The following is a 112,312-nucleotide window of genomic DNA, read 5'->3' on the forward strand; positions in this document are numbered from 1 at the left end:
CTCTACAGCCTAGGAATCGGCCGAGCCCACAGCGGCGAAGAAGTCCTGATGATCATCACCGACAACCACATCACGACCTCACTAAAAGAAACCGGCGAACCCATCACCGAGCACTACATCGACACATCCCGCAACTACCAAAAACCATACTGGCGAAAAGGCCAACCCCCACTGACCTGAAAACCACAACCGGCACCTTGGAAAAAATAAACACCAAGACGCCGGTTTGTCCACCATGTCGCGACTCATCTGTCAACAATGTCGCGACTGATGACAATGGCGGAGGATGTGGGATTTGAACCCACGAGGGTCGTGAAACCCGCACGCGTTCCAGGCGTGTGACATAGGCCGCTAGTCGAATCCTCCAGCGACGTTGCTCTGCTCACCGCAAGGCGGTGAACAGCGTCGAGCAACCACTTTAACCGATCTGGGGCGGTGCACAAAATCCCCGGGCGGAACCGGGTTGGGCGCAGGTAGGCGTGCTTTTTGAATCGCCTTGCCCGAGACGATAAGCTGGTGCGCAGGATCTCACGCGGTGCTTATCTTGTGAACTCCCCCAGGGCGGGAACGCAGCAAGGGTCAGCGAGCTCTGGCAGGTGCGTGAGGTCCCTTTATTTTGCGCGTACACGCTCGGGGGCGGTGTCCGTCCGCTGATCGCGGGTACGCTGGACGTGGCAAATTAAACTTACCCATTTCCCGTTTAGCCGAACGCAAAGGACGTGATCGCCAATGTCCCTTCTGGATCTTGATCAGGCAGCCCGCGACGAGCTCGCGCAGCAGGTGCGCGGCGAGTACGAGGCGCTCAAAGCGCGCAACCTGAACTTGGACTTGACCCGCGGTAAGCCGTCGTCGGAGCAGCTCGACTTTTCCAACGAACTGCTGGAGCTGCCGGGGCGCGAGAACTACACGGACTCCTCGGGCACGGACGTGCGCAACTACGGCAACCTGAAGGGGATTGCGGACATCCGCGAGATCTGGGGCGAGCTCATCGGGGTCAACCCGGAGAACCTGTACGCTGGTGATTCGTCGTCGCTGAACATCATGTTCGACCTGATTTCTTGGTCCTACACCTTCGGCAACAATGACTCGGAGCGTCCGTGGCGTGAAGAGGAGACAGTGAAGTGGATCTGCCCGGTGCCCGGCTATGACCGCCACTTCGCCATCACGGAAAAGTTCGGCTTCGAGATGGTCAACGTGCCGATGCTGGAGGATGGCCCGGACGCGGACGCCATCGCTGAGCTGGCTAAAGACCCTGCCGTGAAGGGTGTGTGGGTCGTGCCGATGTACTCCAACCCGACGGGGGCGACTGTCTCGGAGGAGGTTGCACGCAAGCTCGCCACGATGGAGACAGCCGCGCCGGACTTCCGCATCGTGTGGGACAACGCGTACGCCGTGCACACGTTCAAAGATGAGTTCCCGCCGATCATCGACGTGCTGTCCATCGCCGCGGAAGCCGGCAACCCGAACCGTTTCTGGGTGATGAGCTCGACCTCCAAGATCACCCACGCCGGTGCCGGTGTCGCGTTCTTCGCGTCTTCGACAGAGAACCTGGACTGGTACGCCTCTATCGCGGGGATTCGTGGAATCGGCCCGAACAAGATCAACCAGCTGGCCCACGCGAAGTTCTTCGGCGATGCCGATGGCGTGCGCGACGTGATGCGCAAGCACGCGCAGTCGCTGGCCCCGAAGTTCGAGGCCGTGCTGGAGATCCTCCAGAACCGCCTCGGCGAGTACAACGTGGCGCGCTGGACGGAGCCGGAGGGCGGTTACTTCATCTCCCTCGACGTCGTCGACGGCACCGCCACCCGCGTCTGGGAGCTGGCCAAGGAAGCCGGCATCGCTTTGACCAAGGCGGGTTCCGCTTTCCCGCACGGCAAGGACGACAATGACCGCCACATCCGCCTGGCGCCGTCGTTGCCTCCGCTGGATGAGGTCCGCACCGCCATGGACGGCGTGGCCACCTGCGTCCTGCTCGCCGCTTTGGAGAAGCTCGAGCGCTAGTGGCACCTGAAGAGACGATTGAGTGGCTGACGAATGTTGTCGGCCCGATTGAGGTGCGCGAACTCGCCGGATTCCCGATCGCGGTAGCACAGACAATGCCGCTGGCCGCCACGGTGGGTTTCAGCGCGGAGGACACGGGCCTGACCCTCGACTCCGACGGGGTCACGTCCGTGCGGTGCGAGCTGGTGTGCGGGGGAGGAAGCGCAGAGCAGCGCGCGATGGCGCTCGCGGGGACGTGGAACACGCTGCGGGATGCCGCGATTCCCGCACAGCCTGGGGAACTGTTGCCGCAGCTTATCGACGATCCCGACCTCACCGTCCACCACGGCCTCCTGCGCGAACCCCAGCTGTTTGACCAGGGGACGCCGACTTTCACGGAACCGGGGCAGATGACCCTGTTGCTGGAACTGGTGCTGCTCACCGACGATGAGTACGAAATCGCCGCCGAGCAGGGCCTCGAGGTGCTCGAGCGCCGTTTGCGCCGCCGACGGACCGATCTTGCAGACTGGGGTCGCGACTAGCTCACGTCTAGCCCACCACTAGCTCACGCCGCGTTCGGACAGGTACATCAAGATCGCGCGCACGCGCCGGTTCTCCGTGTCGGGGTGCAAGCCCAGCTTGGCGAAGATCGACGAAACATGCTTCGCCACCGCAGCACCGGAGAGGTAGAGCTTGCCGGCGATCTCCGCGTTGGACAGGCCTTCCGCCATGAGCTCGAGAACTTCACGCTCCCGTGGGGTGAGGGTAGTCAGCCACCGCGAGCTCGCGGCCATGAGCGCGCCGGCGACGTCCGGGTCGATCACGACTCCTCCTGCGGCGACAGTCTCACAGGCGGCAACGAAGTCCTTGACCTCGGCCACACGGTCTTTGAGCAGGTAGCCGGTGCCGCCGCCACCGCCGGCGAAGAGTTCGCGCGCGTACGTCGCGGCGACGTACTGAGACAGCACCAGCACGTTGACGGCTCCGAAGGTTTCGCGGAGGTTGAGGGCGGCGCGCAGGCCGTCGTCACGCATGTCCGGCGGCATCCGCACGTCTGTGATCACGAGGTCAGGGCGCTGCTCATCCACGACCCCTGCCAGCGACGGCGCATCGCTGACCTGCCCGACCACCTCGTGCCCGCGCCGGGTGAGCAGCCCGGCGACACCTTCGCGCAGCAGCGCAGAGTCATCCGCGATCACGATCCGCATTGCGCCACCCCGCTTTCACCGCGGAAGAGGAGCAGGGGGATGCGGGCGATGACGGTGCTGGGGCCACCGGGCGGGGAATTGAGCTCGAGGGATCCGCCGAAGGCGGCAATCCGCTCCCGCATCCCGTCCAGCCCGCCGCCAGGGCGGAAATGGGCACCGCCGTCACCACCATCGGTGACAACGGCGTTGAGTGTGTGGTCGCTGGTGATCAGCACGTCCACGGGCGCGCCGGGCGCGTACTTCGCCGCGTTGGTCAGTGCTTCGGCGGTGAAGAAGTAGGCGGCGGCGAGGACGGAGGCGTCGATACGCGGAAGGGCATGCGGGGCGCGCACAGTGACGTGCGGGCCGTATTGGGCAGCCGCCGTTTCGATCGCCGCGACCAGACCGCGGTCGGTCAGTTCGCGGGGGTGAATTCCGTGGACAGTGCGCCGCAGTGCTTGCAGGCCTTCGGTGAGGTCGCGTGCGGCGTCGTCAAGCAGCGGCGAGTCCAGCTCAAGCCGTGCCTCCCCGAGCTTCATGGCGGCAGCGACGAAGTACTGCTGCGCCCCGTCGTGCAGGTCGCGTTCGATGCGCAGCCGCTCGATTTCGTACGCCTCCGCGATTCTGCGCCGTGACACCGTGAGTTGGTGGATCGCCGCGGCGGAGGCCGTTTCGTGGTTCTGTTTGCGCCACATGTGTCACACAGTAGCGGGGTAGTGCTGGCACTACCCTTATTCGGGAGTCCGCACCATGGTCTGTGCGCAGAGCCGAAGGTGGAATGGAAAGCATGCTTGAACTACGCGACATCACGAAATCATTCACTCAGCAACGGGTCTTAGAGGGGATCAGCCTCACCGTCGAGGCCGGCCAGTCGGTGGCTATCATGGGACCGTCCGGCTCTGGCAAGTCCACCTTGCTGCACTGCATGTCCGGGGTGCTTGTGCCGGATTCCGGCGAGATCCTTTTCAACGGGCGCAATATCGCAGCGCTTAACGACGCCGCACGTTCCGAACTCCGCCTCGACCACTTCGGCTTCATCTTTCAGGACGGACAACTGCTTCCCGAACTGACCGCGAAGGAGAATGTGGCGCTGCCGCAGATTCTGCGCGGCACATCCCAGAAGGAAGCGCACGCCGCTGCTGCTGACATTCTCGGCCGCTTGGGCATGGGTGAATTCGTGGACCGTTTTCCCGGCCAGCTCTCCGGCGGCCAAGCGCAGCGCGTGGCCATCGCCCGGGCTTTCGGCGGTCCGCCGATGGTCGTGTTCGCCGACGAGCCGACTGCAGCCCTCGACCAGGCAACCGGCCATGAGGTCATGCAGCAGATCACCGCGATCACCCGGAAGGCCGGCGTGACGCTGGTGCTGGTCACCCACGACCCGAATATCGCCGCGTGGTGCGACCGGCGGATTGAAATCCGTGACGGTTTGATTCACTCGGAGGCTGCAGCATGAGCGCAATGACGTTGATGACAGCTGCACGGTCCCAGTCACGCGACAGCCGCTCGCAGCGCAACACCGGTGAGCGCTGGGTGGGAATATTGTCTCTGGTGGCGTTCACCCTATCCACGTGGATGCTGTGCACGCTCGCCGGCGGGACGTGGATGTTCTTTGAGCGCCACCGCAACCCCCACCCGGAGCTCACCGCAGGCTCCGAGGAGTTTGGCACGCCGTTCTCTTTAAGTTATGTCTTCCTCGCCCTGTTCGCAGGCCTTCTCTTGCTGCCGACGTTGCTCGGGTTGCTCACCCAGGCCGCGCGCACGAATCTCGGCGGGCGGGAAGAGCAATTGGCCGCGCTGCGTCTCATCGGCGCGACCGCCGGCCAGGTGCGCGGCATGATGACTCTCGATGCGTTGCGCCAGGCGGCCATCGGTTTGGTTCTGGGCACGGCCCTCTACCTGGCCACTGTGCCTGCGTGGTCACTGTTGTCCTTTCAGGACAAACAGATCGGCACGTGGGAAATGGTCACCTGGTGGCTCGTTCCTGCCGTGTGGTTGCTGGTGCTGGTTCTCGCCGCCGGGTCTGTCTGGCTGGCACTGCGCCGGGTGGCCATCACTCCGCTGGGCGTGGCCCGGAAAGTCCCGCCCAAGGGCCAGAGCGTCGTTCTCCTCATCCTGTCGGTGATTGCGGCCATCGCGCTGTACCGTGTGCTCTCCAACCTCACCATCACACCCGGTGCGGACGCGCTGGAATTCGCCATGATGCTCATGATCGTCGGCTCCATGCTGGTGATCAACGGGCTCATTGCGGTCGGCATCATTCAACTCATCTCGCGCCTGAGCTACGGGATCCCAGGTGGCGCCACCTACGTGGCCACTAGGAGGGTCGGCCGCGGGGTGCGCACCACGTGGAAACGTGTGGCAGCGTTGTTCTTCGTGTCGATGATCGCCGGCTCCGGAAGCTTTATCTCCGCAGTTCCGGAACTTGAGGGAGACCCGGTTGCTTTGATGATGACGACGGACATCGGTACAGGCCTGGCGATCACGGCAGTCTTCGGTGCCGTGTTGCTGGCCGCCTCGACCCTGCTCACCCAGTCGCTGGCGGTTGTCGAGCAGAAGCAGCTGACCCAGGCGCTCTACTTCATCGGTGCACCGACGAGCTTTCACACCCGCACCGCCGTGCGTGAAGTCGGCGTGCCCATGCTCCTGGCGATGGTAATGGGGTTCTGCATGGGTGCTCTCTTGGGGTCGATCGTGGTGGTGGTCTACGCCGACGTCGGCAAGCGTCTCGCTCTGTTCGCCGCATTGATTCTGCTGGCGTTCATCGGTTGCGTCGCGGCGGTAGCAGCAACCGGGCCGCTGCGTGCGAGGGTCCTTGGTGAGACAGGCCGGCTGAACGACTAAAGACTGAGGTCGGCGACAGTGTCCGGGGCGAATAGTAGGGTTAGTTCCGTGGCTCTCTACAGGAAGTACCGCCCGGGCTCGTTCGCCGAGATGATCGGGCAGGACCAGGTGACCCGCCCGCTGTCGACCGCGCTGGACAACGGGCGGATCAACCACGCTTATTTGTTCTCGGGGCCGAGGGGTACTGGCAAGACGTCGTCGGCACGCATTTTGGCGCGGTCGCTGAACTGCGTCGAAGGGCCGACGTCGACACCGTGCGGAGTGTGCGCCTCGTGCGTGTCGCTCGCGCCGGGTGGGCCGGGCAACCTCGATGTGACAGAGCTTGACGCCGCATCGCACCGCGGGGTGGAGGACATGCGCGCGTTGCGTGAGAGCGCCATGTTCGCGCCGGCGGAGTCGCGCTACCGCGTCTTCATCGTCGATGAGGCGCACATGATTACCCGCGAAGGCGCGAACGCCCTGCTCAAGGTGGTGGAGGAGCCGCCGGAGCACCTCGTGTTCATCTTCGCCACGACGGAGCCGGAGAACATCATCGGCACGATCCGTTCGCGCACCCACCACTACCCATTCCGCCTGCTCACGCCGAACGCGATGCGCTCGCTGCTCGAGCGCACAGTCGCGGCCGAGGGCGTGACTGTCTCCGACGACGTGTATCCGCTGGTCATCCGTGCCGGCGGCGGTTCCCCGCGTGACACGCTGTCCATTCTGGATCAGCTGCTCGCAGGCGCAGGCCCCGAGGGGTTGACCTACGATCTCGCGTTGCCGTTGCTGGGGGTCACGGATCTTTCGCTTATCGACGCGACTGTGGACGCCCTCGCCGACCGCAACCCCTCAGCACTTTTCCAAACGGTGGATGACGTCATTGAAGCCGGCCACGAACCTCGCCGCTTCGCCATCGACCTGCTCGATCGCTTGCGCGACCTGATGATCCTGCGCGAAGTGCCTGACGCCTTCGACCAGGGGCTTGTCGACGCACCGACGGACCGCGCCCAGATCCTCGCCGCCGAAGCGGACTCTTTCACCGGCACCCAGCTGGCGCACCTGGCCACAGAGGTCAACGAGCGACTCGGGATGCTGCGCGGCGCCACCTCCCCGCGCCTGTTGCTGGAAATCATGATGGCGCACCTGCTCGGCGTGTCTACCGGCACCCAGGCCCCAGCTGCCATTACAGGTCTGGAGGAGATTCGCGACGCCTCCGCTGAAGCTGTCGGCATGGGCGACCAGCCGCGCGGTGCCGCCGCCGCGCTTGCGGCCGCTGCCGCGGTGCAGGCCACAGCCGACGTAGTGTCGCAATCCACGCCGGCGCCGCGGGAAGCGCCCAAAGCGCAGCCTGCACAACCCCAGCAGAGCCAACAGTCGCGTCCGGCACAGCCAGCCCCGTCCGAACCTGCCCAGCCATCGGCGCCGGAGCCGCAGGAACAGACTGCGCAGCCCGCTCAGCCGGAGCCGGAGCAGCCCGCTCAGCCCGCTCATCCGGAACCGGGGCAACCGGAGCGCGAGCCTTCCCGGCCCGAGCCTCAGGAGCATGCTGAACCGCGAGAGCGTGCCGAACCGGAGCCGACGGAACCGGTTTCAGAGGCAACGTCGGACGGTAGTGACGCTGGCGCCAGCGATGACCTGATCGGCCGCATTCACCGCGAATGGATCACGCTGCGCCAGTTCGTAGGCGAGCGCAATAAGGTCGCGGAGATCATGTTGACCGAGGCCAAGCCGCTGGGCATGGAAAACGGCACCCTCATTGTCGGCCACAACACCGGCGCTTTGGCCAACGCCATCAATTCCGAGCACAACAACGTCGACATCGTTGCTGCGTTCGCCGAGAAACTGGGCACTGAGGTTGCCGTGCGCTGTGTGGTGGGTACGGACCCAAAAGCCGCGGGCTTTGAGCCCCAACCCCCGCCGAAACGCAACGAGTGGAACCCGACCCCGCCACCAAATCCAACGCCGAGCCAGCCAGCGGTGCCTCAGCCAGAGGCGAGACAGGAGCAGGAGAAGAACCCCGACGAAGTCCGCGCAGAGAATCCGACAGATACGGCTGACGGTTCTGCCGCGCAGGACAACCCGTCGGTGACTCCGGAACCCGCTCCCGCGCCTGTGGAAGACGACGAGAGCCAGCCCGACGCCGGGACGGACGAACCGGATGCGGTGCCGGACGGCTCAGAGGAGACGTCGGCACTTGCAACGGAGTACGCGGCAACTCAAGAGGGCCCGGCCCAGAGTGCACCCACCCAAGAACTCACCGGGGCGGCGGCCGCAGCGGCAGCCGCGGCGGCCGCGGTAGGTGGTCGATCCCGTAACCGCGACTCCCAGGGCTTCAGCGATGGCACCCCGTTGCCGCCCGAGCCTGCCGATGATTTCCCCGACGCGCCCGATGAGGAACCCGCTGCCTACTCGCGCGAGGACGAAGAGCGCGACATGGTCGATCAGTCCCAGGAGGCTGGAGAGCTCGATCGCCGCAACCCGACGGAAATGGCGATGGAGTTGCTTGCCGACGAGCTCGGCGCCCGTCCCCTGTAAGCCCCTTGGCGCTTCTCGCTACACTGGTGGGAAACGAAATCAAAGGAAAGGCCAACAATCATGACTCAGCCCGATCAGCCCGGTATGCCCGATATGCAGGAACTCATCCGCCAGGCGGCTGAGGTTCAGGCGCAGATGCAGCGCGCGCAGGAGGAAATCCTCGCGACTAACGTGCAGGGCACCGCTGGTGGTGGCCTGGTGACCATCACGATGACCGGTGGTGCAGACATCACCGACCTGAAGATCGACCCGGAGGCTGTTGATCCCGAAGATGTGGAGACCCTCCAGGACCTGATCCTCGCCGCATACCGCGATGCGCACACCAAGGCTGGCCAACTCGCCCAAGAGAAGCTTGGCCCGCTGACCCAGCCGGGCGCGGGTGAGGGTAACGACTTCACCCAGATGTTCGGCGGCTAGTTGCCGACGGCCGACACAGGTCGGCACTATCAAACAGGGCCTTTCGGGGCCCTGTTTGCGTTTCGGGGTGGTGTTGGCGGCCTTCGGGGTCCTCGGTGGCAACCGGCCGGTGGGTGAGTGACTAGTATTGCAACGGTGTTTGAAGGCCCGCTGCAAGATCTGATCGATGAATTTTCCCGCCTGCCCGGTGTCGGACCGAAGTCGGCGCAACGGATTGCGTTCCACCTGCTCAAGACCGATCCGGAGGACATTGACCGGCTCCGCGCGGCGTTGGGGGCAGTCCGTGACGGGGTGACCTTCTGCCGGATCTGCAGCAACGTCTCGCGCGAGGAAGTCTGCCGAGTCTGTGCGGACTCGGGGCGCGACGCGGGACTGATCTGCGTTGTCGAGGACGCAAAGGACATCCAGGTCATCGAGCGCACAGGGGAGTACACGGGCCGTTACCACGTGCTCGGCGGGGCACTGGACCCGCTGGCAAATGTCGGGCCGAAGGACCTGTCCATCTCGTCGCTATTGCAACGTATCGGCGGGGTGTTGCCGGACCGCGATCCGGATGACGCAGATAGCATCCCCGAGATTCACGAGGTCATCTTGGCCACCGACCCCGATACAGAGGGTGAGGCCACAGCGTCCTACTTGGCCCGGCTGCTCAAAGACTTCCCGGAGCTGACTGTGTCGCGGTTGGCATCGGGCATGCCGCTCGGCGGGGATTTGGAGTTCGTGGACGAACTCACCCTCTCCCGTGCGTTGTCCGGCCGCCTCACTTTGTAGCCGCCAACGGCTCCTTGCCCCGGCAGCACGCTCGCCTGGAATACTGCTGGAGAATATAAGACAGATCGCACCCTTTTGACCTGCGTGTCTGTGTGAGCAGTATTCCGGAAAAGGGCCAGTAGTATTCCAGCGCGGAAAGGCGGAAGGGGGAGGTTAGCCTTTCAGGCGCTCGAGGCGCAGGCGGTCGACCTCGGGAAGCTCGAGGGGCTCGAGGTCGGACAAGGGCATGTCTAGCGCCTGGGCGAGGATAAGGTCCGCCAATTCGGGGTTGCGGGCCAGCGCCGGACCGTGCATGTAGGTGGCGATCACGCTGCCTTGGACAACCCCTTCGACGCGGGCACTGCCAGCACTGCCGCCGTTGCCGTTGCCGGTCCGGACGGTGCCCAACGGCTCGGCGTCGGGGCCCAAGACGGTGCCTCCGAGGTGGTTCTCAAACCCGGTCAGCGGCTGGGTCAGCTCGCGCGTGATGCCGGCTTTGGTCGGGGCCGACGAAACTTCGCCGATGGAGCGGGTGGGAAGGGGGGTGGTTGTGGCGTCGATAAGCGACAGGCCGTCGACGGCGGAGCCTTGCGCGTAGAAGGAGACGCCGAGTACTTGCAACCCTGCGCACACGGCGAAGATGGGGCGGCCTGCAGCTGCGGCGCGGGTGAGGCCGCCGTCGGTGCGCAGGTGCTCCGCGGCGAGAACCTGGGCTGCGTCCTCGCCGCCGCCGATGGTGTAGCAGGACAGGTCGTCGGGAACCGGCTCGCCGAGCTTGATCGGCACAATGTCGGCAGTCATGCTGCGCATGCGGGCGCGGCCGCGCAGGACGAGCGCGTTGCCGTCGTCGCCGTAGGTGCCTAGGACGTCAGGCAGGACAAGGCCAATGCGGATGTTATCCACGGGCGGACTCCTTCGTCAGCGCGTTCTTCAGGTTGAGCAGCGCGGTGTAGTTGGCCAGGACCTCCACGCGGCCTGGCGGGCAGGCCTGAATCGCCTTGACCGGGTCGTGGATGAGCTCGTGGTCGATGCCGGCGTAGAGCAGACGGACGGCCAGATCGGTGCCGCGCTCGCCGGCGGCTTTGACGGACATGCCTTCGAAGTCCTCGAACTTCACGTCCCACAGCCAGGACAAGTCCTCACCGTCGCCTTGTTGGCCGTTGACAGCGATGACCAGGCCGTCAGCATCGCGGTCGACCATGGACAGAGCCTCCTGCCAGCCCGCGGGGTTCTTGGCCAGCAGCAGGCGCGCGTGGTGGTCGCCGACGGTGATGGTGGTGTAGCGGCCGGCGACGTCGTCGATGCTCTCTGTGGCGGCGATAGCGGCGTCCACGTCGACCCCGAAGGCCTCGACAGCGGCGGCCACAGCCTGGGCGGCGTTGCCGCGGTTCGCGCGCCCTGGCAGGGTGAGCTCTAGCGGGTAGGTCCCGTCGGGTCCGGTCAGGCCTTCGTCGGTAACGGCCCAGTCGGGGGAGGGGCGGCGGAAGTCGCCTGTGGTGGCGTACCAGTCGTCCTCATCGCGCACGATGTGGCCGGCCCCGCGGGGGTTGGACACAGAATCACCGAGCCAGCCTGCGCCAGCGGAAACCCACACGACATTCGGTGCGTCAAGAGCCACCGAGGTCATCAGGACATCGTCGCAGTTCGCGATCACGGTCATCTCCGGATGCTTTTCGACGCACCCACGCAACGCCCGTTCAATCGCATTGATCTCCCCGACCCTGTCGAGCTGGTCCCGCGACAGGTTGAGCAGCACGAGGGCTTCCGGCTTGAGCCGGTCGGCGATCGCGGGCACATGCAACTCGTCGACTTCGAGGACGACGTGGGAGGCTTCACCGTCGGCAAGCAGGGCGGAGATGATGCCCGCGTCCATGTTGTCGCCGCCGTCATTGGTGGCCACGGTGTACTTCGTGCGCAGCGCTGCCGCGAGCATGCCAGTCGTAGTGGACTTGCCGTTGGTACCGGTGACTAGGATGGTCGGCCGGCCCGCGAGCCCCTCGAGGATATTCGGGTCGATCATACCGGCGACAAGGCCGCCGATCATGCCGCCGGCCCCGCGGCCGGTCGCCCTCGAGGCAGTGGTGGCTAGTTTTGCGGCGGACACTGCGGCCCGCGAACGCAGGCGGGCAAAGGCGCTCCTGCCGCCGGTGGTGCTCCGGCTCGTGCTTGAACTCATGGGTAGAAACTTTAGCGCAGCGCCTCGGCGGCGGCCGCGAGGAATTCCGTGTCCGTCACGAGCGGGATGTTCTTCCGTTGCGCGTGCATCGCCTTACCGCGCAGCTGCTCCGGCGGGCCGGTGATGTTGCTGACCACGAGCGATGTCTCCCGGGACAGCTTCTCCGAGTAGTTCAGGTCCAGGTCCAGGATCTTCTGCACCACCTCGTCGTGGTCGGCCTGAATGTCGTCCGTGACCACGACCTCCATACCGGGGCGCAGGCCGGACTTGTCGGTGAACTGGCCGGGGTTGCCCTGCTTCGGCTGTTTCTTCTCTGCCTCGACGCGGATGCGCGAGCGTTGCAGGCCGAAGCGGTCCGGGGCGAGCTCATCAGGGGTCCGCGAGACGACCTCACCGTTCTCCAACTGCTTCAAGAACAGGCTGACCAGCACGAGTGTGCGTTCGCGGGAGGTTTCCTCCTCCGGCCGCGCGGCGCGCTGCGGGCTCGCGTCCGGCGCGGGTGCATCGATGCCGGAGGCGGAGGCGACGGATTCGAGTCGGACGTCGATAAGCGTCACGCCCTGCTTGCGTGCTGTCGCGAGCGTATCGACGATGCCTTCCGGCGCCGGCACATGCCCCACCCGCTGCCTGCGGCGGCCTTGCCTGCGGTTGCGGGAACGGTTCGCGCGGGCTGCGGCGTTCATCGCGCGGCGGGCTTCGGACACGATGAACCCCCACGTCATAGGGGCATCATGAACCACAAGTGTGCGCGCATCGAGGAATTTGTCCAGCGCCTTAAGGTGGCGGGAGAATTTCGCGGCGCGCTCGAACAAGTTCGGCTCCACCCCGTGCATGTGCATGGGGCCCGGGTCACCGCCGACGTTGAAGATGCGGTGGAATTCCTCACCGACCACCCCAGAGTCGTCGAACGCCACCGCATCGAGGGTGACCAAACGCCCGGTGCTCGGGTGGATATTCGTCGCTTGCACGTAGAGCGCGACATACGGGAACTGCTCGGCCGGCGGGATCACCTCGGCCTCAGGGGTGCCTTCTACCATGAAATCTCAAAAATGGGCTTGCCGCCGCGCTCCTCAGGCGTCAAGGGCCGATTGGGCGGCGGAGGCGCGGGGGCCGGTGGAGGAGGCGGTGCGGGCGCAGGGGCAGGGGCAGGAGCAGGCGGCGGCGCAGGAGCGGGCGGCGGCGCGACGTACTGGTTGTTGTAATCGTTGCCGGACGGCGATTGCGGAACCGGGGCAGGAGAGCCCGGCTGCGGAGCCGGGGGCACGTTAGCTCCCTCGTCCGTCGCGGGATCCTTGTCCGGGTCCTCGGAGGGCTCCTCGGGTTTGGAGGATTCAGGCGGTGCTGGTTTCTCGGAGGATGCCCGTGTGGGCAGGCTCGGCCCAGTGGATGCCGTTGTGTTGTCGGACCCCATGAAGGCGTTCATCTCTTGGCCCTGCTGGCCCATGCCGGCGTAGTAGCTAATGGTGCCCACTATGCCCAAGGCCAGCGCGAGCGCCACGACAGCGGTGGTGTTGGTGCCCATGCGCTCCGGGAGCAACCGCACCCGGCTACTCGACCGGGGTGCATCGCCTTCCTGGTCTGCGGCCAGAGCGGCTGCCTCCGCCTCGGCGTCGGCCGCGAAGTACGTGTTCGCGGCGCTGGCACCAGCAGCTGTTGCAGTGCCGGCAGCAACGGCGGCACCGGCACCGGCACCGTCGTCTCCGTCTTCATCTTCGGGCAGGTCATTTTCTGCGTTCACCGGGGCAACCGCAGTTACGGGCCCGCCGCCGAGAGCGTCCGCGTACACGGTCACCGTTGGGGTGCCGTCCGCGGTGGAGTACACGCCGTGGGCCAGAGCGATCAGACCGCGGCTCTCCATCATGCGTAGAGACGGGCTCAGCTCAGCGCTTGCAGCACTGTCGAATTCGCCGAGCACTTCACCGTCGATACGCGCGACAACATCGCCCGCGGCGTCGAAGGCGATCTCCACGGCCACGCGGGCGCCGTCACTGCTGACGCCGACACATTCCGCGGCGGCAGGCTCCAGCGTGATCACGCGCGGTGTGCCAGCGGGCAGCCATACGCTCTGAGTTTGCGGGGACAGGTCAGAGCGATCTTTGGCAAAACCGTCGCCGTCTGGCTTGGTCAAGCTCATCGCCTCCCCTGGTTACTCTGTGGAACGGTGCCTAGTCGTGCCCCTAGAGTAGTACGACCACAAGGGTCCAAGCCAACAGGCGGGAGCGGCGGACTACTGACCTCTACTGGCCCAGAGGTTGCTGCACCTTCAAACCACGGTTGACAGCAGAGACCATTGCCTTGATGGATGCGCGGGTGGTGGAGCCGGCGATGCCCACGCCCCAGGCCTCTGATCCGTCGACGTCGCTGTAGATGAAGCAAGCTGCGTCGGCGTCGCCGCCGGCGGTGCGGGCCTGTTGGCGGTAGTCGCGCACCTCGTATTCAAGGCCCAGGGAGCGCAGTGCGCTGGCAAAGGCCGCGATCGGGCCGTTGCCGGAGCCGGTGATCTCTTTTGTCTCGCCGTTGTAGACAGCGCCGGCGGTCACGGTGGCTTCATCGTCGTCGGACTCAGCGGCGTCCACATGCAAGCTGACCAGCTCGAGCGGCGTGTCCACATCGAGGTATTCGCCAGCGAAGACGTCCCACATGTTCTTGGAATTGACCTCACCGCCCTCGGAGTCGGTGATCGCCTGGACGACGGAGGAGAACTCCGCCTGCATCTCCTTGGGCATGTCGATGCCGTGGTCGGTCTTCATGATGTAGGCGACACCGCCCTTGCCGGACTGGGAGTTGACGCGGATGACGGCCTCGTAGTTGCGGCCCACGTCCTTCGGGTCGATCGGCAGGTAGGGCACCTCCCACACGGTTTCGCGCAGGTCCTCCCAGGCCACCTCGGTGGAGGAGGCGCCGGGGCGCACCTTCTGCGCCAGGGCGTCCAGCCCCTTGTTGATGGCGTCTTGGTGGGAGCCGGAAAACGCGGTGAAGACCAGGTCGCCGCCGTAGGGGTGGCGCTCCGGGACACGCAGCTGGTTGCAGTACTCCACAGTTTCGCGGATGCCGGCGATGTCGGAAAAGTCGATCTGCGGGTCTACGCCCTGGGTGAGCATGTTCAACCCCAGCGTGATCAGGTCGACGTTGCCGGTGCGCTCGCCGTTGCCGAACAGGCAGCCTTCGATGCGGTCCGCACCGGCCATGTAGCCCAGCTCTGCCGCTGCGACACCTTCGCCGCGGTCATTGTGCGGGTGCAGCGACATGATGATGGAGTCGCGCTTGGCAAAATTGCGGTGCATCCACTCGATGGAGTCTGCGTAGACGTTCGGAGTGATCATCTCCACTGTCGCGGGCAGGTTGATGATCATCGGGTTCTCCGGGGTGGCCTCCATGATGTCCACCACGGCGTCGCAGACCTCCACAGCGAAGTCCAGCTCGGTACCGGTGAAGGACTCCGGGGAGTACTCCCAGCGCCACTGGGTGTCCGGGTAATCCTTAGCAATGGTCTTGATCAGCTCAGCTGCGTCGGTAGCCAGCTTCTTAATCGCCGGGCGGTCTTTGCGGAACACCACCTCGCGCTGCAGCTTGGAGGTGGAGTTGTAGAAGTGGACGATCACGCGTGGCGCGCCTGCGCAGGCCTCGAAGGTGCGGCGGATGAGGTGCTCGCGCGCCTGAACGAGAACCTGGATGGTCACATCCTCCGGGATCATGCCTTCTTCGATGATCTCGCGCACGAAGTTGAAGTCGGTCTGGGAGGCGGACGGGAAGCCGACCTCGATTTCTTTGTAGCCCATCTCCACCAGCAGCTTGAACATGCGACGCTTGCGCTCGGGGCTCATCGGATCGATCAGGGCTTGGTTGCCGTCGCGGAGGTCGACCGCGCACCACTGCGGTGCGACCGTGATCTTCTTGTCCGGCCAGGTGCGGTCCGGCAGGGTGATGTCTTCGACTTCCTGGGCGAAGCTCAGGTAACGGTCGGCCGGCATCTGGGAGCCGCGCTGCATGTTCCAGGCGGGCTGGCCTTCGTTGCGGGGGCCGTTCGGCTTGCGGATTTCGGAAGGTGCGCTGATCTGGGAGTCAGAGGGGGTCATGGCGAACGTCCTTGTGTGAGAGTTAAGTCGTCAGGGTACGGCCGGCATGGCGAACTCCGCGACGGGGCGCCGGCCGTGAATGAATGTGGCCTAGAACCCGCCGCGGCGTAGAAGTAGGGCAGTTCCCTGACGTGGGAGCGCCTGCACACGCGCGGTTGCCAATGACATGGCTCACACCCTACCACGCGTCTGCGGGCTCACACCGATTTCCGGGAGAGCATGAACGTTGCTGCGAACATCACCAGAACCGCCAGCGCCATCAACGCCCACCCAAGCGGCGTGGATACGTCGAAGGTCTCTCCGAGCAGCGTTAACCCCAACGCGTATGCGAGCAGCGGCTCGAAGATCTTCATTGCAGGCAGCGACTGCGCCAGGTTGCCGGCGCTGAACGCGTACTGCTGCACAATCGTGCCCAGCACTGCGGCCGCCAGCAGAGCGTAGAGCGGCCACGCCGTCAGCAGGCCTTCCACGCCGCCGGCAACGAAGGTGTCCACTGCCTTCTTTGAAAACACCGCGAGATAGCCGAAGATGGCGCCGCACACCGCCCCCAACGCAAATGTGCTTATCGACGCGTCGTGGCCCACGGCCACGGCAAACACCACCGCCATGATCACTGCGCCGATCCCCACCGCGACGAGCCATTCCGCTGGTGGAGCCTCGCGGGTGCCGGGCACAGGACGGCCGAGAATGACCAGCACACCGACGGCCGCCGTCAGCGTCGTTGCCCAGAACGTCTCGTCGATTTCCATTGGGCGGCGTTCTACGTGGGCGGCCAGCAGCAACGTCATTAATAAGGAGAGAACTAGCACCGGCTGCACAACCAGGAGGGAACCGTAGGCAAGCGCCACCGCTTGGAAGCCGTAGGCCAGCCACGCCAACATGAGCGACAACCACCACGTAGGACGCTTCACCGTGCCGAGCGTGGAAACTTTCGATGCACCCGCGCCTGTACTCGCGGACTCCACTTGGCGGCGGTGGCGGAGAACTATCTGGTGCCTCCACACTGTTCCTGCCGCGATGGTCAGCGCCGACAGCAGCGCGAAAGTCACGGCGAGGAAGTTGTTGTGCACCCGGATCATGGTAATAGGTAGGGGGCCTAAACCCCTGTAACAACCGCTGTAACCATGCGTCTCATCAGGTTTCAATCTGCAACGCGGGGAGTTCACTAAGCTATGGACAACCACTCAATTGCTGTGAAAAAGAGGTTGATCCGTGCATTCCATTCGGCCCCACCACTGTGTTCTGTCGATGTCGCGCAAGCACAGACCGCAGCTGGAAATCAGCAGCGGAGACGAGGTCGCGGTGCAGACGATGGACTGCTTCTCTAACACCGTCACCGACGAGTCCCAACTGTTTGACTCCATTGGTGAGGAATTGGTGAACCCGGCAACGGGCCCCATTGCGGTCAGGGGCGCCCGCCCCGGTGACACGTTGAAGGTGGAGATCCTGAGCATCGAGGTGGGAGGCCAGGCCACCATCATGACCCACCCTGAGGTCGGGGCGTTGCCCGGCACCATCGAGGAACGCACACGCCTTCTGCCTGTGCGCAACGGTCAGGTCTACTTCTCCGAGCGGGTCGCAATCCCCGTTCGGCCGATGATCGGTGTCATCGGGACCGCGCCGGCGAAGCGTGCCGTGCCCACGAGTGAATCGCGTGAGCACGGCGGAAACATGGACACCAAAGAGATCGTGGCTGGTTCGACCCTCTACCTGCCCGTCGAGGTCGAGGGTGGGAACCTCAGTCTTGGCGACGTGCACGCAGTCATGGGTGACGGTGAAGTCGCTGTGTGCGGTGCAGAAATCGACGCGGAAGTGAAGATCCGCGTCATGGTCATCCCCGGCCGGCCGCTGCCGCTGCCGTTCCTTGCTTCGGGCGATTCTGTGTACGCCATTTCTTCGGAGATTGATCTCTACGACGCTGTCAGTGAGTCGACCCGGATGATGCGGGACTGGTTCGCGGCAGCCAGCGGTCTGGATAGAACGGACTCGCTGATGCTGTTTTCGCTCGTCGGTGACACCCAAATCAGTCAGATCGTCGGTGAGTGGAATACGGCGCGATTCCGTTTACCGGTTTATATTCTCCACCAATACGGCGTGCGGCTTCCTTAAGCACTGATTAAGCGCTAGTAAGAACAACTATGCGATCACAAAGCGCGAACGCGCCACGACGTACGTAAAGTGGGCACCGCATGTGCAGGCCGTGGCCGGTCTGCACAGAAAACAAGTAAGGAGAACGCACCGTGGCACTCATCGTCCAGAAGTATGGCGGCTCGTCGCTGGAGACCGCGGAGAGAATCCGTGCGGTGGCGAAGCGTGTCGTCGAAACGCGTAAAGCGGGCAACGATGTCGTTGTGGTCTGCTCCGCAATGGGGGACACCACCGATGAGCTGCTTGACCTTGCGGCGCAAGTGAACCCGACTCCGCCGCCGCGCGAGATGGACATGTTGCTGTCGGCGGGGGAGAGGATCTCTAACTCGCTCGTCGCTATGGCAGTCGCCTCACACGGCGTGGACGTGCGGTCCTTTACCGGTTCCCAGGCGGGTGTGATCACTACCGAGCGCCACGGCAACGCCCGCATCCTCGAGGTCACCCCCGGCCGCGTCAAGGAGGCTATCGACGCCGGCAAGGTTGCCATCGTCGCCGGCTTCCAAGGCGTCAACCGCGACTCCAAGGACGTGACCACGCTCGGGCGCGGCGGGTCCGACACGACTGCGGTCGCGCTGGCTGCAGCCCTCGGTGCCGGCGTGTGCGAAATCTACTCGGATGTCGACGGTGTCTACAGCGCTGATCCGCGCATCGTCCCCGACGCGAAGAAACTGGACGAGCTCTGCTTCGAGGAAATGCTCGAACTGGCAGCCTCTGGTTCGAAGATTCTCGTTCTGCGCAGCGTGGAGTATGCCCGCGCATTCAACGTTCCTATGCGAGTACGCTCGTCTTACAGCAACGATCCCGGTACCCTCGTGACCGGAGCGATGGAGGATATCCCCATGGAAGAAGCAGTCTTGGCAGGCGTCGCCACCGACGACTCTGAAGCAAAGATCACCGTCTCGGGCATCCCGGATGTCCCCGGTGAGGCAGCCAAGTTGTTCCGCGTGCTCGCGGATGCCGAGATCAACATCGACATGGTGCTGCAGAACACCTCGTCGCTGCGCGACAACATCACTGACATCACCTTCACCCTGCCGAAGGCCGACGGCCCCCGCGGCCTCGAGGCGCTGCGCGAACTGGCGAAGAAGGAGGGGTGGGGTGACATCGCCTACAACGACAAGATCGCCAAGGTGACCCTTGTCGGCGCAGGCATGAAGTCCCACCCGGGTGTGACCGCAGACTTCACGCAGGCTCTGCGCGACAACGGCATCAACATCGGCATGATGAACACGTCCGAGATCCGCATCACCGCTGTCATCGAGCAGGAGAAGATGGAAGACGCTGCCCGCGCCATCCACGAGAAGTTCAACCTCGGCGGCGGCGAAGCGGCCGTCGTCTACGCAGGTACCGGGCGCTAACACGCGCAACGCTCGCCAACTGCCCAATAATCAAAGGAGAACAGAAATGACCACCGTCGCCGTCGTCGGCGCAACCGGCCAAGTCGGCCGTGTCATGCGCGACATTCTGGAGCAGCGCAACTTCCCCGCAGACACTGTGCGCTTTTTCGCATCCCCGCGCTCTGCGGGCAAGAAGATCGAGTTCCGCGGCGAGGAGATTGAGGTCGAGGATCTCACCCAGGTCACCGCTGACTCTGTCGCGGATGTCGACATTGCGTTGTTCTCCGCGGGCGGTTCCACGTCGCGTGAGTGGGCGCCCGTGTTCGCTGAAGCTGGCGCCAAGGTTGTGGACAATTCCTCGGCGTGGCGCAAGGACGATGAGGTCCCGCTGGTCGTGTCCGAGGTCAACCCGGACGACCTCAAGGACCTGCCGAAAGGCATCATCGCCAACCCGAACTGCACGACCATGGCAATCATGCCTGTCATCAAAGCGCTGCACAACGCTGCCGGGTTGAACACCATGCGCGTTGCGTCGTACCAGGCGGTGTCTGGGTCGGGGCTTGCGGGCGTCGACACGCTTGCGGCGCAAGTCGCGGGCATCGGCGAGCGCAACACCGAGCTCACACACGACGGCTCCGCGCTGCAGGCCGATGACCTGGGGCCCTACGTCGCACCGATCGCGTTCAACGCGCTGCCGCTGGCGGGCAACTTAGTCGATGACGGCACTCTGGAGACTGACGAGGAACAAAAGCTGCGCAACGAATCGCGCAAGATTCTCGGCCTGCCGGAGCTAAAGGTGTCCGGCACTTGCGTGCGCGTTCCGGTGTTCACGGGCCACACGATGGTTGTGCACGCGGAATTCGACGGGGCTATCACCCCTGAGGACGCGAAGCGCGTGCTTGACGACGCCCCTGGTGTCACCGTCGTCGACGTGCCCACCCCGCTGATGGCCGCCGGGCAGGACGACTCCTTTGTCGGCCGCATCCGCCAAGACCAAACTGTCGACGGCAACCGCGGCCTGATCTTCGTCGTCTCCGGCGACAACCTGCGCAAAGGCGCAGCGCTGAACACGATCCAGATCGCCGAGCTGCTGGTCTAACTTCCTTGGCCGCCGGCCTCGATGCCGGTGACGAGGTCGCGCCGCGCACGCGCCACACGCGACCGGATCGTGCCGATGCGTACCCCGGTGATCTTCGCGGCCTCTTCGTAGGTGTACCCCAGCACTTGTGTGAGGATGAGGGCTTCGCGGCGCTCGGGAGAAAGCGCGTCGAGAAGCGAGCGGGCATCCATGACCTCTGACCAGGTGTTGGGGTTGTCGCGGCTCGGCTGCTGGGCGGCCACATCCTCGTACTCCGCCGCGGCCTTGCGGGGGCGGGCCATGTCGTGGCGCACCGAGTCGACCCACGCGCGGCGGGCAAGCGAGAGCAACCACGTGCGCGCGCTGGAGCGCGCCGCGAATCGGGGGAGCGAGCCCAACACTCGCAGATAGGTTTCCTGGGTCAGGTCGTCGGCCTGTTCACGGCCGGCGAGGTGGGCCAGTAGCCGCCAGACGTCGTCATGCGTGAGGCGGATGAATTCGGACAACGCTTGCTTGTCGCCGCGGCCGGCTTTGAGCGCCAGATCCGTGACGTACGCGTCGTCCTTTTTATTCACGCTTGCCGACGTTACCAGCCGAGTCGGTGTTGATTATTGGGCCTGTTCTGATATCGTTTACGTACCAGCCCAGCCGTTGACCCTCCGCCAATAAGGAGCGCGCCGATGACTGGGCTCATTCAGGTAGGCCGACAGCCGATTATCCGCGCCGACCGATAACTACTGCCATTCTGGTCGACGGCGGCTTTTACCGAACTGACTTGGGTGAGAAGGATTTCAAGCTCGACATCACTCAGAAGGGTGTCGATATGAGGATCGGCTTGGACATAGCTTCACTGGCGGAGCGATCCCTAGTGAACCAGATCGTAATGACCTCCGGAGCCTACGCACCAGGAAGATCCGCTTTTCGAAGCGGCCGCAATCACCGATAGCGAGTTTGATGGGGATCTCTAGACCCTGCCCCTCATCCGCAGGTCAAACAAACGATTGAGTTAGGGCGAGCTTCCTTGAAGGCCTGTCAGAGCGTACGTAAGCTCGCGGGTATCCCCACCGGATAAACCTGACTTCGAGGAGGGCCATTTCATGGCTGACAACACCCCTGACAACATCCTGAACAAGGGCGAGCGTGACGCCGGCAACGGCAAGACCACTCGTCTTGGCGGCCAGCCGGTCGCATCCGAGAACATTTCTGTCACCGCCGGTCCGCAGGGCCCGAACCCGCTGACGGACATCCACTTGGTGGAGAAGCTCGCGCACTTCAACCGCGAAAACGTTCCGGAGCGCATCCCGCACGCAAAGGGCCACGGTGCATTCGGTGAGCTGCACGTCACCGAGGATGTCTCCCAGTACACCAAGGCGAAGCTGTTCCAGCCGGGCACTGTTACCCCGATGGCAATCCGCTTCTCCACGGTTGCCGGTGAGGCTGGCTCCCCCGACACCTGGCGTGACGTGCACGGTTTCGCGTTGCGTTTCTACACCGAGGACGGCAACTACGACATCGTCGGTAACAACACCCCGACGTTCTTCCTGCGTGACGCTGTGAAGTTCCCAGACTTCATCCACTCCCAGAAGCGCGACCCGCGCACCGGCCTGCGCTCCGACGAGATGCAGTGGGACTTCTGGACCCGTACCCCGGAGTCCGCTCACCAGGTGACCTACCTGCTCGGTGACCGCGGCACCCCGAAGACCTCCCGCCACCAGGACGGCTTTGGCTCCCACACGTTCCAGTGGGTCAACGAGACTGGTGACGCCGTGTGGATCAAGTACCACTTCAAGACCCGTCAGGGCTGGGAGACCTTCACCGACGAAGAGGCAGGCAAGATGGCTGGCGACAACGCTGACCACCACCGCGAAGACCTCTTCAAGGCGATCGAGCGCGGTGACTACCCGATCTGGGACGTCAAGGTGCAGATCATGCCGTTCGAGGACGCAGAGAACTACCGCTGGAACCCGTTCGACTTGACCAAGACCTGGTCCCAGAAGGACTACCCGCTGGTGGACGTGGGCTACTTCATCCTCAACCGCAACCCGAAGAACTTCCACGCACAGATCGAGCAGATCGCACTCGACCCGTCCAACATCGTCCCCGGTGTCGGCCTGTCCCCGGACCGCATGCTCCAGGGCCGAGTGTTCGCTTACGCTGACCAGCACCGCTACCGCATTGGACCGAACTACAAGGACCTGCCGGTGAACCAGCCGATCGTGCCGGTGAACACCTACGCCGAGCGTGGCCCGATGCAGTACTTCTTCAACAACGAGGGCGAGCCGAACTACTCCCCGAACAACACGGAGAAGGGTGCAGGCTACCTGGACAACGGTGAGGACTCCTCCTCCAACCACACCTCTTACGGCCAGGCTCAGGACCTCTACGTCAACCCGGACCCGCACGGCACCGACCTGGTCCGCGCTGCTTACGTCAAGCACGCCGATGACGATGACTTCATGCAGGCCGGCATTCTCTACCGCGAGGTGTTTGATGATGCTGCCAAGGAGCGCTTCATCCACAACGTGACCAACAAGATGCTGCCGATCGAGAACAAGGACGTCGAAGAGCGCACCTTCGCCTACTGGGGCAAGGTCGACGCTGATCTCGAGCCGAAGCTGCGCGAGGTGCTCGCTCAGAAGCGCGCCGATGCGGCTAAGGACTTCTAGGAGGGCGTTTCCTTCAACGGCTAGCAGCTGCCGGCGCTCAAGCGTGAACCCCGCCGCGAGCTCACGGAATGTGGTGAGTGCGGCGGGGTTTCGCTATGGCGTGGATAGGCGAGGCGAACGCGCGCGGTGTTACCAGCGTTCAGGGGGAGCTTGCGGCTCCGGCTCTGGTTCCGGGGCCTGCTCTGTGGGTGTCTCGCGCAGCTCGCTGTCTGCGTGGTCACGGCTGGGTTCACGCCGCCCGCCGGGGCCGATCGCGTCGGTGACGGTCACACCGTAGATGGAGCGGCCGATGATGAAGGAACCAACAGAGGCGACAATCCACACGCCGAGAATGGCGATGATGGCGCGAAGAAAGTTGTTCAGGTCGAAGCCTTCTGTCGACCATTCGTGGATGAGCATCGCGATGATCAGTGCCGGGAAGGCGACACCGACCAGCGGGCCCATGAGGTTGGCGCGGGTTAGCGCATTCGGGGCGCGCAGCTGCAGGACGACAGTGGCGACGGTCATGAACACCGCCACGAAGACGAACAGCAAGACAATGATCTGCCAGATGGTCAGTGCGGTCATTAGCGGCGCCCCCTCGAGATCACGCGGGCCATGGACAAGGTCGGGATGGCACCGCAGACAAGGGCGGCCAGGATGGCTACTTCGTAGGCGATGAACGTGTCGTTGAACAGCGACCACACGAAGAAGATGCAGACCATGGCGTAGAAGATGTAGTCGGCCATGACGGCGCGGGAGAGCTCGTCACGCTCCCGGAGGATGGCCACAAGGCCGACCAGCAAGCTGACGGCCATGATGGCTATGCAGACGGTCAGGATTGTCTCGAACATTAGGTGAGATCTCCTTTGGGTACGTAGGGCTCCCAGGCCACATCCGCGACGTCGAGGGGTGTGGACTTCACGGCGGGGGAGACATGCTCTTCCATGTCGATCAGGCCCTCGATCACGTCGTTGGCATCGTCGCCGAAGGCGGACTGGACCAGCAGGGTCCGGGGCTTGCCCGGTGCGACTGGTTCACGGAATCCCATGGCCAAAGTCGACGGTGTGGCGGTAATCGAGGTGGAGAACCAGAACAGTTCCCAGTCGGTGGTGAGCCGCAGTGGGTAGTGAATGACTATCGGCTTGAGACCAGCGTCCGGTTTGAACACCGTGAAGGCGGTGTTGAAACCGGAGACGATGATCTCTTTGACAATCCAGAAGAAGTAGCCGATGCCGTGGATGATCTTGTTCATTAGCGCTGGCCTCCTTGCAGGGAATCAGTATCGGGTACGCCGAGCGGGTCCTCGCCGAGGACGGCGGAGGTGTAGGACGGGACGTCGAGAAGCGCGTCGGCGGAACCCGTCGCTGCGTCCCACAGCGGGCCGGCACCGAAGAACATCGCCAGCGAGATCACCATCAGCACGGCGGACGGCGCAAGCAGCGCCCAACGCACCCGGAGTGTGTCGGGGTAGTGCTGCATGGGCTGGCCCCAGAAGACCTCGCGCCAGACGCGGAACATTGCGAGCATCGCTGCAAACGAGGCGATGATGATTGCGCCGATGGCCACCCAGGACCGAGCATCTCCGGCAGCCGCGGCGGCGAAGATGAGCGTGAGCTTGCCCCACAGGCCGGAGAACGGCGGGAAACCGATCACCGAGAATGCGCCCGCTGCGAATATCGCGGCGGTCCAGGAGTCGCGGCGCATGAGCCCCGAGAGTTTGGACAGGGTGCCGGTGCCGTAGGTCTCCTCGATCGCACCGGAGTTCAGTGTCAGCGCACCAATGGTGATCATGTGGTGCAGCGTGTACATCAGGCCGGCGGCCAGCGCGTACCGGGCGGCGTCCGGGCCGATGCCCGGGCCGCCGGTAAATGCAAGCATGATGAGGATGAACGGCATGCCGTTGACCATCTGGTAGCCCAGCACCTGGCGGATGGTGGCTTCGCCCAGACCGGCGAAGGCGCCGACGAGCATGGATACGACCATGACGGCGATGATCAGCCAGTTCCAGCGCGGGTCCATGTCGAAGATAACCACCCAGATGCGGAACAGCATGTACACCGCGACCTTGGTGTGCAGTCCGGAGAACAGGCCCATCACTGCAGCGCTTGTCGACGTATATGTTCGCGGCAGCCACGTGTGTAGCGGGAACACCGCCGCCTTGGCGCTGATCGCGATGACAATCAGCCCCATCGCGACAGTGACCGGGCCGTTGCCGGCCGCCGCGCCCTGCAAAGCACCGATGTTCACCGCGCCGGTGACGGCGTAGACGTAGCCGACGCCCATCACCAGCAGGGTGGATGCTGCCAGGTTCACCAGCACGAACAGGCGAGCCGAGGAGAGGCGGAAACGCGTACCCGTCATCGCGATCAGGCCGTAGGACGGCAGCAACATGACCTCGATCATGACGAAGAAGTTGAACAGATCCGCTGTGAGCAGGGCGCCAGAGACACCGGTGATCAGCACCAGCGCCAACGGGACGTAGTACCGCGGCTTGGTGTCGCCGGAAACGATGGCGAACCAGTTGGAGATCACGGCCACCGTCATGGTTGTGATCAGCATGATCGCCGAGAACTGGTCGGCGGCGAACGAGATGCCCGCCCCGCCTTGGTAGAGGCCGATGACGTGGCCGATAGCGCCGTGCTCGGCCGTGTAACCGAACAGCCACAGTCCGCCGATCAGGTTGATGGTGGGGATGATGATGCCCAGGGCGTCGTTCAGCGGCTTGAACGGCGACAGCGCCGCGATGGCCGCGACGATCAGCGGCAGCGCGACAAAGACCGGCAGGATTGCGTTGATCTCCATTACTTGCGCACCCCCCTGTAAGCGGTGCGGCCGGTGGTGGTGAGCGCACCGGGGCCGATCTTTTCTGCCTGTTCAGCGTCGAGAATGTTGTCCAGGGTGTCGTCGTCGCGGCCGAGTGCTGCGAGCATGAGCAGGATCGTCGTGGTGGCCATCGCGATGACGATGGCGGTCAGCACGAACGCCTGCGGCAACGGGTCCGACATGTCTTCGAGACCGGTGGAGGAAGGAAACGCCTCCCCTCGCCATGCGCCGTTGCCGGCGGCGAGAATGGTCAGGTTCGACGCGTGGCCGAACAGCGACATGCCGAAGACGATGCGCACCATGCCGCGTTGCAGCACCAGGTAGACCGCCCCGGCCATGAGGATTGCGATTGTCAGTGCGTAAATCATGCTCGTGCCCTTTCCTCGCGTGCCTCACGCTCGCTTGTCGACGGATACAGCGGCGCCGGATACGACTCTGTCGGGTGCTCCGGTTCCTCCGGCTCGGGGATGTCCGGCAGCGGGTTGTGCTCGTCGCGGCGGTAGTCCAGATTCTCCCTGTCGGTGCCTGGGCGCAGGTACCCGCCAAGGTCATTGATCGCCATGGTGAGCATGCCGAGGACGGCCAGGTAGATACCGGCGTCGAAGATGAGGGAGGTGGTCATGTGCTCCCCGGCGATCTCACCGTGGATGGCGTACATGAAGCCGCCCTCGATGAAGCCGAGGAAGCCGGAGCTAATAGCGACGATGATGCCGATGCCGGTGAGATAGACCGGGGTCATCGGCTTGACCACGTTCTCATCACGGCCCTTGGACATGTAGCTGAGCACGAACGCGGTGGCCAGCACCAGCGCGGCGATGAAGCCGCCGCCTGGGGCGGTGTGGCCGCGGAAGAAGATGAGCACGCTGAGGATCACCAAGATCGGCATGGTGAGCGTGACCACCTTGCGCAGCGGCATCGTGTTGAGCTGCGACTGGCCAAACGGTGCGGGGCGGGTTCCGGCCTCGAACCGGTAGCGCGGTACCGAGTTGGTCACCGCCGCGATGACCACGGCGGCCATGCCCAGCACGGAGAGCTCGCCCAAGGTATCGAAGCCACGGAACTCAACGATGATCACGGCAACGATGTTGTCGGCACTGGTCACCTCAACGCCTTCGGTGAGGTACCAGTTGGCCAACTCGGAACGGTCGCGGCGACCCGTCAGGGCGTAGACAGCGGCGAAAGTGATAATGCCGGTGAGAACTGCCAGTGCCCCGGCCCATGCCTTGCGGCGCGCCGGGACCGGCGGGAACAACCGCGGCTGGTAGCGCAGCACCATCATGATGACCACGACGGTGAGTGATTCCACCGTGAACTGGGTCAGAGCCACATCGGGTGCGCCGAGCAGCATCATCTGCAAGCTCATGCCCACGCCGGCGGTGCCCAGGAAGACCGCGGCCGTCATGCGCTTCTTCGTCAGGACCAGGCCGAGGACGGAGATACCGATGATGGCCAACGGGAGGATGTCCCAGTAGTTGTCCAGGCCTTCGGTGCGCGGTGCGAGCGGCACGCCGTCGATACCGTCGGTAAGCAGCAGCGTGACCACACCCAACCCCAGCGTGGTGACAATGAGCCACACGAGGTGCTTCGACGGGTTGAACGTGCCGGCCATCTTGCCGAAGAACATGCCCAGGTCGCGGGAGCGGTCCACGATGCCAGCCAAGACGTCGTTACCGGTGAACGGCAGCAGCTGCTTGTTCTCCAGGGCCTTCCACACTGGCTTGCGGAAGAAGATGAAGGCCACACCTGCGATGAGAACCAGCATGGACACGATGAACGGCGCGGTGATGCCGTGCCACAGTGCCAGGTGGGAGTGGTAGTCCGCATCCGGGATGATGGCGTTGACGCCGGCGGTGATGGGGCCGTCGATAAGCGAAAGCACGAACACCGCGGGCACAGACATCAGTCCCGGGAAGGCGGCTGGCAGCCAGAAGCTGACCGGTGCTTCGTGCACCTCGCTCATGTCGCGCTCGCCGTCAACAAAGGCGCCGAAGACGATCTTCGCGGAGTAGACGAAGGTGAGGAAGGCGGCGAGACCAGCGAGGATGAGCAGCACGGTGCCGTACGGGCTCTCGTGGAAGGCCTCCAGAATGGACTCTTTGGACACAAAGCCGAACAGTGGCGGGACGGCGGCCATGGACGCGGCGGCAACGATGACGGAACCGAAGGTCCACGGCATCTTGTCGTACAGCTTGCCCAGGCGGCGCATGTCGCGCGTGCCCGTTTCATGGTCGATGACGCCGATGAGCATGAACAGGGAGGACTTGAACAGCGCGTGCGCGAGGGTGTGCGTCAGCGCGGCAGCAAGCGCCAGCGGGGTGCCGATACCGATCGCCGCGACAATCCAGCCCAGGTGGGACACCGTCGAGTACGCCGTGAGGTGCTTCAGGTCCGTCTTCGTGATGGCGAAGATCGCCGACATGAGTGCCGTGCCCAGGCCAGTGACGGTGAGCAGGATGTTCCACGTCGGGTTGTCGTGGAAGATCGTGGAGAACCGCACCAGCAGGTAGATACCGGCCTTGACCACGGCAGCGGCGTGCAGGAACGCCGACACGGGTGTCGCGGCCGCCATGGCCTCCGGGAGCCAGAAGTGGAACGGGAACTGCGCGGCCTTGGTGAAGCCGGAGCACGCGATGAGCACTGCGACAATGGTGGTCAGGCGCGGGTTGTCGGCCCACACGTCGGAGGCGAGGATCTCGTGCAGGCGCGTTGTGCCCGTCGACGTCGCAGCCAGGGCCAGGCCCGCCAGCAGCGTCAACCCGCCGAAGAACGTCAGGGCGAGGGTGCGGAACGAGCCGGCCTCACCCGACGATCCAGAGCGGGCGATAAGCAGGAACGACGCAATGGAGACGAGCTCCCACCCGATGAAGAGGAGCACGACATCGTCTGCAAGCACGAGCAGCAACACGGACAGCGTGAATGCCGTCATGATGGTGTAGAAGCTGGTGTTGCCGTCCTTCTCTGGCAGGTACGCGGCCGAGTAGATCAGCACGATACCGCCGATGATAAGGGCAAGCAGGGCGAAGAAGGCGCTCAGGCCGTCGGCGCGCAAGGCGAAGGACACCGCAGTGCCCTCCCCGAGAAGGTCATTAGCCCAGACAAGGTTGTAGGTCACAGGGGTGCCGGCGCGCAACGCGTTGGCTATCACGGCCGCCGCAGCGAACATGGCGGGTCCGGCGACCCACCCGACGCGGCGATCCATCACGCGCACGAGCACGGGGGAGGCCACCACTGTCGCGGCGACAATCCCGAGGGCGATTAGCAAAGCCATAGGCTGTATTTCCGTTTTGTTGGAGCGGCAGGGGGTCATGCAGTGTCGTGGCGCTGGCGGGAATTCACGCTAAGAAACCCTCAGCCAGGACAAAACAGTTCATAGGGTAACAGGGATGGGCGGGATCAACATGTCGAGTGAATTCGAGGGGGTGGGGTACGAAATGGCGGGAAGCCCCATTTCCCGCGTGTCACGCGCACCCCAGTAGTCACAACCGTTACATTTCTCTCTATGAAATGGAACGTTGTCCTGGCTTTTGCTGTGCTGTTGGTCGCCGCATTCACCCCAATGAATCCGGCATCCACGTGGGCCACGGGGGACGACACGTCTGGTGCCCCGGCTGCCTACGCCGGGCCCGATCAGCTTGTCGATGCCCGCCGCGCCGCCGGTGACGCCTCCGCCGAAGCCGGTTTCCTCACTCAGGGCACCAAGCAGCTCAAGGAGGGCACCGACCAGCTCAAGGACGGCTCCGGGGAGCTCGCTGAAGCTGTGCGCAGCGCGAGCGACGGCGCGGACAAGCTATCCAAAGGCATGGTGGAAATCCAGGCGGGCACCGGCCAGCTTGCCGACGGCGCTACCCGCGTCGCTGACTCCGTCGGCGGTGCGGTGGACCAAGTGGTCGGATTCGAAGCCGTGCGCGGCCAGATCCTCGGAGCCCTGGATGACACCATCAAGGCCACCGAGAACAACCGCGACCCCCAAGTCACCGACCTGCGTAACCAGCTGACAGACCTGCGCGGCCAAGTCGAGACAGCCGAGCTGCCTGACGACATGAACACGCAGCTCACCGAGCTTCGCGACGGCTCCCGCGAGCTGGCCAACCAGCTCTCCACCCCCGGCTACGCCTACCACGACGGAATTTACTCCGCGACGAACGGCGCTTCCGAGCTGTCCAAAGGCCTGTCTGAAATGAATGGCAAGGTCAAGGAGGCAACCGACGGCGTGAACCAGCTTGCCGACGGCGGCAAGAAGGTCGACGAGATGGCCAACACCAACAAAGACAACATCGGAGCCATCCAACGCGCCCTGCCCGCGCCTGTGCCCGTCGCCGGAGCGTCGGGAACGACGACCGGCACCGCAGCTGGTGCAGACGGGCAAGCGGCACCTGCACCGGCGTCCGCCCTGGCGCCGTTGGCCGCAATGCTTGTGTCCGCTCTGGCGATTCTCGGCGGCGTGGTCACCGCGCTGGCCGCGTACGCCGGATCGCGCGCCCGCGCACGCTGGCTCATCCTCGGCCTGGGCACCGCCTTCAGTGCGTCGGCCGGGCTCATTCTCGTGGCCATCCTGGGCACGAACTTGTCCGCAGCCGCGCTGGCGATCGCCGGTTCCGCCCTGGTCCTTGGCACCCTGGCTTCGGCAGGGCTGACCTGGATTCTCCGCTCTGCGTTCGGCACCATTGGCGGCGGTGGTGCCGCCGGCGTATTGGCTCTGCTGCAGGTGGGTGTGGTCGGCTGGGTCTGGTCGTCCGCCGCGACCGGAGAGGTCTCGTTGCTGTGGAGGGCCGCCTCCCAGGCGCTGCCCATGCACTGGTCCACGGCAGCCATCTCCGCTGCCGGTAACGACGGATCCACTACCGCCATGTGGACGGGCATCGGCCTCGCAGCGTTCATGGGTCTGATCGGTCTCATTGCCATGGCGCACGACATCCGCAATGACATCGGCCAGGGCGATGCGTACGACGATTACAACGACGAGGCCGATGTCTACGACGAGGCTGTCGAGACCGATCAAGCCGACGTTTATGACGACGATGACTACCAGGTCTCCGACGACGTTGAGACCGTCGATGACTATGACGACTACGACGCTCAGACTGAGGAATTTGCCGATGGGCTGAGCGGCAGCACGGTGTACGAGAGAAGCAGCCGCGTGCGGTGAGTAAGTAATGATAAATGGAGAAAACCCCCTGTTTACAGGGGGTTTTGTTGTGGGTTAAGTGACAAAAAGTGTGTCTGATTCTCAGCGTATCTGCTGATCGGCCTATGTAAATCGGGCTTGAATAGGGTTCTGACCCTTATTCGGGCCCGTTTTTCGTTCAATCAGCCGGAATGTCACCTCCATGTGCTAGCGGGGTGTTGGTGTGCTTTCCCGGTGACACCAAACAGACCACGATGCCCCTTATGCAATGGGGAAACGAAGAAAAACGGCACCACTTCCAAAGGCTCCATCAGGTGGCGGTGCAAAGACCCTGCCTGCGGATCCTCCTTCACACGCCGTCGCACTGACCAGACCCACGCCCGGGATTTCACAGCTTTCCACGCCTATGTCACCGGCACAGCCTCACTCACCGATGTGGCCACCACCTTGAACATTTCCCGCCGCACGCTCGACCGCCGGTTTGAACCGTTTTGGCTTATCGACATCCCCAACACCCCAGATCCGCACCGGGTCTACGACCAAATCTTCATCGACGGCACCTACACCGATGCCGGCTGCCTGCTCGTCGCAGCAAGCTTCGACCATGTCATCGCCTGGCACTGGGCCAAACGCGAATCAGCCCACGCCTACACCCAACTACTGCGAGGCATCGCCGAACCGTTGTGCGTTGTCCTCGACGGCGGGCAAGGCGCCTACTCGGCGATCAAAGCCTGCTGGCCAGGAGCGATGATCCAGCGTTGTCTCGTCCACGCCCAACGCGTCATCCGCCGCTACACCACCTCCCGGCCCCGCACTGATGCCGGTAAAGCCATCTACGCCCTAGCGTTGAAACTGACCCGCATCACCACCGTGGATCAAGCCCGGGAATGGACACTGCGCCTGCACGACTACGGAGTGGTCTACAAGGGCTTCCTGAACGAGAAAACACCCGTGCCCAAAGAACGCCGCACCCTTAACCATCAATGGGAATTCACCCACATCCGAGTGCGTAAGGCGTATAACTCGCTTCTGCACTTATCGCGCAACAACTGGCTGTTCGCTTACCTCCAGCCCCCACCAGGCGCACTGGATCCGGCCCGGTGGGCCGCGACCACCAACAGTCTTGAGGGTGGGGTCAACGCCCAACTCAAACGCATCGCCGACGCCCACCGCGGCAGATCAGGAGAACGCCAACGCAGAATGCTCGAGTGGTACCTACATGCGAAAACGCAACTGCCTGACGACCCGTTAAAGATCGCCAGGCAGTGCGCTTATGGACAAGACCAACTCGCCAAAGTTCCCGATCTTGTCCCTGAAGACCGAAACACAGCCGACCACCAAACAGGCCGACCAGCCTTCTACGACAACGCTATCCCAACCGAATACTCACACTCGATAGGAACCAGGAAAGGACCCCTCAAATAACAAAAAGCGCGCCCGACCGACGACACGCCAGCGAGACACACTTTTTGTCTATTAACCCTTTGTTGTGGTCGGGATAACAGGATTTGAACCTGCGACCTCTTCGTCCCGAACGAAGCGCGCTACCAAGCTGCGCCATATCCCGGTTGTACGTCCTAGAAGCCTCTAGTCGGGTGCACATCCGTTACCGTCAGTGCTCCTTGGTACTCGGAACACTCTAGTCCAACACCATGGGTGCACCAAAACCGCTGTTCATGGCAGATAGGCCATAGTTTTCCAGGCTAGCGGTGAGGGGGTGCAGTGGCATGGGAGCTGTGCGGGCGGAGGCTTGCGGAAAAGTTGACAAACTCGATATCGATTTACCCCTTCGCAGTTCTCTGACCAGCCGGAATAGAAAACGTCCAGTTTGGGGATGTCAACTTTTCCGCAACGCGCCGGACGCGGCGATAGCCCCAGCCCCGGACCCCGCTAGCTACGCCTCGTCCGCTTCGTCCCGCGCTGTGAGCTTGAGCAGCGCCGCAGATGGCCGGCAGAAGATCCGCACTGGCGCGTACTTGGAGGTGCCCAGTCCGTTGGAGACTTCGAGCCACATGTCGCGGCTGCCGTAGCGGTGCAGGCCTGAGGCGCGTTCGCGGTCGATGTCGGCGTTGGTGACAAGGGCGCGTTCGCCGGGCAGGCAAATTTGCCCGCCGTGGGTGTGGCCGGCGAGGACGAGCTGGTAGCCGTCGGCATCGAACTGATCGAGGACCCTCCGGTAGGGCGCGTGGGTGACGCCAAGCGAGAGGTCGGCATCGGGGTTGGGGGCGCCTTCGATGAGGGAGTAGTCGTCGAGGTCGTGGTGGGGGTCGTCGGTACCTGCAATGGCCAGGCGCACATCCCCAACCTTGAATTCGAGGCGTTTGTGGGTGGCGTCCTGCCAGCCGCGCTCGATGAATGCGGCGCGCATGCCCTTCCACGGCAGGTCCACGTAGCTGGGCTCGCGCTTGGCGTCCAGAAGGTATGTGACTGGGTTGACGGGTCGCGGTGCCCAGTAGTCGTTCGTGCCGAAGACGAACACGCCGGGGCGGTTGAGCAGCGGCTCGAGAGCGGCCAGCACGTCAGGCACGGCATGCTCGTCCGAGAGGTTGTCGCCGGTGTTGATCACCAGGTCGGGGTCGAGTGCGTCGAGGGCAGAGACCCACGCGATCTTCGTCTTCTGCCCGGGGATCATGTGCAGGTCGGAGACATGGAGAATGCGCAAGTCGTCCACGCCCGGGGGAAGGATGGGCAGCTCGTAGGTTTTCAGGCGGAACTTGGTCAACTCGCTGTAGCCGAAGGCGAGCGTCGATAAGCCAAGGGCTGTCACCGCGCCGAGCGCTTGTGCGATCTTCTTCATTGGAACAAGGCTACCCTGGCAGCCATGAGTGAATTGAAAGATCAGATCCGCGCCGACCTCAAGGAAGCCATGAAGGCGAAGGAGAAGGAGCGCACGGGTGCGATCCGCATGCTGCTCGCCGCGATCCAGACCGAGGAGACGGAGGGTGCCAAGCACGAGCTTGACGACGCTGCTGTGCTCAAGGTCGTCGCCCGCGAAATCAAGAAGCGCCGCGAGTCGGCGGAGATCTACCAGCAGAATGACCGACAGGACCTCGCCGACGCTGAGCTCGCCGAGGTCGCTGTGCTCGAGGCATACCAGCCCAAGCAGCTCGATGACGACGAGCTCGCAGCGCTTATCGACGAAGCAGTCGCCGACACCGGCGCCACCTCCATGAAAGAGATGGGGCAGGTTATGAAGGCCGCCACCGAGAAGGCTGCTGGCCGCGCCGACGGCAAGCGGCTGTCTGCGGCAGTCAAGGCGCGACTGTCGTAGCCGAAGCGGGCGCTATAGGTCGCCGAACAGGTCCGCAAGATCGTCGGCGAAACGGCCGATTTCGTCTTCGAGGTCGTCGCGGTAGCGGGAGGCTTCGTCGTCATCGTCGCGGCCGCGGTCATCGCGGGTGTCCCTGCGGTTGGGCGGGTTGTTCCGCGCAGGGGAGCCGTCCGAGACGACGAGAGTGACCACAGCGCCTTCGCCTGCGTTTTCTGGAGTGCGGGCCTCGACGACTTCGCCTTCGGGTTTGCCGGTGGCGGTGCCCTTCGTCTCCCGGACCTTGAACCCAGCTGCCTCTAGCTGGGAGCGGGCCTCGGCGGCTTGGAGGCCGACGACGCTGTCGAACAGGTCGTTGCGCGAAGCAGGGTCATACAGCGGGCTCGGGGTGGGGAGCCCAGCTCCTTGCACGCCCGGAATCTGCGTGGCCATCTGGAACCACGAACGGGCCGCCTCCTTACCGCCGAAGAGATCGCCGTAGTTGCACTGGCGGACCGGACCTGAGCACAGCGGGGTGGTCTGGGTGCCGTCGTTGTAGATGTAGGTGGCGGCAGCAAAAGCGTTGTTGAAGCCGAGGAATGCCGAGGACTGGTGCGATTCCGTCGTTCCCGTCTTGGCAGCGACGGGGCCGCTCCAACCGTATGCCGCAGCCGCGTCTTTCGCGGTGCCGCTAACAGTGTCCTGGGCCATGCCGTTGGCCAGGCCGGAGGCGAGCTCGGGGGAGACAGCCTCCTCGCAGTCGGGGCGCTCGATGAACACTTCCTGGCCGAGCCGGTCCTCCACCTTGGCCACCGGGTTAGGCTCACACCACTTACCGCCGGACGCCAGCGTTGCCCCAACGTTGGACAGCTCCAACGGGTTCACGGCGGTGGGGCCAAGGGTGAAGGCGCCGAGGTTGTTCTGGCGGAAGTAATCCCCGATGGAATGGTCCTCGTCGAAGCTGCCCGGATCCTCGTAGGAACGCAGCCCCAAGCGCACGGCCATGTCGACGGTCGCTTCCACGCCGACTTCCTCGAGAAGCTCGATGAACGTGGTGTTGGGGGATTTTGCAAGGGCGTCGCGAAGCGTCAGCTCGCTGGGATAGGATCCTGCGTTTTCCACGCAGTACGCGCCAGCCGGACACCCGGTAGCACCGCCGGTTCCCATGCCGTATTTCACGGAACGCTTTGGCACCGGCAGCTTGGCGTCGAGGTTGTATCCCTGCTCCAAGGCTGCTGCGGCGGTGAAGATCTTGAACACAGACCCAGCACCATTGCCCACCATGCTGGACGTCTGCGGTAGGACGGTCTGACTTTCGTCGCCATCCAGGCCATAGGTGCGTGAAGAGGTCATGGCCAGGATGTTGCGGGAGTTTTCGCCGGGCTCGATGACATTGATCACCTCGGCGACGCCATGCTGGCCCGGGCTAACTGCACTTGCGGCGGCGTTGTGCGCAATCTCTTGAACTCCCGGGTCCAGCGTGGTCGTAATGGTGTAGCCGCCGCGCTCGAGCTCCTCCATGGGCAGGCCCTTGCCAGCGAGGTACTCCAGTGCGTAATCACACAGGAAACCCGCAGAACCAGCAGAGATGCAGCCTTCAGGCAGCAAGGCAGGTTCTTCGAGGACTCCGAGGGGTTCGCCCTTGAAGCGGTCTGCCTCATCTTGCGCGAGGTAGCCGGAGGTGACCATTGCCTGCAGCACCGTGTTGCGGCGCTCCGTGGCCCCTTCGGGGTTGGTGTACGGGTTGAGCATTTCGGCGGACTGCAGCATGCCGACGAGCAGCGCTGACTGCGGGACATTGAGCTCGGCGGCGGGGATGCCGAAGTAGGTGCGCGCGGCGGCCTCAATGCCGTACGCGTGGTTGCCGAAGGGGACGATGTTCATATATCGCGCCAAGATCTCTTCCTTGGGCAGCTGCTTGTCCAGGTCGGACGCCATGCGCATCTCGCGCAACTTGCGTGGAATCGACTGTTCGACGGCGGCTGTTTGCTCTTCGGGATTCTCAGCGTCGACAAGCAAAAGATAGTTCTTCACGTACTGCTGGTTGATTGTGGAGGCACCTTCCTCCACGCCGCCTGCCAGCACGTTCGTGACCATCGCGCGGGCAAAACCCTGCATGTCCACGCCTTCGTGCTCGTAGAAGCGGCGGTCCTCGATGGCGACCAACGCGTCTTTGGCGGCCTGGCTGATCTGCTCCGCCTTCAACTCATAACGGCGCTGGTTGTAGATCCAGGCTATGGGCTCACCGTTCTTATCGGTGATCGTGGTCACGCCGGGGGCGGACCCGTCGGTTAAGTCGGCGAGATTGGACTGCATCGTCTCATCGACGCGAGCGACAGCAGCCCCGCTGATCCCCACGACGGGGGCAAGACACAGCACCACTGCGAGACCCGCGGCAACGACGCCGAGGAGCAGTTTTCCCAGGGAACCTAGTGAAGACACCTTTCATACACTACGGCCTAGACCCCCACAGGGGAATCGGTGCCTACCCCCGCTCGTGTGATCTATTCGACAATAATCCCAGGGGGTGAATACACTTACATTCAGAAAGCGCAATGAACTCGATTGGCTTTCCTAAAGCAGGCAAATACGAATTTGCCAGGGTTATTTCTATGTCCCAAGAAATTGGGGCTATGGGAAGGAGATTTTCGTGACCGCAACGATTCGCAATCGCTCGCTTGATAAGCCGGTACTACCCGCTTCCGCACGAACTTCTCCGCCCAAGGTCGATTCTTTTGAGCGCGGCGAGTGGGTCACCCTCGCTGTCTGCCGCGCCGGCGACCCGGATGCCCTCTTCGTTCGCGGTGCTGAACAGCGTAAAGCCGCCGCGATCTGTCGCCGTTGCCCGGTCCAGATGGAATGCCGCGCAGATGCCCTGGACAACAAGGTCGAGTTCGGCGTGTGGGGTGGCCTGACCGAGCGTCAACGCCGGGCCGTGCTGCGTAAGAACCCGCACGTGACTGACTGGGCCGCGCACCTCGCAGCGGGCGAGGAGATCGTCGGGCTGTAACTCCTGACGTCGCTACAGCGATGCCGCATCGTCGCTGCAACGGAGGCGAACAGCTAGAGTGGCGGCATGACTAAATGGGAATACGCCACCGTTCCGCTGCTCACGCACGCCACCAAGCAGATCCTGGACACCTGGGGTGAGGATGGCTGGGAGCTTGTCGCTGTCACGCCCGGCCCGAACCCGGAGAATGTCGTCGCCTACATGAAGCGGGAGCTCTAAGGTGAGTGCCCTTTCGCGTATCAGCGCTTTGGGTCTCCGCCTCCCCGACGTCGCCGCCCCCGTTGCGGCGTACGTGCCCGCAACGCGGGTGGGCAACCAGGTCTGGACCTCGGGCCAGCTGCCGTTCGTTGACGGCGCGCTTCCTGCGACCGGCAAGGTCGGCGCGGAGGTCTCTGCCGAGGATGCCTACGAATACGCCCGGACATGCCTGCTCAATGCTCTCACCGCGGTCGATGCGGAAGTGGGGCTGGATGCCGTCACGCGCGTGGTGAAGGTGGTTGGCTACGTAGCCTCCGCACCCGACTTCACCGGCCAGCCCGGTGTGATCAACGGGGCATCGGAGTTGATCGGGGAGATCTTCGGCGATGCCGGCGCGCACGTTCGCTCGGCTGTCGGTGTCGCGGTTCTGCCGCTTGACGCCCCAGTGGAGCTCGAGCTCATAGTCGAGGTGGCGTAGGGTGGGAAACATGCAGCATCCCGCTTATAGCCAACTGCGTCCTGTCACCCCGTCTGCCGCCGTCGTGCTGGCGATGAACCCCAGCTACGCAGCACTGGAGGGCACGAACTCGTGGGTTATCCGCGACCCGGAGGATGAGTACAGCATTGTCATCGATCCGGGCCCGGAAGACGAAGGCCACCTCAACGTGCTCCAGTCGTCGGCCGACAAGGTCTCTCTGGTGCTGTTGACGCACCGCCACCACGACCACGCTGACGGCGCTCACCGGTTCCGTCAGCTCACGGGCGCTCCGGTCCGCGCTTTCGACGAGCGTTACTGCAACGGTGGCGAGCCCCTCCAAGACGGCGAAATCATCGCCGTCGACGGCATCACTCCGCGCATCAAGGTCGTGCACACCCCCGGCCACACGGGCGACTCGGTGTGCTTCTACATCTACTCCGGCGACCCGGAGTCCCCGGAGTCGACGCTGGAGGGCATCTGCACCGGTGACACGATCGCCGGCCGCCACACCACGATGATCTCGGAGACGGACGGTGACTTGGGTGGATACCTGGATTCCTTGAGCACGCTCGAGGAAGACGGAGCAGGCATTAAGCTTCTGCCGGGCCATGGTCCGGAAGGCGAGGACCTGTCCGGATTCGCCCGCAAATACATTGACCGCCGCGAGTACCGGTTGGACCAGATCCGCAAGGTGCGCGCCGAGCGCGGCGCAGATGTGAGCATCAACGAGCTGGTTGATGCGATGTATGACGATGTTGATCCGGTCCTGCGCGGGGCCGCGGAACAGTCCACCCGTGTGGCCCTGCGCTACCTCGAGGGCAAGGAAGCCTAAAAAGGCTCACACGGCGCAAGCCGCCCCGGGAGGCTAGCGCGCGCGGCGCGCGAGGTGCTCCGTGTCCACGATGACGACGGACTTGCCTTCCAGGCGGATCCAGCCGCGCTGCGCGAAGGTGGCCAGCGCCTTGTTCACCGTCTCACGGGAGGCACCGACAAGCTGGGCGATCTCTTCCTGAGTCAGGTCGTGGTTGACGCGCAGGGTGCTTCCCTCTTGGGTGCCAAAGCGGTTGGCCAACTGAAGCAGCGTCTTGGCCACGCGGCCCGGGACATCAGTGAAGATGAGGTCCGCCAAGGACGCGTTGGTCCGGCGCAGACGGCGCGCAAGAACGCGCAGCAGCTGCTGAGAAATCTCCGGGTGCTCGTTGATCCATGTCTTGAGCATCTCGGAATCCATCGTGGCTGCTTGGACCTCGGTCACGCACACTGCGGAGGAGGTGCGCGGGCCGGGGTCGAAGATGGACAGCTCGCCGAACATGTCGGACGGCCCCATGACGGACAGCAAGTTCTCGCGGCCGTCGGGGGCGTGGCGGGCAAGCTTCACCTTGCCGTCGATGATGATGTACAGGGTGTCGCCCGGCTCACCTTCGTCGAAGATGGTGGTTCCGCGGGGAAACGTCTCCGTCTGCATGTCACCGATGAGGTTGGTCACTGCAGCGGGGTCCACGCCTTGGAAAATGCCGGCGCGTGCCAGTGTCTCCTGTACGTCGTCCATGTGCGCTCCTTCTACTTGGCGCTTACCCGCGAGCCGTGCGTTCCAGGATGTGGAATCAGTCACCGCGACCCCGGCAGACGCGCCACGTCACACTGTGTGACTCTATCACGCGCACTGGGGCACAGGCGGGCATTCATGCGGGTTTACTTTCTCCCCAAAATGAAAAATGCGCGTTGAGGCCGGTTTTAGGCAGGGTGCACGACAGCGACTTCGAGACGTTCCATGGCCACAACGAACACGGCGAGGAACAGCGGGGCCAAAAGCGCGAAGAGAACACTCATCATGGTTCCCTATCGTAGTTCCTCGGAGGGGAGCCGGTGGTACCCATCGCTATAGTTGTGTGCATGTCCGCCCCAGATGCAGCAGGAAGTCCAGCAGGCTCCGTCACGCCAGTGCGCTTCCGCCGCCCCGGCGCGCACCCCGCGTCAAAAGGCACAGAGACTGAGCTGGGGCGCACCCGCCGCGCAAGGCGGATCAACCGCACATTGGCCGCGACCTATCCGGATGCGCACGCGGAGCTGGACTTCACCAATCCGCTCGAGCTACTTATTGCAACAGTACTCAGTGCGCAAACGACGGACGTGCGCGTCAACTCTGTCACACCGGAGCTGTTTCGGCGCTACCCCGACGCGGCGAGCTACGCGGCGGCCAACGTCGACGAGATCGCAGAGATCATCCGGCCGACAGGGTTCTTCCGCGCGAAGGCGGGGCATCTGAAGGGGATCGGGGAGGCGCTCGTCGATAAGCATGGCGGCGATGTGCCCACCGCGATCGAGGATCTGGTGAAGCTGTCCGGCGTTGGCCGCAAGACAGCGCATGTGGTCCGCGGCAATGCGTTCGGGATGCCGGGGCTCACCGTGGACACGCATTTTCAGCGCCTGGTGCACCGCATGATGCTTATCGACGCATCTATCACCGATCCTGTCGCCATCGAGCACGCGATTGCCAGCGTGATTGAGAAGCGTGAGTGGACGATGTTCTCGCACAGGATCATTTTCCACGGCCGACGCGTATGCCATGCTCGCAAACCGGCATGCGGGGCGTGCCCGGTGGCGTTTGACTGCCCGAGTTTCGGAACGGGCCCTGTTGAGTGGGACGAGGCTGAGAAGTTGGTGACCGGGCCGGAGCGCGAGCACATCCTGGACATGATGGGGCGGGGTGAGAGCGAGTGAAGCGCAGTGTGCTGATCAGCGTGCTCGCCATCCTCGCCGCAACGGTGCTGGTGGTGGTCGGCGCGGTGTCGATGCTGAGGGGGCAGCCGGGCTCGAACAGCGCAGCGCCCGAAGGTGAGGAGGGGCGCAGCACCGTGACCAACACTGTGAGCGAAATGGAAGCCGGCAGCCGACCTGAATGCCCGCACGGGGCCGTCGGTGGGGTGGAGCTGCCCTGCTTGGGAGCGACCTCAACGGACGGGGCTGTGGCCGATGACCAGGTTACGGTGGTCAGTCTGTGGGCGTGGTGGTGCGAACCGTGCCGTGAGGAGCTGCCTGCGCTGCAGGAATTCGCGGACGCGCACCCCGAATACAGCGTTGTCGGCGTGCACGCGGACGGGGACGCGCAGGCCGGCGCCGCGCTTCTCGACGAGCTTGGCGTGACCCTTCCGAGCTACCAGGACACCGAGAACCTTTTCGCTGCCCAGCTGAAGCTGCCCCCGGTCGTGCCGGTGCTGGTGGTGTTGCGCGGGCAGGAGACTGCTGGCGTGGTGCCCACGCCGTTTACCGACGCCGATGACATTGCCGCGGCCGTCGAGGAGGTGCTCTAAATGTCTGAGACTCCCGAGATGTCCGCGATGCTGCAGCCGGAGCGTGCGCCCCAGTGGCTGGACCCGCTGACCCACAAGCTGTCCGCGCCGGGCAGTGCCAGCTTGGTCACGAAGATGCAGGGCCACATGCGGTTTGCGTCCCAGAGATCGAAGCGGGCAGCCGTGCTCATGTGCTTCACGGGTGATCCCGAGGCGGCGACGTTGCCGGATGACGCAGAGATCCTCATCACGCACCGCACGCCGTCGTTGCGGAACCACTCCGGCCAAATGGCCTTCCCTGGCGGGAAGGTGGACCGGCAGGACTCCGGCCCGATCGACGCGGCACTGCGTGAGGCCCGGGAGGAAACGGGCCTGCAGCCCGAGCGCGTCGTGCCGCTGGCGGTCCTTGAGACCATCGCAGTGGGCCCATCGGGCAACCCAGTGAACCCCGTGTTGGCGTATGCGCAGGAGCCGGGGGAGGTGTGGTCTGCAAGCCCCAATGAGAATGACGATGTCTTCTTCGTCCCGCTCAGCAACCTCATCAACCCCGACAACCGCTTCCGTGTCGCCCGGTTGGGCTGGTCCGGGCCCGCCTTCGAGCTCCACGGCTACGTGGTGTGGGGGTTCACGGCCTCGCTGCTGTCGGTCATGATCCGCGAGGCCGGGTGGGAGGAACCCTGGGAGCACAAGGATGCTGTCGACCTGCGGCATGCCCTGCGCACGTCGCGCAACGGTGAAGGGCACGGTTTCTAGTGACCGCAGCGATCCTTGTAGATGTGTTCCTTGGCGTCATCTTCCTAGCGTCGCTCCGCAGCGGCTGGCGGCATGGCGCCTTCTCGGCCGGATTCGCCGCACTGGGAATTGCCGCGGGTCTGATCGTGGGCATCGTGGTGTCGGCCTTCGTCGTGGACCTTGCGGATGTCACCAGCATTCGCGTGCTCCTTTTGCTGGCCACGGTGGTGCTCTTCGTCGCGCTGGGAAACATCGTGGGCACAACAGTCGGTTCTGGGCTGCGGGAACGGATGCGCTCCAAAACGACCCAGCGGTGGGACTCCGCAGTGGGCGCGTTGTTGCAGCTGGTCATCGCGGTAGTGATGGTGTGGCTCGTGGCCATCCCGGTGGCCGCCAACGCCGGTGGCTCGCTGGGTAAAGGCGTGCGGGAATCCCGCGTGCTCACCGCCATCGACAGCGTCGCACCGAGCTGGGCCAACAAGGTGCCTGAGCATATCGCCGCGCTTATCGACGTCACCGGCCTGCCTCCCTTAGTCTCCCCCTTCCAAGGGGCGGGCGCAGACGTTGAGGCCGTGAATCCGGAGGCGGTCGCCCCGGCCGTCATTGACGCGGCGCGCGCCGGAGTGGTGCATGTCCTCGGGGACTCGACGAGCTGCAGCAGGCACATGTCGGGGTCCGGGTTCGTGGCCGCACCGGACTACGTGATCACCAACGCCCACGTCGTTGCCGGCACCGACGAGGTCGAATTGGACACCGTGGTAGGGGTCAAACAGGCCACCGTGGTGTTCTTCGACCCGGAGGTGGATCTCGCGGTCCTCCACATCCCGAACTTAGGCATTGAGCCGGTGCGGATCGCGCAGGACCCAGCCCATACCGGCGATGATGTCGTCGTCCTGGGCTATCCCGGCACCAACCCGTTCACAGCGTCCCCGGCGCGCGTGCGGGACCGCATCATGGTGTCCGGCCCGGACATTTACGCCACCGGGCGCACGGAGCGGGAGGCCTACACGCTGCGCGGGGACGTACGCCCCGGCAACTCCGGCGGCCCGGTGATCGCGCCCGACGGCGCCGTGGTCGGGGTCATTTTCGGCACGGCTGTCGACGGCTCCGAGACTGGTTTCGCGCTCACCATGGACCAGGTGCAGCGTGTGGTGGGGGAGTACGTGGGGTTGACTGCGGCCGTCGATACGCAAGCATGCGTGGCATGACGCTTACGTGAGAAAGTTCGTGAGGGCCTCGACGAAGCCCTGCGGATTCTCCACGTGGGGCACGTTCTTCGCCCCGGGGATGCTCGTGCGGGCCAGGGGGCCGCGGGTGCGGGCGCTGGAGAGTTCGTCGATACGCGTCCACACGTCTTGGGGCGGGTGGATGAGCAGCACAGGAGCGTGGGTTGGCGCGTTGGCGTTGGCTCTGTTCGGCAGCGAGATGAGTTTCGGTGTGAGCATGCGGGAGTTGTGAATGATCCCGCGCAGTGCGTTGTGGATGCTGGCGGCCTGCACGCGCAGAGCGAGGGTCTCAGTGAACGCGTCGGACCGGTGGAAACCCGGCTGGGTGTTGATGGTCAGCTCGCTGCGCCACACCTGCGGAATTGCCCCGGCGAACCAGCGCAGGAACCAGCTGGGGAGGCGTCCGATAGCCACGCGCGTGGTCATGTAGATCAACTGCCATGGCCGCCGGCGCATGTAGCTGCGCAGATCGTAGGGGTGGGCTGCCGACACGGCGACGAGACTGTCGACTCGGTGCGGGTAAGCGGCCGAATACACCCAGCTCAACGCCCCTCCAGTGTCATGGCCGACAAGGTGCGCGCGCTCGTGCCCGAGGGCGGTGATCATGCCGTCGATGTCCCCGACGGCCAACAACGTATCGTCGCCGGGGCGCGACGGGGGCTTGTCCGACATCCCGTAACCGCGCATGTCCACGGCCGCGACGTGGAACCCCTCCTGAGCTAACGGTTCAATCACGTGGCGGAAGTCCAGCCACGCTCCGAATGTGCCGTGAATGAGCAGCACGAGCGGGTCGCGCGGATCCCCGGCGACAACTGCGTGCAGACGAATGCCGCGGGTGTGCAGCATGACGTGCTCAAACGGGCCGGGAAGGGCGACAGTGTTCGGGGAGATGGGTTGTTTCATGGGGGTGCGTCGATAAGCGAAAAGCCCGCGACAATGCGCGGGCTAAACTGCTAAAAATTAAGCGGTACTTAGTCGGTCACCTTGGTGGAGCCGGTGCCCTGCGCGGTGGGGTAGCCAGCCGGAACAGTGGTGCCGGTGCCGTAGGAGGTGTACAGCTCGGAGGTGTCCTTCTCCAGGTTCTTCTGTGCCTGGCCCGGGACGAGGCCCTTGAGCTCGTTGACGGACTGGATGGTCTTCTCCGGCTTCTTCATCGCCTGGAAGCGCTTCACGCCCACCAGGGCGAGGATGCCTGCGGTGATGAGCATGAGCAGGAAGACGATGCCGAAGCCCCATGCGTCATTCGTCCAGATCGCAATCAGCTTGGCCAGGAAGAAGAAAAAGAAGAAGGTGGAGAACAATGCAATCACACCAGCGGCGACGAGCATGCCGCTGCCGATCGCTGCCTTCTTAGCTTCACCGACAACCTCGGTCTTAGCCAGTTCAATCTCGTTGCGGACAAGGCTGGAAACCTGCTCGGTGGCGTTGGACACCAGGGTGCCCAAAGAGTCCGCGCCCGGCTGCGTCACGTCCGTGTCGCGCAGGGGGATGGAATCGATCTTCGCCTTGTAGCTGGTCGATCCGCTGGTGTACATCCCGTCGTTGCTCACTGTTCTAAAACCTTCCTCGGGTGGGCCCCGCCCATTGCAGGCAGATTCTCAACCTTGCTTTGAGCTTTTTCAACCTATCTCAACGGAAGTCTACTGTATATGACATTCCTGCTGAGTGCGTGACGTAGGTAACGGTGGGCCTTAAGCGCTCTTGCGGCGCTGGGCTAGCCACACGCCGAAAGCAGTCAGGGCGGCGACGCTGGCGACCATTCCGGCGCCGATACCGATCTCTTTCGCGCCGGGGGAGGGGAAGAGGGGCTCCGGGTTCTTGAAGCTGCGGATGTCCCAGCCGTTTGCTGCCGCATGCTTGCGCAGCCCCCGGTCGGGGTTCACGGCGACGGGGTGGCCGACCATCGCGAGCATGGGGACGTCGGTAAGCGAATCGGAGTACGCGTAGCTGCGCGCAAGGTCATACCCGCGCTCGTCGGCGAGGCGCCGCACCGCATCCGCTTTCGCGTCGCCCTTGAGATAGTGGGTGATCTCACCGGTGAGCTTCCCGTCTTTGACCTCCGCCTGAGTTGCCACAATTGTCTCGATGCCCAACTCTGCCGCGATCGGCTCCACCAGGATGGACGCGGATGCGGACAGGATGACTAGGTCGTGGCCCTGCGCGCGGTGGTAGTCGATGAGTTCCCGGGCCTCGGAGTAAATCGCTGGGGTGACCACGCTCACCATGGTGTCGGCAACGACGTCGCGCACTTGCTCGACTGGCCAGCCCTTCACCATCGCCGCCATGCGGTCGCGGGTCGCATCCATCTTCGCACTGGAGTGGCCGGAGAACATATACGACGTCTTGGACAGGTAGAGCTCTAACGCCTGCTGGCGTGTGATCAACCCGTTGTCCATGAACCCGCGACCGAAGGCGTAGGCCGACGAGGTGGCGATGATTGTTTTGTCCAAGTCGAAGAACGCGGCCACGCGCTCACCCGTGCCTTCGCCGACGCGTTGCGGTGACGCTGGTGACGCTGCGGCGCTGTGATCCGGGCCAGTATCTGTCATGCGAATGATTCTACATCCACAAACTGCCCAACTTGCCGCGGAAAACAGCCAGCTCACATGCGTTTGTACGGGGGCTTCGAAATATTTTTCGAACTATCTGAGTTTGGGTCTTGTGCAGAATCGAATTTATATGCCATAATCAGATCTGCACGGCCCCGATATACAGTGTGGCCGGCCCCGGCCCGATCCCCCCCTGTGGCCGGGTAAGACGGCCCGCGCACCCCCCCGATAGCGCGGGCCGTCTCTTATTCTCTCCGCATGCTGTCGCCGCAGCGGCCGGTTCCCTGGCCCCTTAGTTGTGGTCACTGCAGTGCGCACAATGCGCGGTAAGCGCCAGATCTATCCACAGAAAAATGGTGACACGTCCGCGAAAACGGGGGTTGTCCACAGGGCCGAAAGCAACCGCTTGAGCTGGGGGTTGGCAGCGCTCACAGTGAAGCCATGCGCAGCGACACAGCACCCATCCTCATCGCCGTCGGCGACCCGATCGTGCACCCCGAGGCAACGCACCTCGCGGCCGCAACGGGCCGCCCATTGATCGACGCCCACAGTCCCGCCGACATCACCCGCCACCACTCCCGCGCCTTCGCCGTGCTTATCGACGACGAGAACCTCCCCGCCCTCACCGGCCTTCCCGAGCGCCACGGAGTGTTCCACCTGCGCAGCGACACCACCGGTGGAACAACCGACAAGGCTCCACCGGGCGCGGCCGATTCATTCGCGCTGCCGGCGGAGGCTGCCGACCTCCTCGGAGCGATTGGGAAGTTAGCACTGCGCGCGGCAACCGGGGTTGCCAGTGCCCGCACTGCGACGACGGGCACAGTACTGACGTTCATCGGCGCGGCTGGTGGTGCGGGAACGTCCACCTTCGCGGCGGCCGTTGCCCGCACAGCGTCGACGGAGGTACAACCCGTTATCGTCGACGCCCACCGTTACTCCGGCGGGATCGACTTGTTACTCGGCGTCGAGGACGTTGTCGGTGCGCGCTGGGGTGACCTCGACATCGGCCAAGGCAGTGTGGACCGGTCACAACTGCGCCAGGCACTGCCGGTGACGAAGGACGGGATCGGGGTGCTCACCGGGGCCCGGACGGTGGTGCCCGAAGCGGCGGGGATTAGCCGCGTGGCCGCGGGAGATCTCGACCGGGTCGTCACAGCGCTGGGCACGGGCGGACTGACCGTCGTTGACGCGCCTGCAGACGGGCTGCCCAACCGGTGCGACCACGCATTCATCCTTGCGCCGGCAGAGGTCCGAGCGGCCGCTGCCACCGCGCTCATCGCCGCGGAATGCCGGGGCGCGAACATTCCGGTGTCCATTGTGCTGCGGCACCGCGGCTGGTCCGGGATGACCGCCGAGGAGATGGAGAACGTGACCAACACGGAGGTGGTGGCGGAAGTCAAGCACGTGCCGAAGCTCGTCCGCGCAGTCGAAGTCGGCGGGTTGCCGGCGCGCCTGCCGCGATCACTCACCGCGGCAGCTCGAACGATTTTGAAGGCGGCGAGCTAATGGAGCGCGCAGACATCATCGCCGCCGTGCAACGCCGCCTTGCTGACGACCCGTCTCTCACGTCACCGGCTGAACTCGCGGGTCTCATCCGTGAAGAGGCAGTGGTCATCAGCGACCTCGACGTGCTGGACATCATGCGTGCTCTGCGCGACGAAACGACGGGAGCAGGGCCGCTCGAGACGTTGCTCGCCATGGACGGGGTCACCGACATCTGCGTCAACGGCCCCGATGACATCTTCTTCGACCGCGGCAGTGGGCTGGAGCGCGCGGACATGAGCTTGGGTTCCGACGATGCGGTGCGCCGCCTAGCCACGCGCCTAGCCGCCAGTTGCGGGTGCCGCCTCGACAGCGCGAAGCCGTACGCCGACGGGCACCTTTCGCGTATCGACGGCACCGTCTTACGCTTCCACGCCATCCTCGCCCCCACCTCCGCGGGCGGCACCTGCATTTCCCTGCGCGTGTTGCGCAGCAAGACGGCCACGTTGGACCAGCTGCGTTCCTCTGGGGCTGTGGATGGGGAAAGGGAGGCGGTGCTGAGGGGAGTCGTCGATAAGCGAAAAGCTTTTCTCGTTGTCGGTGGCACCGGGACAGGCAAGACGACGCTGCTGGCGGCCATGCTGGCGCAGGTCGCGCAGCACGAGCGCATCGTCGCGATCGAGGACACTGTGGAGCTGACTCCGGCGCATCCGCACGTGGTCAACCTGACCTCGCGCGGGAAGAACACGGAAGGCGCAGGTGAGATCACTATTGCCGACTTGCTGCGACAGGCTCTGCGCATGCGGCCCGACCGGATCGTGGTGGGGGAGATCCGTGGTGCGGAGGTGGTCGATCTTCTCGCCGCGCTGAACACAGGCCATGACGGGGGTGCGGGGACTGTTCACGCCAACTCCATCGATGAGGTGCCCGCCCGGTTGGAAGCTCTGGCGGTGCTCGGCGGGCTCGACCGGGAAGCGCTGCACTCGCAGCTGGCAGCGGCGGTGGATGTGGTGATCGTGATGCGCCGGGAGAGCGACGGCCGACGCATTGTCCACCAGATCGGTGTGCTGGAAGGCAACCCGGTGGTGCCGCGGGTCGTGTGGGATTCGCGCGCCGGGCAGCGCGACGGGTACCGGGAGCTTTGCACGGAACTGGGGGTGCAGCCGTGATCTCAGTGATTTCGTGGCCGGCTGCGCTGCTGCTCGCCCTGGCCCTGTGCGTGCCGCCTGCGCGTCCTGCACTGCGCATCGGTCAAAGATCCGCCCCGATGACTCAGGCGGCCCTGCGTCCCTTGGTGGGGATCGGTGGTGTGGTGGCTGTGCTTGCAGTGCTCGCGACGGACCGGGCGACGCTGATGCTGAGCGTGTGTGTCGCCGGGTCGACAGCCATCCACTCGGTGGTGGCGGCCCGCCGGCGCCGCGCCCACCACGACCGTGCCGTTGCCGCTGCCGGTTACCTCGGCCACTTGGTCGCGGCCTTACGCGCTGGATCGAGCGTGGCGGAAGCATGCACCCGGGCCGCCGAGCAGACTACCGACAATGCTCCGGCGGATCTTGCCAGCGAGCTGCGCCGTGTGGCCGCCCACACGAGAAGCGGCGGGTCGGGTGCGGCGATCCTGGCAGCGTCACCCCTGCCTGAGCTGCGGGATGTCGGTGTCCTGTGGGGCTTGTCGGCCAAGCTGGGCATTCCCGTTGCGGACCTGCTCGGCAGCGCGCGGTCCCGCCTGGACAACGCTGTGCGGCACCGCAACGCTACTACGGCGGCGCTGGCGGGTCCTCGGGCAACCGCAGTGGTTCTGTCTGTACTGCCGCTCGCGGGGATCCTCATGGGGCAAGCAATGGGTGCCCGTCCGGTGGCCCTACTCACCGGCGGAGGGCTCGGCGGCCTGTTGCTGCTGGTGGGAACGGCGCTCGTCTGCGCCGGGTTCGCTACGTCGCAGGCGATCATCGGGAGGGCGGCAGGATGAGTGCGTCGATAAGCACGGTGCTGGCAACAGCCTTCCTCGCCGGGGCACTTGCTCTGCCTGGGGTGGGACCAGCGGGCCGGATAAGCGAGTCCACCCGGGACCCGAAGGCCCCGCGCGACGGGCCCGGCAACACCAGTCGATGGGGGAAGCAGAAAAAGCGGTGGGACAAGCACCGCATCGCCAGCGACATTGAACTGTTCGCCGCCTGCTTCCGCGCGGGGTTACCGGCCGCCGCGGCAGCCGCCGCAGTGGCAGAAAGCTACCAACAGGGTGGCCAGGATGAAGCACTCAACGAGGGGGAAAACGTGGGGGACACGGGGGAATCGGGTCAGCTCGCGCAGCTGGGGCAGCTCTGGCGCCGCGTTGTGGCCTACAGCGAACTCGGGATTGAACCCGAACGCGCATGGGCCGTCATGCACGGCGTCCCAGGATGCGAAGAGCTGGCGTCGACGGTCACGTTGTCGCACGCCTCAGGATCAGCGGTAGCCGATTCCTGCGACCGCATCGCCGAGTCCCTGCGCGCTGACGCAGCCGACGACGCAACGGCGGCCGCAGAACGCGCCGGAGTGCTCATCAGCATTCCGCTCGCCGCGTTCTTCCTCCCGGCGTTCTTCGTCCTCGGGCTCGCGCCCGTGGTCATCGGGTTGGGGTCAGACATGTTCGGGGGTGGATGAAAAACCAGAGAACCGAGATAACCAGCACAAAACCCAGGAAACAAGAACAACCAGCACGAACCAAGCAAACAACTCTCAAGACACACCGTCATCAGAAAAGGAGACGTGATCATGACTGCAGCCATCATCAATCCCACCGAGAACAACATCCAGTCCGCGCCGATGGGCCTGCGCGGGGCCGTCGATAAGCTCAACGCCGCCACGCTGCGCGCCTACGCACGAGCATCCCAACGTGCAGCCTCAGGTGCCGCTGCCCTGCGCAACGAGCGCGGAATGTCCACCATCGAATACGCCATGGGCAGTCTCGCCGCAGCCGCTCTCGCCGCGGTGCTGTACATGGTGATCAACGGCGACGGGGTGGTCAGCGCGATCGAGGGCATCATCACCGACGCGCTGTCCAACACACCGAGTTAGGTAGAGGGTGGCGCTGATGAGAAAGGTGCTCGTCGCTGACCGCGGTTCCGTCACGATCGAGGCCGCGCTGTCGCTCGCCGTGTTGGTCACGGTGGCTGCGGCGATCGTGGCGGGGATCTCCACCATGGCCTCCTACATCACGGCTGTGGACGTCGCGGGTGCGGCGGCGCGCTCCCACGCCATCGGCATCACCTACACCCCGCCGCGGGACGGGATCAGCGTCACTGTCACCGAGGATGCCGAGGTCGTGCGCGTGACGGCGGAGGTCCCCGCGACTATCCGCCCGATGCGCGCTACCGCGGTGTATCCAGTGGAGTTCCGCTGATGCGCACGCTTATCGACGACCGCGGCCACGCCACCATCCTCTCCGCCTCCATCGTCGCTGCCGTGGTCAGCTTGGCAATGGTGGTGGCCGGCCTGGTCAGCCACACCGCCGGCACGCACCGGGCGCAGGTGGCGGCGGACCTCGCTGCCGTCGCCGGGGCAACTGCGCTCTACACGGGACATACCGCGTCGCAGGTGTGCTCCACTGCGGAGAGAACTGCGAGCTTGAACGACGCGGAGGTACGCACCTGCACGATCGACGGTGCGGATGTGATCGTCACCACTGCCGTGCGCACGGCGGGTGGGGCGAGACATGCCGAAGCGACGGCGCGCGCCGGGCCGCTGTGACAGCGGGGCTGCCGGACCACCGATAGCCAGGGGCTCAGCGCACGCGGTCGCTCATTCCCGCCGTCATGGTAGCCAGCGCGCCTAACAACTTCAGCGCGCCCGCTTTATCCAGTGGTTGATTGCCGTTGCCGCACTTCGGTGACTGCACGCACGAGGGGCATCCGGTGGCGCACCCGCAGGACTTCACGGCGTCGTAGGTCGCGGCAATCCACTCGTGGAAGCGCGCGTAGCCCTCGTCGGCGAAGCCGGCGCCGCCGGGGTGGCCGTCGTACACGAACACGGTGGGCAACATCGTGTCCGGGTGCAGGGCGGTGGATACGCCGCCGATGTCCCACCGGTCGCACGTGGCTAGCAGAGGCAGCAGGCCGATCGCGGCGTGCTCAGCAGCGTGCAGGGTCCCAGGGACGTCGCCGGCGGCGATGCCGAGTTCGTCCAGCACGAGCGGGTCGATCGTGTAGGCCACCGCCCGTGTGACCAGGGTTTGCGGGGGGAAGTCCAGGGGGATGTGTTCGGAGGTGGTGCCGTCGGAAAGCTTGACGACGTACCCCGTCACCCGGTCCGTGACCTCCACATCCACGCTGGCCACCCACAACCCAGGCGAGGGGTTGACCTTGTCCACCGTGCCGATGACAGCGATGTCCGTGGTGGACCGCGCCATCGTGGAATAGTCGGGCATCTCCGGGCGGGCGAGCGCGACGTAGCCCTCCAGGTCGAGCTCTTCAATGACGAAGAATTCGCCCTGGTGGACGTAGACAGCCCCGTCGTGCACCTGCGACATGGCGCGGGCGGAATCGACGGTGCCGAGCAGGCGCCCGTCGGTGACATCGACAATCATGACCTCGTCACCAGTGCCGCCACGCAGGCTCACCGAGGCATGCGCCGACTCCGGCGTGATGGGCCCGTCCAGCTGCGGCACGGCGAACCAGCCCTTGGCGCGGCGACGCAGGAAACCCTGCTCTTCCAGCTCGGCGACGGTGCGGGCGATGCTGTCGCTGGCTGCCACCTCATCGGGCGTGAGCGGCTTCTCGACGGCCGCGCAGTACACATGCCCCCGCAAAATGAACGGGTTCCACGGGTTGAACACGCTATTCTCCACCGGCCGGTCCAACAAGGCCTCGGGGTGGTGGACCAGGTAGGTGTCCATCGGCTCGTCGCGGGCAACCATGACCACCAGGGACGACTGCCCGCGCCGGCCCGACCGGCCCGCCTGCTGCCGGAAGGAGGCCACGGTGCCGGGGAAACCGGCCATGACCACGGCGTCGAGTCCGCCGACGTCGATGCCGAGTTCCAGCGCGTTCGTCGTGGCCATGCCGAGCACGTCACCGTTGTCGAGAGCCCGCTCCAACGCGCGACGGTCCTCAGCAAGGTACCCAGCGCGGTAGGAGGCGATCCGCTGGGCGAAGTCGGCCCGGCCGGCGGCAACCAAATCCTCAGCTGCGCGCATCGCCACGATTTCGGCAGCGCGCCGGGAGCGCACGAACGTCAGCGTGCGGGCACCGGCCCCGACCAGGTCCGCCATGATCGTGGCTGCTTCTGTGGTGGCGGCGCGGCGGACGGGGGCGCCGTTCTCGCCCTCGGCACCCTCGATGAAACCGGGCTCCCACAAGGCGAAGGTGCGTTCGCCGGTGGGGGCGCCATCCTCTGTCACAGCGGTCACATCGCGGCCGGTCAGACGGGACGCGTGGACGGCGGGGTCAGCGGCCGTTGCAGAAGCGCACACGAACACTGGCCGCGACCCATAGGCCCGGGCGATTCGGTCTAGGCGGCGCAGCACCAGCGCGACGTTGGCACCGAAAACGCCGCGGTAGGAGTGGCATTCGTCCACCACGACGTACCGCAGGTGGCGCAGCAGCCGGGCCCACTTCGGGTGGCCGGAGAGGATGCCGGCGTGCAGCATGTCGGGGTTGGTGAACACGAAGCGGGTGGTCTCCCGCACCACGGGACGAGCCTCGGTAGGTGTGTCTCCGTCGTAGGGTGCGGGGTTGATAGGGGCGGAACCAGCCCCACCCAACACCGGATGACCCTTAATGAGGGTATTCACCGCCATCAGCTGATCGGATCCCAGCGCCTTCGTCGGCGTCAGGTAGATCGCGCACGCGGTCGGATCCTCCGCCAGCGTCGTCAGCACCGGCAGTTGGTAACCCAAAGATTTGCCTGACGACGTCCCAGTAGCCACCACCACATCGCGGCCGTCCCACGCGAGTTGGGCGCATTCGGCCTGGTGGGAAAACGGGAGGGTGATGGAAGCGTCGATAAGCGTCGTGCGCAGCGCCTCATCTGTCCACTGCGGCCATTCAACATGGCGCGCGGGGCGTCCGGGGACGGTGCGCGCATGCGTGATGGTGCCCTGCGGGCATGCGCGAGTGAGCCCTTCGAGCAGCTCTTGGGCCATCACATCCATGCGGATCCCTCCAACGGTAATTAGGGTACGGAAAACTTTTCGGCTCGCCCGGCGTGATTGGCCAAGTCATGGCACACTGGTCGGTGGTCGCAGATTGTGTGCGCCTTACCGGGTGCTCGCGAGCTCCAAGCATCTACGAAAGGTTAACCACAATGGCAACAGGAACTGTGAAATGGTTCAACGCCGAAAAGGGCTTCGGCTTCATCGCACCTGATGACGGCTCTTCTGACGTTTTTGTCCACTACTCCGAGATCCAGGGCAGCGGCTTCCGCACCCTCGAAGAGAACCAGCAGGTCGAGTTCGAGATCGGCGAAGGCAGCAAGGGTCCGCAGGCACAGCAGGTCCGCGCGCTTTAACGCTTGTCGACGGTCAAAAAACGGCGCCCCACTCGGGCGCCGTTTTTGCGTGTGCGGGCCTCTTAGATCACTGAGACACCGCGCCGGACATCGCGCCAGTCCAACAAACGTGACTGCAGGCGCTGAATGCCCAGGCCAACCAGCGAGCCGAGGATCACACCGACGATCATGGCCAGCAGCGGGAAGTCCGACAGGATCGTGCCGCCGAGGTACCCCACGCCAACGCCGATGAAGACCCACAGCACGACGCCGATGGTGTCGTACAAGAAGAACTTGAACCAGCTGAAGCGCACGGAGCCCAGCAGAATCGTGGCCACCCACCGCGCCCACGGGATGAACCGTGCCACGATGATGGTGACAGGACCGTGCTGGTTCATGTTGTCCCGCACCCATTCGATGGCGCGGCCGGCGTTCGAGTCTGGGTCCAGGCGGTTGACAAAGTGGATCAGTTTCCCGCCCAGCATGAAGCACAGGTTGTCGCCGATCAGCGCGCCGATCATGGCAGCCCCGATGACCCATTTGACGTCCGGCACACCCTGGGAGGCGGAGAAGGCGCCCGCCAAGTTGAGGACGGTTTCGCTGGGGACGAGCGGGCACAGCGCGTCGACAGTGATGAGCAGGCCTAGCAGCGGATAGAAGATAGGCATGGTCATCAACTGCTCCAAGAATTGGATCAGCGAATCGATCATCTCAGCCATGTCAGGAAAGTGTACTTCGCGTGGAACTTATTCAGGGAAGTTTTCATGATCAGTCACAAAGACCTTATATTCCGTGGTAGTTGTCATAGAGAATGAGCTCGAGAGGTTTAAGGAGTCACCCGGCGTGACGGATAACGGCAAAACACTGGTCATTGTGGAGTCACAGACCAAGGCGAAGAAGATCCAAAAATACTTGGGCGACAACTACTTCGTTGAAGCATCTGTGGGCCACATCCGCGACCTGCCCGGCCGCGCCGCTGACATTCCCGCCAAGTACAAGAAGGAAACGTGGGCCAAGCTCGGAGTGAACCCCGAGGACGGCTTCCAGCCGATCTACGTGGTCAGCCCCGACAAGAAGAAAAAGGTCACTGACCTCAAAGACAAGCTGAAGCGCTCCGACAAACTGTTGCTGGCAACAGACCCGGACCGTGAGGGTGAGGCCATTGCCTGGCACCTGCTCGAGGTGCTCAAGCCGAAGGTTCCAGTAGAGCGCATGGTGTTCAACGAGATCACCGAATCCGCCATCCGCGAGGCCGCAGAGAACACCCGCGAGCTGGACATGGACCTCGTCGACGCGCAGGAAACCCGCCGCATCCTCGACCGTCTCTACGGCTACGAGGTATCGCCCGTGCTGTGGAAGAAGGTCATGCCGCGCCTGTCGGCGGGCCGTGTGCAGTCGGTGGCCACCCGCGTGATTGTCGAACGTGAACGCGAGCGCATGGTTTTCGTCTCCGCCGAATACTGGGACGTGACCGCCACCTTGAACGCGGGCAGCGGCGGGGCCGCCAACCCGGACGACTTCGACGCGAAACTGTCCACCATCAACGGGACGAAGATCGCCCAGGGTCGTGATTTCAACGACCGAGGTGGGGTGAAGAATGATGCGGTAGTTGTCGTCGATAAGCAGCGTGCGGAAGTGCTCGCTGAAGGTTTGACCGGACAAGACCTGACGGTTGCCAGCGTGGAGTCGAAGCCGTACTCCCGCCGGCCGTACGCCCCGTTCATGACGTCGACGCTGCAGCAGGCCGCGGGTGCAAAGCTGCACTTCACCTCGGCGCGCACGATGCGCATCGCGCAGCGCCTGTACGAAAACGGCCACATCACGTATATGCGTACGGACTCCACATCGCTGTCGAAGCAGGGGCTCGATGCCGCACGCAACGCTGCCCGAGAGCTGTACGGGTCGAACTACGTGACCGATCAGCCGCGCCGCTACGACCGCAAAGTGAAGAACTCGCAGGAGGCGCACGAAGCGATCCGCCCCGCCGGCGAGCGATTTGCCACTCCCGGTGAGCTCGCGAGCGCCCTCGACGCCGAGGAGTTCAAGCTGTACGAACTGATCTGGCAGCGCACCGTCGCCTCCCAGATGGAAGACTCCCGCGGCACCACTATGACCGTCGTTGTCGCAGGTCAAGCTACCGACGGCACCGACGTTGAGCTGACCGCCTCCGGCCGCACGATCACCTTCCCCGGCTGGCTGCGCGCCTACTCCGACACGCAGGACAACAAGGAAAAGCACCTGCCGCAGCTGTCTGAAGGCGACGCGCTGACCGCCCGCGAGGTCACAGCTGACGGCCACTCCACCAACCCGCCGGCGCGCTACACAGAAGCGTCGCTGGTGAAGAAGATGGAGGACCTGGGCATCGGCCGTCCGTCGACGTACGCGTCCATCATCAAGACCATCCAGGACCGCGGTTACGTGGCCACCCGCGGCAACGCGCTGGTGCCCACCTGGGTCGCGTTCTCCGTGGTGGGGCTCATGGAACAGAACTTCGACGCGCTCGTGGATTACGAGTTCACATCCTCGATGGAGGACGAGCTCGACGAGATCGCCCAAGGTACCGAGAACCGCACCGAGTGGCTCACCGGCTTCTACTTCGGCGACGCCGAGGCATCCGACACCACCGCCGAGGCTGTAGCGCGCCGCGGCGGCCTGAAGCACATCATCGAGGCCAACCTCGAGGCGATCGACGCCCGCAAGGTCAATTCCCTCGAGCTCTTCCGCGACGAGGAAGACCGTCCCGTCTACGTCCGCGTCGGCCGCTACGGGCCGTACTTGGAGCGCCAGGTCGGCGTGGGAAGCGACGGCGAGCCGGAGTTCCAGCGCGCCAACCTGCCCGAATCCACGACTCCGGACGAAGTCACCCAAGAGATGGCAGAAAAGCTCTTTGCCACCCCGCCGACCGGCCGTGAGCTGGGGCAGAACCCCGACACCGGCCGCATGATCGTGGCCAAGGAAGGCCGCTACGGCCCCTACGTCACCGAGCTTGTCCGTGATGACGAGCGTGCCACCGCCGAAGCCCACGCCCAAGAGGTCATCGCCGCCGAGCGCGCCGAGGAAGACGCCCAGCGCGCGGCCGAGGGCAAGCGCGCGAAGAACTGGGAGACGAAGACCGCGGAAGCAGCGCGAGTCAAGCGCACCGAGCAGCTTGTCGACGAGCAACTCAAACCCGCCACCGCCTCCCTGTTCTCCTCCATGGAACCGTCGACGGTGACGCTTGACGACGCTCTGAAGCTCCTCTCCCTGCCCCGCGAAGTCGGCGAGGACCCCTCCGACGGTGAGATGATCACCGCCCAGAACGGCCGTTATGGCCCGTACCTGAAGAAGGGCAACGACTCGCGCTCGCTGGCCAACGAGGACCAGATCTTCACCGTGACGCTGGATGAGGCCCGCCGCATCTACGCCGAACCGAAGCGCCGCGGCCGCGCCGCCGCTCAGCCGCCGCTGAAGGCGCTTGGCGACAACGACGTCTCCGGCAAGCCCATGACCGTCAAGGACGGCCGCTTCGGCCCCTACGTGACCGACGGGGAAACCAACGCCTCCCTCCAGCGCGGCGACACCCCCGAAACCATGACGGACGCCCGCGCCAACGAACTGCTCTCGGCCCGGCGCGCCCGCGAAGCCGAGGATGCCGCCGGTGGCGGGGCGAAGAAAGCCACGAAGAAGAAGGCCTCCAAAAAGAAGGCCACCAAGAAGGCTGCGAAGAAGCCGAAGCAGACCACCAAGCGTGTGGTGAAGGCGGGCACGCGCAAGAAATAGCGCGGGGCTGGCGTGTGTAAGGCGCGGCCGCACCCTCGCCGAGTGCGAGGCGCGGCTAGGCGCTGTCCGCCATCGTCGCGCGCACCGGGCGGGCGAGCTGCGTCATCTTGTTGCGGCCGCGCAGCTCGATCGACTTCATCACGGTCCAGCGCGCCTGCTCGATCTCGTTGGCGCTTGTCAGCGTCGAGGCGTTGGTGAGCACTCGGCCCGGCGTGTCCTTGGCCACCTCGGTGAGACGGGCGGCGGTATTCACGGCGTCACCGATGACGGTGTACTCGAAGCGGTCTTGGCCGCCGATATGCCCGGCGACCACGTGGCCGCTCGCAACGCCAATACCGGCGTCGAGCTCGAGTCCGCGCAGCTCTTGGCGCAGCTCGCGTGCGGCCTGGAGGGCGTGGGAGGCCGAGTCTGTCACCGCCAGCGGCGCACCGAAGACGGCCAGGGCCGCGTCGCCCTGGAATTTGTTGATCACGCCCTTGTTGCGGTGCACCACGTCCACGACGATCTCGAAGAAGGCGTTGAGGGCCTCCACGACCTCTTTAGGGGAGTGGTTGACGGCGAAGTTCGTCGAACCGATGACGTCGACGAACACGACGGCGACCTTGCGGTCCTCGCCGCCGAGCTCCGGCTTCTCCTCGAGGGCCTTCTGGGCCACCTCGGAGCCGACGTACTGGCCGAAGATGTCGCGGACGCGCTCACGCTCGTTGAGCCCGCGCATCATTTCGTTGAAGCCGGCTTGCAGGACGCCGAGCTCGGAGCCGTCGTAAATAGGCACCTGCGTGTCCGTCTCACCGCGGCGCACTCGGTTGATCGCCTGCTGGAGCTCCTTGATCGGGTCGACGACGTTCATGACGGCGAACGCGGTGCCCGCCATGCCGGTGAAGATCGCGGTGCCCGCCAGGGCACTTACCGACGGCAACAGCTCACCGGGGGTGTCTTCGAAGAACCCGTAGTACTGGGCGGCCAACAGGAACAGAATGCCCAGCAGCGGCACGCCCGAAGTCATGAACCAGGTCATATACAGACGCTGTTTGATCGGAGGTTCCAGAGTGGAGTCCTCGTGTTGCCGCGCCAAGGTCGATGCCGCCACGGGGCGCACGAGGCGTTCCGCCTGGACGAAGGTGAGCACGCAGGTGACCAGGCCCGCCATGAGGGTGGAGATGGCGATGACGAGGGCTAAGGAGCCGTCGTAAAGCGCCGTGGCTGTGGTGGCAATGATGATGCCGAGGAGCCAAATCACCCCGACCACGAGTGTCTGCAGCACCGGAATGCGGAGCACAAGGCGGTAGACGCTGTGGGCGTCGAAATCGTCGGGGCGCCGCTCATACAGCAGGACCGGTCGAAACAGCATGTAGGAGACAATGCCGCCGAAGATCACGGCGATGACAAGATAAACGACCGCCAACGGCCCGAAGACATTCGCCACATCCGCCAAATACTCCGTGCCCTGCATCGGGATGAGGTAACGGACGAAGAACATGATCGCGATCGCGCTGACCACGTTGGTGAACAGCAGCACGGAAGCATACAGAGGCCATGGTGTGCCCATGAGCCACTTCACGCCGCGCCAGATTCTTTCCACGTTCACCTACTCTACGTCGGGGGTAGGTGAAGAGTGGACAAGCCATCGCGGAGCGGGCCCAGGGTGGTGTTCGGGAGGGGTTGTAGGCTGGTGAGCGTGAGTGAGCTGAGCGTTCCGGAGAGGCTGGCGGGAACCCCGTCGGTCCGTGCGACCATCCTCGGCGCCGCGGCGGCCGCACGCGGAGTGCCCGGCGCTGACCCGCACGCGATGACGCATTCCTGGTTGTTCACCGGCCCGCCGGGGGCTGGGCGTTCCACGGCCGCTGTGGCTTTCGCAGCGGCGCTCGTGTGCGAATCGCCCGCGGACGCACTCGGTTGCGGGCACTGCCAAGCCTGCCGGGACGTCTTCGCCGGCGCCCACACGGACGTGGTGCACATCGTGCCGGAGGGCATGACCATCAGCATCGACATGGTGCGCGACACGATCATTCCTGCGGCGACACGCTTACCGACGGTCGCGAACTGGCGCGTCATCATCATCGAAGACGCCGACCGCTTCTCCCGTGAGGCCCCCGAGGCCATCCTGAAGACGGTGGAGGAGCCGCCGGAAACCACCGTCATCATCATGTGCGCCCCGTCCACCGACCCGCAGGACTTCTCCGTGACCTTGCGCTCGCGCTGCCGCCACCTGTACGTGCCCGCCCCGTCCGTCGACGAGATCGTGCGCATCCTGGTTTCTGAAGAAGGCGCAGCGGAGTCCGACGCGCGGCTGGCCGCCGTCACGTCACTGCGGCACATCGGCCGGGCGCGCCGCCTGGTCAACTCGGATGCGTCGCAGAAGCGCCGGGCGGCCGCTATCAACATCGCCGAACTCGTCTTCCACGGCGACCAGGCCTTCCAAGGTGTGGCGGCGTTGGTGAAGTCCGCAGACGCGGAAGCCAAGGACGCGTATGCCTCGTCCGACGAGGAGGAGCGCAAGCGGCTCGAAAACGCCCTCGGCATGGGTGCGAAAGGCAAAGGCGCGGCGAAGGCGCTGCGCGGCACGGCGTCCTCGCTCAAAGAGCTCGAAGCTGCGCAAAAGGCGCGCGGTACCCGTCGCCTGCGCGACGTGCTCGACCTCACCCTGGTGGACCTCGCCGGGATCTACCGCGACGCGATGATCACCAGCAGCGGGGGAGGAGTGCCCCTGGTGCACCCTGACTTTGAGGGGCTATCCACAGAGATTGCCAACCACGCCGACCTGGCGGGCATCACGGAGTGCCTCGACGCCGTGGCCGAATGCCGCGCGCGCCTGCACCAGAACGTCATGCCCGTCATCGCCTTCAACGGCATGCTCGGGCGCATCCGCATCGCGTGCGGCGTGAGCTAAGTGTACTGAGCGGGGACATAGATTGAGCTCGGCGCGGAGCGGTCGACGAGAATTCTGTAACTACTGGTATGTACACTGGGGGCATGGACACAAGGACACGTCTCTTGGATGCGGCCCAGGAACTGCTGTGGGAGCGGGGTTATGCAGCAACTAGCCCGAAGGACATACTGAGCCGAGCCGACGCGGGGCAAGGCAGCATGTACCACCACTTCTCGGGCAAGCAGGACCTCGCGGTGGCCGCTCTGGAGGCCAGTGCGACAGCCATGCGGAATGATGCGGATGCGTTGCTCCGTGGCAAGGGAACGGCCACGGAGCGTCTCGTTGCCTATCTCGAGCGCCAGCGCGACTCCCTCCGGGGCTGCCGTATGGGTCGTATGACTTATGACGTCGACGTGATCGCTACGCCTGAGCTGCTTCAGCCGGTCTCCTCAACCCTGGCATGGCTTGTCGAGACGATCGGGACAGTCATTCACGAGGGGATCGATGCGGGTGAGTTCCCGTCTGGAACTGACACCCACCAATTGGCCTCGATGGTCGTGGCCACAGTGCAGGGTGGCTATGTCTTAGCCCGTGCCCAGCAAGACCCTGTAGAGTTCGACGCCGCTATCCGCGGCGCAATTACGCTCCTGCGCACCTGGAGCCGGCGATGAGCTTCGCTCCCGGGTACTTCACGGGCACAGTCGAAGCCAAGACCTTGGCCGGGCACCCACCCGTGAGTCGACACTGGCTGTGTACGCCGTCACGTTTGCGGCTGGGGCGCACACTCATCCCAAGTGTCAGGGACTGTATGCCACGGACGGCGTTGCCATGGTTCACATTGAAGGGCAAGTGCCCCAGTGCCTGGCTGGGGGCGAGTCCATCTGGCTCGATGCCCGCCGGCGACACTGGCATGGCGCTGCACCCGAACAGCCCATGACACATGAGGCCTACCAGCAAGCCGCTGATGACCTGTCGGTTATCGAATGGCCGGAACCCGTCAATCCCGCGACTTAGTCCCACGCAACAAAGGAGAACCACTGATGTACGCCATGCAGTATCAGATCACGCTGCCCACTGACTACGACATGCAAATCATTCGCGATCGTGTCACCCGGACGGGGCACCTCATGGACGGCTACCACGGACTGGAGTTCAAGGCCTACCTCATCCAAGAGAAGGCCAGGGGTGCAACCCACAACGCCTACGCACCCTTCTACGTCTGGCGCGACATCGACGGGATGCGTCAGTTCTGCTGGGGCGAACCTGGATACTCGGCCATCGTGCACGACTTTGGCCGCCACCCGATCCAAGACTGGACTGTCCATCAGCTCGTTGCCGGTCCGGCTGACTACGTCGCAGCCCGCAGCTTGACCATCAAGACCGTGCCCCTGCCGGACGGCGCCGCGCCGTCCCACTGCATCGAGGGCATTACTGCGGACTTTCTCGTTACGACCATTGACTCCACCGTGGCCCGCGTCGCTGCCGTGGACGTCACCGCCTGGGCCGCCGTCCTCGTCGAGCTCAGCACCAAAGAAGCCGACGAGACCTCCACCGATGTCTCCGCCTACGAGGTGCTGCACGTTTCCGCTGCTGCCTGACTCGGCCACCATCGAGCCTCCCTGGAAGGCTTCTTCATGTCTCGGCCCAACGCTGCCCTCACACCCCGTCACCGTCTCAAGTTTGCCCAGTTTTGTGCGGGGGTGCGCGTCGATTATGCTATCGGTTCGGACCTTTAATAGTCCCCGCCGCCTTAGCTCAGTCGGTAGAGCATCTCACTCGTAATGAGAAGGTCGCGAGTTCGATTCTCGCAGGCGGCTCCAAGTGACACACCCCCGTGAACTGCGAAGGCAGCGCGGGGGTGTGTCATTCGCGACTGGTGAGTTCGGCGCGCAGCGTTAAAGCACGCAGCTGACAATGAGGCCGTTCTAGGCTCGTGACAAGTTCGTTTCCTAGTCATCCCTGTCTGACATCGGAGTGGTCGGGGGTGACGACCGTGATTATCCAGGCAATCAGTGTGAAAACAACGCCTACGTGAATCGACGGTGTGAGGCTCGTTTCGTTGGCTAGCACATATCCGCTTGCTGCGGTTGCGGCCGCTGCTCCCATGGTTATGAATCCTGTGTGCACGGTGTTGATGAAAGGGTGGGGGTCAGCCTGTGCCATGAGTCGGGTCACTAACAGCGGGTTGAGCGCCATTCCTGTACCTCCGAGTGCGACTATCGCCAGGGCTGTGATGGGGCCGGCATTGGGGGTCGCAACCAGGAGCAGTAGCGCAACGGCTTGGGCTGAAAGGCCAGCGAGCAGAAACTTTTGAGCATTGGTTTCTGAGACCTTTCCCCACAAGAGATTGCCTGTAAACGCTGCCACTCCGAATCCAATGAGTGCGACGGTTGTTCCAATGGGGGTGAAACCTGCGCGCCGAAGTATTGGATCGATTAATGCGAATGCCGCAAAGGAACCACCGATGGTGAAGAAGCTGGTCAACATGCGGCTCCACACACCTGGGTTACTGACAACGGAGACTCGCTCAGTTCCTTCGCCCGATAGTGCAGGGATACGCGGAAGGGCCGCTGCCAACACAACCGCGATCATGAATGCTGCGAAACCTAGAAGGATGAACGACATGCGCCACCCTGCAAGCCATCCAATGACGTGGCTAAGCGGTAATCCAAGAAGTGTTCCGGCCATGAGCCCGGAGAGGATTGCGGCAGCAGCTCGAGATTGATTCCGCGTGCCCGCTAAGAGGACGCCAGCAGTGAGACTAAGACCAAAAATCGCCCCAGAAAGACACCCAGTAAGGAAGCGGATGATGAGTAGAACCGTGAACGTGGGTGAAAACGACGCGGTAATTTCAACACCCGCGTACACGAAAACCGCTCCCGTTAGACACGCACGAACTGGTTTGCCGTTAAGTGCCCATGCCAGTGTTGGTCCACCAAGGGCCATACCTAAGGAGTACGCCGTCACCAGATGAGTGAGCTTACCGATGGGTTGGCCGAGGTCGACGGCCATGTCGGTCATCATTGCAGAGACTTGAAACTCGCTCGTGGTTACTACGAAAAGAGCTGTAGCGAGCACAAATATGGAAAGTTTGGTGGTCATCTTTTGCACAACGCAACGGTAAGGTTTGAGACTAGTGTGAAGGTCAAGTCAAAGGAGATCTGAAATGAGGATTGCCCGGGCTGCGCAGGAAATTGGCGTACCTGCACACCGCTTGCGACACTACGAATCAGTGGGCTTGGTGGTTCCCGATCGAACGGAGACTGGGTACCGTGATTATTCTTCTGCCCAGATCGAACGAGCACGACAAGTGAAGTCGCTTTTCGACATGGGTTTCACAGCTAAAGATGCCATGCTTATGCTGCCGTGTATGACGGAAGAGCCGGCACCGAACCCTGAATGCGCGGCGACACGGCAACGAATGAAGCGACGGTTGCGGGAGCTAACCGCGCGACGCCGCCAGCTAGAGACTACTGAAAGTGCCTTGGCTGACTGGCTAGGTCACTGACCCCGAATGCTGTTTCGGTTTTGGCCAGTTTTGCCCGTAGATTAGATTCCTATGAAGTGTCCTGGGTTTGGTTCCGATCGTTTCTAGAGGAGGATTGGATCATGCCTAGGAAGTTCAGTGACGAGTTCAAGGACAAGGCGGTGCGGTTAGCCGAGGAGCTCGTTGAGCTTGAGGGGTGCTCGAAGTGGGCGGCGGCGGAGGAGATCGGCGAGAAGCTCGGCGTCTCGGCGCACACGCTCAACAACTGGTTGAAGCCTGTCAAAGCGTCCCCCGACGTTCAGCGGGGCACTGGCGAGTCGGTCGACGAGGAACTGAAGCGTCTGCGGCAAGAGATTAAGGAGCTGCGCAGGGCGAACGAGATCTTGAAGACCGCGTCAGCTTTTTTCGCAGCGGAACTCGACCGTCCCACCAGAAGATGATCGAATACATCGATGCGTATCGCGATCGCTTCGGGGTCGAGGCCATCTGTCGCACGTTAAGGCAGACAGAATGTGGGTTTATCACCTCTCGTGGCTACCGAGCAGCGAAAACACGAGCCCCGTCGGCCAGGAGCTTGTCAGACGCGCTGCTTATCCCCGAATTGGTGAAAGTCTTCGAGGACAACTTCAGCGTGTACGGGGTCCGCAAGATGTGGAAGGCTATGCAGCGCGCCGGCTGGGACATCGGTCGTGATCAGACGGCACGGTTGATGAAACTCGCCGGCATCCAAGGCCGCAGAAGGGGCCGCACTCCGATCACAACGCTTCGGGCTGATGTCCCGGATTGTCGTCCTGATCTGGTCAATCGTGACTTCACCGCGTCAGCGCCGCACCGGCTGTGGGTCGCTGACATCACCTACGTGCGTACCCTGTCCGGGTTTGCCTACACCGCGTTCATCACCGATGCGTACTCCCGCAAGATTGTCGGGGTTGCCACCAGGGCGAGCATGCGCACCGATGAGCTGCCTTTGGAGGCTTTTGAGCACGCTCTTTATCACGCAGGTGATCTCCGTGCTGAAGGACTTGTCCACCACAGCGATCGCGGCTCGCAGTACGTGTCCATTCGTAACAGTGAGGCGCTTGCTCAAGCTGGGATCGATCCGTCCGTTGGCACCGTCGGCGATTCCTACGACAACGCGTTGGCGGAAACGGTCAACGGTCTATACAAAACAGAGCTGATCTATCCCCACCGGCCGTGGGCGTCGGTTGGGGAACTCGAGATCGCGACCCTTCGCTGGGTGTACTGGTGGAACAACCACCGCGTGCACGAGTCATTGGGATACATCACTCCACAAGAGATGGAAGACGCCTACTATCAACAATCACACGCCCACCCGTTGGGCGTTCAATAAGCGGAACTAAACCCAGGACACTTCACTACGGATCCAAACCAGCCGAGCGAAACAGGCGAGTCTGCTGGAAGCAGTTACGTAGTGCCGAAATAGTCTGACATTCTCGGGTCGCTTCAGTCCAAAGTTGTGGTGTTCCCACAAGGATAGGATCAGTTACCGGTCGGATTGCATTTCGAACGCTGGGCTGTCAGCGAGTTTCAGCCTGACGACCCCACCAATGATGACCGCGAGCCAGAATCCCTTCGCGAGGGTTAGTGTTTCGTCGAAAAAGACGGGGCCGAGTAAAGCAGCGCCAGCGGCACCGATACCAGCCCATACGGCGTAACCGATGCCGACATCAATCTTTTTCAATGCGACGCTGAGGAAGAACAGCGTGCAGAGGAAGAACACGATGGCGACGAGAGACCATTTGACGTTGGTGAAGCCTTCACTGCCGTTAACACTGAGGGCGTAGCCGACTTCGAATCCCCCGGCGAGCAGCAGAGCGAGCCAGGGCCCGAACTTTGTTCCGGGGCTGTCCAGCGTGGTGTTTTGAGGTGTGGTGGAGGACATGAAGGTAAGCCTTTCTGTAGGTGTGTGGGAGTGTGGTTAGGCGGTGCCGGCAAGATTGAGGCCGACAACTCCGACGATGACGATTCCGATTCCGACGAGTTTCTTTAAGGTCAACTTCTGGCCTAGGAACAAGGCTCCGACGATGACGATTCCGATACCTGCAATGGAGGTCCAAAGGGCATATCCGACACCGACGTCAAAGGTGAGCAGCGTGAGACTTAGAAAGAAAGTTGCGATCGCACCGCTGACGAGGGTGGCGATCGTCCAGGGGATATTTTTGAAGCCGTTCGCCTTTCCGGCTGCTATGCCTACAGTGACTTCGAAGACTACGGCGATTGCAAGGTAAAGCCAGTGCATGATTAATGTCCTTTTCGTTTTTCCGGGTTAGGTGTCGTTGGGGGAATCCGCCTACATGTGCTTTTCGAGATAGCGGGTGAACGGCTCGTGAGCGTTCGTAGTGGGTAGGTGATGAAGCATGCGATCACGCAGATAATCGTTAATACGCATGGTTCGGTAGCTGGCTCGGTAATCGAAACCGAACGCCGCGACAGCGTCGCGATCAACGGCTGTGTAGATTGTGCCGATCCCATGGTCGATGGCGAAGCGATAACACAGGCCGCATGGTTCTCCGGTAGCCAGCAGAATGGTTCCGGTCAGTGTTTCGCGGCCATGAGATGAAAGCGCGTCCCGCATCGCGACGATTTCAGCGTGGGCGCTGGGGTCCCCCGTTTCATGTACTTCATTTACTCCAAGGCGCGAGATGATTCCGGAGTTATCAGCGACGGCACCGACGAATGGGAGACCGCCGCCATCAACGTGTCGGGTTGAAAAGTCGACTGCAGTGCGCATCTCGCGGTGCAGCTGTTCAAGGGAAATGCTCATGAATCCGCCCCCGGCAACGGTGGCTTTGCCGCGATCTCATCAAAAGCTTTCTTCAATCTAGACGCGCTGGGAACGCCACGCAGGAGATGGCCATTGATGAGTATTCCCGGAACCGACGTGACCCCAACCGTGTTAACCGCGAAGTCTTGGTCGAGACGGTGCTGCTGGCGACGCGCTTCGTCATTCAAGGCGGTTTGGACGTCGTCAGGGTTCAGTCCAACTGATGCGGCAACGTCAATAATGACGTCATCCACTCCGATATCGCGATCGTCCTGGAAGAATGCTTTGAACATGGCTTCGGAGTACTCGTTTGCTTTACCTTGCTCTTGGGCAAGCTGTAGTGCCAGAAAAGCTTTCTGGGTACGGGGTTGTGGCGAAACTGACGGAAGAGTCATGGGGATACCAAGCCGTCGGGCCATCGGATAGACCGATTGCTTCCAGACCCGCGGAAGATAGTCATCTTCCGGCCGAAGGGTGGGAACAGGGGAGGGGCGAAGTTCGAATGGGCGAATTGTTGCGTGAACGTCTCTGTCTCGCTTGAGCTCGTCGAGGGCGCTTTCGACCAGATAGCAGTATGGACATACGTAATCAATGAAAACATCTACGTGGGTTTTCAACTGTTCTCTCTTTCTTGTGGCGACGACAAAACTAACCTTAGTGCATGTACATGCATGGATCAATGCAAAAGCATGCGCTCGTTGCGTCTTCCCAGCTAGTCGTCGCTATCTGAACTGCGGGCTGCTAGGTGAAGGTCGAGCCAATCCGGCTGCATGTCCCCGATTAGGGACCGGAGTTTGTCATCGAATGGTTCTGCAATGGTGGCAGCCTTTTTTGATCCGTCCTCGGTCAAAGCCGCGTAGATACCGCGCCCATCGTCGGGGCAATCATCTCGGAAAGCCAGCTCTTTGCGTTCCATTCGCTCCACCAAGCGAGTTGCCGAACTCTGACTAAGGCCGAGTTGTTGGGCCAATTCCGTGATTCGTAGTTCTCGATCAGGACTCTTGCTGATGAGGAGCGCTGCACGGAATTCAGTCAGGCCGATGCCAAAGCTGCTTTCGAGCCACTTGTTGAGAGCCGAGTCAATGAAAGAAACTTCTCTGGCTATCTTCGTCCACCGATCAGTAAGGCTCATGGCTGGAGAAGGGGAGCCCGAATCAATTCCTTCCATGTGCATTCAAATTACACCAAGTATGCGGAGTGCCATTTTGTCTCGAATGGGGGCGAAAAATCGCTGCCATCCGCACCCCCCTTTAGTCGGGGGCCCTTTAGACGGTTTTTTCTTTGGATGCTGACTTGCTCTTGACTTGGCTTTTGTCGTTACCCTGGTCCGTATCTTGGGCCTCGTCAGCGACCTTGTCTTGGGTTTCTTCCTTCTTCTGGTTCAGCCGGTAGTACACCTGGCGGCGCACGTGCGCGACCACGTCGCCTTCCTCATCGGTGATGTCCACTTCGAACCAGTGGAGATACTTGTCGCCTCCAGCGGTCTTTTCCTTGATCAACGCATAGGTTTCCTCGGGGATGCGCATGTCGGCAGTGATCTTGCCGCGGCCGGGCTTCAAGAACTTGATTTCGCCGCCGGTGTCCCAGATCTTGTACTCCTTGCCCAGACGGTGCATGGACGCGAGCATGTAGAACGGGTCCGTCATCGCAGACATGGTTCCGCCGAAGGCCACACCCATCGCGTTCTTGGTCAGCATGTTGGGCTTGTGGGAGACCACGACTTGGGTACCGTCGTCGGTGAACTCCTCGATCTTGATGCCGGCGCCGAGCAACGGCGGCCAGAATCGCATGAAGTGCTTGAGTTGGCGGGCAGAAAAGTGGGCCATGATAAAGCTCCGTTCGTAACCGTAATGAGCGGGCTGGAAACGGAGCTAACTATACGCGCGCTTAATCGTCGCGGCGGGACTCCGGCAGGAAGCGCGCGACCACCTTGCCCGTCGGGTTGCGGGGGAGGGAGTCGACGAAGTTGACGTCACGGGGGATGGAGTGGTGGGCGAGCTTGTCGCGCACCCAGTCGCGGACGGCGTCGGCGGTCAGGGAGCGGCCGTGGTCATCGTCGGAACGCACGACCCACACGGCGACGCGCTTGAAGGTTTCTTCGTCGTCGACGCCGCCGGCGTACACGTCGGCGACACCCGGCATCGGCTCGAGGGTCTCCGTCACCGACTGCGGGTGGAAGTTCTCGCCGCCAATGATGATCATGTCGTCGTTGCGGCCCAAGACGTGGAGGCGGCCTTTCTCATCGAAGTATCCGCGGTCGCCCATCTCGATGAGCTTGCCGATCATCACGATCGGCGTGTTCGGGTTGGAGTACCTCTTCAGGGCAGTCTCGTTGTTGAGGAAGATGCGGCCCGGTTGGCCTTGGGGGACTTCGTTGCCGTCGTCGTCGAAAAGCTTGACTACGCTTCCTGGCACCACTCGCCCCGCCGCTGTCGGGTGCTCCGCGACCTCCTCGGCGGTGGCCACGGCGGTCAGCGACAGTTCAGTCGAGCCGTAGATGTTGGCCAGAATCGGGCCGAAACGTTTGTGCACGCGCTGGACCACATCGGGCGTCAGCGCGTTGCCGGAGGAGGCGATCCACTTCAGGGAGGACGTGTCATAGTCGTCGCTGTTCGGCAAGTCGAGCATCTGTTTGTAGAAGATCGGGGATGAAATCAGCCCGTCGACCTTGAAGTCCTGGATTTGCTGCATCGTCTTCGCCGGGTCGAACTCGCGCTGCATGACAATGGTTGCGCGCGACCCCAACGCCACGTTGAGTGTCGACCAGCCCCACGTGTGGAACATCGACGCGGATTGCAGCAGCGTCTGGTTGGAATACCACGGCACCGCCGACAACAAGCCGGTGAGAACATAAGGGACCTTCGGCTCGTTGCGCAGGATCCCCTTCGGGATGCCGGTCGTGCCAGACGACATGAGCACCAGGTCGCCTTGTTTGGGGATCAAAGGCAGGCGCGGCAGTTTCTCGTTGCTGACCAGCAGCTTATCGACGCTCGTAGCTCCCGAAACAGTAGCCACTGGGCGACTTTGCGGGATCCGTTGCGGAGATCGCGGTAGGACAGGACCCCTGAGTCGTCGATAAGCGCGTTGCGGTGCGGACAGCAGCGCGCACCCTGTTCTACCTCGCGGGCGGTTGTGATGCCCCAGCTTGGGATGTCGCCGAAACCGCGGATCAAGACCCCTGGGCCGCCCTCGAAGCCGACAATGCCGCGACGGACGATCAGCGAGGCAAGATCCAAGAACGCTCCGACCTGCTGGATTGGGGTGTAGCTGACTCGGTTGGACATCCGGGGTTCCCTTCTGCAGGCTAGGACAAGCGTGCGTAAGCTACTGGCAGCGAATTCTCATTTGATTAGGCTATCGCTTTTGTGGGCACAAGTGTTTCGCTAGGCTTCTTCTTAGATCTGGGACTGCCGGGTCATCTATAGTGGCGGTGCAAAAGATCCAATTGTGATAGAAGTGACAGGTAGTGGCAAGCGTTTGCAAGGCTAGGACGTAACATCTTCCCTCCTGGAAGCGACATCACTCCTGTGGGCCGCATCAGGGGTCTTCCGATGAACAACTCACTACCAGCAGAAAGTCGACGAACAATGCTTAACCGTACCCGTCAAGCTGTGACTGCATTCATCGCCGCCGTCCTCGTGGGCGCGGGAATCATGGCTGCCCCTAACGCCAACGCGCAGCAGGGCAACATGGTGATCTTCGGCGACTCCGTGATCGCCGACGCTCACTCCATCGAGTACCTGGGTGCCCGGATGGGCCTGCACCCCAACGGCTCTTCCAACCCGGGCCGGTGGTGCCCGACCTCCGACCAGAACTTTGGCAAGATCGCTGCGCGCAAGCTCGGCCTGCAGCCGCGCGACTTTTCCTGCCCCGGTGCCGTGAGTATCTCCCCGGGCCCGAACATCACCGCCCAGATCGACCGCGCCGTGCGTGAGCGCGGCCTCGACGGCAACACGCGCCGCGTCGTCCTCCAGGTGGGCTTCAACGACACCTACAACCATATGGGCGAAGACCCGATGCAGGTCCGTCGCAAGTACGTCGACTTCATGCGCCCGCAGGTGGACAAGATCCGCCGCGCCGCGCCGAACGCAAAGATCCAGCTCATTGGCTACCCCACCATCACCGGCGGCGACCGCGTCTGCCTGTTCCACCTTGGACCAAATATGTATGACGCAACGCCGATGCCGATGGTCCGCGACTTTGAAAACCTCGCCCAGTGGATGAATGTCGACTTGGCCCGCGCCACCGGCACCCAGTTCGTCGACCTCAAACCGGGCACCGCCAAGAACGGCATGTGCGCCCGCGACGGGGACCGCGAGTTCGCTGGTCTCATCGACTTCTACGCCGGCCCAGGCAACGCTCCGATTCACTCGACCCACCAGGGCCACCGCCACATGGGCGAAATCGTCGCGGCAAGCTAAGCGCAAAGATCGCTAGGCTCGGGGCATGACTTCTACAGACCCCCAAGCTGACGAAAACAACGAACAGAACCAGCAGACTGTCAAGGGCGTCATCGCCCGTGAGAAAGGCGCCGAGGTCGAGATCGCAGACATTGTGATCCCCGCCCCCGGCGCCCACGACGTTGTGGTGAAAGTCCAGGCCACCGGCGTCTGCCACACCGACCTCGCCTACCGCGACGGCGACATTGAAGACGCCTACCCCTTCCTTCTCGGCCACGAGACCGCGGGTGTCGTGGACACCGTCGGTGACAGCGTTACCCACGTCGAGCCGGGCGACTTGGTCGTCCTCAACTGGCGCGCCGTCTGCGGCGAGTGCCGCGCGTGCCGCAAGGGCGACACTAAGAACTGCTTTAACACCTTCAACGCGTCTACGCCCATGACGCTGACCGACGGCACCGAGCTCACCGCCGCTCTCGGCATCGGCTCGTTTGCTGAAAAAACCCTTGTCCACGAAAAGCAGTGCACTAAGGTCAACCCGGACGAAGATCCTGCGGCTGCAGGCCTCCTCGGCTGCGGCATCATGGCCGGTCTCGGCGCAGCAGTGAACACCGGTGAGATCCGGCAGGGCGAATCCGTCGCCGTGTTCGGACTCGGTGGCGTGGGCCTGGCGGCCGTGGCGGGTGCGGCCCTGGCGGGGGCGACGACGATCGTGGCGGTGGACGTCGATCAGCGCAAATGCGACGCCGCTACCGAGCGATTCGGCGCAACGCACGCAGTCTGCACGAAGGACATGGACGAAGACGCCGTGATCGAGAAAATCCAGGAACTCACCGGCGGCTTCGGCCCCGACGTGACCATCGATGCGGTGGGCATCCAGCCAACGTGGCACCAAGCCTTCTACTCGCGCGACCTTGCTGGCCGCATGGTCATGGTCGGCGTGCCCAACCAAACGGACCACGTAGACATCCCCGCGATTGACCTCTACTCCCGCGGCGGCTCCATCAAGCCCGCCTGGTACGGCGACTGCCTGCCCGAGCGCGACTTCCCGGCATACGTCGACCTGCACCTCAACGGCCGCTTCCCGCTCGGTGAATTCGTCTCCGAGCGCATCGGACTGGACGACGTCGAGGATGCATTCACCAAGATGAAGCAGGGCGACGTGCTGCGCTCTGTGGTCGAGTTTTAAGGAGTAGCCCCATGAAGATTGAAAACGTAGTCACCTCCGGCCTGTTCAAGCTCGACGGCGGCGAATGGGAGGTAGACAACAACGTCTGGATCGTCGGGGACGACAGTGAGGTCTACATCATCGACGCGGCCCACGACGCTGAAACCATCGCCGCCGCCGTGGGAGACCGCAAGGTCAAAGGCATCATTGCCACGCACGGCCACAACGACCACGTCGACGCCGCGCCGCTGCTGAGCAAGCTTGTCGACGCCCCCGTCTACCTCCACCCCGGCGACGACATGCTCTGGTACGACGCCAACCCGGAGGAGAAATTCCTCGAGCTGGAAGACGGCACGGTGTTCTCTGTGGCGGGCACCGACTTGCACGTCATGTCCACCCCCGGCCACTCGCCGGGATCCGTCGTGCTCTACCTGCCCGAGGCCGGCGAGCTGTTCTCCGGCGACACTCTGTTCCAGGGTGGGCCAGGCGCAACGGGACGCAGCTTCTCGTCCTTCGACACCATCATCGAGTCGCTGCAGAAGTCCGTTCTGGATCTTCCGCCGGAGACGGTGGTGCGTACCGGCCACGGCGACGCCACCACGGTGGGGGAGGAGGCCCCGCACCTAGAGGAATGGATCCGCAGGGGCTACTAGCCCCTACGGCACTCTCCGCACTGCCAGGGTCGCCGGCTAGTTCTTGTCGGCGACCTTCTTCAGCTCACCGTTGATCACGTAACGGAACTCCTGCACCGGCAGCGCCCCGCCGATGAAATCCCTGTTCACCACAAAGCCGGGCGTGCCGGTGATCCCCAATTCCTGGGCGTACTCGAGTGACTTCTCAAGCGCTTCGTCGTATTTTTCGCTCTCCGCGTCCTCGCGGAACTTCGCCAAGTCCGGCACCCCGGCCGTGCCGGCGAAGCGGACGTAGTCGTCGATGGTGAAGCCTGGGTGGCCGCCGCGCTCGGCAGCCTCCGCCATGTATGCCTTCTTGTACTCGGTGAACTTGCCCTGTTCAGCGGCGGCGCGGCCCGCCTTGGCGGCCGCCACAGAATTCGGACCCTGGGTCGGCATGTCATTCCACTCGATACGGACCAGTCCAGCATCGACGTACTCGTCGATCAGCTCCTGCTCCGTCTCAGCCGCATGGCGGATGCAGTACGGGCACTCCCAGTCGGTGAACTCCGCGATGACGACCGGGGCGTCGAGAGCGCCCTGAGACATGGGATCCGCTGGGTCGCGGCGAGCCGTGTTCGCGATCTCCTCGGGGGACGTCACCGGGGAGCCCGGGCCGTGAATCGTGGCATCGTAGTAGCCGTTGTCCTGCTTCTTCGCCGGGCTGAAGTCCGTGCCCGGCTCGACGTTATCGGGAACTTCCTTGACTTGGGGCTCCTCGGCCTCTCCGGAACCGTCGCCCGCAGCGCCCGCGCCGCCAGCGCGATCAGTGCCGTCGGCACCGATTTGCTCGGCAATCTGATCCACAGCATTCTGCTGGCCTTCGCGCTCACCAATGATGTAGCCGCCGACACCGGACCCCACGGCCAGCACCAACGTGAACGCCCACATCAGGGGCGGGATCTTCGTAGTGGACTTCTCGGACTCGTCCTTACCAGAGCTCATGAAACTTCAGTCTAGACCGTCACGGGAGTTACCTGGGGGAGGGGTTTGGGAGGGGTTGGTTGGGGCGTCGATAAGCATGGGCGGCACCGCGTTCTGGAGGGCGACCGCGCGTGCGAGCCGTGCGTACCGCAGCTCCTGCTCGCGGAACCGCACCCACGTGGACATCGTGGTGAAGAAAAACGCGATGATCATGACGTACAGCATCAGGTCCGTGCCGCGGTCCACTCCGAGCCAGTTCGCCAGAATGGTCACATCGTCGGGGCGCAGAATCGCCCACACGGCCGCTATTGCCAGCAGCGCGAACCCGATTTTCACCCACGCCTTCGCGAATGCCTTCTTGCGCTGGGTGAAGAAGTACACCGCGAGCACTACCGCCGCGATGAGCAGAATGAATTGGATCATGGCAGCCTCCTGGCCACAAGCCCGTCAGCAAGAATATTCACGCCGTTGACCAGCGATTGGCCCTTCGACATCGAGTATTCCGTGTACAAAATGTCCACCGGCTCCTCCGCGACGCGCCACTTGCGCTCATCCATCATCGCGACGATCTCGGACGCGTGCGACATCCCGTTCATCCGGATGTTCATCTCCGCCGCCACCTTCGCGTTGAAGGCGCGCAGCCCGTTGTGCGCGTCGCTCAACCCCAGCTTGCGGGTCCGCGGCGACAAGAACACCACCGTCTTCAACACGATGCGCTTGATCAGCGGCACCTGCGAATTCTCCTGGTCGCCTGCAAAACGCGTGCCGACGATGATATCCACCGGCTCCGACCGCAACCGGCCCACCATACGCACCACGTCCTTGACCTGGTGCTGGCCGTCAGCGTCAAAGGTGACAAAGAAGCGCGCGCCGGGCTGGGCTCTGGCGTACTCGACACCCGTCTGGATTGCCGCACCCTGCCCGAGATTGACCGGGTGATTCACCAAGTGCGCGCCGGCCGCGTGGATCTGCACTGCCGAATCATCGGCCGAGCCATCATTGACCGCCACAATATTGGGAAACGTCTGCAGCGCATTCGCCAAAACCTGGTTGATCACAGGGCCCTCGTTGTAACACGGCACGATCAGCCACGTGTCTGCGAACTCGTTGCGCAAAGGATTGAGGGCCATGACCGACAGACTAGTCGCGCTTACCGGCCGCGGTGGAACAGGACCGCATAAACCCTTTTCATAGTGCTCAACGGCAGTGCGCGGTAGAGGTTCCGCACCGCTAGATTAACGGCGGCGCGGGGGCGGGAGATCAGGCCGTACTGAACAAGTTTGGCCTGCAATTCGCGTTCAGCCTTCCGCGTTTCCGCGGTCGTGCGGCGCTTCAACTGGGCGTCATTCACCCGGAAGTACGTCAGCGGCTCTGGCAGATTGTGGAGTTTCTCACCCGCCGCGATGAGGCGAGCCCAGAGGTCGTAATCCTCCATGTTGTGCATCGGCTGGTAGCCGCCGACACGTCGGACCGCCTCGGTGCGCATGAGCACGGACGGATGGTTCATCGGGGAGTTGATCCGAGCGTAGCGGGCGATCGCCTCGTGGGTCTCCGGCAGACGCCGGATCCCACCCGTGGTGGACGGGTCTGGGCGCTCGCCGTCGAACTCCTGCATCGCGGTGCCCAGAACCGCCACCTCCGGGTGCTCGCGCATGAACGCCAGTTGCTTCTCCAGGCGCTCCGGGAACGCGGCGTCGTCGGAGTCCAACCGTGCGACGAATTCCGTATCGATGTGCTTGAAGCCCTCTGCCAACGCGACGCCGAGTCCGCTGTTGCGCTCTAGCGTCACCGTGTCCACCGCGGCCGTCACGGAGAGTAGGTCCTCCACCTCGTGGGGCACCGGGCCGTCCTTGACCACCAGGATCCGCTCCGCCGGCCGCGTCTGGGCCGCGAGACTGTCCAAGGTCAACGCGAGCTCGTCGGCGGTGGTGTTGCGGTACACCGACATCAAGACCGTGACCGCGCCGGGCTGTTCATAGGGTTGTTCATGGGTCATGTCTGGTCACTCCCGAGCCGCATCGAGCAAGTACTGGCCGTAGCCCGACTTCAACATCGGCTGAGCAAGACTTTCCAGCGCGGCCGCGTCGATGAAGCCCTGGCGGTAGGCCGCGACCTCCGGTGACCCGATGACGGTGCCGGTGCGCTTCTGAATCACCTCGACATATGCGCTCGCTTCACTCATCGAGTCGATCGTGCCGGTGTCCAACCACACGTCGCCGCGGTGGAGGCGGTGCACCTTGAGCGCGCCCTTTTTCAGGTAAGCATCGTTGATGCTGGTGATTTCCAGCTCTCCGCGCTCGCTCGGCTCAATCGTCTTCGCGATTCGGACCACGTCATTGTCGTAGAAGTACAGGCCGACCACGGCGTAGTTGGACTGCGGCTGGGCAGGCTTTTCCTCAATGGCGGTCGCGGTGCCGTGCTCGTCGAAACTCACCACGCCGTAGCGCTCCGGGTCGGAGACTTCGTAGGCGAAGATGGCACCGCCAGCGGGGTCGAACGCGTCGCCCATCAGCCGCGTCAATTCGGCCCCTTCAAAGATGTTGTCGCCCAGGACCAGAGCCACCGAGTCGTCCCCGATGAAGTCCTCACCGATGATGAACGCCTGCGCCAGCCCGTCCGGGGAGGGTTGGACGGCGTAGTCGATCATGAGGCCCCAGGCGGAGCCGTCGCCAAGCAAACGCTCGAATGCGCCCCGGTCTTCCGGCGTGGTGATCACCAAGATCTCGCGAATACCTGCGCTGATCAGCGTGGACAGCGGGTAGTAGATCATCGGCTTGTCGTAAATGGGCATGAGCTGTTTCGAGATGCCCTTCGTGATCGGGTACAACCGTGTGCCCGATCCGCCCGCGAGGATGATGCCCTTCATAGAGGTGGAGTCTAGTGCGCGCCCGCGCAACCGCACGCGCATCGCCGTGCTTATCGACGCCCACGCGTGCCAGCCCGCAGACACACCGGCAGCATTTCTGCGCTTCGGCGGCCTGCGGGTAGGGGAGAATAGGTGACGATTAAGCGACAGGGAAGAGCACCGGGTCAGGAGGGCCTCCGGGGGTGGACCCCGGTGGCGGGTGGTGCCCTTTTTGTCGGTTGCGGAGTTTATGTCCGATGCTTTCGTGGGCGTCGACGGTTTCGTTGAATCTCATCGGCCCGCCGTCTGCGGGGATCACCCCCACCCGGCCGGTTTCGGGGTCGCGGTCGACGTAACCCTTGTTACCTCTGCCATCTCTGCGGTCGTTGTTGCACATGTGGTGTTCGCGGCACAGGGCGATGAGGTTCTCGATGTCGGTCAGCCCGCCGTCGAAGAAGGACTCCATGTGGTGGATGTCCAGCTCGCTCATCGGGCGGTCGCACCCGTGCCAGGCGCACACTCCCTGCATGGCCAGCAGTGCGATGCGCTGGTGGACGCTTGCCAGGCGGGTGCGCCCCAGCGAGAGGGGGACGCCGGTGACCGAGTCGAGCTGAGCGATGAAGTCGGTGCCTGTGAACCCGAGGCGGAGCATGTCGTACGCGGTCAGGCTGATCCCGGTGTTGGTCATGAACTTAGTGGTGTGGTCGGCGTTGTTCAGGTCATCGAGGGTCATGCCGACGACGACAGTGCCGATACCGCCCTGCGAGCCAGCCTTGGTTCCGGAGAAGTTGGTCACGATGTGCATGAATTGGTCGAAGCGCCGCTGCGACATCGTGCGCGTGTCTTTTGGCTCCTGCTCGGAAGAGCCCGATTTGTCGCCTATTCCGCCGCGCCCGAGGTCCAGCGCCGCCTTGAGCACCGCGGCTTCGCCGGCCGGAAGATCGATGGTGACCCGGCACATGCCTGCGCTGTCGGGCTTGCCCATGATGAGTTTCCGCGCATCAAAGTCCGATTGCGGCTTGTCCGGGCTGTTCTTCCGGCCGGCAGCGTTAGCGTTGTCCACGAGCCGGCGGACGAATTTGCGCAGGTCTTCTGGGCTGCGCTTGTCAGCCTCGTCGAGAGATTTGGCGAGAATGACTGGGCGCCCCGGAACCGCGTCGTTGCGCAGATTCATCAGCTCGCGGTTGATGATGTCTTGCTTTTCCTTCGCCGCCTTCAGCGCAGCCTCTTTCGCCCGGCGCTTCGCCTCACGCTCTTCTTCCGCTTTCCGACGAGCCTCTTCCGCAGCTGCCGCTACCGCCGCAGCTGCTTCGTCCGCGTCGGGGGAGTCAGGGTCGATGCCGGCGAAGAGGAACTCGTCGTCGGGGGTGGTGTCCTCGACTGGGGCGAAGAGGTCCTCTCCTCGGCGTAGGCGCCCCATGGCCTCTGCCTGGGATAGACCGAGAACATCGCGCAGATACGCGGCAGGCTGGTTCGCCCCGACAACCCGGCCAGCTCCGTCACGGTCACACAGGTAGGCAAACGCAGCGTCGGCATATGCCTTCTGACCTGAGAGGATCTCTTCGAGGCGCTCCATGTCAGTGCGGACAGCATCGAAGGCTAAAGCGTGGGGGTCAGCAAAGATGCGCGAAATGTCAGCCATTGCTTCCGCGACGGCATCCACGGCATCCGCCAAGGAATTTGCGCCAACTCGTTCGGTCATCTTCGCCACCCCCTGTTTGTATGTCGCTTGGTCTTTGCCACACAACTTACAACCTCACGTGGACAACCGAGCCATGAAAAGCGTACGTATGTTCGATAAGGTGATTTGAAATCTTCGGATCTCCCCGAAATCCTATGGTGAACGACCTAAGACTGTTCCAACGGCAAGGTGAATTCGAACAGCGAAAAGGCTCCTCAAGCGCCCTACTGATCGTTAGTGCACGCGTTCTAAAGAGCTGGCCCTACCCCAGGTACATCGCCAGGGCTGCGCGCCAGTTCGTCGGCTTGAATCCGGTCGCCTCAATCTTGTCCAGTGCCAGCGTGGACTCGGCCGGCCGGGGCGCCTCGGGCCCGAAGGCCTCTTGGTATTGCGCGGTCGTGACCGGCTGGACGGAGGAAGGGTCGCCGCCGCAGGCGATGAAGACGGCCATGGCGATCTCGTCACGGGAGGCGGTGTCGCCGCCGGAGGTGATGTTGTACACGCCGTACTCGGCGCCTGAATCAAGCAGGTGCACGATGCCTCGTGCCAAGTCTTCGGCCCACGTCGGTCGCCCGCGCTGATCACTGACCACCTGCGGGCTGGCGTCTTCGCGTGCGAGCCGCGCCATGGTCGTCATGAAGTTACCCCCGTCGCCGAACACCCAGGACGTCCGCACTAGGTAGTGCCGGGGGCAGGCGGCGGTAGCGGCCTCACCCGCGGCTTTGGAGGCGCCGTACACGGACAGCGGGCTGGGTGCCTCGTCCTCGGTATGCACCCCCACAGTCCCGTCGAAGACGTAGTCCGTGGACACGTTCACCAGTGTCAAGCCGTAGCGCCCCGCAATCTGCGCGAGCTTCGCTGGACCCAGCGCGTTGACGGCCCAGGCCCCGTTTCGGCCGTCACCTTCTGCGCCGTTGACGTCGTTGAACGCCGCTGCGTTGATGATCGCGGAGTATTGTGTCCAATCCCGAGCGGACATCAACGTCGAGACATCAGAAGTCAGATCGAACTCGTCGTGGCCCACGAAATCCCCGTGGGGCAGCAACGGGCGCAACGCGCGGCCCAACTGCCCGTTCGCTCCGGTCACTAACACTCGGCGAGGGGGGACGGGGGAGGCGTCGGCAAGCATCGGATGCTCGAGATCCTTCGCTGAAACTTCAGTGGGCTCGAGCGGCCACTCGCTCTCGCGGTAGGAGCAGAACGCGTATTGCGCGTGTGGGCTCCAGCGCGCGTTGCACAGGTAAATGTACGTTGTAGCGTCCTCGAGCGCCTGGAAGCCATTGGCGACGCCGCGCGGCACGAACACCGCAGTGTCCGGACCGATTTCGCACCCGTACTTCGCGCCGAATGTCGGTGAACCTTCGCGCAGGTCAACCCACGCGCCGTAGACGCGTCCCGTTGCAACAGAGACGTATTTGTCCCACGGTTCCGCGTGCATGCCGCGTGTCGCCCCACGCTGCGCGTTGAAGCTGACGTTGTTCTGCTCCACGCGCATCGCGGGGTCGCCGGCCCAATTTTCTTTGAACCATCCGCGGTTGTCGCCGTGAACAGTTAAGGTGCGGACTTCAAGTCCTTCGATGGGCACGCTTGTCGACGTCTCCAGCTCAGCCATACGCTCATCCTACGGCCGCAGGAAGCTATTGCCCGCGCGACGCGTAGGCATCTTCGACGGCTTCTTTCGCCTCCTGCCACCACGCTTCGTTGCTGCGGTACCACTCGATCGTGGTGGCGAGGCCTTCGCGCATGTCGGTGTAGTGGGGCTGCCAGGCGAGCTCGTCGTCGGCTGCGTCATCGGCGCCTCCCACGTCGGCGTAGAGGCACTCTTGGTCGGTTGTTCCTCAGGCTTCGGTAGAGGCTTCGGATTTGCCGGGTTGCGACGGGTGTCGCCTCCGCGGGGCACCGGCAGGGGGGCTGGAGACCGGCAACGTTCTTAAGTTCGGAACGTTTTCCAAGTAGGTGGGGGTTAGTTAATGGAATGTATCCACGTCGGACTAGGTGTGAGAGTGAACGTACATGAGTCATGTCAACTCTTGGACGGCGGTCTGCGCTCGGCCGAGGTTCGAAGAGCAGAATCTCTAACCCCTGTAATGACAGTTCAAGTGCCATGAGCATGCCTGAAGAGCCACCGTCGACAATCGCAACATCGGATGAATCCTGCTCAAGTTCCACAAAAACTTTCCCTCCGCTTGCATAGGTACTAAATACTTGGTAGCTACTATAGCGATAGTATCTAACGGAGGGAACAGGATGACAAGAGTTACGTCAGAAGAGAAAGTCGTAGGGGACACCACCCCAAGTCGATGGACTTTGCCTATAGTCCTTGTGGCGCAATTCATTACGCCGATGTCAATTTCCGGAACCGGCATCGCTCTTCCGCAGATCTCCACTGACCTTGGGGCAAACACTGCGGCACTTCAATGGGTCGTAAACGGTTTCAACGTTGCGTTTGCGCTGGGTGTTCTTGGCTGGGGAGCTGTAAGCGACCGTATTGGCTTTCGAATGACTTTTGCCATCGGAGCTGCCCTATTCTCGGTGTCAAGCTTGATCAGTGCTGCTAGTCCATCGCTTCTTTTGCTTGATTTTATGCGGATCATTGCAGGTTGTGGGGCGGCAGCCGTCCTCACTGGAGCTAGCTCTATGCTCTCTAACGCCTTTGAAGGCAGCGCACGAGGCCGAGCATTCGCCCTGTTTGGAACTATCAACGGATTGGGCTTGACTTTAGGCCCAACTATCTCAGGAATTTTGGTTTCGAGCTTTGGGTGGCGAGGAGTTTTTGCTGTTCATGGTGTAATTCTTGCGTTGGTTACATTGAATGCAAGAATCCTTCCTACAGCCACCGACGCTGCGCAGGATATTAATGAGACAAAGACACCGCTGTTAGATCTTTCCATTCTTAAGAACAGAGAGTTCCTCGCCATGTGTCTGGTGCCGATTGCGGGTTCTATTGGATTCGTTACAGTGCTGACTTATCTACCCTCTGCCTTCAGTGGCATTAAAGGTATCGGTGCGGGACAAGCTGGCCTGATCATGCTTGCGATGACAATCCCTGTCGTTGTGGCGCCAATCGTAGTGGCCAAATTGATTGAGAAAATCTCGTGGGTCACGGTTGGTTTTGTGGTGTACCTCAGTCTGATCTGTCTTATTGTCGGAGACCTTGGCCTGATGCTGCTCACGCCCGAGGGGTCAATCGGGCTCGTAATTATTCCGATGATCTTGCTTGGCTTGGGCTTCGGCCTACCCATTGGCCTTGTAGATGGACACGCACTGGGGGTTGTTCCTCCTGAAAGGACCGGCACAGCGGCTGGCGTGCTCAACTTTTTCCGTGTGGGTAGCGAGGCTTTGTTCGTTGCCGGGTATGCGTTCATGCTTTCCCTGCAAATTCAACAACAGCTTTCCGGTGAAGCTGCGACAAGTACTGCGGCTGGGCAACCGGGCCACCCAGATGTCTATGCTGACGCTTTCAGTACAAGCGCGCTCACGCTGACGGCCCTTGTTTCGTTGGTAACTGTGTCTGTCTTGCTCGTACGGCGCGGTTCCAGCGCTAAGTTAAATGAAAAGGAGTAAGAAACAATGAGCACAACTATTCGTTCCTCTGAAACTCGAGACGTTTCCAGTCTCTCGCCTGTTTCGATGACTACCCTCCACGACTGAAGAACTTCTCCGCCGTCTTTCTCCGGGATGAACTCCTACCTTTCCGTGCATTGCATCGAGGCGGATTAAAATGGAAGAAGGGGAAACCTATCCAGGTGAAGTTGTGTACGTAGATGCTCATGCGGCAAACAGAGACCAAACGGTCTTCGCTTCCCTGTGGACGGTGAGTGTTCAGCGTAACTAGAAGAAACATCTACCGTTTGGATACGGTATGCATCTTGGATACGGCATGCATCATTGTATGTGGGCAGCAATAGCACGGGTGGTCATTCGCGAGTCGGTGGGAGCACTGACTGAATAGCTGCCGAGGTTATTCATGGCAGTGCCTCCTGAGAACATCAAGTGGATTCGGGAGTTTTAGTGCATCGTCCCTTGTCGACTCCTGTGAGTAAATAGTGTCCTCGCGTGGCGTAGTTAACCTGGAATGATATCGCATGATCTTGAACAGCTACGATTTTATTAGTTCCTTCATTCCTTGAAAGGAGATCGTATGCCTGATCAGGATGGCCACCCGAGTATCGACGAGTTTGACCTCTCTAAAATTTTGCACGCATTGTCAGACGCTAACCGACGTAAAGTGATTGTAAAACTGGCTGCACAGCCAGATGGGACTGAACAACTGTGTTCAGAATTTGGTACCCCGTGGGCGCCTTCAACGCGAACACATCACTTCAAAGTTCTGCGTAATGCCGGTTTGGTCTGGCAGCGTGACGTGGGAAACGGACGCATGACGCGTCTGCGTCGAACTGATCTTGAGGAAGTGTTTCCGGGCTTGCTGGACCAGATAATTATCTCGAGTGGAAACGGCCAGCTGAAGTGACAGAAACTTCAAGATTGAATTTTAGACTGAGTATGACTTTGCTACTTCCTTCTTACTGGGAGATGTCATCTGACATTCGCCCGACTCACGGGATTCCTTATGTCTTCGCGCCCTCGGGGTAGAAAGCTGGGCCTCGGATTTGTGCCACCCATCAAAAAATAGCCTCTGCGATGTCGAACAGCACTTCTGGTTAGTCGGATTCCGGGCTCTGACTAGCGGGGTTCCCCGGGGTGGGTGAACGCGGAGTTTTTACCTGACCCCCCGTTTATTGGGGTCAGAGTGCGCGAGTGTTTGGTCGTCGCCATCCTCTTCGCCCACGTGCTAGGCCGCTGGTTGGAAGATGACATGTGTGCGCAGCGGGGCGAGACCGTGCGTTTCGAAGGTAGCTGAAGGTGGGCTACTGCCCGCGCTGTGCGTACCCCTCTTCGACCGCGTCTTTCGCCTCCCGCCACCACGCCTCGTTGCTGCGGTACCACTCGATCGTGTTGGCAAGACCCTCGCGCATGTCGGTGTAGTGGGGCTGCCAGGCGAGCTCGTCGTGAAGCTTGGTGGCGTCCATGGCGTAGCGCATGTCGTGGCCGGGCCGGTCGGCGACGTGCTCGAACTCGCCGCCCATCAGTTCGCAGATCATGGCGATGACCTCGAGGTTCGAGCGCTCGCCGCTTGCACCGATGTTGTACGTTTCACCGGCTTTTCCGCGCTCGAGGATGGCCAGGACGGCGTCATTGTGGTCGTCGACGTGGATCCAATCGCGCACCTGCTCGCCCGTGCCGTACAGCTTCGCGGGCCGCCCGGTGAGCAGATTGGTGATCTGCCGCGGAATGAACTTCTCAATGTGCTGGTAGGGGCCGTAATTGTTGGAGCAGTTCGAGATCGTCGCGTCTATGCCGAAGGACCGCACCCACGCGCGCACGAGGTGGTCCGAGCCGGCCTTGGTCGCGGAGTACGGCGAGGACGGGTTGTACGGCGTCGACTCGGTGAACTTCGCGGGATCATCCAGCGCGAGATCGCCGAACACTTCGTCGGTGGACACGTGGTGGAACCGCGTTCCGTACTTCCGCACGGCCTCGAGCAGCGTGTATGTGCCCACCAGGTTGGTCGCCACGAACGGCGAGGGGTCCCGTAGAGAGTTGTCGTTGTGCGACTCCGCGGCGAAATGCACCACGACATCAGCATCGCGCACAAGCTTATCGACGACCTCAACGTCCTCCACCCTGCCCTCAACCAGAGTCACAGCCGCCTCGTCCAACCCGGCGAGATTCTCGGCGTTGCCTGCGTAGGTTAGCGCGTCGATCACGACGATCTTCGTCTCCGGTTGGCGGTGGGCCACCATGCGCACGAAGTTGGAGCCGATGAAGCCGGCGCCGCCAGTGACGAGCATCGTGTGTGTCATGTGTTCACCTTATCCCGGTTCCCCGACAAGCCGATGACGTGCACTAACGCGCCAGTCAGCGGTCCGAATATCAACGCCGCGATCACTGTCGCGGCCACACCGGTGCCGCCTACGGCAGGCAGCGCGAAAAGCAGGCCGAAGGTGGCCACCGAGCCGGCCACCCAGCCGGCGACGTACCAGGTGTGCAGCTCGAGCGCGAGGACAGCCGTGCCGGTGATGATGAGCGCGCCCATGACTGCCGATGCGAATGTGAGCAGGCCCAGTGGCAGGCCCGGCACAAAGAGCTCCGGTGGAAAGAATGCTCGCAGAATCCACGGCCCGATCAGCCATGCGGCGCCAAACCCGACCGCGCCCACCCCTAGGACGGCCGCGATCGGGCGGAGCAGCGAAGAGTAGATCCGTGCCCGGTTGGTGACAAAGCGCACCACAAGGGCCGACTGGAAGCGCTGTAGGGGAACCAACACCGGTGCGCGGGTGAGCAGCACTGCCTGGTTGATAGCGGCGACGGCGGCACCTGCGGCAGGGTCGAGGGAGGGGAAGGCGAATTTGACCAGCATCGGAAAGCCGGTGATCAGGGTTGCAGAGGCACCAGTCGCCACGATTGCGGCGCCAACGCGGCGGGTGAACTCAGACCGGTCCACATCTAGGGTGACACGAATCTGGCTGCGGGCGTGCGACGACGCTGCGAGGATCAGCACCCACGTCAGAGCACCGATCACGGTGATGATCAGGAATGCCGGCAAGCCGAACCCCGCCGCCCAAGCAACACCTGCGAGCACGAGGCGGATCCCAGAATCGAAGGCGACGAGTGCCGCGTACTGGCTCCACAACTGAGTGCCGCTCAATATGCCGGACAGCACGGCCTGGAAAACGTAGCTGGACAGGCCGAATACCAACAAGCCAGTCGCCACAGACCTGTCCAAGGGCACGAGCTGACCCATCAACACAACCCCGAAGACAAGGGCGAGCACGGCGACAACAGCCGCAATGACGGCTCCTAGACGCCATGGGTTCGCTGTGCCCGCCATACCGCTGGTTCGAGCGGAGGACACGGCGCGGGTGGTTTCTTGGGTGATGCCGTCGATAAAGCCCGCCGAGGCGAAGAACAAGCTCCAATACGCCTGGAAATACAGCATCTGTGTGCCGGCGTCGAGCGACCAGGACGCGACCCAGAGGACCACGAACCCGGAGAGCGCCGCGAACACCGTCGCGAATGACAGAGCCTTCATCGTGGGCTGATTCTAGCCCTCGAGCAGATGTTGGCCCCAGTACTCGCCGTCGCGCGTCCCGCGCGGGATGGCGAAGACGGCGGAGCCGATGTGGGTGATCCACTCGTTGAGGCGGTCGGCGTCGTCGAGACGCTTCTGGATCGGGTCGAACTGCTGCAAGGGGTTCTTCTGGAAGCAGATGAACATTTGTCCCGCGTTGGAGGAGCCGCGGGAGTCTGGCCCGGGCGGCATGTCGTAGTTGTAGGGGCGGCGGAAAATGCGCTCGGCGGGATCGTCGGAAAAAGCCCTGGCCATGTGGGAATTCGGGTCGATGACGGGCAAGCCGTATTCGTCGCGGGCCTTGAAGTCGGGTTCGTCGAATTCATCTTGCCCGGTCAACGGGGCACCGGTGTCTAACGTCCGTCCCACTGCGACTTCGCGGGAGGGGCGGTCGAGGATGTCCCATTCGTCGAGAAGCATGGCAACGCGCCGCACCACCATCACGGTGCCGCCGTTCAGCCACGCGGGGCCGTCGGAAATCCAGACAATGTCGTCGAAGTCATCGGTAGGCGGGTTACCGGACCCGTCAAGTTGACCGAAGAGGTTGCGCGGCGTTTCACCCTGCTCAATCGAGCCGCGGGCGTGCAGGAACCCGTCCTGGATCCACGCGGTGTCGACGTAGTTGCGCGCCGTCTTCGTCATGAACCGTGCCGCGTGCGAGACGGTGAAGCGGTCGTCTGCGCAGATCTGCAGGCAGAGGTCGCCGCCGGACCATTCCTCGCGGAGCTCATCGCGCGAGTATGCAGGAAGGTCCCCGAGCCACTCCGGTGCATCCAGCCCGAGCTTGTCCAGGAAGCTGCGGCCAAACCCGACCGTGATGGTCAGGTTCGCGGTGGAGACCATGTTCTCCGGCTCCAGGTCCGCAAGCCCGGCGAGGCCAGAGCACATGCGCCGGGCATCATCAGTCCACAGCCGCATGAGACGCTGCGCATTCTCCACAGAGTCCTTGCCGTCCCGGAGATTGAACGCGATGAGCTTGTTGAAGGCCTGCTCGGGCGTGGCAACACCAGCCTGGTGCTCCCCGTCGAAATCAACGCGCGAGTCAGCGAGATACGCGTCCGCTTCTTCGCCCATGCCTTGCCCGGGCCACGCGTCCTGCGGCTTATCGACGCCTCCTTCCCCGCCCCCTTCATTCGCGCACGCTGAAGCCCCAGCAGCTACCACTCCAGCAGCCCCGGCAACTCCTGCGCCGTGCAGGAACTGGCGGCGGGACGGTTGGTGCGCTCTGGGGCGGGGGTTGTCGGTCATGGTTCCTTACTCGTGATCGTCGTGGCCCTCGTGGCCACCGTAGTTCTCCTCGCCGGAGGGCTGTTCTCGCACCGGGATCTCGATGGAAAGGGTGGTGTCGGCGTCGTTGGTGATCTCGACCTCCAGCGTCTCACCGGCGGGGATGGCCTCGGCGTAGTTCATGATCATCAGGTGGTCGCCGCCGGGGACCAGCTCGTAGGTCTCACCCGGAGCGACGGTGAAGCCGCCTGGCTTTTCCTGCATGACGCCGTCCACGACTTCGTGGAGCTCGGTCGATGCGCCTTCGAGCGAGGGGACAGCGAAGGACTTGACGGAGATGTCCTGATCGGAGGTGTTTTTCAGAGTGCCGAAGCAGGCCGTCATGTCGGAGTGCTTCTTGTCCAAGTCAGTCGCGCTCTCCATGGCGGCGTCGTCGTCGGCGGCAGGCTTGGCGCGGCAGTAGCCGTCGACAAGCTCGATGGTTGCCTCAGAGGAAGCCTCGGACGCAACATCCGACGGAGCGCCCGACGCAGCATCCGGGGTGGCTTCTGATGTTGCGTCTGGTGTGCCTGCAGTCTCCGTGTTGTCGCCGCACCCGGCCAGCCCGAGGGCGCCAGCGCACAGGACGGCGGCGAGAGTCAGTGGTTTCTTCATGATGCTGTCCTTTCCATTGAACATCAGTCGGAAGTTTGATCTGAAGAGTTCCCGATCTGATTCTCCAGCCAGGTATAGATGAGCGATTCAACCCGTGCGACCTGCTCGTTGTCGGCGGCACCGGCGTGACCGCCGGCGGTGTTCTCGAAGTAATCCACGGGCTGACCGGCCTTTGCCAAGGCGAGCGCGAAGGTTCGGGCGTGCGCGGGGTGCACACGGTCATCACGGGTGGAGGTGGTCACCAGCGCTGGGGGATAGGTAGGGGAGTCGGCCACGTTGTGCAGCGGCGACCAGCTCTCTAGCGCGGCGCGTTCCTCCGGTACGTCCGGGTCGCCGTACTCGGCCATCCAGGACGCTCCTGCTGACAGGGTGTGGTAGCGCAGCATGTCGGTCAGTGGCACCTGGATCACGGCCGCGCCGAACAGGCCCGGGTACTGCACCAACGCGCCGGACGTGAGCAGCCCGCCGTTGGAGCCGCCGCGGATGGCCAGCTGCTCCGGCGCGGAATAACCGCGGGCGACTACGTCTTCGAGCACTGCCCGGTGGTCCTCCCACACCTTGTGCCGGTTGGTCTTGACCACCTGCGAGTGCCATTCGGGGCCGAACTCGCCGCCGCCACGCAAATTGGGTTGGACGAAGTAGTAGCCCTTCTCCAGCCAGGAGATTCCGCGCACAGCGGAGTATCCCGGGGTGAGTGACACCTCGAAGCCGCCGTATCCGCCGACCAAGCACGGCCGCTGACCCTGCGAAAAGTCGCCGGTGATGAAGTATGGCACCTTCGTCCCGTCCGCTGAGATGGCCCAGTGTTGGCGGGTTTCCAGGCCGGACGCGTCGAAAAGCGCGGGTGCCTGGCGCACCACCTCGCCGTCACGCAGCAGCGTGGAGGGAGTGGTGAAAGACGACACGTTGATCCAGGTTTCGTCGCCGTCGAGCGGGCTCGTGCCCACCACCGACGCTGTCGCCGCTTCCGGGAGTTCGACTTCGGAACGGTCCCAGGTGCCCAGCTCGAAGCGGAAGATGCGCGTGACCACGTTGTCCAGCACCGTCACCAGCAGGGTGGTGGCGGTGACGGAGAGGTCTTCGATGGGGAAGTCGTCGATAAGCACGCGCTTCTCGGTGAGATCCAACGATGCCACCGCGAGAGCGCCCGCCGGGATGCCGTCGAACGTCGTGCGCGGCAGCAGGAACAGCCACTGTTTGTGCGGCACGACGATGCAGTCCTCGGGGACATCCACGAGCTCGCCGTCGATGTACGTGCGCGAGGTGTAGAAGTCCAGCGCGCGCTCGAAAATCACGCGCTCAAAGCCGGGGGTGTGGTCGACGTGCGCGCCTACTGCGACATCGCTGCGCTCACCGCGGAAGACCACCGGCGCGTCCTCGATCGCGGTTCCGCGCTCCCACTTCCGCACCTCGACCGGGTATCCGGACTCCGTGACCGAGTCTTTGCCTATGTCAGTGCCCACGAGTAGCGTGTCGCGGTCGATCCAGCTGACGTCGGTCTTGGCTTCGGGGAGTTCGAAGCCGTCAATGAATGCTCGGTCGTCGACGTGGTATTCACGCACCGTCACCGCGTCCGCGCCGCCACGGGAAAGCTTGATCAGTGCGCGGTCGTTCGCGATGGGCCTGACCACGGCACCTTTCCACACCCAGTCTTCTCCTTCATCGCGCGCGAGCTTATCGACGTCTACCACCACTTCCCACTCACCAGTTCCCCGCAGGTAAGCGTCAGTGGTTGTGCGGCGCCAGATCCCGCGCGGGTGCTCACGGTCGCGCCAGAAGTTGTAGAGGTAATCCCCGCGCCGCGTGACGTACGGGATCTTCTCGTCAGTGTCCAAGGCGTCCCGGATGCGGCCCGCCAGCTCCTCGTCCTGGTTCTGCTGCTCCGTGTGGGCGGACCAAGCGGAGGCCCATGCGAGGGCTTTGTCGCCTGTGATCTCGTCGAGTTCAGCTGGGGCAATAGACAGATCGGGGGCGTTAGAGGTCATACAGACAACCCTAACGCCCCCGTGGGCACGCGCCGAATGGCGGGCTACATGCCGAATGCCGGCTTAATGGTCTTGTACCAGGAGTTCTCCAGGTCCTTGCGCCAGTCCGGCCAGGAGTGGGTGCCCACGTTGCGGAACTCGTAGTGGGCCGGAATGTTCAGGCTGTTCAGCTTCGCCTTCAGGTCGTGGTTGCAGGTGTTGATGGCAGCCTCGATCACGCCACCTTCAACCTGGAGCACCATCGCGTTCGCAGATGCCGCCGGAACCTGAGCACCCTTGCCGACCAGGGTAGACACCATATCGTTCTCGGATGCCAGGCCCGTGGCGGTGGAGACGTACAGGTTGGTGCCGCGCAGCTTGTCGGCGTTCACCAGTGCGTCGTTGGCGCGGTTGTACGGGCCGCCCATCGGGCCCCACATCTGCTCCGGGGTAACCGTCTGGTAGTTCGCAGCCGAGCCAGCACCGCGGTTGACGGTCAGGCGGGCGAAGTTGTACCCAGCCGGGCTGGAGGTGGCAGCACAACCGGAGAAGGATGCAGCGGCGTCGTAGAAACCGGGCACCTTCGTCGGCAGGACCAGCGCGGAGGTGCCAGACATGGAGAAGCCGACGACCGCGCGGCGGCTGTCAGCGCCCAGACGATTCTCGATTGGTCCCGGCAGCTCCTTCGTCAGGAACGTCTCCCACTTCTGCGGGCCACGGAAGTACTTGGCGTTCGGGGTGTTCAGCCAGTCGGTGTAGTAGGAGAACGCGCCCTCCATCGGGATGACCACGTTGACGCCCTTGTCGGCGTAGAACTTCTGGGTTTCGGCGTAGGTCAACCAGTCGTTGTTCTGCTCCGCACCGCCAGCACCGTTGAGCAGGTAGACCGTCGGGGCGTTCTTGACCGGCTGGCCCTGCGCGTTGCGCGCCGGGATGACAGCAACTGGGATGTCACGGCCCATGGACGGGGAGTGAACCCAGAAAGCCCAAACCTTGTTGTGGTCGACCTCGTGGACCCACTTTGCGGTCTCGCCGGTGTTGATCGCCTTCGGGGCCGGGTTGGCGTCCCAGTTCTTCACCACGCCTACCGGAGCTTGGCCGGCCGCTTGAGCTGCCGAAACCGGAGCTGCTTGGGCAATGGCCGGGGCGGCACCGAGCGCAATCGAGGTTGCGGCCGCAACTGCGAGGGCTGAGCGGAGGAACTTCATGGGTGTTTCCTTACTAATGGTCCGTTAGCTTCAACCTTGTTATTCGCTTGAAGCGTCATGGTTGTTACCGGGGGATACAATCAAACTGCACTTGACTCTAACCGTGGATAGGCAGTACCACAAGTGGGAAGATGTTACTATTGTGCCTCAAGTTAAGCATGTTAAAGTGCTTTTCGACGTAACAACCCCACCCCAACCCCCGACTATCTTCCTAGAGTCACCCGCAATAGCCCTAACTGAAAGGACGCGAACCATGAACGCACTCAACCCGATCGAACAGGCACAGCTGGCAATCAACCAGTTCCTCGGCGGCCTGATCCACGAGGCATCCTCCACCTCTTCCCAGATCGCTCTGAGCCTGGGCATGTTCTAACGGGGGTACCAGCCCAGCCCAGCTCGCGAATCGGCGAACGGCAACAATGCCCTGGTAACAATGCTCAAAAAGCGCGTGAAAACAGCGCCAAAACGAGCTAAGTTACCGGGGCATTGTCACCGTTCGGGCAAGAAGCGTCGTTAAGCAGATGCAAAAAGGGGAGATACCGACGTGGTATCTCCCCTTGTGTCGTGTGTGGCTCCGGTAGGAGCCGGCGGCGGGGCCGTTCTAGCTAGACCCGTTCGCGTTCCAGGAGTTCGATTCCTGCAGAGACTCGTCCGGCTTGAATCCTTCTCCGATCAGTGTCGGGCCGATGACGGTGTTCCAGGAGCGACGCATGTCATCCTCCCACACAGGCCAAGAGTGGGTGCCAGCATTCTTGAATTCGTAGTGGGCTTCGATTCCCAGTCCGTTCAGCTTCGCCCGAAGGTCGTGGGTGCACGCGTTGGTGGCTCCTTCGATCACGCCACCCTCAACGACTGTGGTTGCGGAACCGGAAAGCGCGTCAGCAGACTTCTGGCCGCGGACCTCGGTGCGGTAGCCGAACATGTCTTCGTTCGCTCCAAGACCGGACGCGTTGGAGATGTATAGCTTGGAGCCTTCGAGCTTGTCGGCATTGACAAGCGCGTCGTTGTAGCGGTTGTAGGGGCTGCCCATCGGACCCCACGCGTGCGCCGGGGTAATGCGGCCCCCGTTCGACGCCGCACGGTTCACAGTCAAGCCAGCGAACGCCCAAGGAATTGGAGTTGAGGTCGCCGCACAACCGGAGAAGGATCCCACAGCGCCGAACTCGCCTGGGTAGTGCTCCGCGAGCAAGAGGGAAGAGGTGGCTGACATGGACATGCCCACCACAGCGCGCTTGCCGTTAGCCTCCAAGTGGTCCTCCACGGCAGGGCGCAATTCGCGGCCCAGGAACGTCGTCCACTTCTGCAGGCCTTTGAAGTAGGAGGAGTTCTGCTTCAGGTATTCACCGTCTTCAAGCCAGTCGACGTAGTAGGAGAAGGCGCCCTCCATCGGGATGACCACGTTCACCCCCTTGTTCTCAAAGAAGATGTCAGCGTCGCCAGAGGTAATCCAGTCGGCATTCTGCTCCGCGCCGCCGGCTCCGTTCAACATGTAGAGCGTCGGGGCACCCGTGATGGGGTTACCGTTCTCGTCTCGGGCCGGGATGATGGCCACAGGGATATCGCGCCTCATCGACTCGGAGTAAACGTTCCAGGCCTCGACGATCGGTTTCGCGCCCTTGACCCAATTCCTTCTCGTTGCGCTTTTGCTTGGTGGTCTTGAACCACCACTGATCATCCTTGCCTCCGCCGGACACCTTCTTCGGGGCCTCCGTCAGCTCAGTCATCTTTGCCAAGACGGGTGTCTGGTCGGCGTGGTTAGGGGTCGTCTCGGACTCCCGTTTCACGTCATCGTCAACCTGGTCAGCACCGGCTCCGGGCTTGGGAAGCTCAGCTGCCGGGTCCAGCTCTGTCCCGCCCTCAGCGGCGTCTTTCTTTGCTGCAGGTTTCTCGGCTTCTGCACCGGAGTCGGCTGCTGCTTTCGGGTCGGGTTCGGGGGCGGGGTGCTGCGTACCGTCGTCAAGCGGCGTGACAGCGAGCGGCTCGTCGGCGGGTGTCGAGTGGACCAAAGACAGCGAGCTAGCGGCGATAACGAGCGCGGCAGCCGAAGCGAGGGCGGGGCGGGAGAGCTTCATGAATGTTAATCATGCCAAACTGGCAGGGAACTTTGAAGTGGGAAGCGAAATAGGCCCGTCAAAGCACGTGCAAGCAGGATCTGGCGAACGAACGTATCCTAGGAGACGTGGCTAAAGAACATTATGACGTTGTAGTAATCGGCGCGGGCCCTGGCGGCTACGTCGCCGCTATCCGTGCGGCTCAGCTTGGACAGAAAGTTGCAGTCGTAGAGAAGCAGTACTGGGGCGGTGTCTGCCTTAACGTGGGCTGCATCCCGTCGAAGTCTCTGATCAAGAACGCTGAAGTGGCGCACATCTTCAACCACGAGGCGAAGACCTTCGGCATCAAGGGTGACGTTTCCTTCGAGTACGGCGATGCGCACCAGCGCTCCCGCAAGGTCTCCGAGAAGATCGTCGGCGGTGTCCACTACCTGATGAAGAAGAACAAGATCACCGAGATCAACGGTGTCGGTTCCTTCAAGGACGCCAAGACCATTGAGATCACCGAGGGCGATGACCAGGGCAAGGAAATCTCCTTCGATAACTGCATCATCGCTACCGGTTCCATTGTGAAGACGCTGCCGGGCATCGAGCTGTCTGACAATGTCGTCTCCTACGAGGAGCAGATCCTCAACCCGGAGGCTCCCAAGAAGATGGTCATCGTCGGCGCTGGCGCGATCGGCATGGAGTTCGCCTACGTGCTGTCCAACTACGGCGTGGACGTCACCGTCGTCGAGTTCATGGACCGCGTTTTGCCGAACGAGGACAAGGACGTGTCCAAGGAGATCGCCAAGGCGTACAAGAAGCTTGGCGTGAAGCTACTGACCGGCCACGCCACCACCGAGGTGCGCGACAACGGCGATTCGGTCGAGGTGGACATCAAGAAGAAGGACTCCGACGATGTGGAGACCCTCACCGTCGACCGCGTCATGGTGGCCGTCGGCTTCCAGCCGCGTGTCGAGGGCTTCGGTCTGGATAACACCGGTGTCAAGCTCACTGAGCGTGGTGCCATCGAGGTCGACGAGCGTATGCGCACCAACGTCGAGGGCATCTACGCCATCGGCGACGTGACCGCGAAGCTGCAGCTCGCCCACGTTGCTGAGGCTCAGGGTATCGTGGCCGCAGAGACGATCGCCGGTGCTGAGACCATGGAGCTCGGCGACTACCAGATGATGCCACGCGCAACCTTCTGCAACCCGCAGGTCGCGTCCATGGGCTACACCGAAGAGCAGGCCAAGGAGAAGTTCTCCGACAAGGACATCAAGGTAGCTACCTTCCCGTTCTCCGCGAACGGTAAGGCTCTCGGCCTGGCTGAGTCCCAGGGCTTCGGCAAGCTCGTCGTCGACGGTGAGTACGGCGAGATCATCGGCTGCCACCTGGTGGGCGCCAACGTGTCCGAGCTGCTGCCGGAGATCAACCTGGCTCAGCGCTTCGACCTCACCGCCGGTGAGATCGCGCGCAACGTCCACATTCACCCGACGCTGTCCGAGGTGCTCAAGGAGATCGCTCACGGTGTCGAGGGCCACATGATCAACCTCTAAATCATGTCGCTTCAAGCGCCCCGGTTCTTCGCCGGGGCGCTTTTCGACGTTTAAACCCACCCCACCCCATCACCTCATCCCTTGAGGGCTACCGCAGCAGGCTCGATTGGGGAAGCGCAGATGCGCGGTTCGTAGTATTCGTCTGTACAGTAACTGTGACAACACGCTTCGACGAGCGAAAGTGACATCGTTCTCGAGATTAAACGGTGCCTGCTGAAAGGCTAAGGAGGCAGTCATGTCCAATAGCTACAATCCGAACAACCCATACGGTTCACAGCAACCGGATTGGACATCGGGTGGTGCGGACAGTTCCGGTGGATCGACCCGCTACACCGGTGGTTACGGCGCGGGCCAATATGGCGCTGGTGCTGGTCAGGAGTACGGCGCGGGACAGTACGGCGCCGGGCAGTACGGTGCCGGGCAGTACGGTGCCGGGCAGTACGGTGCAGGTGCCGGGCAATATGGAACCGGCCAGTACGGTGCGGGCCAGTACGGTACGGGCGCCGGGCAGCAGTACGGTGTGGACCAGTCCGGTGCTGGGGCTGCGGCACCGTATGAGCAGAACCAAACCCAGTCCCTTTTTCAGAACCAGGGGCAGGGCCAGTACGGCTTTGATCAGCCCCAGTACGGCCCGCCGCAGCAGCCCGGGGGATCGAAGCTGAACATTCTGGGCATTATTTCGATTGCTCTCGCGGTCCTGGGCACGATCATGTCTTTCTTCCCGGCGACACTGGTGTTCGGGTGGCTTCTGCTTCCCATCGCGCTCGTGGTCGGCATCATTGGCTTGGTCATGAAAGACATGTCGAAGGGTCCGGCCATCGCCGGTGTGATTACTGCGGTTGTCGGCGGGCTCATCGCGCTGACCGTGTTCTTTGTGGCTGCGAGCTCCACGAGCGACAGCGCTGCCGAGGATGCCGGCGACGCTGCGCCAGCTGACGGCGCCTCCGCAGGAGGGGCAGCCGATAACGGTAAAGACAAGGGCAAGAGTAAGGCCAAGGGTTCTGATGCAGGCAAGAGCCGCGAGAACCCGCTGCCGCTGGGTAGCACCATCACTCAGGGGGACTGGGAAGTCACGATCAACTCGGTCAACTTGGACGCGACCGATGAGATCATGGAGGAGAACCCGTTCAGCGACGAGCCGAAAGACGGGATGGTGCACATCTTGGTCAACATGACGGCGAAGTACATTGGTGACGATCCCCAGGGTGAGAGCCCGCTTATCTTTGTGTCGTACGTGTCGCCGGAGGGTAAGACTTATGAGTCTCACGAGGTCACGCTAGTGGAGCCGGACATGTTCGATCTTTCCACCACCCTCTACAACGGGGCGGACACGTCGGGCAACATCGGTGTGTCCATTCCGATTGAGGGGAAGGAAGAGGGCACGATCGTCGTCGAGGCTGACTTGTACTCCGGCGAGAAGGTCTTCTACGCGGTGAAGTAAGTGCGCATAAGAAAAGTGCCCGGGTAATGCTCTACCTGGGCACTTTTGCTGCCGGTGCTAAATAGCGGTGGAGCTGGCTAGGTCCTAGGAAGACTTCTGGGTCGGGTTGTCGGTGCCATCGACTGCAGCTGCAAGGGCAGAGAGGGACTCCTCCATGACCTCGTCGGTGAAGTTCTCCTCGGACATCTTGCGGACATTGTCCAGCTCGATCTCGGAGCGGTCGTAGGTGAGGGTAACGCGGGTGGAGTCAGAGCCCTCGGACTCGAGCTCGTAGAGCCACTTGGCGCCCACCTTGACCTCGGCAGTGGTGTTTTCCACGTTCTGCCAGCCGATGACCTTGTTCTCCTGGAAGGCGAAGACCTCGTTACGGGTCTGGTAGTCGCCGTCCTCCTTGGTCATGTTCATGGTGAAGGTGTCGCCCACAGCCTGGATACGGTCGCCCTGGTCGAGGGAGACCACCATGCCGGAGTTATCGGTCTCCGGGTGGCGTGCGGGATTGGAGAGGATGTCGAAGATGTCTTTAGCGGAAGCGTCAATAACGCGTGTTGCGGAATTCGTCTCAGTCATGGCACCCACGGTACCGAAAACATTCGGGGGTGGGGTTGTGCTGGGATTGAGGCCCCGGCGGGGCCGGGTGACCGTGGGCTATCGCGGAATCTGCCAGCGAGGGAACAATTAGGGTCAAGCAACCAACGAAAGGATGACACCCTTCGGGGTGGACCCAGTGGGGGTAATCGCTTATCCCTGCCTTGAGTGTCACACGTCACAACTTAAGGGTGGATTGGAACGTTGGTAAAGAGGCACATGTAACGGTTGCGTGCCCGGGATGGCGAAACCACTGTGTATCGCGGTGACGTGGTGGGGTCGCCGGGCGGGGAGGTCGAAACGTCGATAAGCGAATGTGCTCAGGCCCACATGCAGCGACCGCGACTGCGATCGCGGGCGGGGGTGACTGAAGATCTAAGAAACCACTAAGTAGTGAGAAGGCTGCAGGGAACCGTAAAGTTAAATCGACACTGGAGGTGCCATGACTGTTCAAAATGCAGACCGCGACGCAATTCGTCACGGCAAAATTACCGAAGAGCCGCTGCGTGAGCGGCCAGGAGTGCCTACCTGGGCGCTCAAGCTCATCATGGCCGTGACCGGCCTGATTTTCTTCTTGTTCGTCATCGGCCACATGGTCGGTAACCTCAAGATCTTCATGCCAGATCACGGCGATGTGCCGGCTATCGATGAATACGGCCACTTCTTGCGCACAATCGGAAACCCGCTGTTCCCGGGCGAGTCCTTCCTCTGGATGGTTCGCATTGTGCTGCTGGCCTGCCTGTTCCTGCACATTTGGGGCGCGTTCGCGCTGAACGCCCGCTCGCGCCAGTCCCGCGGTAAGTTCCGCCGCACCAACCTGATGGGCGGAATCCAGTCCACCGCTGCGCGCTGGATGCTGATCACCGGTGTGATCCTGCTGCTGTTCATCATCTTCCACCTGCTCGACCTGACCATTGGTGAGGTCGTCGCGTCCAACGCCTTCGAGGCTGGCGCAGTGAAGAACAACATGCTGGCCACCTTCGCACCCGCACGCTGGCCGGTCACCCTGTTCTACGTCGTGGCTATGCTCGCGCTGTTCATGCACCTCACCCACGGTGTGTACCTGGCTGTGTCTGACCTGGGCTGGCTGGGTAAGCGCGGCCACGCGATCATGATCGTGTTGGCTTACTGGATCCCGGCGATTGTGGTGCTTGCCAACATCGCTATGCCGCTGTCCATTGCATTTGGAATCGTGCACTAGGAAACGCTGGAGGAATCTGAAATGACTACTGCACACAACGCGGCGGGCGCCGACAAGCCCAAAGACCCGCAAGCGGAGACCCACAACACGGGTAAGGGCCTTGGCGAACAGGGCGAGAAGATCGTGAAGCCCGCCAGCGCGCAGGCAACCGTCGACCGCCCGGCTGAGGCTGAGGGCGCTGACACCACCCCGGCTGCGGAGAAGGACGCGAACAAGGACTTCACCAACCCGCAGTCCAAGGCTGCTGGCGTGACCCCGGGCAACATTCTGGAGAACAACGAGCCCAAGGGCGTGCCGATGCGCGACATGTGGGCTTACCAGAAGGACCACATGGAGATGGTCTCCCCGCTCAACCGCCGCAAGTTCACCGTCATCGTGGTGGGCACCGGCCTGTCCGGCGGTGCAGCTGCAGCTGCACTGGGTGAGCTGGGCTACAACGTGAAGAACTTCACCTACCACGACGCACCGCGTCGCGCGCACTCCATCGCTGCACAGGGCGGCGTGAACTCCGCCCGCGGTAAGAAGATGGATAATGACGGCGCATACCGCCACACCAAGGACACCGTCAAGGGCGGCGACTACCGCTGCCGCGAGTCCGACTGCTGGCGCCTGGCGATTGAATCCGTCCGCGTCATTGACCACATGAACGCCATCGGTGCTCCGTTCGCCCGCGAGTACGGCGGCGCCCTGGCGACTCGTTCCTTCGGTGGTGTCCAGGTGTCCCGCACCTACTACACCCGTGGCCAAACAGGTCAGCAGCTCCAGCTGTCCACGGCATCTGCTCTGCAGCGTCAGATCCACCTGGGCAACGTGGAGATCTTCACCCACAACGACCTGCTCGACTACATCATCACGGAGAAGGACGGGAAGAAGCGCTGCGAAGGCATTGTCACCCGCAACCTGATCACGGGTGAGATTGTCCCGTTCACCGGCCACGCCGTCATTCTGGCTACCGGTGGTTACGGCAACGTGTACCACAAGACCACGCTGGCGAAGAACTCCAACGCTTCCGCCATCATGCGCGCGTACGAGCACGGCGCTTACATGGCATCGCCGGCGTTCGTCCAGTTCCACCCGACGGGCCTTCCGGTCAACGCGAAGTGGCAGGCGAAGACGACTCTGATGTCTGAGTCGCTGCGTAACGACGGCCGCATCTGGGTCCCGAAGGAAGAGGGCGACGACCGCGACCCGAAGGATATCCCGGAGGAGGAGCGCGACTACTTCCTGGAGCGCCGCTACCCGGCCTTCGGTAACCTTGTGCCCCGCGACGTCGCATCGCGTGCCATCTCCCAGGAGATCAACGCTGGCCGCGGTGTCGGTGCGCTGAACAACGCTGCGTACCTTGACTTCACCGACGCCATTGAGCGCCTGGGTAAAGACACCATCAAGGAGCGTTACTCAAACCTGTTCGAGATGTACTACGACTCCGTCGGTGACGACCCGTACGAGTCCCCGATGCTCATCGCCCCGACCGTTCACTTCACCATGGGTGGCCTGTGGACCGACTTCAACGAAATGACCTCCATCGACGGTCTCTTCGCTGCCGGCGAGTGCTCCTGGACCTACCACGGTGCTAACCGCCTGGGTGCGAACTCGCTTCTGTCCGCATCCGTGGACGGCTGGTTCACCCTCCCGTTCTGCATCCCGAACTTCCTGGCCGGCCACCTCAACGAGCCGGTTCTGGAACTCGAGGCTGAGGAGGTCACCGCAGCTGTGACCCGCGCCCAGGACCTGGTCAACCGTCTGATGACCGTCGAGGGTGAGGAGCCGCACGGCCCGGACTTCTACCACGAGCAGCTCGGCGCTATTCTCTACGAGTCTTGCGGTGTTGCCCGCAACGTGGAGAACATGGAGAAGGGCCTGGAGCGCGTGCGCGAGCTGCGTCGCGAGTTCTGGGCGAACGTGAACATCCCGGGTGACGCGATGGACATGAACCAGACGCTGGAGAACGCCATCCGTGTGGCGGACTACATCAACCTGGGTGAGCTGATGATCATCGACGCTCTCGACCGCGATGAGTCCTGTGGTGCCCACTACCGCGAGGACCACCTCTCCGAGGACGGCGAGGCAGAGCGCGACGATGAGAACTGGTGCTTCGTCTCCGCCTGGGAGCCCGCCGGCGATGAGCAGTTCATCCGCCACGCAGAACCCCTGTACTTCGACTCGATCCCGCTGATGACAAGGAACTACAAGTAATGAAACTGACACTTGAGATCTGGCGTCAGGCCGGACCCGACACCGAGGGAAACTTCGAGACCGTCCAGGTCGACGACGCTGTGGAGCAGATGTCCATCCTGGAGCTGCTGGACCACGTCAACAACGCCCGCGTCGAGGCCGGTGAAGAACCCTTCACCTTCGCCTCCGATTGCCGCGAGGGCATTTGCGGCACCTGTGGCCTGTCGGTCAATGGCCGCCCCCACGGTGCCGGCCAGAACACCACGGCTTGCCTGCAGCGCCTGTGGAACTACAAGGACGGCGACACCCTGAAGATCGAGCCGTTCCGCTCGGCTGCTTTCCCGGTGATCAAGGACCTCACCGTGGACCGCTCCGCGCTGGACCGCGTGATGGAGCAGGGCGGCTACGTGTCCATCCAGGCTGGTACTGCACCGGACGCTGACACGTTGCACGTCAACCACCAGACCGCGGAGAAGGCTCTGGACTTTGCTGCCTGCATCGGCTGCGGTGCGTGTGTGGCTGCGTGCCCGAACGGCGCTGCGCACCTGTTCACCGGCGCGAAGCTGAACCACCTCAAGCTCCTGCCGCTGGGCAAGGAAGAGCGTGGCAAGCGCGCCCGCCAGATGGTGGACGAGCTGGAGACCAACTTCGGCCACTGCACCCTCTTCGGCGAGTGCGCGGACGTCTGCCCGGCAGGCATCCCGCTCGAGGCTGTCGGCGCCATCAACAAGGAGCGCGCACGCGCCGCCTTCCGTGGCAAGGACGACTAAAGTAGAAGTCACCTTCTAGAAAGAGAGACGAAACGATGAGCGGACACGCAGGTCCCGCACCCGTTGCGGACATCGCCTCCGAGAGTTTCCCGGAGTACGGCCAATCCCTTCATTCGGGCTACCTGGACGGGTATGACCCGGTTTCCCTCGGTGCGCCGCACTCCTCCCTAATGAAGACCCGCACCTGGGTGGGCATGGGGCTGATGCTGGCTTCTCTGGCTGGCATTGGCACCCTGATCTACGGTGCTGGAACGCACCTGTGGGGCCACGGTGCAAGCCCGGACATCACCAACACGCTTTTCATCGTGGGTGGGGTGTTCACGGCTGTCACGCTGATCGGTGCGATCATCGCGATCGTTTCCGGCCGCAGCGACTACAAGGCCTACCGGAAGGAGACGGGCCGTCTTAACTAGGCGGTGATCGTCGTTAAGCAAGTGCCTCCCGCTTCGCGCGGGAGGTTTTTTGCGCTTTAATCAACTCATGACAAACCACGAACTTGCGCACACCCGCGCGCCGCTGGAGGTCCCGGGCCCGTCGCCGGAAGTTGAGGCGGAGCGTCGCCGCTCGTTGCGGATGCACAAGACGTGGGTGACGGGCCTACTGGTTCTGGCCGCAGTGATCTTCCTGGCGTGCACGTGGTGGATTGAGCACGACGTGCATCACGCGCCCGCCTGGGTGGGGTACGTTCGCGCGGCCGCGGAGGCCGGCATGGTCGGCGGTTTGGCGGACTGGTTCGCTGTCACGGCGCTGTTCCGCTACCCGATGGGCATTCCGATTCCGCACACGGCGCTGGTTCCCAAGAAAAAGGACCAGATCGGCGGGGCCCTGAGTGAATTCGTCGGTGAGAACTTTCTCAACGCGCAGCTGATCACGGAGAAAGTCTCCGAAGCCAACATTCCGGAGAAGGTCGGTGCATGGCTTGCGCAGCCGGAGAATGCCGAGAAGGCATCGGAGCAGGTCGGCCGCTTCACGGCGAGCGCGGTCGCGGCAATCGATCCGGAAGACGCGGAAGCGCTGATCAACCACCAGTTCATCGACCGGGTGGCGGAGCCTGCGTGGGGGCCGCCGCTGGGCCGTGCGCTCGATGGGCTGATCGCGGACGGCAAGGTCGAGCCGATTGTGGAGGAGATCATCTCCTGGGGCCGCAACAAGGTGAACACCATGGAGGAATCCGTGGTCACCATGATCGACGAGCGCATGCCGCGCTGGGCCCCGAAATTCGCCAAAGACCTGGTCGGTGAGCGCGTGTACCGCGAGCTGCAGGACTTCATGTGGGAGATTGACACCAACCCCCAGCATGAGGCGCGCCGCGCCGTCCGCCGCACGATTTCGCAGTTCGCGCAGGATCTGCAGTCCGACCCGAAGATGATCACGCGGGTCGAGGACATCAAAGCCGACATCATGGGGTCCAACGCAGTGCAGTCAGCGGCGAGCGGAATCTGGGCTTCAGCGTCGCAATCGCTTATCGACGCTTCCACCGACCCTTCCTCCCTCCTGCGGCGGCGCATCACCGAACTGGCGCAGGAATGGGGCACTCGCATCACCACCGACCCGCAGCTGCGCGCAGACTTGGACACACGGATCGAGGGTGCGTCCCGGTTCATCGCGGACAATTACGCCGGCGACATCACGGCGATCATCTCCGACACCATTGAGCGCTGGGACGGCCGTGAAGCTGCCGACAAGATCGAGCTGATGGTGGGCAAAGACCTGCAGTTCATCCGCGTCAATGGCACGATCGTCGGCGCTTTGGCTGGCCTGGTCATCTACACGGTGTCGCAGCTGCTGTTCTAGCCCCCGGTTGTTTGCCGCCGAGCTGTCTAGACTGAGAGGCACATACATGCCGATCACGTTCTACGATTCTGGAGACCTGTGCCATGACCAATGCAACCCCGAACGGCCCTGCTAACGACGACAACTTCATGAACGCTCTGCGCGGCGTGGGCGATGCTTCGCTCAACGCGTGGTCCCGCTTGGGGGACCTTGCGGGCGAGTTCAGCCGCAACTTCCGCGCGGACCGCGATGCTGACGTGGACACTGGTGCCCACCACGGCGTGGATGAGGAGCTCACCCATGCCCACTCGGGTCTTACGGAGCAGCTCAAGGCGGCTATCGCCAACGCCCGCGAGGCTTACCAGGGCGCAGCCAACGACCGTGACTTCCGCGCCGCGACCACCTCGTTCGCCTCGGATGCAGAGTCCATATTCCGCGACTTCGCTGGCAGCGTCACCCGCGCAGTGGACACTGCCCGCGAGTCCGATGAGGCGAATCAGACCAAGGCCGCTTTCAGCTCCGCTCTCGATGAGATCCGCGAGACCTTCAACACCGCTGTCGGGCAGGTCCGCAGCCGCGCTGAAGAGTCTGACGTGGATGTCGAAGGCACTGTCGCCGAACTACGCAGCCGCCTGGAGGGAGTGATCGGCCGAGTGAGCAACACGTTCAACGGCGGCGACAACGCCTCCGATATTGTGGAGCACGACCCGACCGACGGTAACAACCCCGACGAAACTGACAACCGCTAGAAAGGTTCGGCCTGAACGCTATGACGCTTCTCAACCTCCAGAACATGCCGCTTGAGGGATGGATCATGCTGTCACCAGCTTTGCTCCGCAGCGTCCTCATGCTGATTGTGGGTCTGGCGGGCATTGCGGGGGCAGTCATGGCGGGCCTGACCCGTTCGGACGCATTCCCGGCAGGCGACCGCATGCCGAAGGTCGCGTGGGTAGGCATCTTGCTGGTCAGCTCGCTTGCATGCTTGAGCGGTAGGGCGTTCATCGGCCTGATTGGCTGCGTGTTCATCGGTTTGTACTTCTTCGATGTCCGTCCGCACCTGAAGAACATCATCGGCGGGAATTACAGCTGGTGACCGACGACCTCACCTGGCTCGCCCCGCAGGTTGGCCGCAACCGCGTTCTCAGCGGCAGGGTCAGCGATGAAGAGTTCGCAGCGCTTATCGACGTCGCACGCGCCGGCCACATCGTCGAACCCACCGGCGTCGCCGCCCAGGTTGCGGCACCGAACACGGGCACCGGCGACGGAACGGGCAGCGTCATCGCTCTCATCGGGTGGCCGACGGGCCGCCATCACAGCTTGATCAAAGCTGCCGAGGCGCGCCTTGCCGTAGATGAAGGGGCGACCGAGGTCTGGTTGGCCATCGACGACACATTGGTGGGCACCACGGATGGCTTGAACGCCGTGCTCGCAGACATCATTGCTGTGCGCCAGGTCGTGGATTCCCGCGCTCGCCTCGGAGTGACGTGCCCCGCCGCAGTGGGGGTGGATGCACTCACTCAGCTGGACGCCGTGGCCCAGCGTGGGGGAGTCGATCTCCTCGCGGTGGAGCTCAGGGACTCAAGCGAGCCGCCTGCGCTGAATGGACTCGCGTGCGAAACAGCCTTTTACGGCACCATCCCCACGTTGGACGCTGCGCTGGACCTGCTGCTGGCAGGCGCCGCGCGCGTATACGTGTAGCTGCGGTGCGCGCAGGCTACACGGCTAGTTCGTTGAGGTGCACGTTGTGGCCGTAGACAACGATCTTGAACCCGTTGTCGATGACGGAGAACTCGCGGAATTCCAGCGGCCCGGCTACCTGGTCGTTGATGCCGCTTTCGAGTGCGGCACTGACTGCCTCGGAGAAGAAGTCCGGTAGGTTCCGGCCGAGAATCTGGGTGGACACGGCCGTGAAGGAGAGTTGGTTATCGACGATCTCCGGGCGGAGCTCGACCCCGAACGCGCCGTTGGAGAACGTGATGTTGAAGGTTCCGTCGGCGGGGTTGGTGTCCACGTCGGAGACGGTGAGGATCTCGTTGTACTCGGCGAACCGGCCTTCGTTGGATTCCTCCAGCGCATTACCCAGCTCTTTTTGCAGCATGTCGCGGACGAGGGCTTTGGGTACTTCGGTGGACAGGGTGAGTTCGTCCGCACTCGGATCCTCGGAGTCGAGGACGAAGCCGGTGGCGTTGATGGTCGCCGGCGGGTTGCCCACAATGGCGTTGCTATCCGGTGTGAGCGTGGACGGCACATCGATATTGATCTGGTGGAGTTTGCCCTGCACCAGCCCGAAGACAACGGGCATGGCGCCGAAGTGGACCTCGGCGTCCTGTTGGGCGGCGACGCTTTCGGGCGCACTTTCCCGCAGACTGGTCTTGATCTGATCGGTGATGAACCAGCGCAGCGCTAGCTCAGCGATGAAGAACAGCACCAAGATGACGGCAATGATGCCGAAGGCGATTTTCCAGCCTTTCCCGGTGGAGCCTCTGGAGCCAGCCGGGCCCGCAGGATAATTGCGTGTCATGGAAAGCCATTCTGGTTGAGTTCTATGCCGTTTGCCAACATGCCACCGGAGGAATCCGCTGTGAAGTGGCTGTACACCCCAAGTTTACTGGTTACTTGGCGCGACGATGTCCCACCCCACCGTGAGAGTGTTGTCGCGGATGCGGCGGCGGATGGGGTCGAGGGGCCAGCCGTCGGCAAGCAAAAGCGCGCGTGCCTCCCGCCAGCGGACGCGCGGGCCGTGCGGTGCCCACACCGAGGAGCGCTCCCAGGCAGCGTCTGCGGCCGAGAGCAGCGCATGAATGGGTTCACCGGGGACATTGCGGTGGATGAGAACCTTCGGCAGGCGCTCGGCGACGTCGCTCGGCTTATCGACGTCCTCCGGGTCCCACGCCAACGTCAACGACTCCGGTCCAGTCGCGCTGAGCAGCACCCACGCCGCGCGACGGCCCAACTCGTCGCACGTGCCCTCGATGAACAGCCCACCCGGGGCAAGCTGCCCGCAGACGGATGCCCAGGCCGCCTCCACATCCGCGACATCGTACTGGCGCAGCACGTTGAACGCCCGGACTAAGTGGGGTTGGTAACCGGCCAGTTCAAACCCGCCGAGTTCGAAGGTCACGCCGTCGCGGGGCGGAAGCACCCGATCCGGGTCGATCTCGAGCCCGATGACGCGGGCAGAAGGGTTGATCTGGCGCATCCAGCGGGCCCATTCGACGGTGGTGGTGTGGGAGGCGCCGTAGCCGACGTCGATAAGCACAGGCGCAGGCTCCGCGCGCAACAGTGACTGGACCTGCGGGTGGTAGCGCGTCCACCTGTCGGAGCGGCGCAAACGGTTATATCCAGTCGTGCCGCGGGTGATCACGCCAAAAGGCCGACCAGGCCCAGTCTGTGCGCGCAGATTATGGGCGTGGTCGGCCATTTCTAGGGGTGTCTCGTTCGCGAGCGTGCGAAACTACAGGTTCTCAGAAATCCACTTGTCGGTGAGCTCGCCTTCCTGGCTGAACAGGTCGCCGAGCGCCTCGCCGACCTTCGGCTCAATAGCCGGGCCCATGAAAGGGATGTTCACGGAGACTTCGTTGTCGTAGCTCAGGGTGGTGGTGTCACCAGAGCCGGCAAGCTTAATGGAGCCGCCGAAGTCAACCGGTGTGCCCTTCACGTCCGCGGTGTAGGAAACATCTGCGTTCTCACCCTCAAGCGCGCCGATGTTGACCACACGCTTGACCTTCAGGGCCTGAGAAACCATGGACTGCACGGCCTCCGGCAGGACGGTGGTGGGCAGAACCTCGTACAGGGTGACCGAGTTGTCGGTGAACTCGGCGACCTCACCCGGCTCAGGGGAGAGGTGCTGCGCAATGTAATCCCAGTACTCGCGCGTTGACAGTGCCTTGTGCACCTTCTCAGCCGGCTGGTTAATGGTCACAGTGTTTTCGCTATGAGTTGCCATGGGATACAGACTACCGTTGTTCACGTGTCTGAATCATTAGCGCCCCTGAGCTTCAAGGATCTCACCACGCTGCGCGTCGGCGGCGTGCCACGTGCGGTGCACCGCGCGGAAACAGCAGATGAGCTCGCACGCACAGTCTCGCTTCTCGACGCTTCCACCACCCCCCTCATCATCGTCGGCGGTGGCTCGAACCTCGTGGTGGCCGAGGGCGATCTGGACCTCGACGTAGTCCTCGTGAAGAACGGAGACATCTCGGTCAACGCCGACGGCGTTCCAGGCCTGGTCCGCTCCGGGGCCGGGGCAGTGTGGGACGACGTGGTCGCGCAAACTGTCGCGGCCGGGCTGTCCGGCATTGAGACGTTGTCGGGAATCCCCGGGTCCGCCGGTGCGACCCCAGTGCAGAATGTCGGCGCGTACGGTGCCGAGGTCTCCGACGTGCTCAACCGTGTGCGCCTGTACAACCGCGAAACCGGTGAAGACGAGTGGGTCCCCGCCAGCTCGCTCGACCTGGCGTACCGCTACTCCAACCTGAAATTCACAGGCCGTGCCGTTGTCCTGGAGATCGAGATGCAGCTCGAGCCGTCCGAACTCTCCATCCCGCTGCGCCACCTGGGTGGTGAGCGCCTCCCGCTTGCCGACGCCCGCGCAGAGATCCTCCGCGTCCGCGCCTCCAAAGGCATGGTCCTCGACCCCGCAGACCACGACACCTGGTCCGCCGGGTCCTTCTTCACCAACCCGATTGTGACCCCGGCTGTTGCGGACCGGGTTGCCGCGCTGGTCAATGACGTCGCGCCGGGTGAAGGCGACACCATGCCCCGCTACCCGGTGCCCGCGTCTGGAGAACACCCTGATGGGGCCGTGAAGCTCTCCGCCGCCTGGATTATCGAGCGCGCCGGCTTCCCCCGTGGCTTCCCCGGCGACGCCGATCCCAACGCTCCCGCCCGGCTGTCCACCAAGCACACTCTCGCGCTGACCAACCGCGGCACCGCTACCGCCGACGACATTGTCGCCCTGGCCCGCACCATCCGCGCGGGTGTGCAGGACAAGTTCGGCGTGACACTCGAGCCGGAGCCGGTCTGGATCGGCGTGTCCATCGATTAGCGCGCTAGCTCGCTCGTGGTCCGAGCTGCGCAAAAGTTGACATTTCGATTGTATTGGTAGAGCGATAGAAAACCCCTACCAGGCGCTTTGAAACCATAAGCTATAGCGCATGTAAAGTTTTGCGCAACCGCGCGGATGCTCGCGCCAATACCCGTGCGGCCCCACGTGCGCATGCGAAAACCCGGCCAAGTGCCGAACCGAGATGGTTCGACCTAGCCGGGTTTCTGTGAGCGATTAGTTCTCGGGCTCGTTGAGGCGGTGACGTCCGGCGTTGTCGTCGGCTTCCCCACCCTGGTCGCCCTGTTCGGCCTGGCCAGCCTGCTCAGCCTGAACCTCGTTGCCTTCGGGGGCCTGCTCGACAGACCAGTTGTTTTCCTTCTCGCCCTTCTGGATCTCTTCCTCGGTGGGCTGCTCTGGCTTGCCGTCGGAGTTCTCGCCGTCGGCGGCGGTGCCGGCGTTGAGGCGGTCGAGTAGTGACTGCTGGACCTCGCGGCGGCGGATCTTGCCGGTCATATCGCGGTTGAGTTCCTCGAAGTGGTAGAAGGTGCGCGGCACCTTGTACGGGGTGAGGCGCTCGCGGGCGTAGTCCTGCAGGCCCTGCGGGTCGAGAGCGGCACCCTCGGCAAGGGTGACACAGGCGACGACGTCCTCGGAGCCGTCCTCGCGCGGGCGACCGACGACGGCGATGTCCTCGATGTCGCGGTGTTCACGCATGACGTTTTCGACCTCGTCCGGGTAGACGTTGAAACCACCGGTGATGATCATCTCCTTGATACGGGAGACCAGGCGGATCCAGCCGTCTTCCTCCATGACACCCATGTCGCCGGTGCGGAAGTAACCGTCGGCGAAGGCCTTCTCGGTGGCTTCGGGCTTGTTCAGGTAGCCCTTCATGACCTGCGGGCCCTTGACCACGAGCTCGCCCGCTTCGCCATCGGGCATGACCTCGGTCGGGTTGTCCGGGTTGACGATGCGCACGATGGTGTTCGGGAACGGCACGCCGACGTAGCCTGGGCGGCGCGATCCGTCCATCGGGTTGGCGGTGACGATCGGGGAGGTCTCAGTCAGGCCGTAACCTTCAACCAGGTTGCCGCCGGTGACCTTCTCCCAGGTCTCCACGGTGGAGACCGGCAGGGTGGAGGCGCCGGAGAAGGAATTGCGGATCGAGGTCAGCTTCTTGCCGCCCTCCAGTGCAGACTGGCCGATGCGCTGGTACAGGGTGGGAACGCCCGGCATCCAAGTCGGAGGGTTCTTCTTCAGCGCGTCCTGGATCAGGTCCGGCTCCGGAGCGGGCAGCAGGATGATTTCACCGCCGACCATGATGCCCAGGCCGAGGTTGAGGGCGAGACCGTAGACGTGGAAGAGCGGCAGGACAGCCAGGATCTTCTCGTCTTCCTTGCCCAGGTCCCGCACCCAGGCCTTGCCGGCCTTCATCTGGTGGTTGAAGTTGCCGTGGGTGATCTGCGCACCCTTGGGTTCGCCGGTGGTGCCGGAGGTGTAGAGGATGACCGCGGTGGTGTCCTGGTCGATGTCCGGGTTTTGCAGGTCGTGGCCTTCGCCGCCGATCGCGGACGACAGCAGGGTTTCGAACGGAATAGTGTCGGGGGCCGGGCCGGAGAGCTTCTTACGGGACTCGCGCAGCTTCTTCAGCGGCACGTATTTCAGGGCCAGCTCCATGTACTTCGGCATGGACTTGGTCATGTCGACGGAGACGATGGTCTCCAGTGGAGTGTCCTTGCGCAGGCCGCCCAGGTTGCCGGCAGCCTTGTCCCACATGATGGCCACGCGTGCGCCGTGGTCGTTGAACTGGACGCGCAGCTCGTGCTCGGTGTAGAGCGGGTTGTGGGCGACCACGGATGCGCCGAGCTTCAAAACAGCGATGAAGGAGATGACGAACTCGGGGCAGTTGGGCATGACCAAAGCAACGCGGTCGCCCGGACGGACACCGAAGGCCTTCAGGCCGGCGGCCGCGCTGCGGACCTGCTTGTCCAGCTCTGCGTAAGTCGTGGTCTTGCCGAAGAACCACAGTGCGTTCTTGTAGGACTTCTTTGCCAGCGTGGCATCGTAGATGTCCAGAATGGTGTCGTCGCCCAGCTCCACCTCGTGCGGGGTCCACTCCGCGTAGCTGGATAACCAGGCTTTTTCTTCGTATGCCGACATGGCTGTCTGCCCTCCAAACGTGATCAGCGATTGATTTACTTTGCCTAAGTGTAGTTGTGATTCGACAGTTTCGACGGAATATTTATGATCTTTGTCACCTTGCTGCCAGTTGTCTGAATGTCGCTGCCCGCCAGGTGCAGTCTTGCCGGCGGCAGGGTAACCGGGCGAAACATGCCCGTCGGCGGTACACTCGCGATGAATGGGGAAAGCTTTCGGGCGTTTCCGCACTTTCAGGGGATCATCGGGGGGAATTGAGATGACCGATCTGTACCAGAAGTACGCCAACACCGGGCTGGGGGAGTGGGTGCCGGATGGGCCCGTCCCGCAGCCGGAGGTGCGAGCTGAGGCGGGGCAGGGGTCCGTCGATAAGCATGCTGAAAGCCACAAGCGAGCGCCGCAGAGCCTCGACCAGGCAAACGTCGTGCGCGGCGTCAAAGCACCCCCGGCGAAAGGGTGGCGCAAGCTCGTCCATGGTGCCTCGGGTGGACGGATCAATCCCGGTGCCTCTCGCAAAGAATTGGCGGCCGCGACGTTAGAAGAAGCCATGCGCATGCCTTTACGCGGTGATTATCGGATCGCGGTGATGTCGCTCAAGGGCGGGGTGGGCAAAACGACAACGACGGTCGCGTTGGGGTCGGTATTGGCGGAATCGCGCGGTGACAGGGTGATCGCCATTGACGCGAACCCGGACTTCGGCACCTTGGCCCAACGTGTCGCCGCGCCGGGCCCAGCGACGATCCGCGATCTACTCGCGGCCTCAGACACGTCGCGGTACGCGCACGTCCGCGGGTTTACCACGCAAGGGGCTTCCCGCCTCGAAGTCATTGGCTCCGAACGCGACCCGGCCGTGTCGGAGGCGTTCAGCGAGTACGACTACCGCCGAGCCGTCGACATCCTGCAGCACCACTACAACCTCATCCTCACTGACTGCGGGACAGGGCTGATGCACTCTGCCATGGCGGGCGTGTTGGATTTGGCCAACACGTTGATCCTGGTCAGCTCCCCGGCTCTCGACGGCGCACAGTCCGCCTCGGCGACTTTGGACTGGCTCAACCTGCACGGTTATGACAGGCTCGCGGCCAACGCGGTCGTTGTGGTGTCGTCGGCCACGCCGAAGTCGCCGGTGAACATGGACAGTGTGGTCGCGCATTTCGGCGCGCGGACCCGAGCCGTGCACGTGATTCCTTATGACCCGCATCTTGCTGAAGGTGCCGTGGTCGACATTGCGCGCCTGCACCCGCGGACAATGCAGGCATACCGCGAGCTAGCGGCTACTGTCGCCAGCGACTTCGGGCAGTGGCATAAGCACGCGCGATAGACTTCGGGTCATGCGCGTGGCCATGATCTCTATGCACACCTCCCCGCTGGAGCAGCCGGGGTCCGGCGATGCTGGCGGGATGAACGTTTACATTCTCAACATCGCCCGCGAGCTCGCAGCAAGCGGCACCGAGGTGGACGTGTTCACCCGTGCGACGAGGCCCAGCCAGGGCGAGGTGGTGCGCGTCAGCGAGAATTTGCGGGTGGTCAATGTCGTCGCCGGCCCTTACGAGGGTCTGGCCAAAGAAGAGCTGCCCACCCAGCTCGCCGCCTTCGGCGGTGGCGTGATGCAGTTTGTCCGGCAGGAAGGCCGTCCCTATGACCTGATCCATTCCCACTATTGGCTCTCCGGCCAGGTGGGGTGGCTGTTGCGTGACCTTGCCGGGGTGCCGCTGATCCACACTGGTCACACGTGGGCGGCGGTGAAGAACGCGGCGCGCGAAGCTGCGGCGGACTCGGATTCCCCAGAGACGGAGGCCCGCCGCATTTGCGAGCAGCAGCTCGTGGACAACGCCGATTGCATCGTGGTCAACACTGCCGACGAGACCCAACAGCTAGTCCGCTATTACGATGCCGAGCCTGAGCGGATCAGCGTGGTCACCCCCGGCGCTGACACGCGCCTGTTCACGCCGGGCACGAACCGCAACACGGAGCTTGCCCGCCGCCACCTGGGCATCCCGTTGGACAGCAAAGTGATCGCGTTCGTGGGCCGCATGCAGGAGTTCAAGGGGCCGCAGGTGCTTATCCGGGCGGCTGCGGAATTGTTCGACCGCGACCCGGACCGCAACGTGCGCATCATCATGTGCGGTGGCGCGTCGGGTGCGGATTCATCGGTCGACTTCTACCGTGCGATGGCCCATAAGCTGGGCATTGGCCGCAAGGTTCGCTTCTTGGGGCCGCGCCCGCCAGAAGAGCTCGTCCAGATCTACCAGGCCGCAGATATTGTCGCGGTGCCCAGCTACAACGAGTCATTCGGTCTTGTCGCCATCGAGGCGCAGGCCGCGGGTACGCCAGTCGTCGCGGCGCGGGTGGGCGGTCTGCCTCTGGCCGTCGCAGACGGGGAAACGGGAGTGCTTGTCGACGGTCACGCTCCCGACGCGTGGGCGGATGCGCTCGAGCAGTTGCTTATCGACGACTCCACCCGCCTCACCATGGCCACCGCCGCCGTGAAACGCGCTGCCGCGTTCAGTTGGGCGGCGTCAGCCGAAGCACTCTCGCAGGTGTACGCCGAGGTGCTAGAGGGGTTCACCCCCATGGATCACAGGGACGCCACGGGGGAGTAGCCCTTTACTCGTAACCGAGTTCCTCCAGTGCCCACTGGAAGCCGACATTGGACAGGGCATTGCCGTAGGCCGTGGCGGCCGTACCCACTTCGGTGGCGAACTCGTTGGCAGCGGAGGCAACCTCCGGAACCGTTGCCTGTCCGGTGGCGACAGCCACGGCCGAGCCAGCGGCGAGCGTCTGCGCCTCTGCGCCGATGACAGCGGCATCCTGCTGAGCGGACTCAACCACCATGCCGAAGACCTCTTGGTTGGTGGGCGGAACCAGATCCTCCGGGGCCACATCCGGGTTGTTCTCCAGGATGTAGGAGTCGACAGCGTTGTCTTCTTCGTCCATGGAGACGAACTCTGCACGCGGCTGGTTCGGAGCAGCGGGGGTGAAGTAGTCGTTGACCTGGCCGTCCGGGACGTCGTAGGCGAGCTCGA

Annotated in this window: 112 protein-coding genes, 3 tRNA genes, 1 other RNA gene and 2 pseudogenes (1 of these 118 cut by a window edge); 60 read left to right on the forward strand and 58 right to left on the reverse strand. The window is 63.2% G+C overall.

Annotated elements, in window-relative coordinates:
- Window positions 1-180: pseudogene (locus KBX17_RS00005) on the forward strand (IS481 family transposase); the annotation flags it as partial.
- Between the two features lie 97 nt (window positions 181-277).
- Here the strand turns inward: KBX17_RS00005 and KBX17_RS00010 are convergent.
- Window positions 278-366 (reverse strand) — tRNA-Ser (locus tag KBX17_RS00010).
- A gap of 153 nt (window positions 367-519) precedes the next feature.
- Here KBX17_RS00010 and ffs point away from each other — a divergent pair.
- The 3 genes from ffs (at window position 520) to KBX17_RS00025 (ending at window position 2,522) form a co-directional block, all read left to right on the forward strand.
- An RNA gene (gene ffs / locus KBX17_RS00015) (signal recognition particle sRNA small type) lies at window positions 520-616 on the forward strand.
- Window positions 617-729: 113 nt separating this feature from the next.
- Window positions 730-2,001, forward strand: coding sequence for an aminotransferase class I/II-fold pyridoxal phosphate-dependent enzyme (locus KBX17_RS00020; protein ID WP_256017972.1), 1,272 nt, complete (start codon window positions 730-732; stop codon window positions 1,999-2,001).
- Window positions 2,001-2,522 (forward strand): suppressor of fused domain protein, encoded by a 522-nt coding sequence (locus tag KBX17_RS00025; protein WP_256017974.1) that lies wholly within the window; start codon window positions 2,001-2,003, stop codon window positions 2,520-2,522. The genes KBX17_RS00020 and KBX17_RS00025 overlap by 1 nt, the downstream gene beginning before the upstream one ends.
- Window positions 2,523-2,540: 18 nt before the next feature.
- Here KBX17_RS00025 and KBX17_RS00030 read toward each other — a convergent pair whose 3' ends face one another.
- Together KBX17_RS00030 and KBX17_RS00035 are read right to left on the reverse strand one after the other, a co-directional pair.
- Window positions 2,541-3,188 (reverse strand): response regulator transcription factor, encoded by a 648-nt coding sequence (locus tag KBX17_RS00030; protein WP_256017976.1) that lies wholly within the window; start codon window positions 3,186-3,188, stop codon window positions 2,541-2,543.
- Window positions 3,176-3,862: a sensor histidine kinase gene (locus KBX17_RS00035; RefSeq protein ID WP_256017978.1), complete on the reverse strand. Its 687-nt coding sequence runs from the start codon at window positions 3,860-3,862 to the stop codon at window positions 3,176-3,178. Before KBX17_RS00035 ends, KBX17_RS00030 begins: the two co-directional genes overlap by 13 nt.
- A gap of 83 nt (window positions 3,863-3,945) precedes the next feature.
- Between KBX17_RS00035 and KBX17_RS00040 the strand changes: the two genes are divergently transcribed.
- The 5 genes from KBX17_RS00040 to recR all read left to right on the forward strand — a co-directional run bounded on the left by KBX17_RS00040 (window position 3,946) and on the right by recR (window position 9,713).
- Window positions 3,946-4,620: an ABC transporter ATP-binding protein gene (locus tag KBX17_RS00040; protein WP_256017980.1), complete on the forward strand. Its 675-nt coding sequence runs from the start codon at window positions 3,946-3,948 to the stop codon at window positions 4,618-4,620.
- Window positions 4,621-4,625: 5 nt separating this feature from the next.
- Window positions 4,626-6,008, forward strand: coding sequence for an FtsX-like permease family protein (locus KBX17_RS00045; RefSeq protein ID WP_256017982.1), 1,383 nt, complete (start codon window positions 4,626-4,628; stop codon window positions 6,006-6,008).
- A 48-nt stretch (window positions 6,009-6,056) separates the two neighbouring features.
- Window positions 6,057-8,525 carry a DNA polymerase III subunit gamma and tau gene (locus KBX17_RS00050; protein ID WP_256017984.1) on the forward strand — a complete coding sequence of 823 codons (2,469 nt, stop codon included), beginning with the start codon at window positions 6,057-6,059 and terminating at the stop codon, window positions 8,523-8,525.
- 60 nt (window positions 8,526-8,585) lie between these two features.
- A complete protein-coding gene (locus KBX17_RS00055) occupies window positions 8,586-8,942 on the forward strand; it encodes a YbaB/EbfC family nucleoid-associated protein (RefSeq protein ID WP_005287292.1) in 357 nt (118 codons plus the stop codon).
- A gap of 135 nt (window positions 8,943-9,077) precedes the next feature.
- Window positions 9,078-9,713: a recombination mediator RecR gene (gene recR / locus KBX17_RS00060; protein ID WP_005287289.1), complete on the forward strand. Its 636-nt coding sequence runs from the start codon at window positions 9,078-9,080 to the stop codon at window positions 9,711-9,713.
- 153 nt (window positions 9,714-9,866) lie between these two features.
- Here recR and KBX17_RS00065 read toward each other — a convergent pair whose 3' ends face one another.
- The 6 genes from KBX17_RS00065 to KBX17_RS00090 all read right to left on the reverse strand — a co-directional run bounded on the left by KBX17_RS00065 (window position 9,867) and on the right by KBX17_RS00090 (window position 17,023).
- On the reverse strand, window positions 9,867-10,595 hold the full coding sequence (locus KBX17_RS00065; protein WP_256017986.1) for a glutamine amidotransferase: 729 nt from the start codon (window positions 10,593-10,595) through the stop codon (window positions 9,867-9,869).
- Window positions 10,588-11,868, reverse strand: a complete 1,281-nt coding sequence (locus KBX17_RS00070) for a MurT ligase domain-containing protein (RefSeq protein WP_256017988.1) — start codon at window positions 11,866-11,868, stop codon at window positions 10,588-10,590. Before KBX17_RS00070 ends, KBX17_RS00065 begins: the two co-directional genes overlap by 8 nt.
- Before the next feature lie 11 nt (window positions 11,869-11,879).
- Window positions 11,880-12,905 carry a DNA polymerase III subunit epsilon gene (locus tag KBX17_RS00075; RefSeq protein WP_255995904.1) on the reverse strand — a complete coding sequence of 342 codons (1,026 nt, stop codon included), beginning with the start codon at window positions 12,903-12,905 and terminating at the stop codon, window positions 11,880-11,882.
- Window positions 12,899-14,002 (reverse strand): hypothetical protein, encoded by a 1,104-nt coding sequence (locus KBX17_RS00080; RefSeq protein ID WP_005287274.1) that lies wholly within the window; start codon window positions 14,000-14,002, stop codon window positions 12,899-12,901. The genes KBX17_RS00075 and KBX17_RS00080 overlap by 7 nt, the downstream gene beginning before the upstream one ends.
- A gap of 103 nt (window positions 14,003-14,105) precedes the next feature.
- Window positions 14,106-15,944 (reverse strand): 2-isopropylmalate synthase, encoded by a 1,839-nt coding sequence (gene leuA / locus KBX17_RS00085; protein WP_005287270.1) that lies wholly within the window; start codon window positions 15,942-15,944, stop codon window positions 14,106-14,108.
- A 197-nt stretch (window positions 15,945-16,141) separates the two neighbouring features.
- Window positions 16,142-17,023 (reverse strand): DMT family transporter, encoded by an 882-nt coding sequence (locus KBX17_RS00090; protein WP_256017989.1) that lies wholly within the window; start codon window positions 17,021-17,023, stop codon window positions 16,142-16,144.
- A 133-nt stretch (window positions 17,024-17,156) separates the two neighbouring features.
- On the opposite strand from KBX17_RS00090, the gene KBX17_RS00095 reads away from it, so the two are divergent.
- The 3 genes from KBX17_RS00095 (at window position 17,157) to KBX17_RS00105 (ending at window position 20,528) form a co-directional block, all read left to right on the forward strand.
- Window positions 17,157-18,053, forward strand: a complete 897-nt coding sequence (locus KBX17_RS00095) for an acetamidase/formamidase family protein (protein WP_256017991.1) — start codon at window positions 17,157-17,159, stop codon at window positions 18,051-18,053.
- Between the two features lie 131 nt (window positions 18,054-18,184).
- Window positions 18,185-19,450 (forward strand): aspartate kinase, encoded by a 1,266-nt coding sequence (locus tag KBX17_RS00100; protein WP_256017993.1) that lies wholly within the window; start codon window positions 18,185-18,187, stop codon window positions 19,448-19,450.
- Between the two features lie 46 nt (window positions 19,451-19,496).
- On the forward strand, window positions 19,497-20,528 hold the full coding sequence (locus KBX17_RS00105; protein ID WP_256017994.1) for an aspartate-semialdehyde dehydrogenase: 1,032 nt from the start codon (window positions 19,497-19,499) through the stop codon (window positions 20,526-20,528).
- On the opposite strand, the gene KBX17_RS00110 is transcribed toward KBX17_RS00105, so the two are convergent.
- Window positions 20,525-21,082: an RNA polymerase sigma factor gene (locus KBX17_RS00110; protein ID WP_256017996.1), complete on the reverse strand. Its 558-nt coding sequence runs from the start codon at window positions 21,080-21,082 to the stop codon at window positions 20,525-20,527. The two genes, KBX17_RS00105 and KBX17_RS00110, sit on opposite strands and share 4 nt — an antisense overlap.
- 197 nt (window positions 21,083-21,279) lie before the next feature.
- Here KBX17_RS00110 and KBX17_RS00115 point away from each other — a divergent pair.
- Together KBX17_RS00115 and KBX17_RS00120 are read left to right on the forward strand one after the other, a co-directional pair.
- Window positions 21,280-21,402, forward strand: a pseudogene (locus KBX17_RS00115) (NYN domain-containing protein); the annotation flags it as partial.
- Window positions 21,403-21,604: 202 nt separating this feature from the next.
- On the forward strand, window positions 21,605-23,173 hold the full coding sequence (locus KBX17_RS00120; protein WP_256017998.1) for a catalase: 1,569 nt from the start codon (window positions 21,605-21,607) through the stop codon (window positions 23,171-23,173).
- A gap of 129 nt (window positions 23,174-23,302) precedes the next feature.
- On the opposite strand, the gene KBX17_RS00125 is transcribed toward KBX17_RS00120, so the two are convergent.
- Genes KBX17_RS00125 through KBX17_RS00150 form a run of 6 tightly spaced genes read right to left on the reverse strand, consistent with a single transcriptional unit; the run spans window position 23,303 to window position 29,246 of the window.
- The gene (locus tag KBX17_RS00125) at window positions 23,303-23,740 is read right to left on the reverse strand and encodes a Na+/H+ antiporter subunit G (RefSeq protein WP_255995916.1); all 438 of its coding nucleotides are present in this window, start codon (window positions 23,738-23,740) and stop codon (window positions 23,303-23,305) included.
- On the reverse strand, window positions 23,740-24,006 hold the full coding sequence (locus tag KBX17_RS00130; protein ID WP_255995917.1) for a cation:proton antiporter: 267 nt from the start codon (window positions 24,004-24,006) through the stop codon (window positions 23,740-23,742). Before KBX17_RS00130 ends, KBX17_RS00125 begins: the two co-directional genes overlap by 1 nt.
- Window positions 24,006-24,407, reverse strand: coding sequence for a monovalent cation/H+ antiporter subunit E (locus tag KBX17_RS00135; protein WP_256018000.1), 402 nt, complete (start codon window positions 24,405-24,407; stop codon window positions 24,006-24,008). The genes KBX17_RS00130 and KBX17_RS00135 overlap by 1 nt, the downstream gene beginning before the upstream one ends.
- Complete coding sequence (locus KBX17_RS00140; protein ID WP_256018001.1) at window positions 24,407-25,957, reverse strand: monovalent cation/H+ antiporter subunit D family protein; 1,551 nt, start codon at window positions 25,955-25,957, stop codon at window positions 24,407-24,409. The genes KBX17_RS00135 and KBX17_RS00140 overlap by 1 nt, the downstream gene beginning before the upstream one ends.
- Window positions 25,957-26,346 carry a cation:proton antiporter subunit C gene (locus KBX17_RS00145; protein ID WP_005287241.1) on the reverse strand — a complete coding sequence of 130 codons (390 nt, stop codon included), beginning with the start codon at window positions 26,344-26,346 and terminating at the stop codon, window positions 25,957-25,959. The genes KBX17_RS00140 and KBX17_RS00145 overlap by 1 nt, the downstream gene beginning before the upstream one ends.
- Window positions 26,343-29,246 (reverse strand): DUF4040 family protein, encoded by a 2,904-nt coding sequence (locus KBX17_RS00150; RefSeq protein WP_256018003.1) that lies wholly within the window; start codon window positions 29,244-29,246, stop codon window positions 26,343-26,345. Before KBX17_RS00150 ends, KBX17_RS00145 begins: the two co-directional genes overlap by 4 nt.
- Window positions 29,247-29,477: 231 nt before the next feature.
- On the opposite strand from KBX17_RS00150, the gene KBX17_RS00155 reads away from it, so the two are divergent.
- Window positions 29,478-31,124, forward strand: a complete 1,647-nt coding sequence (locus KBX17_RS00155) for a hypothetical protein (protein WP_256018005.1) — start codon at window positions 29,478-29,480, stop codon at window positions 31,122-31,124.
- 213 nt (window positions 31,125-31,337) lie between these two features.
- On the forward strand, window positions 31,338-32,528 hold the full coding sequence (locus KBX17_RS00160) for an IS1249 family transposase (RefSeq protein WP_256018006.1): 1,191 nt from the start codon (window positions 31,338-31,340) through the stop codon (window positions 32,526-32,528).
- Window positions 32,529-32,593: 65 nt separating this feature from the next.
- On the opposite strand, the gene KBX17_RS00165 is transcribed toward KBX17_RS00160, so the two are convergent.
- Window positions 32,594-32,670, reverse strand: a tRNA-Pro gene (locus tag KBX17_RS00165).
- 327 nt (window positions 32,671-32,997) lie between these two features.
- Window positions 32,998-33,900 carry a metallophosphoesterase gene (locus KBX17_RS00170; protein ID WP_256018008.1) on the reverse strand — a complete coding sequence of 301 codons (903 nt, stop codon included), beginning with the start codon at window positions 33,898-33,900 and terminating at the stop codon, window positions 32,998-33,000.
- 24 nt (window positions 33,901-33,924) lie between these two features.
- Here KBX17_RS00170 and KBX17_RS00175 point away from each other — a divergent pair, with 24 nt between their 5' ends.
- Window positions 33,925-34,374 (forward strand): GatB/YqeY domain-containing protein, encoded by a 450-nt coding sequence (locus KBX17_RS00175; protein WP_255996242.1) that lies wholly within the window; start codon window positions 33,925-33,927, stop codon window positions 34,372-34,374.
- 12 nt (window positions 34,375-34,386) lie between these two features.
- On the opposite strand, the gene KBX17_RS00180 is transcribed toward KBX17_RS00175, so the two are convergent.
- Window positions 34,387-36,792 carry a transglycosylase domain-containing protein gene (locus tag KBX17_RS00180; protein ID WP_256018010.1) on the reverse strand — a complete coding sequence of 802 codons (2,406 nt, stop codon included), beginning with the start codon at window positions 36,790-36,792 and terminating at the stop codon, window positions 34,387-34,389.
- Window positions 36,793-37,000: 208 nt separating this feature from the next.
- Between KBX17_RS00180 and KBX17_RS00185 the strand changes: the two genes are divergently transcribed.
- The 4 genes from KBX17_RS00185 (at window position 37,001) to KBX17_RS00200 (ending at window position 38,868) form a co-directional block, all read left to right on the forward strand.
- A complete protein-coding gene (locus tag KBX17_RS00185) occupies window positions 37,001-37,360 on the forward strand; it encodes a WhiB family transcriptional regulator (RefSeq protein WP_255998990.1) in 360 nt (119 codons plus the stop codon).
- A 66-nt stretch (window positions 37,361-37,426) separates the two neighbouring features.
- Window positions 37,427-37,579, forward strand: coding sequence for a DUF4177 domain-containing protein (locus KBX17_RS00190; protein ID WP_005287216.1), 153 nt, complete (start codon window positions 37,427-37,429; stop codon window positions 37,577-37,579).
- A 1-nt stretch (window position 37,580) separates the two neighbouring features.
- A complete protein-coding gene (locus KBX17_RS00195) occupies window positions 37,581-38,036 on the forward strand; it encodes a RidA family protein (protein ID WP_255998992.1) in 456 nt (151 codons plus the stop codon).
- 10 nt (window positions 38,037-38,046) lie between these two features.
- Entirely contained in the window at window positions 38,047-38,868 is an 822-nt protein-coding gene (locus KBX17_RS00200; protein WP_255998994.1) for an MBL fold metallo-hydrolase, read from the forward strand.
- Window positions 38,869-38,901: 33 nt separating this feature from the next.
- Here the strand turns inward: KBX17_RS00200 and glxR are convergent, their stop codons facing one another.
- Entirely contained in the window at window positions 38,902-39,585 is a 684-nt protein-coding gene (glxR, locus tag KBX17_RS00205; protein ID WP_005287208.1) for a CRP-like cAMP-activated global transcriptional regulator GlxR, read from the reverse strand.
- Between the two features lie 344 nt (window positions 39,586-39,929).
- Between glxR and nth the strand changes: the two genes are divergently transcribed.
- From nth to KBX17_RS00225, 4 genes are read left to right on the forward strand one after another with little or no spacing between them, the layout of a single operon-like run.
- Entirely contained in the window at window positions 39,930-40,757 is an 828-nt protein-coding gene (gene nth / locus KBX17_RS00210; RefSeq protein ID WP_256002140.1) for an endonuclease III, read from the forward strand.
- Window positions 40,754-41,347, forward strand: coding sequence for a TlpA disulfide reductase family protein (locus KBX17_RS00215; RefSeq protein ID WP_256018012.1), 594 nt, complete (start codon window positions 40,754-40,756; stop codon window positions 41,345-41,347). Before nth ends, KBX17_RS00215 begins: the two co-directional genes overlap by 4 nt.
- Window positions 41,348-42,079 carry a CoA pyrophosphatase gene (locus KBX17_RS00220; RefSeq protein WP_256018014.1) on the forward strand — a complete coding sequence of 244 codons (732 nt, stop codon included), beginning with the start codon at window positions 41,348-41,350 and terminating at the stop codon, window positions 42,077-42,079. It begins immediately after the preceding gene.
- Entirely contained in the window at window positions 42,079-43,266 is a 1,188-nt protein-coding gene (locus tag KBX17_RS00225) for a MarP family serine protease (RefSeq protein WP_256018015.1), read from the forward strand. The genes KBX17_RS00220 and KBX17_RS00225 overlap by 1 nt, the downstream gene beginning before the upstream one ends.
- Window positions 43,267-43,269: 3 nt before the next feature.
- On the opposite strand, the gene KBX17_RS00230 is transcribed toward KBX17_RS00225, so the two are convergent.
- The 3 genes from KBX17_RS00230 to KBX17_RS00240 form a co-directional block, all read right to left on the reverse strand.
- Window positions 43,270-44,187: an alpha/beta fold hydrolase gene (locus KBX17_RS00230; protein WP_256018017.1), complete on the reverse strand. Its 918-nt coding sequence runs from the start codon at window positions 44,185-44,187 to the stop codon at window positions 43,270-43,272.
- Between the two features lie 68 nt (window positions 44,188-44,255).
- On the reverse strand, window positions 44,256-44,834 hold the full coding sequence (locus KBX17_RS00235) for a phage holin family protein (protein WP_005287193.1): 579 nt from the start codon (window positions 44,832-44,834) through the stop codon (window positions 44,256-44,258).
- A gap of 141 nt (window positions 44,835-44,975) precedes the next feature.
- Window positions 44,976-45,833, reverse strand: a complete 858-nt coding sequence (locus KBX17_RS00240; protein ID WP_256018019.1) for an HAD family phosphatase — start codon at window positions 45,831-45,833, stop codon at window positions 44,976-44,978.
- A gap of 441 nt (window positions 45,834-46,274) precedes the next feature.
- On the opposite strand from KBX17_RS00240, the gene ssd reads away from it, so the two are divergent.
- From ssd to KBX17_RS00275, 7 genes are all read left to right on the forward strand, one after another.
- A complete protein-coding gene (gene ssd, locus KBX17_RS00245) occupies window positions 46,275-47,339 on the forward strand; it encodes a septum site-determining protein Ssd (protein WP_256018021.1) in 1,065 nt (354 codons plus the stop codon).
- Complete coding sequence (locus KBX17_RS00250; protein ID WP_256018022.1) at window positions 47,339-48,484, forward strand: TadA family conjugal transfer-associated ATPase; 1,146 nt, start codon at window positions 47,339-47,341, stop codon at window positions 48,482-48,484. The genes ssd and KBX17_RS00250 overlap by 1 nt, the downstream gene beginning before the upstream one ends.
- Window positions 48,481-49,281 carry a type II secretion system F family protein gene (locus KBX17_RS00255; protein WP_256018024.1) on the forward strand — a complete coding sequence of 267 codons (801 nt, stop codon included), beginning with the start codon at window positions 48,481-48,483 and terminating at the stop codon, window positions 49,279-49,281. The genes KBX17_RS00250 and KBX17_RS00255 overlap by 4 nt, the downstream gene beginning before the upstream one ends.
- Window positions 49,278-49,955, forward strand: coding sequence for a type II secretion system F family protein (locus KBX17_RS00260; RefSeq protein WP_005287171.1), 678 nt, complete (start codon window positions 49,278-49,280; stop codon window positions 49,953-49,955). Before KBX17_RS00255 ends, KBX17_RS00260 begins: the two co-directional genes overlap by 4 nt.
- Before the next feature lie 162 nt (window positions 49,956-50,117).
- On the forward strand, window positions 50,118-50,369 hold the full coding sequence (locus KBX17_RS00265) for a DUF4244 domain-containing protein (protein ID WP_256018293.1): 252 nt from the start codon (window positions 50,118-50,120) through the stop codon (window positions 50,367-50,369).
- Between the two features lie 16 nt (window positions 50,370-50,385).
- Complete coding sequence (locus KBX17_RS00270) at window positions 50,386-50,694, forward strand: hypothetical protein (protein ID WP_255996235.1); 309 nt, start codon at window positions 50,386-50,388, stop codon at window positions 50,692-50,694.
- Window positions 50,694-51,041: an Rv3654c family TadE-like protein gene (locus KBX17_RS00275; RefSeq protein ID WP_005287163.1), complete on the forward strand. Its 348-nt coding sequence runs from the start codon at window positions 50,694-50,696 to the stop codon at window positions 51,039-51,041. Before KBX17_RS00270 ends, KBX17_RS00275 begins: the two co-directional genes overlap by 1 nt.
- A 34-nt stretch (window positions 51,042-51,075) precedes the next feature.
- On the opposite strand, the gene KBX17_RS00280 is transcribed toward KBX17_RS00275, so the two are convergent.
- Window positions 51,076-53,442 carry a DEAD/DEAH box helicase gene (locus KBX17_RS00280; RefSeq protein WP_256018026.1) on the reverse strand — a complete coding sequence of 789 codons (2,367 nt, stop codon included), beginning with the start codon at window positions 53,440-53,442 and terminating at the stop codon, window positions 51,076-51,078.
- Between the two features lie 152 nt (window positions 53,443-53,594).
- Between KBX17_RS00280 and KBX17_RS00285 the strand changes: the two genes are divergently transcribed.
- A complete protein-coding gene (locus KBX17_RS00285) occupies window positions 53,595-53,798 on the forward strand; it encodes a cold-shock protein (protein ID WP_005287157.1) in 204 nt (67 codons plus the stop codon).
- 62 nt (window positions 53,799-53,860) lie between these two features.
- On the opposite strand, the gene KBX17_RS00290 is transcribed toward KBX17_RS00285, so the two are convergent.
- The gene (locus KBX17_RS00290) at window positions 53,861-54,496 is read right to left on the reverse strand and encodes a DedA family protein (RefSeq protein WP_370687025.1); all 636 of its coding nucleotides are present in this window, start codon (window positions 54,494-54,496) and stop codon (window positions 53,861-53,863) included.
- Window positions 54,497-54,620: 124 nt separating this feature from the next.
- Between KBX17_RS00290 and topA the strand changes: the two genes are divergently transcribed.
- Window positions 54,621-57,536 carry a type I DNA topoisomerase gene (gene topA, locus KBX17_RS00295; protein ID WP_256018028.1) on the forward strand — a complete coding sequence of 972 codons (2,916 nt, stop codon included), beginning with the start codon at window positions 54,621-54,623 and terminating at the stop codon, window positions 57,534-57,536.
- A 55-nt stretch (window positions 57,537-57,591) separates the two neighbouring features.
- Here the strand turns inward: topA and KBX17_RS00300 are convergent, their stop codons facing one another.
- Window positions 57,592-59,118 carry an adenylate/guanylate cyclase domain-containing protein gene (locus tag KBX17_RS00300; protein ID WP_255996231.1) on the reverse strand — a complete coding sequence of 509 codons (1,527 nt, stop codon included), beginning with the start codon at window positions 59,116-59,118 and terminating at the stop codon, window positions 57,592-57,594.
- 96 nt (window positions 59,119-59,214) lie between these two features.
- On the opposite strand from KBX17_RS00300, the gene KBX17_RS00305 reads away from it, so the two are divergent.
- The 5 genes from KBX17_RS00305 to KBX17_RS00325 all read left to right on the forward strand — a co-directional run bounded on the left by KBX17_RS00305 (window position 59,215) and on the right by KBX17_RS00325 (window position 62,225).
- The gene (locus KBX17_RS00305) at window positions 59,215-60,426 is read left to right on the forward strand and encodes a DNA polymerase III subunit delta' (protein WP_256018030.1); all 1,212 of its coding nucleotides are present in this window, start codon (window positions 59,215-59,217) and stop codon (window positions 60,424-60,426) included.
- An 83-nt stretch (window positions 60,427-60,509) separates the two neighbouring features.
- The gene (locus tag KBX17_RS00310; protein ID WP_255996229.1) at window positions 60,510-61,076 is read left to right on the forward strand and encodes a TetR/AcrR family transcriptional regulator; all 567 of its coding nucleotides are present in this window, start codon (window positions 60,510-60,512) and stop codon (window positions 61,074-61,076) included.
- A 157-nt stretch (window positions 61,077-61,233) separates the two neighbouring features.
- Entirely contained in the window at window positions 61,234-61,419 is a 186-nt protein-coding gene (locus tag KBX17_RS00315; RefSeq protein ID WP_255996228.1) for a hypothetical protein, read from the forward strand.
- Between the two features lie 26 nt (window positions 61,420-61,445).
- Complete coding sequence (locus tag KBX17_RS00320; protein ID WP_255996227.1) at window positions 61,446-62,003, forward strand: DUF4865 family protein; 558 nt, start codon at window positions 61,446-61,448, stop codon at window positions 62,001-62,003.
- 146 nt (window positions 62,004-62,149) lie between these two features.
- Window positions 62,150-62,225, forward strand: a tRNA-Thr gene (locus KBX17_RS00325).
- Between the two features lie 133 nt (window positions 62,226-62,358).
- Here the strand turns inward: KBX17_RS00325 and KBX17_RS00330 are convergent.
- On the reverse strand, window positions 62,359-63,507 hold the full coding sequence (locus KBX17_RS00330; RefSeq protein ID WP_255996062.1) for an MFS transporter: 1,149 nt from the start codon (window positions 63,505-63,507) through the stop codon (window positions 62,359-62,361).
- A gap of 64 nt (window positions 63,508-63,571) precedes the next feature.
- Between KBX17_RS00330 and KBX17_RS11520 the strand changes: the two genes are divergently transcribed.
- Together KBX17_RS11520 and KBX17_RS00335 are read left to right on the forward strand one after the other, a co-directional pair.
- Entirely contained in the window at window positions 63,572-63,913 is a 342-nt protein-coding gene (locus KBX17_RS11520) for a MerR family transcriptional regulator (RefSeq protein WP_370687026.1), read from the forward strand.
- Between the two features lie 101 nt (window positions 63,914-64,014).
- Window positions 64,015-65,243, forward strand: a protein-coding gene (locus KBX17_RS00335) for an IS3 family transposase (RefSeq protein WP_256018032.1) whose coding sequence is annotated in 2 segments (ribosomal slippage) — window positions 64,015-64,291 and window positions 64,291-65,243 — 1,230 coding nt in all. Because the reading frame shifts where the segments join, the coding sequence is not laid out codon by codon here.
- A 153-nt stretch (window positions 65,244-65,396) separates the two neighbouring features.
- Here KBX17_RS00335 and KBX17_RS00340 read toward each other — a convergent pair.
- From KBX17_RS00340 to KBX17_RS00375, 8 genes are all read right to left on the reverse strand, one after another.
- A complete protein-coding gene (locus KBX17_RS00340) occupies window positions 65,397-65,795 on the reverse strand; it encodes a multidrug efflux SMR transporter (protein ID WP_255996009.1) in 399 nt (132 codons plus the stop codon).
- Window positions 65,796-65,831: 36 nt separating this feature from the next.
- A complete protein-coding gene (locus KBX17_RS00345; RefSeq protein ID WP_255997712.1) occupies window positions 65,832-66,152 on the reverse strand; it encodes a multidrug efflux SMR transporter in 321 nt (106 codons plus the stop codon).
- Window positions 66,153-66,203: 51 nt separating this feature from the next.
- Entirely contained in the window at window positions 66,204-66,677 is a 474-nt protein-coding gene (locus tag KBX17_RS00350) for a nucleoside deaminase (protein WP_256018034.1), read from the reverse strand.
- Window positions 66,674-67,294: a DsbA family protein gene (locus tag KBX17_RS00355; RefSeq protein ID WP_255996015.1), complete on the reverse strand. Its 621-nt coding sequence runs from the start codon at window positions 67,292-67,294 to the stop codon at window positions 66,674-66,676. Before KBX17_RS00355 ends, KBX17_RS00350 begins: the two co-directional genes overlap by 4 nt.
- A 95-nt stretch (window positions 67,295-67,389) precedes the next feature.
- Entirely contained in the window at window positions 67,390-67,845 is a 456-nt protein-coding gene (locus tag KBX17_RS00360; RefSeq protein WP_255996017.1) for a MarR family winged helix-turn-helix transcriptional regulator, read from the reverse strand.
- A 97-nt stretch (window positions 67,846-67,942) separates the two neighbouring features.
- A complete protein-coding gene (locus KBX17_RS00365) occupies window positions 67,943-68,503 on the reverse strand; it encodes a DUF4442 domain-containing protein (RefSeq protein ID WP_255996019.1) in 561 nt (186 codons plus the stop codon).
- Between the two features lie 61 nt (window positions 68,504-68,564).
- Complete coding sequence (locus KBX17_RS00370; RefSeq protein WP_256018036.1) at window positions 68,565-69,692, reverse strand: AMP-binding protein; 1,128 nt, start codon at window positions 69,690-69,692, stop codon at window positions 68,565-68,567.
- On the reverse strand, window positions 69,617-69,961 hold the full coding sequence (locus tag KBX17_RS00375; RefSeq protein WP_256018037.1) for a hypothetical protein: 345 nt from the start codon (window positions 69,959-69,961) through the stop codon (window positions 69,617-69,619). Before KBX17_RS00375 ends, KBX17_RS00370 begins: the two co-directional genes overlap by 76 nt.
- A gap of 327 nt (window positions 69,962-70,288) precedes the next feature.
- Here KBX17_RS00375 and KBX17_RS00380 point away from each other — a divergent pair, with 327 nt between their 5' ends.
- The 3 genes from KBX17_RS00380 to KBX17_RS00390 are packed head-to-tail and all read left to right on the forward strand — an operon-like array spanning window position 70,289 to window position 72,895.
- Window positions 70,289-71,098, forward strand: coding sequence for a GDSL-type esterase/lipase family protein (locus KBX17_RS00380; RefSeq protein WP_232210314.1), 810 nt, complete (start codon window positions 70,289-70,291; stop codon window positions 71,096-71,098).
- A 25-nt stretch (window positions 71,099-71,123) separates the two neighbouring features.
- Complete coding sequence (locus KBX17_RS00385; RefSeq protein WP_005287121.1) at window positions 71,124-72,263, forward strand: S-(hydroxymethyl)mycothiol dehydrogenase; 1,140 nt, start codon at window positions 71,124-71,126, stop codon at window positions 72,261-72,263.
- A gap of 11 nt (window positions 72,264-72,274) precedes the next feature.
- A complete protein-coding gene (locus KBX17_RS00390; protein WP_256002160.1) occupies window positions 72,275-72,895 on the forward strand; it encodes an MBL fold metallo-hydrolase in 621 nt (206 codons plus the stop codon).
- 36 nt (window positions 72,896-72,931) lie between these two features.
- Here KBX17_RS00390 and KBX17_RS00395 read toward each other — a convergent pair whose 3' ends face one another.
- Genes KBX17_RS00395 through rfbA form a run of 5 tightly spaced genes read right to left on the reverse strand, consistent with a single transcriptional unit; the run spans window position 72,932 to window position 76,703 of the window.
- Window positions 72,932-73,858 carry a thioredoxin domain-containing protein gene (locus KBX17_RS00395; RefSeq protein WP_256018039.1) on the reverse strand — a complete coding sequence of 309 codons (927 nt, stop codon included), beginning with the start codon at window positions 73,856-73,858 and terminating at the stop codon, window positions 72,932-72,934.
- Between the two features lie 6 nt (window positions 73,859-73,864).
- Window positions 73,865-74,260: a DUF2304 domain-containing protein gene (locus KBX17_RS00400; protein WP_255997725.1), complete on the reverse strand. Its 396-nt coding sequence runs from the start codon at window positions 74,258-74,260 to the stop codon at window positions 73,865-73,867.
- Window positions 74,257-74,967, reverse strand: a complete 711-nt coding sequence (locus tag KBX17_RS00405) for a glycosyltransferase family 2 protein (RefSeq protein WP_005287108.1) — start codon at window positions 74,965-74,967, stop codon at window positions 74,257-74,259. The genes KBX17_RS00400 and KBX17_RS00405 overlap by 4 nt, the downstream gene beginning before the upstream one ends.
- 20 nt (window positions 74,968-74,987) lie before the next feature.
- Window positions 74,988-75,833, reverse strand: coding sequence for a glycosyltransferase (locus tag KBX17_RS00410; protein WP_256018041.1), 846 nt, complete (start codon window positions 75,831-75,833; stop codon window positions 74,988-74,990).
- A 6-nt stretch (window positions 75,834-75,839) separates the two neighbouring features.
- Window positions 75,840-76,703: a glucose-1-phosphate thymidylyltransferase RfbA gene (gene rfbA / locus KBX17_RS00415; protein ID WP_256018042.1), complete on the reverse strand. Its 864-nt coding sequence runs from the start codon at window positions 76,701-76,703 to the stop codon at window positions 75,840-75,842.
- A 4-nt stretch (window positions 76,704-76,707) separates the two neighbouring features.
- Here rfbA and KBX17_RS00420 point away from each other — a divergent pair, with 4 nt between their 5' ends.
- Window positions 76,708-76,839 (forward strand): hypothetical protein, encoded by a 132-nt coding sequence (locus KBX17_RS00420; protein WP_255996039.1) that lies wholly within the window; start codon window positions 76,708-76,710, stop codon window positions 76,837-76,839.
- Window positions 76,840-76,842: 3 nt separating this feature from the next.
- Here the strand turns inward: KBX17_RS00420 and KBX17_RS00425 are convergent, their stop codons facing one another.
- The 4 genes from KBX17_RS00425 to KBX17_RS11525 form a co-directional block, all read right to left on the reverse strand.
- Window positions 76,843-78,384: an HNH endonuclease signature motif containing protein gene (locus KBX17_RS00425; RefSeq protein ID WP_256018044.1), complete on the reverse strand. Its 1,542-nt coding sequence runs from the start codon at window positions 78,382-78,384 to the stop codon at window positions 76,843-76,845.
- Window positions 78,385-78,625: 241 nt separating this feature from the next.
- On the reverse strand, window positions 78,626-79,975 hold the full coding sequence (locus KBX17_RS00430) for a sugar nucleotide-binding protein (RefSeq protein ID WP_256018046.1): 1,350 nt from the start codon (window positions 79,973-79,975) through the stop codon (window positions 78,626-78,628).
- A gap of 25 nt (window positions 79,976-80,000) precedes the next feature.
- Window positions 80,001-80,168, reverse strand: a complete 168-nt coding sequence (locus KBX17_RS00435; protein ID WP_370687571.1) for a hypothetical protein — start codon at window positions 80,166-80,168, stop codon at window positions 80,001-80,003.
- Window positions 80,152-80,532 (reverse strand): FAD-dependent monooxygenase, encoded by a 381-nt coding sequence (locus KBX17_RS11525; protein ID WP_370687572.1) that lies wholly within the window; start codon window positions 80,530-80,532, stop codon window positions 80,152-80,154. Before KBX17_RS11525 ends, KBX17_RS00435 begins: the two co-directional genes overlap by 17 nt.
- Before the next feature lie 153 nt (window positions 80,533-80,685).
- Here KBX17_RS11525 and KBX17_RS00440 point away from each other — a divergent pair, with 153 nt between their 5' ends.
- Together KBX17_RS00440 and KBX17_RS00445 are read left to right on the forward strand one after the other, a co-directional pair.
- A complete protein-coding gene (locus KBX17_RS00440) occupies window positions 80,686-81,927 on the forward strand; it encodes an MFS transporter (RefSeq protein ID WP_256018048.1) in 1,242 nt (413 codons plus the stop codon).
- Window positions 81,928-82,504: 577 nt separating this feature from the next.
- Window positions 82,505-82,834: a helix-turn-helix transcriptional regulator gene (locus tag KBX17_RS00445; RefSeq protein WP_083770227.1), complete on the forward strand. Its 330-nt coding sequence runs from the start codon at window positions 82,505-82,507 to the stop codon at window positions 82,832-82,834.
- Window positions 82,835-83,231: 397 nt separating this feature from the next.
- Here KBX17_RS00445 and rfbB read toward each other — a convergent pair whose 3' ends face one another.
- The 8 genes from rfbB to KBX17_RS00485 all read right to left on the reverse strand — a co-directional run bounded on the left by rfbB (window position 83,232) and on the right by KBX17_RS00485 (window position 92,620).
- The gene (gene rfbB / locus KBX17_RS00450) at window positions 83,232-84,227 is read right to left on the reverse strand and encodes a dTDP-glucose 4,6-dehydratase (RefSeq protein ID WP_256002166.1); all 996 of its coding nucleotides are present in this window, start codon (window positions 84,225-84,227) and stop codon (window positions 83,232-83,234) included.
- The gene (locus KBX17_RS00455; protein ID WP_256002167.1) at window positions 84,224-85,456 is read right to left on the reverse strand and encodes a hypothetical protein; all 1,233 of its coding nucleotides are present in this window, start codon (window positions 85,454-85,456) and stop codon (window positions 84,224-84,226) included. Before KBX17_RS00455 ends, rfbB begins: the two co-directional genes overlap by 4 nt.
- A gap of 12 nt (window positions 85,457-85,468) precedes the next feature.
- Complete coding sequence (locus KBX17_RS00460; protein ID WP_256002169.1) at window positions 85,469-86,743, reverse strand: Dyp-type peroxidase; 1,275 nt, start codon at window positions 86,741-86,743, stop codon at window positions 85,469-85,471.
- 6 nt (window positions 86,744-86,749) lie between these two features.
- Window positions 86,750-87,376, reverse strand: a complete 627-nt coding sequence (locus tag KBX17_RS00465) for a copper chaperone PCu(A)C (protein ID WP_255996051.1) — start codon at window positions 87,374-87,376, stop codon at window positions 86,750-86,752.
- Between the two features lie 23 nt (window positions 87,377-87,399).
- Window positions 87,400-89,361, reverse strand: coding sequence for a prolyl oligopeptidase family protein (locus tag KBX17_RS00470; RefSeq protein ID WP_256018050.1), 1,962 nt, complete (start codon window positions 89,359-89,361; stop codon window positions 87,400-87,402).
- Window positions 89,362-89,405: 44 nt separating this feature from the next.
- Window positions 89,406-90,548: an alpha/beta hydrolase family protein gene (locus KBX17_RS00475; RefSeq protein ID WP_005287069.1), complete on the reverse strand. Its 1,143-nt coding sequence runs from the start codon at window positions 90,546-90,548 to the stop codon at window positions 89,406-89,408.
- Between the two features lie 601 nt (window positions 90,549-91,149).
- The gene (locus KBX17_RS00480; protein WP_255997740.1) at window positions 91,150-92,118 is read right to left on the reverse strand and encodes an alpha/beta hydrolase family protein; all 969 of its coding nucleotides are present in this window, start codon (window positions 92,116-92,118) and stop codon (window positions 91,150-91,152) included.
- Window positions 92,066-92,620, reverse strand: a complete 555-nt coding sequence (locus KBX17_RS00485; protein ID WP_255997742.1) for a hypothetical protein — start codon at window positions 92,618-92,620, stop codon at window positions 92,066-92,068. Before KBX17_RS00485 ends, KBX17_RS00480 begins: the two co-directional genes overlap by 53 nt.
- A gap of 107 nt (window positions 92,621-92,727) precedes the next feature.
- On the opposite strand from KBX17_RS00485, the gene lpdA reads away from it, so the two are divergent.
- Entirely contained in the window at window positions 92,728-94,140 is a 1,413-nt protein-coding gene (lpdA, locus tag KBX17_RS00490; protein ID WP_256018051.1) for a dihydrolipoyl dehydrogenase, read from the forward strand.
- 235 nt (window positions 94,141-94,375) lie between these two features.
- The gene (locus KBX17_RS00495) at window positions 94,376-95,581 is read left to right on the forward strand and encodes a hypothetical protein (RefSeq protein ID WP_256018053.1); all 1,206 of its coding nucleotides are present in this window, start codon (window positions 94,376-94,378) and stop codon (window positions 95,579-95,581) included.
- Window positions 95,582-95,665: 84 nt separating this feature from the next.
- On the opposite strand, the gene KBX17_RS00500 is transcribed toward KBX17_RS00495, so the two are convergent.
- Window positions 95,666-96,148, reverse strand: a complete 483-nt coding sequence (locus tag KBX17_RS00500) for an SRPBCC family protein (protein WP_005287052.1) — start codon at window positions 96,146-96,148, stop codon at window positions 95,666-95,668.
- Between the two features lie 460 nt (window positions 96,149-96,608).
- Here KBX17_RS00500 and KBX17_RS00505 point away from each other — a divergent pair, with 460 nt between their 5' ends.
- From KBX17_RS00505 to KBX17_RS00540, 8 genes are all read left to right on the forward strand, one after another.
- The gene (locus KBX17_RS00505; protein ID WP_005287047.1) at window positions 96,609-97,367 is read left to right on the forward strand and encodes a succinate dehydrogenase cytochrome b subunit; all 759 of its coding nucleotides are present in this window, start codon (window positions 96,609-96,611) and stop codon (window positions 97,365-97,367) included.
- A gap of 21 nt (window positions 97,368-97,388) precedes the next feature.
- Window positions 97,389-99,563 (forward strand): fumarate reductase/succinate dehydrogenase flavoprotein subunit, encoded by a 2,175-nt coding sequence (locus tag KBX17_RS00510; RefSeq protein WP_256018055.1) that lies wholly within the window; start codon window positions 97,389-97,391, stop codon window positions 99,561-99,563.
- A complete protein-coding gene (locus KBX17_RS00515; RefSeq protein ID WP_005287042.1) occupies window positions 99,563-100,312 on the forward strand; it encodes a succinate dehydrogenase/fumarate reductase iron-sulfur subunit in 750 nt (249 codons plus the stop codon). Before KBX17_RS00510 ends, KBX17_RS00515 begins: the two co-directional genes overlap by 1 nt.
- Window positions 100,313-100,347: 35 nt before the next feature.
- On the forward strand, window positions 100,348-100,725 hold the full coding sequence (locus KBX17_RS00520) for a hypothetical protein (RefSeq protein ID WP_005287039.1): 378 nt from the start codon (window positions 100,348-100,350) through the stop codon (window positions 100,723-100,725).
- Between the two features lie 67 nt (window positions 100,726-100,792).
- Window positions 100,793-102,106, forward strand: coding sequence for a DUF445 domain-containing protein (locus tag KBX17_RS00525; protein WP_256018057.1), 1,314 nt, complete (start codon window positions 100,793-100,795; stop codon window positions 102,104-102,106).
- 83 nt (window positions 102,107-102,189) lie between these two features.
- Window positions 102,190-102,834: a CGLAU_01105 family protein gene (locus KBX17_RS00530; RefSeq protein WP_256018058.1), complete on the forward strand. Its 645-nt coding sequence runs from the start codon at window positions 102,190-102,192 to the stop codon at window positions 102,832-102,834.
- 20 nt (window positions 102,835-102,854) lie between these two features.
- Window positions 102,855-103,178, forward strand: a complete 324-nt coding sequence (locus KBX17_RS00535) for a DUF2516 family protein (RefSeq protein ID WP_005287032.1) — start codon at window positions 102,855-102,857, stop codon at window positions 103,176-103,178.
- Window positions 103,175-103,783 (forward strand): hypothetical protein, encoded by a 609-nt coding sequence (locus KBX17_RS00540; RefSeq protein WP_256018059.1) that lies wholly within the window; start codon window positions 103,175-103,177, stop codon window positions 103,781-103,783. Before KBX17_RS00535 ends, KBX17_RS00540 begins: the two co-directional genes overlap by 4 nt.
- 16 nt (window positions 103,784-103,799) lie before the next feature.
- On the opposite strand, the gene KBX17_RS00545 is transcribed toward KBX17_RS00540, so the two are convergent.
- The 3 genes from KBX17_RS00545 to KBX17_RS00555 all read right to left on the reverse strand — a co-directional run bounded on the left by KBX17_RS00545 (window position 103,800) and on the right by KBX17_RS00555 (window position 106,031).
- Entirely contained in the window at window positions 103,800-104,606 is an 807-nt protein-coding gene (locus KBX17_RS00545) for an LmeA family phospholipid-binding protein (RefSeq protein ID WP_255997753.1), read from the reverse strand.
- An 84-nt stretch (window positions 104,607-104,690) separates the two neighbouring features.
- Window positions 104,691-105,506 (reverse strand): class I SAM-dependent methyltransferase, encoded by an 816-nt coding sequence (locus KBX17_RS00550; RefSeq protein ID WP_256018060.1) that lies wholly within the window; start codon window positions 105,504-105,506, stop codon window positions 104,691-104,693.
- 33 nt (window positions 105,507-105,539) lie between these two features.
- Entirely contained in the window at window positions 105,540-106,031 is a 492-nt protein-coding gene (locus tag KBX17_RS00555) for a DUF2505 domain-containing protein (protein WP_255994357.1), read from the reverse strand.
- Between KBX17_RS00555 and KBX17_RS00560 the strand changes: the two genes are divergently transcribed.
- A complete protein-coding gene (locus tag KBX17_RS00560; RefSeq protein WP_256018062.1) occupies window positions 106,020-107,132 on the forward strand; it encodes a UDP-N-acetylmuramate dehydrogenase in 1,113 nt (370 codons plus the stop codon). The two genes, KBX17_RS00555 and KBX17_RS00560, sit on opposite strands and share 12 nt — an antisense overlap.
- Window positions 107,133-107,366: 234 nt before the next feature.
- Here KBX17_RS00560 and KBX17_RS00565 read toward each other — a convergent pair whose 3' ends face one another.
- Window positions 107,367-109,289, reverse strand: coding sequence for a long-chain-fatty-acid--CoA ligase (locus KBX17_RS00565; protein ID WP_256018063.1), 1,923 nt, complete (start codon window positions 109,287-109,289; stop codon window positions 107,367-107,369).
- A 256-nt stretch (window positions 109,290-109,545) separates the two neighbouring features.
- On the opposite strand from KBX17_RS00565, the gene KBX17_RS00570 reads away from it, so the two are divergent.
- Window positions 109,546-110,607: a MinD/ParA family protein gene (locus tag KBX17_RS00570; RefSeq protein ID WP_256018065.1), complete on the forward strand. Its 1,062-nt coding sequence runs from the start codon at window positions 109,546-109,548 to the stop codon at window positions 110,605-110,607.
- A 10-nt stretch (window positions 110,608-110,617) separates the two neighbouring features.
- On the forward strand, window positions 110,618-111,889 hold the full coding sequence (mshA, locus tag KBX17_RS00575) for a D-inositol-3-phosphate glycosyltransferase (protein WP_256018067.1): 1,272 nt from the start codon (window positions 110,618-110,620) through the stop codon (window positions 111,887-111,889).
- A 4-nt stretch (window positions 111,890-111,893) separates the two neighbouring features.
- On the opposite strand, the gene KBX17_RS00580 is transcribed toward mshA, so the two are convergent.
- Window positions 111,894-112,312, reverse strand: the 3' portion of a protein-coding gene (locus KBX17_RS00580) for a hypothetical protein (RefSeq protein WP_050748768.1). The gene runs 841 nt beyond the window's last position; the window shows 419 of its 1,260 coding nt (coding positions 842-1,260); its start codon lies off the right edge, out of view; its stop codon occupies window positions 111,894-111,896.

The sequence above is a fragment of the Corynebacterium sp. CCUG 65737 genome (assembly GCF_024454115.1).
GTDB classification, from domain to species: Bacteria; Actinomycetota; Actinomycetes; order Mycobacteriales; family Mycobacteriaceae; genus Corynebacterium; species Corynebacterium genitalium.

Bases quoted from the DNA above. Each gene is read 5' to 3' on its own strand.
- KBX17_RS00020 (WP_256017972.1), top strand. From the start codon at position 730: ATGTCCCTTCTGGATCTTGATCAGGCAGCCCGCGACGAGCTCGCGCAG.
- KBX17_RS00030 (WP_256017976.1), bottom strand. From the start codon at position 3,188: ATGCGGATCGTGATCGCGGATGACTCTGCGCTGCTGCGCGAAGGTGTC.
- KBX17_RS00035 (WP_256017978.1), bottom strand. From the start codon at position 3,862: ATGTGGCGCAAACAGAACCACGAAACGGCCTCCGCCGCGGCGATCCAC.
- KBX17_RS00040 (WP_256017980.1), top strand. From the start codon at position 3,946: ATGGAAAGCATGCTTGAACTACGCGACATCACGAAATCATTCACTCAG.
- KBX17_RS00045 (WP_256017982.1), top strand. From the start codon at position 4,626: ATGACGTTGATGACAGCTGCACGGTCCCAGTCACGCGACAGCCGCTCG.
- KBX17_RS00055 (WP_005287292.1), top strand. From the start codon at position 8,586: ATGACTCAGCCCGATCAGCCCGGTATGCCCGATATGCAGGAACTCATC.
- KBX17_RS00070 (WP_256017988.1), bottom strand. From the start codon at position 11,868: ATGAGTTCAAGCACGAGCCGGAGCACCACCGGCGGCAGGAGCGCCTTT.
- KBX17_RS00075 (WP_255995904.1), bottom strand. From the start codon at position 12,905: ATGGTAGAAGGCACCCCTGAGGCCGAGGTGATCCCGCCGGCCGAGCAG.
- KBX17_RS00080 (WP_005287274.1), bottom strand. From the start codon at position 14,002: ATGAGCTTGACCAAGCCAGACGGCGACGGTTTTGCCAAAGATCGCTCT.
- leuA (WP_005287270.1), bottom strand. From the start codon at position 15,944: ATGACCCCCTCTGACTCCCAGATCAGCGCACCTTCCGAAATCCGCAAG.
- KBX17_RS00090 (WP_256017989.1), bottom strand. From the start codon at position 17,023: ATGATCCGGGTGCACAACAACTTCCTCGCCGTGACTTTCGCGCTGCTG.
- KBX17_RS00105 (WP_256017994.1), top strand. From the start codon at position 19,497: ATGACCACCGTCGCCGTCGTCGGCGCAACCGGCCAAGTCGGCCGTGTC.
- KBX17_RS00120 (WP_256017998.1), top strand. From the start codon at position 21,605: ATGGCTGACAACACCCCTGACAACATCCTGAACAAGGGCGAGCGTGAC.
- KBX17_RS00125 (WP_255995916.1), bottom strand. From the start codon at position 23,740: ATGACCGCACTGACCATCTGGCAGATCATTGTCTTGCTGTTCGTCTTC.
- KBX17_RS00130 (WP_255995917.1), bottom strand. From the start codon at position 24,006: ATGTTCGAGACAATCCTGACCGTCTGCATAGCCATCATGGCCGTCAGC.
- KBX17_RS00135 (WP_256018000.1), bottom strand. From the start codon at position 24,407: ATGAACAAGATCATCCACGGCATCGGCTACTTCTTCTGGATTGTCAAA.
- KBX17_RS00140 (WP_256018001.1), bottom strand. From the start codon at position 25,957: ATGGAGATCAACGCAATCCTGCCGGTCTTTGTCGCGCTGCCGCTGATC.
- KBX17_RS00145 (WP_005287241.1), bottom strand. From the start codon at position 26,346: ATGATTTACGCACTGACAATCGCAATCCTCATGGCCGGGGCGGTCTAC.
- KBX17_RS00150 (WP_256018003.1), bottom strand. From the start codon at position 29,246: ATGGCTTTGCTAATCGCCCTCGGGATTGTCGCCGCGACAGTGGTGGCC.
- KBX17_RS00155 (WP_256018005.1), top strand. From the start codon at position 29,478: ATGAAATGGAACGTTGTCCTGGCTTTTGCTGTGCTGTTGGTCGCCGCA.
- KBX17_RS00170 (WP_256018008.1), bottom strand. From the start codon at position 33,900: ATGAAGAAGATCGCACAAGCGCTCGGCGCGGTGACAGCCCTTGGCTTA.
- KBX17_RS00175 (WP_255996242.1), top strand. From the start codon at position 33,925: ATGAGTGAATTGAAAGATCAGATCCGCGCCGACCTCAAGGAAGCCATG.
- KBX17_RS00190 (WP_005287216.1), top strand. From the start codon at position 37,427: ATGACTAAATGGGAATACGCCACCGTTCCGCTGCTCACGCACGCCACC.
- KBX17_RS00200 (WP_255998994.1), top strand. From the start codon at position 38,047: ATGCAGCATCCCGCTTATAGCCAACTGCGTCCTGTCACCCCGTCTGCC.
- glxR (WP_005287208.1), bottom strand. From the start codon at position 39,585: ATGGACGACGTACAGGAGACACTGGCACGCGCCGGCATTTTCCAAGGC.
- nth (WP_256002140.1), top strand. From the start codon at position 39,930: ATGTCCGCCCCAGATGCAGCAGGAAGTCCAGCAGGCTCCGTCACGCCA.
- KBX17_RS00220 (WP_256018014.1), top strand. From the start codon at position 41,348: ATGTCTGAGACTCCCGAGATGTCCGCGATGCTGCAGCCGGAGCGTGCG.
- KBX17_RS00230 (WP_256018017.1), bottom strand. From the start codon at position 44,187: ATGAAACAACCCATCTCCCCGAACACTGTCGCCCTTCCCGGCCCGTTT.
- KBX17_RS00240 (WP_256018019.1), bottom strand. From the start codon at position 45,833: ATGACAGATACTGGCCCGGATCACAGCGCCGCAGCGTCACCAGCGTCA.
- ssd (WP_256018021.1), top strand. From the start codon at position 46,275: ATGCGCAGCGACACAGCACCCATCCTCATCGCCGTCGGCGACCCGATC.
- KBX17_RS00250 (WP_256018022.1), top strand. From the start codon at position 47,339: ATGGAGCGCGCAGACATCATCGCCGCCGTGCAACGCCGCCTTGCTGAC.
- KBX17_RS00260 (WP_005287171.1), top strand. From the start codon at position 49,278: ATGAGTGCGTCGATAAGCACGGTGCTGGCAACAGCCTTCCTCGCCGGG.
- KBX17_RS00265 (WP_256018293.1), top strand. From the start codon at position 50,118: ATGGGCCTGCGCGGGGCCGTCGATAAGCTCAACGCCGCCACGCTGCGC.
- KBX17_RS00270 (WP_255996235.1), top strand. From the start codon at position 50,386: ATGAGAAAGGTGCTCGTCGCTGACCGCGGTTCCGTCACGATCGAGGCC.
- KBX17_RS00275 (WP_005287163.1), top strand. From the start codon at position 50,694: ATGCGCACGCTTATCGACGACCGCGGCCACGCCACCATCCTCTCCGCC.
- KBX17_RS00280 (WP_256018026.1), bottom strand. From the start codon at position 53,442: ATGGATGTGATGGCCCAAGAGCTGCTCGAAGGGCTCACTCGCGCATGC.
- KBX17_RS00285 (WP_005287157.1), top strand. From the start codon at position 53,595: ATGGCAACAGGAACTGTGAAATGGTTCAACGCCGAAAAGGGCTTCGGC.
- KBX17_RS00290 (WP_370687025.1), bottom strand. From the start codon at position 54,496: ATGGCTGAGATGATCGATTCGCTGATCCAATTCTTGGAGCAGTTGATG.
- KBX17_RS00310 (WP_255996229.1), top strand. From the start codon at position 60,510: ATGGACACAAGGACACGTCTCTTGGATGCGGCCCAGGAACTGCTGTGG.
- KBX17_RS00315 (WP_255996228.1), top strand. From the start codon at position 61,234: ATGGTTCACATTGAAGGGCAAGTGCCCCAGTGCCTGGCTGGGGGCGAG.
- KBX17_RS00320 (WP_255996227.1), top strand. From the start codon at position 61,446: ATGTACGCCATGCAGTATCAGATCACGCTGCCCACTGACTACGACATG.
- KBX17_RS00330 (WP_255996062.1), bottom strand. From the start codon at position 63,507: ATGACCACCAAACTTTCCATATTTGTGCTCGCTACAGCTCTTTTCGTA.
- KBX17_RS11520 (WP_370687026.1), top strand. From the start codon at position 63,572: ATGAGGATTGCCCGGGCTGCGCAGGAAATTGGCGTACCTGCACACCGC.
- KBX17_RS00340 (WP_255996009.1), bottom strand. From the start codon at position 65,795: ATGTCCTCCACCACACCTCAAAACACCACGCTGGACAGCCCCGGAACA.
- KBX17_RS00345 (WP_255997712.1), bottom strand. From the start codon at position 66,152: ATGCACTGGCTTTACCTTGCAATCGCCGTAGTCTTCGAAGTCACTGTA.
- KBX17_RS00350 (WP_256018034.1), bottom strand. From the start codon at position 66,677: ATGAGCATTTCCCTTGAACAGCTGCACCGCGAGATGCGCACTGCAGTC.
- KBX17_RS00360 (WP_255996017.1), bottom strand. From the start codon at position 67,845: ATGGAAGGAATTGATTCGGGCTCCCCTTCTCCAGCCATGAGCCTTACT.
- KBX17_RS00365 (WP_255996019.1), bottom strand. From the start codon at position 68,503: ATGGCCCACTTTTCTGCCCGCCAACTCAAGCACTTCATGCGATTCTGG.
- KBX17_RS00375 (WP_256018037.1), bottom strand. From the start codon at position 69,961: ATGTCCAACCGAGTCAGCTACACCCCAATCCAGCAGGTCGGAGCGTTC.
- KBX17_RS00385 (WP_005287121.1), top strand. From the start codon at position 71,124: ATGACTTCTACAGACCCCCAAGCTGACGAAAACAACGAACAGAACCAG.
- KBX17_RS00390 (WP_256002160.1), top strand. From the start codon at position 72,275: ATGAAGATTGAAAACGTAGTCACCTCCGGCCTGTTCAAGCTCGACGGC.
- KBX17_RS00395 (WP_256018039.1), bottom strand. From the start codon at position 73,858: ATGAGCTCTGGTAAGGACGAGTCCGAGAAGTCCACTACGAAGATCCCG.
- KBX17_RS00400 (WP_255997725.1), bottom strand. From the start codon at position 74,260: ATGATCCAATTCATTCTGCTCATCGCGGCGGTAGTGCTCGCGGTGTAC.
- KBX17_RS00405 (WP_005287108.1), bottom strand. From the start codon at position 74,967: ATGGCCCTCAATCCTTTGCGCAACGAGTTCGCAGACACGTGGCTGATC.
- KBX17_RS00410 (WP_256018041.1), bottom strand. From the start codon at position 75,833: ATGACCCATGAACAACCCTATGAACAGCCCGGCGCGGTCACGGTCTTG.
- rfbA (WP_256018042.1), bottom strand. From the start codon at position 76,703: ATGAAGGGCATCATCCTCGCGGGCGGATCGGGCACACGGTTGTACCCG.
- KBX17_RS00425 (WP_256018044.1), bottom strand. From the start codon at position 78,384: ATGACCGAACGAGTTGGCGCAAATTCCTTGGCGGATGCCGTGGATGCC.
- KBX17_RS00430 (WP_256018046.1), bottom strand. From the start codon at position 79,975: ATGGCTGAGCTGGAGACGTCGACAAGCGTGCCCATCGAAGGACTTGAA.
- KBX17_RS00445 (WP_083770227.1), top strand. From the start codon at position 82,505: ATGCCTGATCAGGATGGCCACCCGAGTATCGACGAGTTTGACCTCTCT.
- rfbB (WP_256002166.1), bottom strand. From the start codon at position 84,227: ATGACACACACGATGCTCGTCACTGGCGGCGCCGGCTTCATCGGCTCC.
- KBX17_RS00455 (WP_256002167.1), bottom strand. From the start codon at position 85,456: ATGAAGGCTCTGTCATTCGCGACGGTGTTCGCGGCGCTCTCCGGGTTC.
- KBX17_RS00460 (WP_256002169.1), bottom strand. From the start codon at position 86,743: ATGACCGACAACCCCCGCCCCAGAGCGCACCAACCGTCCCGCCGCCAG.
- KBX17_RS00465 (WP_255996051.1), bottom strand. From the start codon at position 87,376: ATGAAGAAACCACTGACTCTCGCCGCCGTCCTGTGCGCTGGCGCCCTC.
- KBX17_RS00470 (WP_256018050.1), bottom strand. From the start codon at position 89,361: ATGACCTCTAACGCCCCCGATCTGTCTATTGCCCCAGCTGAACTCGAC.
- KBX17_RS00475 (WP_005287069.1), bottom strand. From the start codon at position 90,548: ATGAAGTTCCTCCGCTCAGCCCTCGCAGTTGCGGCCGCAACCTCGATT.
- KBX17_RS00480 (WP_255997740.1), bottom strand. From the start codon at position 92,118: ATGAGGCGCGATATCCCTGTGGCCATCATCCCGGCCCGAGACGAGAAC.
- KBX17_RS00485 (WP_255997742.1), bottom strand. From the start codon at position 92,620: ATGAAGCTCTCCCGCCCCGCCCTCGCTTCGGCTGCCGCGCTCGTTATC.
- KBX17_RS00495 (WP_256018053.1), top strand. From the start codon at position 94,376: ATGTCCAATAGCTACAATCCGAACAACCCATACGGTTCACAGCAACCG.
- KBX17_RS00500 (WP_005287052.1), bottom strand. From the start codon at position 96,148: ATGACTGAGACGAATTCCGCAACACGCGTTATTGACGCTTCCGCTAAA.
- KBX17_RS00505 (WP_005287047.1), top strand. From the start codon at position 96,609: ATGACTGTTCAAAATGCAGACCGCGACGCAATTCGTCACGGCAAAATT.
- KBX17_RS00510 (WP_256018055.1), top strand. From the start codon at position 97,389: ATGACTACTGCACACAACGCGGCGGGCGCCGACAAGCCCAAAGACCCG.
- KBX17_RS00515 (WP_005287042.1), top strand. From the start codon at position 99,563: ATGAAACTGACACTTGAGATCTGGCGTCAGGCCGGACCCGACACCGAG.
- KBX17_RS00520 (WP_005287039.1), top strand. From the start codon at position 100,348: ATGAGCGGACACGCAGGTCCCGCACCCGTTGCGGACATCGCCTCCGAG.
- KBX17_RS00525 (WP_256018057.1), top strand. From the start codon at position 100,793: ATGACAAACCACGAACTTGCGCACACCCGCGCGCCGCTGGAGGTCCCG.
- KBX17_RS00530 (WP_256018058.1), top strand. From the start codon at position 102,190: ATGACCAATGCAACCCCGAACGGCCCTGCTAACGACGACAACTTCATG.
- KBX17_RS00535 (WP_005287032.1), top strand. From the start codon at position 102,855: ATGACGCTTCTCAACCTCCAGAACATGCCGCTTGAGGGATGGATCATG.
- KBX17_RS00545 (WP_255997753.1), bottom strand. From the start codon at position 104,606: ATGACACGCAATTATCCTGCGGGCCCGGCTGGCTCCAGAGGCTCCACC.
- KBX17_RS00550 (WP_256018060.1), bottom strand. From the start codon at position 105,506: ATGGCCGACCACGCCCATAATCTGCGCGCACAGACTGGGCCTGGTCGG.
- KBX17_RS00560 (WP_256018062.1), top strand. From the start codon at position 106,020: ATGAGTTGCCATGGGATACAGACTACCGTTGTTCACGTGTCTGAATCA.
- KBX17_RS00555 (WP_255994357.1), bottom strand. From the start codon at position 106,031: ATGGCAACTCATAGCGAAAACACTGTGACCATTAACCAGCCGGCTGAG.
- KBX17_RS00565 (WP_256018063.1), bottom strand. From the start codon at position 109,289: ATGTCGGCATACGAAGAAAAAGCCTGGTTATCCAGCTACGCGGAGTGG.
- KBX17_RS00570 (WP_256018065.1), top strand. From the start codon at position 109,546: ATGACCGATCTGTACCAGAAGTACGCCAACACCGGGCTGGGGGAGTGG.
- mshA (WP_256018067.1), top strand. From the start codon at position 110,618: ATGCGCGTGGCCATGATCTCTATGCACACCTCCCCGCTGGAGCAGCCG.